106 protein-coding genes (2 of these 106 only partly in view) are annotated in these 114,216 nt (G+C 64.7%); 66 read left to right on the plus strand and 40 right to left on the minus strand.

Annotation, left to right across the window (positions count from 1 at the left end; genetic code table 11):
• From CXY70_RS10130 to CXY70_RS10165, 8 genes are all read left to right on the plus strand, one after another.
• A protein-coding gene (locus CXY70_RS10130) for an FHA domain-containing protein (RefSeq protein ID WP_146066110.1) crosses the window boundary here: on the plus strand, positions 1–27 show its final stretch. The gene continues 528 nt to the left of window position 1, outside the view; the window shows 27 of its 555 coding nt (coding positions 529–555); its start codon lies off the left edge, out of view; its stop codon occupies positions 25–27.
• A 91-nt stretch (positions 28–118) separates the two neighbouring features.
• The gene (locus CXY70_RS10135; protein ID WP_104192244.1) at positions 119–3,055 is read left to right on the plus strand and encodes an FtsK/SpoIIIE domain-containing protein; all 2,937 of its coding nucleotides are present in this window, start codon (positions 119–121) and stop codon (positions 3,053–3,055) included.
• 241 nt (positions 3,056–3,296) lie between these two features.
• Positions 3,297–4,511, plus strand: a complete 1,215-nt coding sequence (locus tag CXY70_RS10140) for a PotD/PotF family extracellular solute-binding protein (RefSeq protein WP_104192245.1) — start codon at positions 3,297–3,299, stop codon at positions 4,509–4,511.
• Complete coding sequence (locus tag CXY70_RS10145) at positions 4,511–5,710, plus strand: ABC transporter ATP-binding protein (protein ID WP_104192246.1); 1,200 nt, start codon at positions 4,511–4,513, stop codon at positions 5,708–5,710. The genes CXY70_RS10140 and CXY70_RS10145 overlap by 1 nt, the downstream gene beginning before the upstream one ends.
• Positions 5,711–5,712: 2 nt before the next feature.
• On the plus strand, positions 5,713–6,630 hold the full coding sequence (locus CXY70_RS10150) for an ABC transporter permease (protein WP_104192247.1): 918 nt from the start codon (positions 5,713–5,715) through the stop codon (positions 6,628–6,630).
• A complete protein-coding gene (locus CXY70_RS10155) occupies positions 6,627–7,433 on the plus strand; it encodes an ABC transporter permease (RefSeq protein ID WP_174844579.1) in 807 nt (268 codons plus the stop codon). Before CXY70_RS10150 ends, CXY70_RS10155 begins: the two co-directional genes overlap by 4 nt.
• A gap of 98 nt (positions 7,434–7,531) precedes the next feature.
• A complete protein-coding gene (locus CXY70_RS10160; protein ID WP_104192248.1) occupies positions 7,532–7,783 on the plus strand; it encodes a diacylglycerol kinase family protein in 252 nt (83 codons plus the stop codon).
• Positions 7,756–8,256, plus strand: coding sequence for a hypothetical protein (locus CXY70_RS10165; protein WP_146066111.1), 501 nt, complete (start codon positions 7,756–7,758; stop codon positions 8,254–8,256). The genes CXY70_RS10160 and CXY70_RS10165 overlap by 28 nt, the downstream gene beginning before the upstream one ends.
• Here the strand turns inward: CXY70_RS10165 and CXY70_RS10170 are convergent.
• Complete coding sequence (locus tag CXY70_RS10170) at positions 8,253–9,245, minus strand: asparaginase (RefSeq protein WP_104192250.1); 993 nt, start codon at positions 9,243–9,245, stop codon at positions 8,253–8,255. The genes CXY70_RS10165 and CXY70_RS10170 overlap by 4 nt on opposite strands.
• 4 nt (positions 9,246–9,249) lie before the next feature.
• Positions 9,250–10,650 (minus strand): 4-aminobutyrate--2-oxoglutarate transaminase, encoded by a 1,401-nt coding sequence (gene gabT / locus CXY70_RS10175; protein WP_104192251.1) that lies wholly within the window; start codon positions 10,648–10,650, stop codon positions 9,250–9,252.
• 77 nt (positions 10,651–10,727) lie between these two features.
• On the opposite strand from gabT, the gene CXY70_RS10180 reads away from it, so the two are divergent.
• The 3 genes from CXY70_RS10180 (at position 10,728) to CXY70_RS10190 (ending at position 12,818) form a co-directional block, all read left to right on the plus strand.
• Positions 10,728–11,210, plus strand: a complete 483-nt coding sequence (locus tag CXY70_RS10180) for an OsmC family protein (RefSeq protein WP_104192252.1) — start codon at positions 10,728–10,730, stop codon at positions 11,208–11,210.
• Between the two features lie 133 nt (positions 11,211–11,343).
• The gene (locus CXY70_RS10185; protein WP_104192253.1) at positions 11,344–11,703 is read left to right on the plus strand and encodes a PadR family transcriptional regulator; all 360 of its coding nucleotides are present in this window, start codon (positions 11,344–11,346) and stop codon (positions 11,701–11,703) included.
• Positions 11,700–12,818, plus strand: coding sequence for a hypothetical protein (locus tag CXY70_RS10190; RefSeq protein WP_104192254.1), 1,119 nt, complete (start codon positions 11,700–11,702; stop codon positions 12,816–12,818). Before CXY70_RS10185 ends, CXY70_RS10190 begins: the two co-directional genes overlap by 4 nt.
• A gap of 123 nt (positions 12,819–12,941) precedes the next feature.
• Here CXY70_RS10190 and CXY70_RS10195 read toward each other — a convergent pair whose 3' ends face one another.
• The gene (locus CXY70_RS10195; RefSeq protein WP_104192255.1) at positions 12,942–14,288 is read right to left on the minus strand and encodes an aminotransferase class III-fold pyridoxal phosphate-dependent enzyme; all 1,347 of its coding nucleotides are present in this window, start codon (positions 14,286–14,288) and stop codon (positions 12,942–12,944) included.
• A 52-nt stretch (positions 14,289–14,340) separates the two neighbouring features.
• Entirely contained in the window at positions 14,341–15,024 is a 684-nt protein-coding gene (locus CXY70_RS10200) for a 1-acyl-sn-glycerol-3-phosphate acyltransferase (protein WP_104192395.1), read from the minus strand.
• A gap of 200 nt (positions 15,025–15,224) precedes the next feature.
• On the opposite strand from CXY70_RS10200, the gene dxr reads away from it, so the two are divergent.
• Positions 15,225–16,307, plus strand: coding sequence for a 1-deoxy-D-xylulose-5-phosphate reductoisomerase (gene dxr / locus CXY70_RS10205; protein ID WP_104192256.1), 1,083 nt, complete (start codon positions 15,225–15,227; stop codon positions 16,305–16,307).
• A gap of 8 nt (positions 16,308–16,315) precedes the next feature.
• Here the strand turns inward: dxr and CXY70_RS10210 are convergent, their stop codons facing one another.
• Together CXY70_RS10210 and CXY70_RS10215 are read right to left on the minus strand one after the other, a co-directional pair.
• A complete protein-coding gene (locus tag CXY70_RS10210; RefSeq protein ID WP_104192257.1) occupies positions 16,316–16,792 on the minus strand; it encodes a mucin-associated surface protein in 477 nt (158 codons plus the stop codon).
• Positions 16,789–18,039 carry a serine/threonine-protein kinase gene (locus CXY70_RS10215; RefSeq protein WP_233205877.1) on the minus strand — a complete coding sequence of 417 codons (1,251 nt, stop codon included), beginning with the start codon at positions 18,037–18,039 and terminating at the stop codon, positions 16,789–16,791. Before CXY70_RS10215 ends, CXY70_RS10210 begins: the two co-directional genes overlap by 4 nt.
• Before the next feature lie 108 nt (positions 18,040–18,147).
• Between CXY70_RS10215 and CXY70_RS10220 the strand changes: the two genes are divergently transcribed.
• Positions 18,148–19,527: an RIP metalloprotease gene (locus CXY70_RS10220; protein WP_104192258.1), complete on the plus strand. Its 1,380-nt coding sequence runs from the start codon at positions 18,148–18,150 to the stop codon at positions 19,525–19,527.
• A 7-nt stretch (positions 19,528–19,534) separates the two neighbouring features.
• Here the strand turns inward: CXY70_RS10220 and CXY70_RS10225 are convergent, their stop codons facing one another.
• Positions 19,535–20,719, minus strand: a complete 1,185-nt coding sequence (locus CXY70_RS10225; protein WP_104192259.1) for an acetyl-CoA C-acetyltransferase — start codon at positions 20,717–20,719, stop codon at positions 19,535–19,537.
• A 163-nt stretch (positions 20,720–20,882) separates the two neighbouring features.
• Here CXY70_RS10225 and ispG point away from each other — a divergent pair, with 163 nt between their 5' ends.
• Positions 20,883–22,037, plus strand: coding sequence for a flavodoxin-dependent (E)-4-hydroxy-3-methylbut-2-enyl-diphosphate synthase (gene ispG, locus CXY70_RS10230; protein WP_174844578.1), 1,155 nt, complete (start codon positions 20,883–20,885; stop codon positions 22,035–22,037).
• Positions 22,038–22,072: 35 nt separating this feature from the next.
• Here the strand turns inward: ispG and CXY70_RS10235 are convergent, their stop codons facing one another.
• Positions 22,073–22,300 carry a hypothetical protein gene (locus tag CXY70_RS10235; protein WP_104192261.1) on the minus strand — a complete coding sequence of 76 codons (228 nt, stop codon included), beginning with the start codon at positions 22,298–22,300 and terminating at the stop codon, positions 22,073–22,075.
• A 17-nt stretch (positions 22,301–22,317) separates the two neighbouring features.
• A complete protein-coding gene (locus tag CXY70_RS10240; protein ID WP_104192262.1) occupies positions 22,318–22,701 on the minus strand; it encodes a hypothetical protein in 384 nt (127 codons plus the stop codon).
• A gap of 395 nt (positions 22,702–23,096) precedes the next feature.
• On the opposite strand from CXY70_RS10240, the gene CXY70_RS10245 reads away from it, so the two are divergent.
• Positions 23,097–24,860: a proline--tRNA ligase gene (locus CXY70_RS10245; protein WP_104192263.1), complete on the plus strand. Its 1,764-nt coding sequence runs from the start codon at positions 23,097–23,099 to the stop codon at positions 24,858–24,860.
• Here CXY70_RS10245 and CXY70_RS17570 read toward each other — a convergent pair.
• Positions 24,857–25,045, minus strand: coding sequence for a hypothetical protein (locus tag CXY70_RS17570; protein ID WP_146066113.1), 189 nt, complete (start codon positions 25,043–25,045; stop codon positions 24,857–24,859). The genes CXY70_RS10245 and CXY70_RS17570 overlap by 4 nt on opposite strands.
• Here CXY70_RS17570 and nusA point away from each other — a divergent pair.
• The 4 genes from nusA to rbfA all read left to right on the plus strand — a co-directional run bounded on the left by nusA (position 25,044) and on the right by rbfA (position 30,002).
• On the plus strand, positions 25,044–26,081 hold the full coding sequence (gene nusA / locus CXY70_RS10250) for a transcription termination factor NusA (RefSeq protein ID WP_104192264.1): 1,038 nt from the start codon (positions 25,044–25,046) through the stop codon (positions 26,079–26,081). The two genes, CXY70_RS17570 and nusA, sit on opposite strands and share 2 nt — an antisense overlap.
• An 8-nt stretch (positions 26,082–26,089) precedes the next feature.
• On the plus strand, positions 26,090–26,347 hold the full coding sequence (locus tag CXY70_RS10255; RefSeq protein ID WP_104192265.1) for a YlxR family protein: 258 nt from the start codon (positions 26,090–26,092) through the stop codon (positions 26,345–26,347).
• A gap of 76 nt (positions 26,348–26,423) precedes the next feature.
• Entirely contained in the window at positions 26,424–29,282 is a 2,859-nt protein-coding gene (infB, locus tag CXY70_RS10260) for a translation initiation factor IF-2 (protein ID WP_104192266.1), read from the plus strand.
• A gap of 234 nt (positions 29,283–29,516) precedes the next feature.
• Entirely contained in the window at positions 29,517–30,002 is a 486-nt protein-coding gene (gene rbfA / locus CXY70_RS10265) for a 30S ribosome-binding factor RbfA (RefSeq protein WP_104192267.1), read from the plus strand.
• Positions 30,003–30,097: 95 nt separating this feature from the next.
• On the opposite strand, the gene CXY70_RS10270 is transcribed toward rbfA, so the two are convergent.
• The 3 genes from CXY70_RS10270 to CXY70_RS10280 are packed head-to-tail and all read right to left on the minus strand — an operon-like array spanning position 30,098 to position 32,353.
• Positions 30,098–30,604 carry a dihydrofolate reductase gene (locus tag CXY70_RS10270; protein ID WP_104192268.1) on the minus strand — a complete coding sequence of 169 codons (507 nt, stop codon included), beginning with the start codon at positions 30,602–30,604 and terminating at the stop codon, positions 30,098–30,100.
• Complete coding sequence (locus tag CXY70_RS10275) at positions 30,601–31,422, minus strand: thymidylate synthase (protein ID WP_104192269.1); 822 nt, start codon at positions 31,420–31,422, stop codon at positions 30,601–30,603. Before CXY70_RS10275 ends, CXY70_RS10270 begins: the two co-directional genes overlap by 4 nt.
• Before the next feature lie 31 nt (positions 31,423–31,453).
• On the minus strand, positions 31,454–32,353 hold the full coding sequence (locus CXY70_RS10280; protein ID WP_104192270.1) for an A/G-specific adenine glycosylase: 900 nt from the start codon (positions 32,351–32,353) through the stop codon (positions 31,454–31,456).
• Positions 32,354–32,376: 23 nt separating this feature from the next.
• On the opposite strand from CXY70_RS10280, the gene CXY70_RS10285 reads away from it, so the two are divergent.
• The gene (locus CXY70_RS10285) at positions 32,377–32,979 is read left to right on the plus strand and encodes a hypothetical protein (RefSeq protein WP_104192271.1); all 603 of its coding nucleotides are present in this window, start codon (positions 32,377–32,379) and stop codon (positions 32,977–32,979) included.
• 15 nt (positions 32,980–32,994) lie between these two features.
• Here CXY70_RS10285 and CXY70_RS10290 read toward each other — a convergent pair whose 3' ends face one another.
• Positions 32,995–33,987 (minus strand): ketopantoate reductase family protein, encoded by a 993-nt coding sequence (locus tag CXY70_RS10290; RefSeq protein ID WP_104192272.1) that lies wholly within the window; start codon positions 33,985–33,987, stop codon positions 32,995–32,997.
• A gap of 76 nt (positions 33,988–34,063) precedes the next feature.
• Here CXY70_RS10290 and truB point away from each other — a divergent pair, with 76 nt between their 5' ends.
• The 6 genes from truB to CXY70_RS10320 all read left to right on the plus strand — a co-directional run bounded on the left by truB (position 34,064) and on the right by CXY70_RS10320 (position 38,814).
• Positions 34,064–35,011, plus strand: coding sequence for a tRNA pseudouridine(55) synthase TruB (gene truB, locus CXY70_RS10295; protein WP_104192273.1), 948 nt, complete (start codon positions 34,064–34,066; stop codon positions 35,009–35,011).
• Positions 35,008–35,376, plus strand: a complete 369-nt coding sequence (locus tag CXY70_RS10300; protein ID WP_104192274.1) for a hypothetical protein — start codon at positions 35,008–35,010, stop codon at positions 35,374–35,376. The genes truB and CXY70_RS10300 overlap by 4 nt, the downstream gene beginning before the upstream one ends.
• Positions 35,377–35,436: 60 nt before the next feature.
• Positions 35,437–35,892, plus strand: coding sequence for a hypothetical protein (locus CXY70_RS10305; RefSeq protein WP_104192275.1), 456 nt, complete (start codon positions 35,437–35,439; stop codon positions 35,890–35,892).
• Positions 35,889–36,836: a bifunctional riboflavin kinase/FAD synthetase gene (locus tag CXY70_RS10310; RefSeq protein ID WP_104192276.1), complete on the plus strand. Its 948-nt coding sequence runs from the start codon at positions 35,889–35,891 to the stop codon at positions 36,834–36,836. The genes CXY70_RS10305 and CXY70_RS10310 overlap by 4 nt, the downstream gene beginning before the upstream one ends.
• Before the next feature lie 91 nt (positions 36,837–36,927).
• The gene (locus tag CXY70_RS10315; RefSeq protein WP_104192277.1) at positions 36,928–37,581 is read left to right on the plus strand and encodes a ScbR family autoregulator-binding transcription factor; all 654 of its coding nucleotides are present in this window, start codon (positions 36,928–36,930) and stop codon (positions 37,579–37,581) included.
• A 9-nt stretch (positions 37,582–37,590) separates the two neighbouring features.
• Positions 37,591–38,814 (plus strand): CynX/NimT family MFS transporter, encoded by a 1,224-nt coding sequence (locus tag CXY70_RS10320; protein ID WP_233205878.1) that lies wholly within the window; start codon positions 37,591–37,593, stop codon positions 38,812–38,814.
• A 2-nt stretch (positions 38,815–38,816) separates the two neighbouring features.
• Here the strand turns inward: CXY70_RS10320 and CXY70_RS10325 are convergent, their stop codons facing one another.
• On the minus strand, positions 38,817–39,761 hold the full coding sequence (locus CXY70_RS10325) for an ROK family protein (protein ID WP_104192278.1): 945 nt from the start codon (positions 39,759–39,761) through the stop codon (positions 38,817–38,819).
• A 137-nt stretch (positions 39,762–39,898) separates the two neighbouring features.
• Between CXY70_RS10325 and CXY70_RS10330 the strand changes: the two genes are divergently transcribed.
• The 9 genes from CXY70_RS10330 (at position 39,899) to CXY70_RS10370 (ending at position 50,633) form a co-directional block, all read left to right on the plus strand.
• Entirely contained in the window at positions 39,899–40,855 is a 957-nt protein-coding gene (locus CXY70_RS10330) for a sugar-binding transcriptional regulator (RefSeq protein WP_104192279.1), read from the plus strand.
• A complete protein-coding gene (gene deoC / locus CXY70_RS10335; RefSeq protein ID WP_104192280.1) occupies positions 40,852–41,883 on the plus strand; it encodes a deoxyribose-phosphate aldolase in 1,032 nt (343 codons plus the stop codon). Before CXY70_RS10330 ends, deoC begins: the two co-directional genes overlap by 4 nt.
• A 9-nt stretch (positions 41,884–41,892) precedes the next feature.
• Positions 41,893–43,440: an aldehyde dehydrogenase family protein gene (locus CXY70_RS10340; protein ID WP_104192281.1), complete on the plus strand. Its 1,548-nt coding sequence runs from the start codon at positions 41,893–41,895 to the stop codon at positions 43,438–43,440.
• Entirely contained in the window at positions 43,437–44,300 is an 864-nt protein-coding gene (locus CXY70_RS10345; protein ID WP_104192282.1) for an aldehyde dehydrogenase, read from the plus strand. Before CXY70_RS10340 ends, CXY70_RS10345 begins: the two co-directional genes overlap by 4 nt.
• Before the next feature lie 72 nt (positions 44,301–44,372).
• Positions 44,373–45,893 (plus strand): SDR family oxidoreductase, encoded by a 1,521-nt coding sequence (locus CXY70_RS10350; protein WP_104192283.1) that lies wholly within the window; start codon positions 44,373–44,375, stop codon positions 45,891–45,893.
• Between the two features lie 86 nt (positions 45,894–45,979).
• On the plus strand, positions 45,980–46,540 hold the full coding sequence (locus CXY70_RS10355) for a GDSL-type esterase/lipase family protein (protein ID WP_104192284.1): 561 nt from the start codon (positions 45,980–45,982) through the stop codon (positions 46,538–46,540).
• Positions 46,541–46,756: 216 nt separating this feature from the next.
• Positions 46,757–47,092 carry a DUF6804 family protein gene (locus CXY70_RS10360; RefSeq protein ID WP_233205879.1) on the plus strand — a complete coding sequence of 112 codons (336 nt, stop codon included), beginning with the start codon at positions 46,757–46,759 and terminating at the stop codon, positions 47,090–47,092.
• Positions 47,093–47,412: 320 nt separating this feature from the next.
• Entirely contained in the window at positions 47,413–49,599 is a 2,187-nt protein-coding gene (locus tag CXY70_RS10365) for a DEAD/DEAH box helicase (protein WP_104192286.1), read from the plus strand.
• A 5-nt stretch (positions 49,600–49,604) separates the two neighbouring features.
• Complete coding sequence (locus CXY70_RS10370) at positions 49,605–50,633, plus strand: 6-phosphofructokinase (RefSeq protein WP_104192287.1); 1,029 nt, start codon at positions 49,605–49,607, stop codon at positions 50,631–50,633.
• Positions 50,634–50,657: 24 nt separating this feature from the next.
• Here the strand turns inward: CXY70_RS10370 and CXY70_RS10375 are convergent, their stop codons facing one another.
• Complete coding sequence (locus CXY70_RS10375) at positions 50,658–50,912, minus strand: mycoredoxin (protein ID WP_104192288.1); 255 nt, start codon at positions 50,910–50,912, stop codon at positions 50,658–50,660.
• A 73-nt stretch (positions 50,913–50,985) separates the two neighbouring features.
• On the opposite strand from CXY70_RS10375, the gene CXY70_RS10380 reads away from it, so the two are divergent.
• Genes CXY70_RS10380 through CXY70_RS10390 form a run of 3 tightly spaced genes read left to right on the plus strand, consistent with a single transcriptional unit; the run spans position 50,986 to position 52,986 of the window.
• Positions 50,986–51,459 carry an 8-oxo-dGTP diphosphatase gene (locus CXY70_RS10380; RefSeq protein WP_104192289.1) on the plus strand — a complete coding sequence of 158 codons (474 nt, stop codon included), beginning with the start codon at positions 50,986–50,988 and terminating at the stop codon, positions 51,457–51,459.
• Positions 51,452–52,657 (plus strand): inorganic phosphate transporter, encoded by a 1,206-nt coding sequence (locus CXY70_RS10385; protein ID WP_233205880.1) that lies wholly within the window; start codon positions 51,452–51,454, stop codon positions 52,655–52,657. The genes CXY70_RS10380 and CXY70_RS10385 overlap by 8 nt, the downstream gene beginning before the upstream one ends.
• The gene (locus CXY70_RS10390; protein WP_104192291.1) at positions 52,654–52,986 is read left to right on the plus strand and encodes a peptidase; all 333 of its coding nucleotides are present in this window, start codon (positions 52,654–52,656) and stop codon (positions 52,984–52,986) included. The genes CXY70_RS10385 and CXY70_RS10390 overlap by 4 nt, the downstream gene beginning before the upstream one ends.
• A gap of 38 nt (positions 52,987–53,024) precedes the next feature.
• On the opposite strand, the gene CXY70_RS10395 is transcribed toward CXY70_RS10390, so the two are convergent.
• On the minus strand, positions 53,025–54,302 hold the full coding sequence (locus CXY70_RS10395; protein WP_104192292.1) for a uracil-xanthine permease family protein: 1,278 nt from the start codon (positions 54,300–54,302) through the stop codon (positions 53,025–53,027).
• 81 nt (positions 54,303–54,383) lie between these two features.
• On the opposite strand from CXY70_RS10395, the gene CXY70_RS10400 reads away from it, so the two are divergent.
• Positions 54,384–55,934 carry a carboxylesterase/lipase family protein gene (locus tag CXY70_RS10400; RefSeq protein WP_104192293.1) on the plus strand — a complete coding sequence of 517 codons (1,551 nt, stop codon included), beginning with the start codon at positions 54,384–54,386 and terminating at the stop codon, positions 55,932–55,934.
• A 66-nt stretch (positions 55,935–56,000) separates the two neighbouring features.
• On the plus strand, positions 56,001–57,485 hold the full coding sequence (locus CXY70_RS10405; protein WP_104192294.1) for an NCS2 family permease: 1,485 nt from the start codon (positions 56,001–56,003) through the stop codon (positions 57,483–57,485).
• A 60-nt stretch (positions 57,486–57,545) separates the two neighbouring features.
• Here CXY70_RS10405 and CXY70_RS10410 read toward each other — a convergent pair whose 3' ends face one another.
• The 5 genes from CXY70_RS10410 to CXY70_RS10430 are packed head-to-tail and all read right to left on the minus strand — an operon-like array spanning position 57,546 to position 62,625.
• On the minus strand, positions 57,546–58,310 hold the full coding sequence (locus tag CXY70_RS10410; RefSeq protein WP_104192295.1) for a FadR/GntR family transcriptional regulator: 765 nt from the start codon (positions 58,308–58,310) through the stop codon (positions 57,546–57,548).
• Entirely contained in the window at positions 58,294–59,061 is a 768-nt protein-coding gene (locus CXY70_RS10415; RefSeq protein WP_304481723.1) for a 3-oxoacyl-ACP reductase, read from the minus strand. Before CXY70_RS10415 ends, CXY70_RS10410 begins: the two co-directional genes overlap by 17 nt.
• A gap of 42 nt (positions 59,062–59,103) precedes the next feature.
• Entirely contained in the window at positions 59,104–60,465 is a 1,362-nt protein-coding gene (locus CXY70_RS10420) for an aldehyde dehydrogenase (RefSeq protein WP_104192296.1), read from the minus strand.
• Positions 60,462–61,271, minus strand: coding sequence for a gamma-glutamyl-gamma-aminobutyrate hydrolase family protein (locus tag CXY70_RS10425; RefSeq protein ID WP_104192297.1), 810 nt, complete (start codon positions 61,269–61,271; stop codon positions 60,462–60,464). The genes CXY70_RS10420 and CXY70_RS10425 overlap by 4 nt, the downstream gene beginning before the upstream one ends.
• Entirely contained in the window at positions 61,258–62,625 is a 1,368-nt protein-coding gene (locus CXY70_RS10430; RefSeq protein ID WP_104192298.1) for a glutamine synthetase family protein, read from the minus strand. Before CXY70_RS10430 ends, CXY70_RS10425 begins: the two co-directional genes overlap by 14 nt.
• A gap of 273 nt (positions 62,626–62,898) precedes the next feature.
• On the opposite strand from CXY70_RS10430, the gene CXY70_RS10435 reads away from it, so the two are divergent.
• Positions 62,899–64,443, plus strand: a complete 1,545-nt coding sequence (locus tag CXY70_RS10435; RefSeq protein WP_104192399.1) for an amino acid permease — start codon at positions 62,899–62,901, stop codon at positions 64,441–64,443.
• Positions 64,444–64,451: 8 nt separating this feature from the next.
• Here CXY70_RS10435 and CXY70_RS10440 read toward each other — a convergent pair whose 3' ends face one another.
• Both CXY70_RS10440 and CXY70_RS10445 read right to left on the minus strand, forming a co-directional pair.
• Positions 64,452–65,327 (minus strand): fumarylacetoacetate hydrolase family protein, encoded by an 876-nt coding sequence (locus CXY70_RS10440; RefSeq protein ID WP_166806422.1) that lies wholly within the window; start codon positions 65,325–65,327, stop codon positions 64,452–64,454.
• A gap of 53 nt (positions 65,328–65,380) precedes the next feature.
• On the minus strand, positions 65,381–66,676 hold the full coding sequence (locus tag CXY70_RS10445; protein WP_233205883.1) for a DNA-3-methyladenine glycosylase 2: 1,296 nt from the start codon (positions 66,674–66,676) through the stop codon (positions 65,381–65,383).
• A gap of 76 nt (positions 66,677–66,752) precedes the next feature.
• Here CXY70_RS10445 and CXY70_RS10450 point away from each other — a divergent pair, with 76 nt between their 5' ends.
• From CXY70_RS10450 to CXY70_RS10460, 3 genes are all read left to right on the plus strand, one after another.
• The gene (locus tag CXY70_RS10450) at positions 66,753–68,144 is read left to right on the plus strand and encodes an FAD-binding oxidoreductase (RefSeq protein WP_104192300.1); all 1,392 of its coding nucleotides are present in this window, start codon (positions 66,753–66,755) and stop codon (positions 68,142–68,144) included.
• Positions 68,145–68,183: 39 nt separating this feature from the next.
• Complete coding sequence (locus CXY70_RS10455; RefSeq protein ID WP_104192301.1) at positions 68,184–69,413, plus strand: PrsW family intramembrane metalloprotease; 1,230 nt, start codon at positions 68,184–68,186, stop codon at positions 69,411–69,413.
• A gap of 197 nt (positions 69,414–69,610) precedes the next feature.
• Complete coding sequence (locus tag CXY70_RS10460) at positions 69,611–69,982, plus strand: FKBP-type peptidyl-prolyl cis-trans isomerase (protein WP_104192302.1); 372 nt, start codon at positions 69,611–69,613, stop codon at positions 69,980–69,982.
• Positions 69,983–70,065: 83 nt separating this feature from the next.
• On the opposite strand, the gene CXY70_RS10465 is transcribed toward CXY70_RS10460, so the two are convergent.
• Positions 70,066–70,509, minus strand: coding sequence for a pyridoxamine 5'-phosphate oxidase family protein (locus CXY70_RS10465; RefSeq protein ID WP_104192303.1), 444 nt, complete (start codon positions 70,507–70,509; stop codon positions 70,066–70,068).
• A 256-nt stretch (positions 70,510–70,765) separates the two neighbouring features.
• Between CXY70_RS10465 and CXY70_RS10470 the strand changes: the two genes are divergently transcribed.
• On the plus strand, positions 70,766–72,517 hold the full coding sequence (locus CXY70_RS10470; protein WP_233205884.1) for a BCCT family transporter: 1,752 nt from the start codon (positions 70,766–70,768) through the stop codon (positions 72,515–72,517).
• 22 nt (positions 72,518–72,539) lie between these two features.
• Here the strand turns inward: CXY70_RS10470 and CXY70_RS10475 are convergent, their stop codons facing one another.
• Positions 72,540–72,806, minus strand: a complete 267-nt coding sequence (locus CXY70_RS10475; protein ID WP_104192305.1) for a protealysin inhibitor emfourin — start codon at positions 72,804–72,806, stop codon at positions 72,540–72,542.
• 9 nt (positions 72,807–72,815) lie between these two features.
• On the minus strand, positions 72,816–73,970 hold the full coding sequence (locus CXY70_RS10480) for a M4 family metallopeptidase (RefSeq protein ID WP_104192306.1): 1,155 nt from the start codon (positions 73,968–73,970) through the stop codon (positions 72,816–72,818).
• Positions 73,971–74,038: 68 nt separating this feature from the next.
• Between CXY70_RS10480 and CXY70_RS10485 the strand changes: the two genes are divergently transcribed.
• From CXY70_RS10485 to CXY70_RS10495, 3 genes are read left to right on the plus strand one after another with little or no spacing between them, the layout of a single operon-like run.
• Positions 74,039–74,965, plus strand: coding sequence for an LLM class flavin-dependent oxidoreductase (locus CXY70_RS10485; protein ID WP_104192307.1), 927 nt, complete (start codon positions 74,039–74,041; stop codon positions 74,963–74,965).
• A 59-nt stretch (positions 74,966–75,024) separates the two neighbouring features.
• The gene (locus CXY70_RS10490; protein WP_104192308.1) at positions 75,025–76,146 is read left to right on the plus strand and encodes an AI-2E family transporter; all 1,122 of its coding nucleotides are present in this window, start codon (positions 75,025–75,027) and stop codon (positions 76,144–76,146) included.
• A 46-nt stretch (positions 76,147–76,192) separates the two neighbouring features.
• A complete protein-coding gene (locus tag CXY70_RS10495) occupies positions 76,193–79,084 on the plus strand; it encodes an aminotransferase (RefSeq protein WP_233205885.1) in 2,892 nt (963 codons plus the stop codon).
• A gap of 1 nt (position 79,085) precedes the next feature.
• Here the strand turns inward: CXY70_RS10495 and CXY70_RS10500 are convergent, their stop codons facing one another.
• The gene (locus CXY70_RS10500) at positions 79,086–79,418 is read right to left on the minus strand and encodes an ATP-dependent DNA ligase (RefSeq protein ID WP_233205886.1); all 333 of its coding nucleotides are present in this window, start codon (positions 79,416–79,418) and stop codon (positions 79,086–79,088) included.
• Between the two features lie 205 nt (positions 79,419–79,623).
• Here CXY70_RS10500 and rpsO point away from each other — a divergent pair, with 205 nt between their 5' ends.
• Both rpsO and CXY70_RS10510 read left to right on the plus strand, forming a co-directional pair.
• A complete protein-coding gene (gene rpsO, locus CXY70_RS10505) occupies positions 79,624–79,893 on the plus strand; it encodes a 30S ribosomal protein S15 (RefSeq protein ID WP_092112143.1) in 270 nt (89 codons plus the stop codon).
• A gap of 169 nt (positions 79,894–80,062) precedes the next feature.
• Complete coding sequence (locus CXY70_RS10510; protein ID WP_104192310.1) at positions 80,063–81,589, plus strand: amino acid permease; 1,527 nt, start codon at positions 80,063–80,065, stop codon at positions 81,587–81,589.
• Positions 81,590–81,704: 115 nt separating this feature from the next.
• Here the strand turns inward: CXY70_RS10510 and CXY70_RS10515 are convergent, their stop codons facing one another.
• Entirely contained in the window at positions 81,705–83,465 is a 1,761-nt protein-coding gene (locus tag CXY70_RS10515) for a glycoside hydrolase family 88 protein (protein WP_104192311.1), read from the minus strand.
• Between the two features lie 155 nt (positions 83,466–83,620).
• Between CXY70_RS10515 and CXY70_RS10520 the strand changes: the two genes are divergently transcribed.
• The 3 genes from CXY70_RS10520 (at position 83,621) to CXY70_RS10530 (ending at position 87,341) form a co-directional block, all read left to right on the plus strand.
• Positions 83,621–85,909, plus strand: a complete 2,289-nt coding sequence (locus CXY70_RS10520; protein WP_104192312.1) for a polyribonucleotide nucleotidyltransferase — start codon at positions 83,621–83,623, stop codon at positions 85,907–85,909.
• A 154-nt stretch (positions 85,910–86,063) separates the two neighbouring features.
• Positions 86,064–86,924 carry an SGNH/GDSL hydrolase family protein gene (locus CXY70_RS10525; RefSeq protein ID WP_104192313.1) on the plus strand — a complete coding sequence of 287 codons (861 nt, stop codon included), beginning with the start codon at positions 86,064–86,066 and terminating at the stop codon, positions 86,922–86,924.
• 60 nt (positions 86,925–86,984) lie between these two features.
• The gene (locus tag CXY70_RS10530; protein ID WP_104192314.1) at positions 86,985–87,341 is read left to right on the plus strand and encodes a helix-turn-helix transcriptional regulator; all 357 of its coding nucleotides are present in this window, start codon (positions 86,985–86,987) and stop codon (positions 87,339–87,341) included.
• A gap of 15 nt (positions 87,342–87,356) precedes the next feature.
• Here the strand turns inward: CXY70_RS10530 and CXY70_RS10535 are convergent, their stop codons facing one another.
• The 7 genes from CXY70_RS10535 to CXY70_RS10565 all read right to left on the minus strand — a co-directional run bounded on the left by CXY70_RS10535 (position 87,357) and on the right by CXY70_RS10565 (position 95,092).
• Complete coding sequence (locus CXY70_RS10535; protein WP_104192315.1) at positions 87,357–88,886, minus strand: NADH-quinone oxidoreductase subunit C; 1,530 nt, start codon at positions 88,884–88,886, stop codon at positions 87,357–87,359.
• Positions 88,886–90,334 carry a proton-conducting transporter membrane subunit gene (locus CXY70_RS10540; RefSeq protein ID WP_104192316.1) on the minus strand — a complete coding sequence of 483 codons (1,449 nt, stop codon included), beginning with the start codon at positions 90,332–90,334 and terminating at the stop codon, positions 88,886–88,888. Before CXY70_RS10540 ends, CXY70_RS10535 begins: the two co-directional genes overlap by 1 nt.
• Positions 90,334–90,993 (minus strand): hypothetical protein, encoded by a 660-nt coding sequence (locus tag CXY70_RS10545; RefSeq protein WP_104192317.1) that lies wholly within the window; start codon positions 90,991–90,993, stop codon positions 90,334–90,336. The genes CXY70_RS10540 and CXY70_RS10545 overlap by 1 nt, the downstream gene beginning before the upstream one ends.
• Before the next feature lie 9 nt (positions 90,994–91,002).
• On the minus strand, positions 91,003–91,944 hold the full coding sequence (locus CXY70_RS10550) for a respiratory chain complex I subunit 1 family protein (RefSeq protein ID WP_104192318.1): 942 nt from the start codon (positions 91,942–91,944) through the stop codon (positions 91,003–91,005).
• On the minus strand, positions 91,941–93,953 hold the full coding sequence (locus CXY70_RS10555; RefSeq protein ID WP_104192319.1) for a proton-conducting transporter membrane subunit: 2,013 nt from the start codon (positions 93,951–93,953) through the stop codon (positions 91,941–91,943). The genes CXY70_RS10550 and CXY70_RS10555 overlap by 4 nt, the downstream gene beginning before the upstream one ends.
• Positions 93,950–94,435, minus strand: coding sequence for an NADH-quinone oxidoreductase subunit B family protein (locus tag CXY70_RS10560; RefSeq protein WP_104192320.1), 486 nt, complete (start codon positions 94,433–94,435; stop codon positions 93,950–93,952). The genes CXY70_RS10555 and CXY70_RS10560 overlap by 4 nt, the downstream gene beginning before the upstream one ends.
• 192 nt (positions 94,436–94,627) lie before the next feature.
• Positions 94,628–95,092, minus strand: coding sequence for an Lrp/AsnC family transcriptional regulator (locus CXY70_RS10565; RefSeq protein ID WP_104192321.1), 465 nt, complete (start codon positions 95,090–95,092; stop codon positions 94,628–94,630).
• Positions 95,093–95,223: 131 nt separating this feature from the next.
• Here CXY70_RS10565 and pdhA point away from each other — a divergent pair, with 131 nt between their 5' ends.
• The 4 genes from pdhA to CXY70_RS10585 all read left to right on the plus strand — a co-directional run bounded on the left by pdhA (position 95,224) and on the right by CXY70_RS10585 (position 99,634).
• Positions 95,224–96,336: a pyruvate dehydrogenase (acetyl-transferring) E1 component subunit alpha gene (gene pdhA / locus CXY70_RS10570; RefSeq protein WP_104192322.1), complete on the plus strand. Its 1,113-nt coding sequence runs from the start codon at positions 95,224–95,226 to the stop codon at positions 96,334–96,336.
• Between the two features lie 98 nt (positions 96,337–96,434).
• The gene (locus CXY70_RS10575; protein ID WP_233205891.1) at positions 96,435–97,394 is read left to right on the plus strand and encodes an alpha-ketoacid dehydrogenase subunit beta; all 960 of its coding nucleotides are present in this window, start codon (positions 96,435–96,437) and stop codon (positions 97,392–97,394) included.
• A complete protein-coding gene (locus CXY70_RS10580) occupies positions 97,391–98,767 on the plus strand; it encodes a dihydrolipoamide acetyltransferase family protein (RefSeq protein WP_104192323.1) in 1,377 nt (458 codons plus the stop codon). Before CXY70_RS10575 ends, CXY70_RS10580 begins: the two co-directional genes overlap by 4 nt.
• A gap of 204 nt (positions 98,768–98,971) precedes the next feature.
• A complete protein-coding gene (locus CXY70_RS10585) occupies positions 98,972–99,634 on the plus strand; it encodes a 4a-hydroxytetrahydrobiopterin dehydratase (RefSeq protein ID WP_104192324.1) in 663 nt (220 codons plus the stop codon).
• Between the two features lie 16 nt (positions 99,635–99,650).
• On the opposite strand, the gene CXY70_RS10590 is transcribed toward CXY70_RS10585, so the two are convergent.
• Positions 99,651–100,250: a TetR/AcrR family transcriptional regulator gene (locus CXY70_RS10590; protein ID WP_104192403.1), complete on the minus strand. Its 600-nt coding sequence runs from the start codon at positions 100,248–100,250 to the stop codon at positions 99,651–99,653.
• A gap of 111 nt (positions 100,251–100,361) precedes the next feature.
• Between CXY70_RS10590 and CXY70_RS10595 the strand changes: the two genes are divergently transcribed.
• Genes CXY70_RS10595 through CXY70_RS10615 form a run of 5 tightly spaced genes read left to right on the plus strand, consistent with a single transcriptional unit; the run spans position 100,362 to position 106,625 of the window.
• Entirely contained in the window at positions 100,362–101,969 is a 1,608-nt protein-coding gene (locus CXY70_RS10595; protein ID WP_104192404.1) for a carboxyl transferase domain-containing protein, read from the plus strand.
• 14 nt (positions 101,970–101,983) lie between these two features.
• Positions 101,984–104,023: a biotin carboxylase N-terminal domain-containing protein gene (locus CXY70_RS10600; protein WP_104192325.1), complete on the plus strand. Its 2,040-nt coding sequence runs from the start codon at positions 101,984–101,986 to the stop codon at positions 104,021–104,023.
• Positions 104,020–105,186: an acyl-CoA dehydrogenase family protein gene (locus CXY70_RS10605; RefSeq protein WP_104192326.1), complete on the plus strand. Its 1,167-nt coding sequence runs from the start codon at positions 104,020–104,022 to the stop codon at positions 105,184–105,186. The genes CXY70_RS10600 and CXY70_RS10605 overlap by 4 nt, the downstream gene beginning before the upstream one ends.
• A 21-nt stretch (positions 105,187–105,207) precedes the next feature.
• The gene (locus tag CXY70_RS10610) at positions 105,208–105,705 is read left to right on the plus strand and encodes a MaoC family dehydratase (protein WP_104192327.1); all 498 of its coding nucleotides are present in this window, start codon (positions 105,208–105,210) and stop codon (positions 105,703–105,705) included.
• A complete protein-coding gene (locus tag CXY70_RS10615; protein WP_104192328.1) occupies positions 105,702–106,625 on the plus strand; it encodes a CoA ester lyase in 924 nt (307 codons plus the stop codon). The genes CXY70_RS10610 and CXY70_RS10615 overlap by 4 nt, the downstream gene beginning before the upstream one ends.
• A gap of 58 nt (positions 106,626–106,683) precedes the next feature.
• Here the strand turns inward: CXY70_RS10615 and CXY70_RS10620 are convergent, their stop codons facing one another.
• Positions 106,684–107,184: a glutathione peroxidase gene (locus CXY70_RS10620; RefSeq protein ID WP_104192329.1), complete on the minus strand. Its 501-nt coding sequence runs from the start codon at positions 107,182–107,184 to the stop codon at positions 106,684–106,686.
• 296 nt (positions 107,185–107,480) lie between these two features.
• Between CXY70_RS10620 and CXY70_RS10625 the strand changes: the two genes are divergently transcribed.
• Both CXY70_RS10625 and CXY70_RS10630 read left to right on the plus strand, forming a co-directional pair.
• Positions 107,481–107,699: a hypothetical protein gene (locus CXY70_RS10625; protein WP_146066114.1), complete on the plus strand. Its 219-nt coding sequence runs from the start codon at positions 107,481–107,483 to the stop codon at positions 107,697–107,699.
• A 275-nt stretch (positions 107,700–107,974) separates the two neighbouring features.
• Positions 107,975–109,660 (plus strand): ribonuclease J, encoded by a 1,686-nt coding sequence (locus CXY70_RS10630; RefSeq protein WP_104192331.1) that lies wholly within the window; start codon positions 107,975–107,977, stop codon positions 109,658–109,660.
• Positions 109,661–109,729: 69 nt separating this feature from the next.
• On the opposite strand, the gene CXY70_RS10635 is transcribed toward CXY70_RS10630, so the two are convergent.
• The gene (locus CXY70_RS10635; protein ID WP_104192332.1) at positions 109,730–111,343 is read right to left on the minus strand and encodes a peptide chain release factor 3; all 1,614 of its coding nucleotides are present in this window, start codon (positions 111,341–111,343) and stop codon (positions 109,730–109,732) included.
• Between the two features lie 328 nt (positions 111,344–111,671).
• Here CXY70_RS10635 and CXY70_RS10640 point away from each other — a divergent pair, with 328 nt between their 5' ends.
• Positions 111,672–112,691, plus strand: coding sequence for an aldo/keto reductase (locus CXY70_RS10640; RefSeq protein WP_233205887.1), 1,020 nt, complete (start codon positions 111,672–111,674; stop codon positions 112,689–112,691).
• A gap of 7 nt (positions 112,692–112,698) precedes the next feature.
• Here CXY70_RS10640 and CXY70_RS10645 read toward each other — a convergent pair whose 3' ends face one another.
• Positions 112,699–113,289 carry a TetR/AcrR family transcriptional regulator gene (locus CXY70_RS10645; protein ID WP_104192333.1) on the minus strand — a complete coding sequence of 197 codons (591 nt, stop codon included), beginning with the start codon at positions 113,287–113,289 and terminating at the stop codon, positions 112,699–112,701.
• A gap of 211 nt (positions 113,290–113,500) precedes the next feature.
• Between CXY70_RS10645 and CXY70_RS10650 the strand changes: the two genes are divergently transcribed.
• On the plus strand, positions 113,501–114,216 hold the 5' portion of the coding sequence (locus CXY70_RS10650; RefSeq protein WP_104192334.1) for a pitrilysin family protein. Its footprint extends 628 nt past the window's final position; 716 of the gene's 1,344 nt are visible here — the first part of the coding sequence; its start codon is at positions 113,501–113,503; the stop codon falls past the right edge of the window.

Consider the following 114,216-nt stretch of genomic DNA (forward strand, 5'->3'; position numbering starts at 1 on the left):
GCTGACCACTCTTTCACTGTCGCCTGAACACCTCCTCCACCGCTGACCAGAACGCCGGTTATGCACCGATAATCACGTCGCGGATGTTTCTCGACCGATAGACGGGTCTGCTGGTTGGGTGTCCGCCGTCGATGAAACCCTCACGCTACCGCCCGCGCCGGCCGTTCTGCCGCCCGCGGGTTTTCCCTTGCTCGCCACTGTGGCGCCCTTGGTCGCTGCAGGAGTGATCTGGATGATCACCGGCTCGGCCTTCGCGCTAATTTTCGCCGTTCTGAGCCCGATCATCGCGGTGGCCAGCATGTTCGACGCGAAACGTTCGGGCCGTAAACGCCGTCGGGCCGAGACGGTTTCGCACGGCGACGCCGTCGCGGTGTTGCGTTTGATGATTACCGAACGTCACACCCGCTGGCGCGACGAAGCCTGGCGGCAGACGCCTTCGGCGAGAAACATTGTGCTCGGGCGTGCGGCAGTCGCGCGTTGGCGACTAACGGAAGGCACGCGCGTCTCGCTGGGCGTTGGCCCGGCCCCGAGCGGCATCCGACTCGGCGGAGGCAGCGGCCCGAACGATAACCGTCAACTGCGGGAGTGGGCTGCAACAGTCACCGGCGCGCCCGTCGTTGTTGACCTGGCCCAGGGGCTTGGTATCGTCGGGCCGGTGCCGCTCGCGGCGGCGCTCGGCCGTGCCGTTGTCGTGCAGGTCACTTTCGCGGTGCCGCCGACCGACTTGGGTGTCGCCGGCCCGAGCGATGCCGGGTCCACCGACTGGGATTGGGTGACACAGTTGCCGCACGTGGCGCCACCGCCGCGCCGGTTTACACTCCGGCTGCGAACCACCACCAGCACCACCGATCCGCTTTATGGGGAACCAGAAAGCGGGCGGCTGTTGCTCGCCCTGGCGATGCGGCTGGAAGACTTGCCGCCGGGCTGCGGAACGGTCGTGCGCGTGAACGGTCCGGCGCGGGCACAGATTATTCGTTCGCCGAATCGGGCGCCCCCTCTGGATTTCTCTCCGGAACTTCTCGCCAGGGCCGAAGCCGTCGATTTTGCGGTAGCACTCGCCGGGCAGGCCAAGTCGGCAGGCCTCGTGAGCACGACGGGGGTGATCCCGGCCATGGTCCCGGTCATGCAACTCCTTGAGCACGTCACCGATGCTTCGGCGATGGATCGGGCGATGGACCGTTCGATGGCCCCATCGAGCCTTGCCTGCCCGATCGGAGTCGGTCGCGACGGGCCAGCTTACCTCGACCTGGTGCAGTCCGGACCTCACGCCGTGGTCGGGGGAACGACCGGTAGCGGCAAGAGCGAGCTCCTGACCACCTGGGTTGCCGCGCTGGCCGCGACGTACTCGCCGCGGCAGGTGAACTTTCTCCTGGTCGATTTCAAGGGCGGTGCGGCCTTTCAACCGCTTGCTCGACTGCCGCATTGCGTCGGACTCATTACCGACCTCGACTCGAATGCGGCCACTCGGGCTCTCGCCAGTCTGGGTGCCGAACTGCTTTACCGGGAGCGCATGCTGAGTGCGGCCGGGGCGCGGGACGTGACCGACGCGCGCCTGGAGCATCCGCTTCCCCGGCTGATTATCGTCGTCGATGAATTCGCGACCATGCTCGGGCTGTTTCCCGAGCTGCACGCGCTCTTTGTAGACATTGCCGCCAGGGGACGGTCGCTCGGGGTGCACCTGATTCTGTGTACCCAACGGCCGGCCGGGGTCGTGCGCGACGCGCTGCTGGCTAACTGCAGCCTGCGTTTGTCGCTCCGAGTGAACAACCGGGCCGACAGCCAGGCCGTGATCGGCACGGATGCCGCGGCCGCGTTGGCACCGAATGAGCCCGGCCGGTGTTTGGTCGCCACGGAAGCCGGAGAACCGGTGCTCTGCCAGATTGCGACGACCGAGGAACTCGACATTGCGAGCATCATCGCGGCGCCACGATCGTCGTCCGGATATGTTCCCAGACGTCCATGGCTCGATGCGCTCCCGCCGATTGTGACCGAGCACGATCTGGAATTGGCGACGGTTGGGGTGGCGCCGGCGACGGGGTATCCGGTCGGGTTGCTCGACGAACCCGAGCGCCAGCGGTACTGCGTGTTCGCCTACGACCCCGACACTGATGGGCACCTATTGGTGGTCGGCGGGGCCGGCTCGGGTAAATCCACCCTGCTGCACACGCTCACCCGGGTGGCCGAACATCGGGTCGAAACCCAACTGGTCACGGCCGACGTGGAGTCGGTTTGGGATGTGCTCCAGACTCTGAGCGCCCGCGTGGAAACCGGGCAGCAGACTTCGGCCTCGCCCCGGTTGGTACTGTTCGACGACTTTGATTCCGTCTGCGCCCGCTGGCAGCCCGACCACCGGCTGGCAGCCGTTGATCTGCTCGTCGGTCTGCTGCGGGACGGACCGGCCGCCGGTGTGCATGTCGTCGTCGCCGTGCAACGACACACGAGCGTGGTTCCGGGGCTGGCAACCTTGTGCCAGAGTACCCTGCTGCTGAAACTGCCGAGCGTGCAGGACCACCTCGCGGCCGGGGGACAATCGGCCGGTTACATCACGTCGCTGCCGCCGGGTGGGGGAGTATGGCGCACCCTGCGCGTGCAGCTGCTGGCACCGACTCCGGGCATGATCATTCCTGCTGTCGTGGTGCCCGATTCGCTACCAGCTCGCGGTCCGCTTCTGATCGTGTCATCGTCGCCGACAAACACGGCCACCCGCCTGCGTAATGCCATGGGTATCCCGGTACTGGAACTTGCCGGAACCAGCGGACCAGCGGCTTCCGCTCTGCTGGATCCAGGCGCTGCGGGCCAAGCGGATGCTGCCGGTCAACTGATTGTCGTCGGTGACGCCGAATCCTGGCAGGTGCACTGGACGTTGCTGGCACGGCTTCGTGGTTCGACGTCGAGCGACCGAGCGGCCAGCCTGGTGTTCGACCGCTGCAGCCTGTCGGACTTTCGGCTGGTTAGTCATCGCCGGGAGCTGCCGCCTCCGCTGGCACCCGGACGTGGACGGGTCTGGATCTTGCACCCCGATGGAGAGGTCACCAGGGCGAAATTGCCGGACTAGCTCAGGGCCTCGGCCAACGGCTGGGGCAGCAATCTGCGCAGCGTCACCTGCCGGATCGTGGCACACCGACGATTTCGCGGGCACACGTTGCAAGTTTGTGCTGATTTCGTGATAGAACGATTGCAAGATCAATGTTTTGACCTCTTTTAGGTGTTTCTACCGCTGATATGTGCAATTATCGACCAACTCGCAACGCAGCGAGCGTGACCGTGTGCGTGCCCAGAACGCTAGGAGAACCATGATGAAGTCCAAGCCGTTGCCCGCCGATCCCCTGATCCGCCAGCTTATTCGTCAGGCGCAGAGCGCGCAGCTGGGCCGTCGTACGCTGCTGGCCGGTGCGGGTGCTGGTGCCACGGCACTCGCGCTCGCCGCGTGCTCGTCCGGAGCGGCGGCCAAACCAACCGCTGCCGCAGATACCTCGGCCACCGACAAGACCATCCGCTGGGACAACTGGGCGCTCTACATCGACGTCGATGACGCCGACAAGTACCCCACCCTCGACGCCTTCAAGGCGCAGACGGGCATCTCGGTCAAGTACACCGAAGCCGTCGACGACAACAACTCCTATTACGGCAAGGTGAAGGATCAGCTTGCCCTCGGCCAGGACATCGGCGCAGATGCCGTGTGCCTGACCGACTGGATGGTGAGCCGCATGATCAGATTCGGCTACACCCAGGAACTCGATCATGCCAACATTCCAAACCTTGCCAACCTGCTGCCCTCATTGCAGGACGTCGACTTCGACCCTGGTCGGGCTATGAGTGTTCCCTGGCAGGGCGGGTTCGCCGGCCTGGCCTGGAACAAGGAAAAGTATCCGCAAGGCCTGAAATCGGTTGAAGACCTCTGGGCACCCAAATTAAAGGGGCGCGTCGGGGTGCTCTCCGAAATGCGCGACACCATGGGCCTGATCATGCTCGACCAGGGCGTCGATATCTCCGGCACGTGGGGCGAGGAAGAATTCACTGCCGCCATCGACGAGTTCAAGAAGCAGGTTTCCGACGGCCAGATCCGCAACATCAAGGGCAACTCGTACAAGGAGGACCTCGCGAACGAAGACACCCTGGCCGCGATCGTCTGGTCCGGCGACATCGTGCAGCTCAACGCCGAAAACGGCGACAAGTGGGGCTTCGTCGTTCCCGAAAAGGGCGGCACCCTCTGGAACGATAACTTCGTGGTACCGATCGGGTCGCCCGGCAAGAAGAATGTCGAAGAACTCATCAACTACTACTACGACCCGGCCGTTGCTGCCGAGGTTGCCGCGTACGTCAACTACATCACCCCGGTGGCTGGCGCCAAGGAAGCCATGATGACCATCGATCCGACGCTGGCCGAAGATCCGCTGATCTTTCCCGACGACGCTACCCTCGCCAACGCCTACGTCTTCCGTGGGCTCGACGGCACCGAGGAACAGACTTTCAATAAGCAGTTCCAGGCCATCCTGCTGGGCGCAGCCTAATGGCCGTCGGTGCGTTCGCTGATCGTGGAGCCGACCTGGAGCTGGTCGGCATCGAGAAACGTTTCCCCGGGTTCACCGCCATTGAAAATCTTAACCTCACCATCCCGGCCGGGTCGTTCTTCGCGCTGCTCGGCCCCTCTGGCTGCGGCAAGACAACCACGCTGCGGCTGGTCGCGGGACTGGAAGAACCCACGAGCGGTCGCATCCTGATCGGGGGAGCGGATGTGACGAATCAGAAATCCTTCCAGCGCCCGGTCAACACGGTGTTCCAGAGCTACGCCCTGTTTCCCCATATGACCGTGCTGGAAAACGTCGCGTTCGGGCTGCGACGACGCAAGATCGGCGATCCGGTCGCCAAGGCACACGAGGCCCTGCTCCTGGTGGAACTTGATCACCTCGCCCACCGAAAACCGCAGCAGCTTTCCGGCGGCCAGCAGCAACGCGTTGCTCTCGCTCGCGCCATCGTCAACCGGCCGTCGCTGCTCCTGCTAGACGAGCCGCTCGGGGCCCTCGACCTTAAACTACGGCGTCAGATGCAGCTCGAGTTGAAAACCATCCAGGAAGAAGTGGGCCTCACCTTTCTGCACGTCACGCACGATCAGGAAGAGGCCATGACCATGGCCGACACCATCGCGGTCATGAACAAGGGTCGTATCGAGCAGATGGGGCAACCGCAGGAGCTCTACGAACTGCCCAAGACCGCCTTCGTCGCGAACTTTCTTGGCCAGTCCAACCTATTCACCGGGCCCGTCGTCGGGGCCACGAGCACTGCCATAGCGGTTGATGTTTCCGGTCAGAAGATCGTGGTGCCGCTGGGGCGTGCGCACCGGGTTTTGGGCGAGGTCACCGTCGGTGTGCGTCCTGAAAAGCTCACTCTGCACGCCCAGGCGCCCACCCACGATGACGGATGCAACGTGATGGGGCCTGGACGAGTCATCGACGTGTCGTTCAGCGGGGTCAGCACGCAATACCTTGTAGCGGTTCCGGGAGTCGGGACCCTGGTCGTCTTCGCCCAGAACACGGCCTTCGGTCCGGCCGCGCACGTCGGAGCCGAGGTCTGGCTCAGCTGGAACATCGACCATGGTTTCGGGCTCGACGACGATCCGGACGATGCGCCGCGGTTCGAGGCCGATCTCGACACCCAGACCATCGCCCGGCAGCGCCGGTCCTCGTTGATCACGGAGCTTGAGGAGGCCTAGGGATGGCCTTCGCCGCATTCTCAACCGCGACTTCGCCGTCGACCGAGCCGGTCGCCCGGCGGCGCAGCCCGGTGGCGCTGTTCCTGCTGTTGCCGGGCATCCTCTACCTGGTGCTGTTCTTTCTCACGCCGCTCGTGTCGCTGCTTCTGACGTCGGTCCAGGCGCCGCGCGAGTTCGGCGACATCGGCCAATATGACTACGCCTTTCGCTGGCAGAACTACGTCGAGGTCGTCACGACCTACTGGCCGCACATCGTGCGGTCGTTCAGCTATGCCCTCGCCGCGACGTTCTTCGCATTGCTGATCAGCTACCCGCTTGCCTACTTCATCGGAGTAAAGGCTCGGAGGTGGCCGCTGCTGCAGAGCCTCATGCTTGTGCTCGTGATCGCGCCGTTTTTCATCAGCTTTCTGCTGCGCACCCTGGCCTGGAAGCAGCTGTTCTCCGACGAGTCGTTCGTCGTGCAGTCACTGAAAGCGCTGTCCCTGCTGGGGCCGGAAGCCCACGTGACCGGCACCGCCTTCTCGGTGATCTTTGGCCTGACCTACAACTTCATTCCGTTTATGACCCTGCCGTTGTACACGACCCTGGAACGGCTCGATGTGCGCTACCTCGAGGCCGGCAACGACCTCTATGCCAGCCCCTTCCAGGTGTTTCGCAAGGTGACCATTCCGCTGTCTATGCCCGGCATCGTGGCGGGAACCCTGCTCACTTTCATCCCAGCGGCCGGTGACTACATCAACGCCAGTCGGGACTTTCTCGGCGGCACCGGTACCCAGATGATGGGAAACGTGATCGAGGCGAACTTTCTCGTACTGCAGAACTATCCCACGGCGGCAGCCCTGTCGATCATTCTGATGACCGTGATCCTCGTGATCGTGAGTATCTACGTCAAACGATCCGGAACGGAGGAACTGCTGTGAAGCTCTCCCTCGGCAAGTGGCTGCTGCCCGTGTACAGCGGGTTGGCACTGCTGTTTTTAATGATCCCCATCGGCTACACCTTCGTTTACTCCTTCAACGACTCGCTCAAATCGAACATCACCTGGCGCGGTTTCACCTTCGACAAATGGCTCAATGTCTGCAACGTACAAAACGGCGCGGTCTGCCAGGCCTTTGGCAACAGCCTGTTCATCGGAGCCGTCGCCACGGTCATAGCGACCGCCCTCGGCACCATGATCGCGATCGCCATCGTGCGTTACCGGTTTAAGTTTCGGTCACAGACCAGCCTGCTGCTGTTTCTGCCGATGGCTACCCCGGAGGTCGTGCTTGGCGCCGGGCTGGCTGCCCAGTTTCTGTCCCTCGGTGTGCCAAAGGACATGCTGACGATTATTCTCGCGCACACGATGTTCTGCATCAGCTTTGTGGTGGTCACGGTGAAGGCGCGTGTTGCGAGCCTGGACCCGGCGCTGGAGGAAGCGGGCCGCGACCTGTATGGCTCGGCCTGGCAGGTGTTTGCGCGCATCACTTTTCCATTGCTACTGCCCGGCATCCTGGCGGCCGCGCTGTTGTCTTTCGCGTTGTCCTTTGACGACTTCATCATCACGAACTTCAACTCCGGCGCGGTGACGACCTTTCCCAAGTACATCTACATCTCGGCGGCGCGCGGCATTCCAGCCGAGGCCAACGTGCTCGCCTCCGCCGTGTTCATCCTCGCGCTGGTCGTGGTCGTGACGGTGCAGGTGTCGGGGGCGGCAAAGGCGCGGCGGCTAGCCAAGCTCAGCTGACCGACCCGGCACCGTGCGAATCTTCGACCTACTGGTCAACCCGGCGGCCGGCCAGTCCATGACCGTCGGCCGGGGCCTCGAAGTGGCGCGGCGCCTCCGTGAAGCAGGAGCCCAGGTCACGGTGGCTCACACCCACAGCGCACACCACGGCCGCCAGGCTGCGACCGAAGCCGCCGGGCGGCAACCCTGGCCTCGTGCCGGTGGGCTGGGGCAACGATTTTGCGCGGCAATTCGGAATTCCGAACGATCTTGCGGCAGTCGCCGACCTGTTGCTGACCGGATCGGTGCGTTCGGTCGATGTGATCGATGTCAGGGGCAGATCGTGGTGGGCAGCGTTTACGCCGGGATAGATTCGCTGACGTCAGCGCTCGTCAACCGGGTTCACCGATTGCCGGCCAGGCTGCAGTACCCCGTAGCCGCCGTCTGGGCGATCGCTACCCACCGGGCGACCGAGTATCGCATTGTGATCGACGGCGTGACCCAGAGGGTCGATGCACACACCGTGATCGTGGCCAATTCGGGCTACTACGGTTCGGGCATGCACGTGGCGCCCTCGGCGCAGCTCGACGATGGCCTGCTGGACATCGTCATCTTTAGCGCGGCCGGACGACTGCGGCTACTGAAGGCGCTGCGCCGGGTTTACAGCGGAACGCACCTGCAACTAGCAGAGGTTACGGTGCGGAAGGGGCGGGCGGTGGCGATCGACGCGGCTGGGGCCGTCGCGGCCTACGCCGATGGCGACCGCATCGGGCCGCTCCCCGTCGGGGCACGCGTGAGGCCCGGCGCACTCAACGTGATCGCGCCGCCCAGCCGAATCAGCTAAACGTAGCTGGCGCGGATTTCTCCTACCGGCCGTCCGCCGCCGGTCACGGTGAGACCGAGCTCGGGCAGCAGTTGCGCGACATCCGTTCGAGCGATTGCGCCGGCATCGGCCAGCAGGCTCAGCGCGACAGCAGCTGCGGCGCGAAGGTTGCCGTCGAGAATTTTCAGCGCCACGGTGGTGCCGTTCTCGGCGGCGGCGACCATGATGCCCTCGGCGCCGCCCTTCATGAACAGGCCGAGGCGGTCGATCACGATGCTGTCGGAATGGCCGGGTCCGGCCACGACCCAGCCATTGGCGCGCACCGCTTCGGCCAGAAAACCGGCCTCGCGGTAAATCGCAAACGGTGAGTTGGACTTGCTCGTGGCAATGCGCGCGATGCCGCGGGCTAGACCGGTGAGGGAGATCGCGTGCACGGGGGCGCCACAGCCATCGACGCCCGAGGCCACCGGCCGTTCGCCGGTGAAACGTTCAAGCACGTCGAGAATGCGCTTTTGCAACGGATGCGCCGGGTCCAGATACCCTTCCAGTGCCCAACCATTCTGCTGGCACGCGACGAGCATCGCCGCATGTTTACCCGAGCACTCCATGTACACCGGTGCCTTGCTGGCGCCGAGGCGCACGAGGGTGTCGCGCGCGGCGGAGTCGATCGGCCAGGCAGCCGGGCAGGCGAGCGCCGTTTCTGGCACCCCGGCCCGGGAGAGGAGTCCGCGAACGAGATCGACGTGGGCGGCGGTGCCGCTGTGACTGGCGGTGGCGATGGCAGCATCCGCTCCTCGCAGGGCGGCGCCGCTCGCCAGGACCGCCACGGCCTGGAACGGCTTCATCGCCGAACGTGGAAAGACCGGGCTGGTCACGTCGCCGAGCGCCCGCAACACCTCACCATTGGTGCCAAGCACGATTGCCGCGCCGGCGTGCCGGGATTCGACGAAGCCGCTGCGCTCGACGACGGCGAGTTCGACGGAATCGTCGACCGTGAAAGTTTCAGTCACGGCGTCAGTGTGTGGGCGTGGTCAGCGCTGCAGCGTGGGCGGCCATGGCATCGTCGATCACCGAGAGGGCATCGACGATCAGGGCATCGGACAGCGCCAGGCTCGGCAGGAAGCGCAGCACGTTGCCGTAGGTGCCGGCCGTCAGAAGCAGCACGCCGTGCTGGCCGGCGTAGGCCGAGATAGCGCTCACCGCGGCAGCGTTCGGCGTTTTTGTAGTGTCGCCGGTGCCGGGCTGCACGAGCTCGATGGCCATCATGGCGCCGTGGCCGCGAATCTCGCCGATGATGTCGTACTTGTTCTTCAGCGCGGTCAGTCCGGCGGTGAGGGACTTCTCGATGCGCATGGCCTCGCCGAGCAGGTTGTTGGCCTCGATCGCGTCAAACACGGCGATGGCCGCGGCGCAGGCGACCGGGTTGCCGCCGAAGGTGCCGCCGAGGCCACCGGGCTGCGAGGCATCCATGATCTCGGCGCGGCCGGTGACGGCAGCGAGCGGGAAGCCGCCGGCGATGCCCTTGGCGGTGAGGACGAGGTCGGGGATCCAGCCGAAGTGTTCGCTTGCGAAGTACTTGCCAGAGCGAGCCATGCCGCTCTGGATCTCATCGGCGATCATGACGACACCGTTGGCGGTGCACCATTCCTGCAGGGCGGGAAGGTAGCCATCCGCCGGCACCATGAAACCGCCCTCACCCTGGATGGGTTCGACGACGAGGCAGGCCAGGTCGGCTGCCCCGATCACCTTGTCGAGGTAGGCGATGGTGCGGGCGGCCGCTTCGGCGCCGGTCAGGCCGTCGTGGTAGGGGTAGGAACTTGGCGCATGGTAGACGTCGCTGGCAAGGGGGCCGAAGCCGGTGGCGTACGGCATGGCCTTATAATTCATGGCCATGGTCAGCACGGTGCGACCGTGGTAGGCGTGGTCGAGCACGGCGACGGCGCGACGGCCGGTGTACTTGCGGGCGATCTTTACGCCGTTCTCAACGGCTTCGGCGCCGGAGTTGATGAGCACACTCTTCTTCGGGAAACTGCCCGGAGTGTGCTCGGCCAGCAGCTCGGCGACGCGCACGTACTCTTCGTAGGGCGTGATGGTGAAGAGTGTGTGAATGAAATCCTGCGTCTGTTCGACGGCCGCCGCGACAACGCTGGCTTCGGTGTGGCCGATCGTGGTCACGCCGATTCCGGCACCGAGGTCGATGAATTGGTTGCCGTCAACGTCGACGACGATCGCCCCGTTGGCCTTCTTGATGTAGACGGGGAGCATGGAACTGACGCCATCGGAGACGACCGCTCGGCGCCGCTCATGCAATGCCGCCGAGATCGGACCGGGAATGGCGGTCACGATCTTTCGTTCTTGCGTAACCGAGTACGTCGGTACGGAAGTGGTGGCAGAGTCAATAAGGGTGTCAGTCATGATGACTCCACTTTACCGACCGTGAGCGCGGTGAACCTGAACCGGCTGCAAGAATCTTGTAGAGCCAAGGGAGAAGCATGAACGGAGTGCACGAATATGCGGTTCGGGTCGAATGGACCGGCAATCGCGGAACCGGAACGAGTCATTACAAGGCATACGGGCGCGACCATCTGATCTTGCCGGCCGGTCGGGCATCCACTGATAAGGCCATGATCAGCGGTTCGTCCGATCCGACCTTTCACGGCGACAATGATCGCTGGAACCCCGAGGAGCTTCTGCTCGCGGCGCTCAGCCAGTGCCATCTGCTCTCGTATTTGCACGTGGCCGCCCGGAACGGGGTGACCGTGACGGCATATACGGATGCCCCGGTCGGCACCATGGAACAGCTTTACGGCGGTGGTGGCCACTTCACGACGGTCACGCTACGGCCACGGGTGACGATCACCGACCCCGAGCAGGTCGAGTTCGCGCAGTCGTTGCACGCCGAGGCTGCCCGTGAATGCTTCATCGCGGCCTCGGTGAATTTTCCGGTCGATCACGAGCCGGTCACGACCGCGTAAGGGCGCTCGGCGCTCGAAACTCACGGCTCGGCGAGGTTGGCCGGGGTTGGCCTGGAGTGCGTTTGGCGCAGTAGTACGGTTTGCGTAGTAGTGTGGGATGCGTTGAAGATGCGTACTGATCGAAGGGATACCGATGGATACCACCCAGTTACTCAAGGGGGTGCTCGATATGGCCGTTTTGGCCGTGATCGTCGACGACGACGGCTACGGCTATGACATCGTGCGCCGGTTGCGTGCCGCCGGGCTCGACGAGGTCGGCGACGCGTCGGTCTACGGCACCCTCCGTCGGCTGTACAGCGCGGGGGCGCTATCCAGCTATGTCGTGCCCTCTGACGGCGGACCGCACCGAAAGTACTACGGAATGAACGCGAACGGCCGGGTCATGCTCGCCGAACAACGTGCGAACTGGTCTCACTTCGCCGATACCCTCACCCGGCTGCTCGAACAGCCGCAACCCACAGTTCCCCTACTCACGATCGGCGACAACTCATGAGCGACACCGCCACCACTACCCAGCCCATTCGGGACTTCGCCCTGGCCGTGCGGGCCGCCCTGAGCGATCTGCCGGCCGATGACGTCGACGACCTCACCGACGGCCTCGAGGCCGACCTGACGGAGCAGGCTGCTGACTTCGACGATGCCGATGCTGATGCCCCTGCGCCAGGCTTCGAGCTCGGCGATCCGGTCGCCTACGCCGACGAGTTGCGCGGCGCGGCCGGGCTTCCCGTGCGGGGAGATATGCCGACGGTTCGGGTGTCGACGCTGCGTCGGCTGCGCGCCCGGGCCGGGGGCCTTCAAGCAAACGCGACTCGGCGCGTCCGCTCGAGTGCAGCCGGTGCAGCGGTACTCGACTTTCTGCTCGTGCTCCGCCCACTGTGGTGGGTGCTGCGCGGCTGGATCGTTTATGCGGTCGCGTCGGTCTTTGCGGGTGGCGCCATCAGCACGGTGCCGTCCGACCCCGTGCGTTGGCTCGTGCTCTCCGCCTTCGTGATTTTGAGTGTGCAGTGGGGACGCGGGCACTGGCTACCCTGGCGCTGGCTTCCCGGCTTTCGTTTCGTTGTCAGCGTCTGCGCGATTCTGGTAATGCCTGTGTTGCTTAATTACACGGCCCATCAGGCCAATGTGCAGAACACTGCGTACGTGGAGTACACCCCGTCCCCGACGCCGGGGCTCATGCAGAGCGGCGTGCAGGTAACCAACGTATTCGCCTACGACGCCGATGGCCAGCCGCTCACCGACGTGCAGCTATTCGACCAGAGTGGCCGCGCACTCAACGTGGTCAACGACCCGGTCAATACGAACTACCTGCCGCAGCTTGATGCGGCCGGTGAGCAGGACATGGTCGTGCCGAGCATATTGGTACCGGGCGGCGGCTGGAACGTGTTTCCACTCCGACTGGTGATGTCTGGCGATATCGATTACACCTACGACTCCCTCGGCCAGGCATACCAAGCGGATGCTGCACCCTCGCTGTTCCCGTTCGCCCAGGTACGGCCGCTCGTGCCGGTGTCCGAAACGGGGGAGCCGGCACCAGCGCCATCGCCGACGCCATCGCCGACTCTGGTGCCGGAGCCGACAGCATCCGCTTCGCTGACGGCCGGACCGTGATGCGGCCGGCCACCGATCTGGTGGCGGCCATCAGCCCGTCGGCCATCGACCTGCCGCCCACCCAATCCGTTGACATCACGGACTGGGTTGCCGTACGCGAATACGCGGGGTCGGCGCGAGCGCCTAGGCAGGGTAGGCGGCCACCAGAGCGGTAAGTGCTTCTTCGAGCACGGTCGCAGCGTCGTCGATCAGCTCGTCGGAAATCACGACACTGGGCATGATGCGCAGCACGGAATCCCAGCTACCGGCATCGAGCGCGATGACCCCGTTCGTGGTCGCATGCTTGATTACGGCGGTCAAAGCCTCTGGGTAGGGCTTCTTGGTGCCGGGATGCACCAGCTCCACGCCGAACATAGCGCCCTTGCCGCGTACCTCGCCGACGATGGAGAACTTCTCGGCCCAGTCGCCGATGCGCGCCCAGAGTGCGGCTTCGACCCGTTGCGCCTCGCCGAGCAGGTTGTCCCGCTCGATCAGGTTGAACACCGCGAGGGCAGCTGCGGTCGAGACCGGGTTGCCACCGAAGGTGCCGCCGATACCGCCGGGCTGTACGGAGTCCATGATGTCGGCGCGGCCGGTGACGGCGGCGAGGGGAAAGCCGCCGGCGATTCCTTTGGCCGTGGTGACCAGGTCGGGCACGACGTCGTGGTGCTCGATCGAGTACCAGGCGCCGGTCCGGGCGATGCCAGCCTGAATCTCATCGGCGACGAACACAATGCCGTTCTCGGTGCAGAATTCGCGAATGCGCTTGAAATAGCCGGGCGCAGGAATGACGATGCCGCCATCGCCTTGGATCGGCTCGACGAAGAACGCTGCGATCTCGGTCGCTCCGATGTGGGTCGTGATGTAGTCGATGGTTTTCTCGGCCGCTTCGAGCCCGCTGAGCTCGTCTCGGAACGGGTAGCTGGTGGGCACGCTGTAGATTTCACCGGGGAACGGACCCATGCCGGCGCGCTCCGGCCAGGGGCGATAGGTCATTGTCATGGTCAGGTTGGTGCGGCCGTGGAAGGCGTGGTCGAGGGCCACGATCGCGCGGCGCCCGGTGAACTTGCGGGCGATCTTCACCGCGTTCTCCACGGCCTCAGCGCCGGTGTTGACCAGAATCGAGTGTTTCTCAAAGTCACCGGGGGTGATCTGGCTAAGCTTCTCGGCCACCGCCACATAGTTCTCGTAGGGCGTTACCGTGAACAGGGTGTGGGTCAGCTTCGCTGCCTGGGCGGATGCTGCCGCCGCGACGTCCGGATGCGCATGACCGATCGTGGTCACCCCAATACCACTGCCGAGGTCGATGATCTGGTTGCCGTCGACGTCGACCAGAATCGCTCCCGCGCCGTGGTCCATGTAGATGTTGGCGAGGGTCCCGGCGCCGCGGGCGACCGATTGCTCTCGCCTGGCCTGAAGTTCAACCGACTTGGGGCCGGGAAGAGCCGTGACGAGTTTGCGTTGCTGGGGCACCGAATACGTTGCAGTCATTACTCCAGCCTATGACTGTCGTCGCTCGCAGCCGAATGCCGAAGGTCTACGGCTACAGGCGTTCGCGCGGAAACACCCGGCGGGCGAGACGATTCAGCGTACCGACCGGCGGCGATTCGTTGTAGGCATGAGCCAATTCCTGGCCGGACAGGTCGTGAATGGCCGTCATGATCTCATCCGTCGCCTGACGTCGGGCCTTGCCCGAGTTCGCCTGGCCGTGATGACTGAGGTCGAGCGGCTTGCCGAAAGCGACCGTGACCTTGCGGATGCGGGGCAGGGTGGTTCCTACCGGCTGAATCTCCTGCGTGCCGATCAATCCGACCGGAACCACAACAGCGCCAGTGGTCAGGGCCAGCCAGGCGACACCGGTACGACCCTTGTAGAGGCGGCCGTCGAGTGAGCGAGTGCCCTCCGGATAGATCGCGAACGCACCCTCGGCGTCGAGCACCGCTCGACCCTCATCGAGGGCGGCCTGGGCGGCCTGCCCGGCGCCGCGTTCCACGCCGATAGCGCCGATCGCTGTGAAGAACGTGCGGGAGACCCAGCCCTTGAAGCCGGTTCCGGTGAAGTAGGTCGACTTGGCGAGGAATTGCACCCGCCGGGTAGCGACGAGCGGAATGACGATGCTGTCGATGAAGGAAAGGTGGTTGCTCGCCAGGATGACGCGGCCGCTGGCCGGAATGTTCTCCCGGCCCAAAATGCGCGGGCGAAACACGACGCGGGCGACGGGCGCCATGATGCCGTAGCCGAGAAAGTAGACGAATCCCGGACGTTTCACGCGTTCGGGTTCGCACGGCAGGTCCGCAGAAACATCGTGAAGGACGGCTGTGGATTCGCTGTCGCTGGTGTCGGTCGCGTCGTCGTCTTTGGGTTCTGCTTTGGCACCGGTCACCCGTTGACACTACGCCACGGACGGCGTGCACCTAGCATGGAGGGGTGCAGCGAGTAATTATCCTCGGGTCTACGGGCTCGATCGGAACCCAGGCCCTCGACGTTATCCGCGCCAACCCTGAACGATTCGAGGTGGTTGGACTCGCGGCCGGTAGTAACGGCGACCTGCTCGCGCTGCAAGCCCTCGATTTTCAGGTCGAGCACACGGCTCTGGGAGCGGATGCTGCCGAGCAGCTGGTGCGGGACGTCGACGCCGACGTCGTGCTGAACGGCATCACCGGTTCGGTCGGGCTCGGACCGACGCTCGCCGCGTTGAAGGCTGGTCGCACTCTGGCCCTGGCCAATAAGGAGTCGCTCATCGTCGGCGGTGACCTCGTGAAATCGCTCGCGGCGCCCGGCCAGATTGTGCCCGTTGATTCCGAACACTCTGCCATTGCGCAGGCATTGCTCGCCGGAACCCCGCACGAGGTGCGTCGACTCGTGCTGACGGCATCCGGTGGGCCGTTTCGTGGTTTCGCCCGGGAGCAGCTTTCCCGGGTAACTCCTGCGCAGGCCCTCGCGCACCCGACCTGGAACATGGGGCTCGTGGTGACTACCAACTCGGCCACCCTCGTGAATAAGGGCCTGGAGATCATCGAGGCGCACCTATTGTTCGACGTGGAGTACGACCGCATTGACGCCGTCGTTCACCCGCAATCCGTGGTGCACTCGATGGTCGAATTCGTCGATGGGTCGACGATCGCGCAGGCAAGCCCCCCGGACATGCGGCTGCCGATCTCGCTCGGGCTGGACTGGCCGAACCGGGTCGCTGCGGTTGGCACTCCGATCGACTGGACCGTGCCGCACAGCTGGACCTTTGAACCCCTCGACAATGCGGCTTTCCCGGCCGTCGAACTAGCCAAGAAGGTCGGCCGCAAGGGCGGCACCTATCCCGCGGTGTTCAACGCGGCCAACGAGCAGGCCGTTGCTGCCTTTCACGCCGGACGCATCGGCTTTCTGGACATCGTCGACACGGTGCTGCGCGTGGTCGAATCCCACGAACAGGGCACGGAACTTACCCGGGAGTCGCTCGCCGAGGCCGAACGCTGGGCGCGCGCCGCCGCTGACCAGCTCATCGCGGCCCACTAACGCACTGGTCAGTCGTCGCGGTCTTCGCGGTTTTCCTTGGCGTTTTCAGCGTCCTTCCTGGCGTTTTCCGCATCGTCCTTGGCCTGTTCGGCGCGGTCCTTGGCGTCTTCGTCGTTCTGCTCCGCGGCCGCGGCTGCTGCCTTCGCCGCTGCCTCCGCTGCGGCCTCCGCTGCCACGACGGCGGCATCGATCTCAACGGTCAAGTCGTCCCGCACCAGATTGATCGCGGACTGTATCGACGCCGATCGTTCGGCGCTCACCTGGCCGGAAGCGGCCGCCGTGCGCAGATTCGCTTGCATGGCGGTGAGCAACGACTGGGCGTTGGCGAAGTCTCCGGCGGCGGACGCTTCACTGATCGCCAGAATCTCAGTTTGTAGCTGCTCGGCCGTGGTAGGTGGCAGGTCGACGGCGGTTGCCGTGCAGCCGGTCAGCGGCAGGAGGAACAGTGTAGCGGCGGCCAGGGTCAGCCGATGGCGTCGATTCACGGGTTCACGCTTTCCTGAAGCTCTTGAAGGTGGGTGCCGAGCGTGCCGTCCACAGCCGGATAGCTCGGTGGCACCGCCGTTGGCGCTTCGGCCGGGTTGAGCAGGAGCAGGGCGGCGACGGCTACGGCGATCAGGGTGAGCCCACTCGCGACCATGAGGAGCACCCGGCGGCGTACTGGGCGGCTCGGCTTGGCGGGGCTGATGGAGGCGGGGGTGCTGGCGGGAGCATCCGTTTTCAGAAGCTCGGTCGGAGCGTCAGCGCCAGCGGCGGCCGGAAGCAACAGCGTGGGGTCGGACGCGGCGGCCGGCAACAACACGGTGGCAGTTGGCGCCTCTGCGGGCAGCAGCATGGTGGCTGCATCGAGGTTGCTGCTTCCGGTGGCCAGCACTCGCAGCAACCCGGCGGCGTCGGCGGCGGTGGGCCGGTCGGCGAAATCGCGGGCGGTCATGGCCCGGAGAACGGCGGTCCAGTCGCAGCCGAGCTTGCTGGGAATTTCCGGCTGACGCTGCAGCCGCGCCATCGCCGATTCCACGGCGGTTCCGGGGTAGGCGCGCACCCCGGTGAGGCACTCGAGCAGCACCAGTCCGAGGGAATAAACGTCCGTGGGCGCGCCGATAACTCCACCGAGGGCCTGCTCAGGACTGAGATAGCTCGCGGTGCCGAGCAGCGACCCGGTCGCGGTGAGCCGGGTTTCGTCGAGGAGCCGGGCAATGCCGAAATCGGCGAGCTTGGCGTGCATGTTGCGGCCGGGAAAGCCGGAGGGCGCCAGCAAAACATTCGCCGGCTTGACATCCCGGTGAATGATGCCCTGCTCGTGCACGTAGTGCAGCGCTTCGGCGAGGTCTGCGCCCATCACGGCCACGTCGAGGCTCGGCAGCGGGCCGCCCTCGATGCGGGTGCGCAGGTCGGGGCCATCGACGAGTTCCATCACGATGAAGGTGCGCGGCACGCCGTCGACGAGTGCGGTGCCGGCGTCGAACAGGGTGACCAGCGCGAAGTGGTTCAGGCTCGCGAGCAGGGCGATCTCGCCGCTCTGCCGCTCGGGCTCGGACGCGGATCCGTCGGCGCGAAACAGCTTGACGGCCACGGTGCGGCCCAGAGCGGTATCCAGCGCTCGATAGACGGATGCCATCCCGCCGGTGCCGATGAGGCTCTCGATCAAAAAACGGTTGGCTAACCGGCTGCCGACCGGGCCGAGTGTGGCCGGAACGGGCAGCTTCTGCGTGGGAACAGGTTCGTAAGACACGGGACCTCCTGGTACGTCCACCCTCTAGCAAAGCACATGCACCCCCGTATTGGGTGGTCGACGTTCACCGCCAGCCGCTTTGCAGCTTGATGCGGTTACTCTACGACAGTGGAAAACGTACTTCTGTTCATACTTGGCGTCGCGATCGTCGTCGTCGGGCTCGCCGTGTCCATCGGCCTGCACGAAATCGGCCACCTCGTGCCCGCGAAGCTGTTCGGCGTCAAGGTTACCCAGTACATGATCGGCTTCGGGCCCACGCTCTGGTCGCGTACCAAGGGTGAGACGCAATACGGCGTCAAAGCGCTGCCGCTCGGTGGCTATATCGCCATGATCGGTATGTTCCCGCCCTCCAAGAAGGGCGGAGCCCCCCGCAGTACCACCACCGGCTTCTTCGACCAGATGGTGCAGGAGGGTGCACCGGAGAAGAAAACCAGCGCCCTGTCTACCCTGGTTGACGACGCTCGTCAGGCCAGCGCGGAGACCATCGGCGAGGGCGAAGACCACCGCGCGTTCTATCAGCTCCCGGTCTACAAACGCGTGATCATCATGCTGGGCGGGCCGACTATGAACCTGCTCATCGCGATTGTGATGTTCGCAATTTTGCTCATGGGATTCGGCAGCGCGCAGATCAGCACCACCGTTGGCAGCGTAAGCGAGTGTGTGCTGCCCGCATCGAACGACCGACAGACCTGCGCGGCCACCGATGAAGCGTCGCCCGGTGCCGCTTCCGGTCTGCTGCCGGGCGACCGATTGGTCAGTATCGGCGGCACCGCCATCGCGAGCTGGGAGCAGTCAACCGAGATCATCCGCTCGGCACCCGGTCGCACCCTCGCCGTCGTCGTCGAACGAGACGGTGCCGACGTCGATCTCGCGCTCACCCCCAAACTCACCGAACGCTACGTCTACACGGCTGATAACGAAATTAAAACGGATGCGTCCGGCGCTGCGATTACCGAGAAGGTCGGCTTCGTCGGCATCGGAGCCGCGAGCGAACTGGTGCCCCAGCCCGCGACGGCCGTGCTGCCCATGGTCGGCGACAACATTGCCGGAGTCGCGCACGTGATCCTCAACCTGCCCGACCGGCTCGTGGCCGTGGCCAATGCTGCCTTCGGCCCGGGGGAGCGCGAGGTGAACGGACCGATCAGCGTGGTCGGTGTCGGCCGGGTGGCCGGCGAACTGGCGAGCATGGACACCATTCCGGTGGCGACCAAGGTCGCGAGCATGCTCGGCCTGCTCGGATCGCTCAATATCGCCCTGTTCGTCTTCAACCTGGTGCCCCTGCTGCCGCTCGACGGCGGCCACGTGGCCGGGGCGCTCTGGGAAGGCATCCGTCGATTGTTCGCGAAGCTGTTTAAGCGGCCCGACCCGGGGCCGGTGGACATGGCCAAGCTCATGCCGCTCACCCTGGCCGTGGTGATTCTGCTCGGCGGGATGAGCCTGTTGCTCATCTATGCCGACATCGTCAAGCCGATCAACTTCTTCGGGTAGCCACGGGCTACCGCGACAGCAGCAGCGCTTCGCCCTGGCCGCCGCCGCCGCACAGGGCCACGGCGGCCTTGCCGGTGCCGCGACGAGCCAGTTCGAGCGCGGCATGCAGGGCGATGCGCCCGCCGCTCGATCCGATGGGGTGCCCGATCGCGATGCCACCGCCGTGAATGTTCACCTCGTCGACGCTCACCCCGAGCACCTTCGACGACTGCGCCACGACCGAGGCGAAGGCCTCGTTGATCTCGATCACGTCGAGGTCTGCCACGGTCCAACCTTGGCGGGAGAGTGCGTGCGCGATCGCGTTGGCCGGCTGGGAGTGCAGGGAGTTGTCGGGGCCGGCAACCTGGCCGCTGGCCTCGATCACGGCCAACCACGGCAGGCCGTGCTTCTCGGCCCAGGCGCGGCTGGTCACGACGACCGCGCTCGCGCCGTCGCTCAGTGGCGCCGCGTTGCCGGCGGTGATGCTTCCCGCCGGGTCGAAGGCGGGGCGCAACCGGCCGAGCGTCTCGGACGTACTATCGGCACGCACACCCTCGTCGGTGCTGATGACGAGCGGCTCGCCCTTGCGCTGCGGAACGCTAATCGGCGTGATCTCGTCGCTGAAGACGTTACTCGCGGCGGCCGCTGCGGCGCGCTGGTGCGATGCGGCAGCGATTTCGTCCTGCTCGAGCCGGGTCTGACCGAGTTCAACATTGGCGCGCTCGGTCGAGAGTCCCATCGAGAGTCCGTCGAACGCGTCGGTGAGCCCGTCGTAGGCGGCGTGGTCGAGAGCTGACACCGTTCCGTAGGCCCAGCCCTGGCGTGCCCCCGGCAGCAGGTGGGGAGCGCGCGACATGGACTCCTGGCCACCGGCCACGACGACATCCGCTTCACCGAGCCGTACAAGGCGGGCGGCATCGATCACAGCGGCCAGGCCCGAAAGGCACACCTTGTTGAGCGTCATGGCCGGCACGTTCCAGGGGATGCCCGCGGCCACGCTGGACTGCCGAGCCGGGTTTTGCCCGCAGCCGGCTTGCAGCACCTGCCCCATGAGCACAAAGTCGACCTGCTCCGGAGCCACTCCGGCGCGGGCGAGGGCGCCGACGATGGCGGCGGCGCCGAGATCAACGGCGGTGAGGGATGAGAGTTGTCCGTTCACGCGCCCCTGCGGGGTGCGGGATCCGGCTAGGATTACGACGTCTATTTCGTTCATCGGGACTCCTTTGTCAATGAAATGCTACGTACCACCTCCCAGCATATTGGGGCGCCGCGGATATATTCGCCCGCATTGCCACAGCGACGCCGCTCGCGCAGCTGCCGCGCTGATCCGGGGCGACATTCAGCTTTGTACACGCGACGACAACTAAGCTAGGGAAGTGGCTGCAATCAACTTGGGGATGCCCAAAGTACCTGAGGTACTCGCTCCCAGACGTAAATCCCGTCAGATCAAGGTCGGAAAGGTCCTGGTCGGTGGCAATGCTCAAGTGAGCGTGCAATCGATGACGACGACTCCGACGACGAACATCAACGCGACGCTCCAACAGATCGCCGAGCTCACGGCGACCGGATGCGACATCGTGCGCGTCGCGGTACCCACGCGCGATGACGCCGAAGCCCTGCCGATCATCGCAAAGAAGAGTCAGATCCCCGTCATCGCGGACATTCACTTTCAGCCGAACTATGTCTTCGCTGCGATCGACGCGGGCTGCGCCGCCGTGCGAGTGAACCCCGGCAACATCCGCAAGTTCGACGACCAGGTCGGCAAGATTGCCGCTGCAGCGAAGGCCGCTGGCGTGAGCCTGCGCATCGGCGTCAACGCCGGCTCGCTCGAGCCGAGCCTCATGCAGAAATACGGCAAGGCCACCCCTGAGGCGCTGGTGGAGAGCGCCGTTTGGGAGGCGAGCCTGTTCGAGGAACACGACTTTCACGACTTCAAGATCTCGGTCAAGCACAACGACCCTGTAATCATGGTCAAGGCATACCGACTGCTCGCCGAACGCGGCGACTGGCCGTTGCACCTCGGTGTCACCGAGGCGGGCCCAAGCTTTCAAGGCACGATCAAGAGCGCAACAGCCTTCGGTCTTCTGCTCGGCGAGGGGATTGGCGACACCATCCGTGTGTCGTTGAGCGCCCCGCCGGTCGAGGAGATCAAGGTGGGCCTGCAGATTCTGCAGTCGCTCAACCTGCGCGAACGCAAACTTGAGATCGTTTCCTGCCCGAGCTGCGGCCGGGCCCAAGTAGACGTCTACAAGCTCGCCAACGATGTCACCGACGGACTCGAGGGCATGACCGTGCCGCTGCGTGTCGCCGTCATGGGTTGCGTCGTCAACGGACCCGGCGAGGCTCGCGAGGCTGACCTTGGCGTCGCGAGTGGCAACGGCAAGGGCCAGATCTTCGTGCGCGGCGAGGTCATCAAGACCGTACCCGAGTCTGAGATCGTAGCGACACTCATTGAAGAGGCCAACCGTCTCGCCGCCGAGATGCCCGCCGCAGAGCTCGGCAGCCCGACGGTGTCCGTCGGCGCGAAGTAGCAGATAGCAACTTTTCACAATCCGGCACACTCCGGCTAGGTGCGCCAAGGTGGATCAGTGCTGGGGGTGTTGGCGCCGGTCGCGGTGGCGACGAGGGCACGTTCCACGTGGTCGAGGTCGTCCTGCAGGACTTTCCCGTGCAGCGCGGTGAGGGTGGCCGCGATAATTTCGGCCGACTCCATGCCGAGGTCGCCGCTCTCCAGTCCGTCGGCAATAACCGGGTAGCGGGCCGGCACCGGTAAGCCGAGCGGCGTGCGTTCCACCGCAGTCTCGCCGAGCTTCAGGCGACGTTTGGCTTCGCGGGCGGAGATGCCGGCGAGTTGGGTGATGAATTCGACCCGGTTGCGGCATCCGTTCTTGTAGGCGAGCGAGCCGGTGCCGAGGTCGGTTTCGGCCCGGACCCGATGTCGGTGGTGGCTCGTACGCTTAACATTCGTACAGAGGCACCATCAACCTTGCGACCGAGACCCTCAAGGGCCGCCAGCACCGCGACGGCTTCGGTGTCGTCAAGCTGACCAAACCGAACCCCGTCCAACGGCGCAGCCAGAATTGCACCGGCCTGGGCAATCGCCGCCACCCGGAAATTCTCGGGTTCCGGCAGGGAGTCGGATGCGGCGGGCGGGGCGGTGAGGGTCCTGGCGGCGGTGCCTCCTTCACCCCCCAATTATACTGCGAATTGGTCTCTAAGGCGAGAGAATCTCAGCATTATGCTGACGGAATCACAAAGGTTTCTACGACCCTTAAGAGCTCGGGATCGGTTTGCTCGCGCACGCCCGAAGCCACCATGTGCGGAGGAAACCGCGCTCAAGCACGTTGCTTTGGCCCCATTTTCACTCACCGTCACCGTCACCATCGCCGAAGCCGTGGCAAGTGGCGCAGTAACAGACGACTAAGGAATCTCCATGCGAGTAACCAAGTCAATGCCGCTCTGCTCGAAAAAATCACTGCAATGGATACGCGTCTGGCCGCAATCGAGCGCACCCTGAGCGAGGTCGGCTGACCTCAAAGGCTGCACGGTACGTGGGGGAGCGCATCTCGGCGCCCGCGTAAGGTAGACGGGTGCCTACACGTCTCTCCAACTACTTTCTCCGTACTCTCCGCGAAGACCCCTCCGACGCTGAGGTGACCAGTCACCGCCTGCTCGTGCGGGCCGGCTACATTCGTCGCCAGGCCCCGGGTATTTTCGCCTGGCTGCCGCTCGGCCTGCGGGTGAAAGCCAAAGTGGAGCGCATCATCCGTGAAGAGATGACCGCCGCTGGCGCGCACGAGGTTCACTTTCCGGCCCTGCTGCCGCGCGAACCCTATGAAGTGACCGGCCGCTGGGACGAATACGGCGAAGGGCTTTTTCGCCTGAAAGACCGCAAGGGTTCCGACATGCTGCTCGCGCCGACCCACGAAGAGGTCTTCGCGCTGCTGGTGAAAGACCTGTACAGCAGCTACAAAGACCTGCCGCTGTCGATCTATCAGATCCAGGACAAATACCGCGATGAGGCCCGCTCGCGGGGCGGACTGCTGCGCGGCCGCGAGTTCACGATGAAAGATGCCTACTCCTTCGACCACACCGACGCCGGCCTCGACGTCAGCTACCAGCTGCAGCGCGACGCCTACGAACGCATCTTCACCCGATTCGGCCTCGACTACGAGATCGTGCAAGCGGATGCCGGCGCGATGGGTGGGTCCAAGAGCGAAGAGTTTCTGCACCCCACCCCCGTCGGCGAGGACACCTTCGTGCGGAGCGCCGGCGGTTACGCGGCCAACATCGAGGCGTTTCGCACGCTCGTTCCGGCCGACAGAGATTTCAGCGCACTGCCAGCCGCGCAGGTCTTCGACACCCCGAACACCCCGACCATCCAGACGCTGGTCGACAAGGCCAACTCCGAACACCCCCGCCCCGACGGCCGGGTGTGGACAGCAGCGGACACGCTCAAGAACGTCGTGCTCGCGCTCACCAGCCTCGACGGCACGCGTGAACTGATTGCGATCGGCGTTCCCGGCGACCGCGACGTCGACCTCAAGCGTGTCGAGGTGGCCTTCGCGCCCGCCGAGGTTGAGGCCGCCAACGAGGGCGATTTCGCCAAGAACCCCGGGCTGGTCAAGGGCTACATCGGCCCGTGGAGCGTTGGCGGCGCCGTGCTCGGCACGAAATCGACCACCGGCATCCGTTTTCTGGTCGACCCTCGCGTCGTTGCCGGCACCGAGTGGATCACCGGCGCCAACGAAGACAATCGCCACGTGTTCGGCCTCGTCGCCGGCCGTGACTTCGCGATCGACGATGTGGTCGAGTCCTCCGACGTGCGCGCCGGCGACCCGGCCCCCGATGGCTCCGGCCCGGTCGAACTTATTCGCGGCATGGAAATTGGGCACGTGTTTCAGCTCGGCCGCAAGTACGCCGAGGTTCTCGGACTCAAGGTTCTCGACGAGAACGGCAAGCTGGTCACGGTCACGATGGGCTCATACGGCATCGGCGTCACCCGCATCCTCGCGGTCATCGCCGAACTCAACAACGACGCAAAGGGCCTGATCTGGCCCGAAGCGGTAACCCCCTTCGACGTGCACGTGATCGCCACCGGCCGGGACGAGATCGTCTTCGACACCTCTGAGGCGGTCGTCGCCGCGATCGAAGCCACGGGTCGCGAGGTGCTTTACGACGACCGCCGCAAGGTCTCGCCCGGCGTCAAGTTCGGTGACGCCGAGCTCATCGGCGTTCCGTGGATCGTCATCGTCGGCCGGGGAGCCGCCGACGGCATCGTCGAACTGTGGAACCGCCGTACCGGCGATCGCGAGCAGGTTGACGTCGCCGACGTCGCCAAGCACTTCGCCTAAACGACCTCATCGAGAGCGGATGCTGCCGGCTGGCTGAGCCGGCAGCATCCGCTCTGCAGCGAACCCGCCAAGACGGGCCGAGCCAGGGGGAGTGGGTGACGGGCCGCCGCAGATTCGGGTACCGTAGTATGCAGCCCGCTGCGCGGTTTCGCGGCGGCAAGATCTGAATAGAGGAGGCCGGCCATGGACATCGACCTCAGTGTTTTGCGGCTACTGGAGCGCGAAAAAGAGATTCCCTTTGAGGAACTCGTACAAATCATTGAACAGGCGATTCTGACCGCCTATGTCAAGCACATCCAGCAGGATGTGACCAAGCTTGAAGCTTCGAAGATTGCCGACGCCACTCACCCCGGTCAGGAAGTCCCCGACGCGCGCGTCGTTCTGGACCGCAAGACCGGGCACGTCGACATCTACATCCCCGAGCACGATGATGAGGGCAACGTCATCGGCGAAGCCATCGACAACCCGACCGACTTTGGTCGTATCGCCGCCTTCGCCGCCAAGCAGGTCATCAACCAGCGTCTGCGCGACCTGGCCGACGACGCTGTGCTCGGCGAATTCAAGGGCCGCGAGGGTGACATCGTTGCCGGAATCATCCAGCAGGGCCCGAATCCGCGCATGATCCACGTCGACCTCGGTACGATCGAAGCGATCATGCCCCCCGAGGAGCAGGTTCCCACCGAGAGCTATGTGCACGGCGCGCGCATTCGCGTATTCGTCACGGCCGTCGGTCGCGGACTCAAGGGCCCGCAGATCACCGTGTCGCGTACGCACCCGTCGCTCGTGCGTAAGTTGTTCGCACTCGAGGTGCCCGAGATCGCCAGTGGAGTCGTCGAGATCGTCTCGCTCGCCCGCGAAGCTGGCCACCGCACCAAGATCGCCGTGCGCGCCACGGAGCCCGGCGTCAACGCGAAGGGTGCTTGTATCGGAGAGCTCGGCCAGCGCGTACGCGCCGTGACCGTTGAGCTCAACAACGAAAAAATTGATATTGTCGACTTTTCGCCCGACCTCGCCACCTTCGTCGCGAGCGCCCTGTCGCCGGCCAAGGTGACGAGCGCCTACGTGATCGACGAGTCGATCAAGGCCGTGCGTGCCCTCGTTCCCGACTACCAGCTGTCGCTCGCGATCGGCAAGGAGGGCCAGAATGCCCGCCTCGCAGCCAAGCTGACCGGTGCGAAAATCGACATCCAGCCGGACAGCATTCTGGAGGATGCTGAATAGGGGGTACGATGGAACCCGTTAGAACGTGTATTGGCTGCCGTTCGCGCGCCCCTCGATCCTCACTTTTGCGGATCGTTGCTGGGAAATCAGAAATTGTAGTGGATGAAACCGCCACAATCCCCGGTAGAGGTGCGTGGCTGCATGCCCGTGAAGCGTGCTTTCAGGATGCCGTAAGGCGACACGCTTTTGGGCGTGCTTTTCGTGTGACCGGGTCACTGGACGCGAAACAACTAGAGAACAGGCTGAATTGGCTTATGGATAACTAATGAGCGGCTCGAAATGAGACCCGTCCGTTACTAACGGTCTGCCCCTTTCCGGGTGCAGACCCGGAACAGGAGAATTGTGGCTGCGAAACCACGCGTACACGAGATTGCTACCGAGCTCGGAGTCGACAGCAAGGTAGCCCTTGCTAAATTGAAAGAAATGGGCGAGTTCGTCAAGGGACCGTCCTCCAGCGTTGAACCACCCGTAGCGCGTCGCCTTCGCGCGGCTCTCGAAGCGGAAAGCGCCGCCGCCAAGGCTGCCGCTCCCGCTGCTGGTGCTGTCGTTGGTGCTGCCACTACGGCAACGCCCGCGCGCCCGAGCCACGGCGCCAAGCCCGGTGCTCGTCCCGGCCCCAAGCCCGCTGCTGAACCGGTAGCCCCGGTTGTGGCCGAGGCTGTCCCGGCAGCGGATGCCGCGCCTCTTCCGGTCGCGCCGCTGACCGTGGCCGAGCGCCAGGCGCAGGCCACCGAGAAGGCTGCTGCTGCCCAGAAGGCTGCCGCTGTCGACCAGGCCGCCGCAGCTGATGCCGCCGACAAGCCCGGCACCCACACCCCCGAAGCGAAGGCCACGGAAGGATCGGCTACGCCGGTCAAGCCCGGCATGCCTCGCCCCGGAGCTGCACGACCGGGTAACAACCCGTTCGCCAGCAACCAGGGAATGGGCCAGCGGCCAACCCAGCCGCCGCGTCCGGGTAACAACCCGTTCGCGAGTGCGCAGGGAATGGGCCAGCGTCCCGCGACACCTACCCCGAGCAACATTCCGCGCCCTCCCGCACCTCGTCCGGGCGCACCTCGTCCCGGCGGACCCGGCCAGGCTGCACGCCCGACCGGTTTCGGTCAGCGTCCAGGCGCATTCCAGCGCCCGGGCGGCGCTCCGGGTGGGGCCGGTGCCGCACGCCCCGGATTCACTCGTCCAGGCGCTCCCGCCGGAGCTCCCGGCTTCGGTCCGCCCCGCCCTGCCGGCGGTGGCGGTGGAGCCGGTCGCGGTCGCGGCCCGGGCGGTGGCACTGCTGGTGCCTTCGGTCGCGGTGGCGGCAAGAACAAGGCGCGCAAGTCGAAGCGCACGAAGAGAGCAGAGTTCGAACTGCGCGAGGCCCCGTCGCTGGGTGGAGTATCCGTACCCCGCGGCGACGGTGGAACCGTTGTTCGTCTTCGTCGCGGAGCGTCCATCACGGACTTCGCCGACAAGATCGACGCGAGTCCTGGAAACCTCGTTACAGTATTGTTCCACCTCGGTGAAATGGCCACGGCAACGGAGTCCCTCGACGAGGCAACGTTCGATGTGCTTGGCAGCGAGCTCGGCTACAAAATTCAGATGGTCTCTCCCGATGACGAAGACCGTGAGCTGCTGCTCGCGTTCGACATCGACATCGACCAGGAACTCGAAGACGAAACCGATGAAGACCTCGAGATTCGTCCTCCCGTCGTCACCGTCATGGGTCACGTCGACCACGGTAAGACCGCGCTTCTTGACGCGATCCGTAACGCCAAGGTCGCCGAGGGTGAAGCTGGTGGCATCACGCAGCACATTGGTGCCTACCAGATCATCACCGAGCACGAGGGTATTGATCGCGCGATGACCTTCATTGACACACCGGGCCACGAGGCGTTCACCGCCATGCGTGCTCGTGGTGCGCAGGTCACCGACATCGCCATTCTCGTGGTTGCCGCCGATGACGGCATCATGCCGCAGACGATTGAGGCGCTCAACCACGCCCAGGCCGCTAACGTGCCGATCGTGGTTGCTGTGAACAAGATCGACAAGCCCGGCGCCAACCCGCAGAAGGTGCGTCAGCAGCTCACTGAATTTGGCCTCGTCGCCGAAGAGTACGGCGGAGACGTCATGTTCGTCGACGTATCGGCCAAGAACAAGACCGGCATCCAGGAAATCCTTGACGCCGTGCTCCTGGTCGCCGACGCCGGACTCGACATGCGCTCCAACCCGAACAAGGACGCCCGTGGTGTCGCCATCGAGGCCCGCCTCGACAAGGGCCGCGGCGCGGTGGCAACCGTTCTCATTCAGTCCGGAACGCTGCGCGTGGGAGACTCCATTGTCGCCGGAACGGCCTACGGCCGCGTTCGTGCGATGGCCGACGAAAACGGTGTTGCCGTTCTTGCCGCCACACCGTCTCGCGCCGTTCAGGTACAGGGTCTCTCGAGCGTTCCCCGCGCCGGCGACACCTTCCTCGTCATCGAGGAAGACCGCACAGCCCGTCAGATCGCCGAGAAGCGTGAAGCCGCCGAGCGCAACGCCCTGCTGGCCAAGGCTCGCAAGCGCATCAGCCTCGAAGACTTCACCCGTGCCCTCGAAGAGGGCAAGGTCGAGTCGCTCAACCTCATCATCAAGGGTGACGTTTCCGGTGCCGTTGAGGCGCTGGAAGAGTCGCTGCTCAAGATCGAGGTCGACGATTCGGTTCAGCTGCGCATCATCCACCGTGGTGTCGGTGCGGTCACGGAGAGCGACGTCAACCTCGCCACCGTCGACAACGCCATCATCATCGGGTTCAACGTTCGCCCCGACACGAAGGCCCGCGAGCGTGCCGCTCGCGAAGGCGTCGACGTGCGGTTCTACTCCGTCATCTACTCCGCCCTCGAGGACATCGAGAATTCCCTCAAGGGAATGCTCAAGCCCGAGTACGAAGAGATCCAGAGTGGTATCGCCGAAATTCGCGAGGTCTTCAGCTCGTCGAAGTTCGGAAACGTCGCCGGTGTCATCGTGCGCTCGGGTACCATCACCCGAAATGCCAAGGCTCGCGTTATTCGCGAGGGCATCGTGGTGGGGGACAACCTGGGCATCGAGTCGCTGCGTCGCTTCAAGGACGATGTCACCGAGGTCCGTACGGACTTCGAGTGTGGTATCGGACTGGGCAAGTTCAACGACATCCGAATTGGCGATGAGATTGAGACCATCGAAATGAAGGAAAAGCCGCGCGTCTAACGTTGGTTTTGGGGGTCGGACTTCTCACGAAGTCCGACTTCCGCATTGGGTCGGGTCTTCGCAATTTTCCCCCAGAATGGAAAGAGCAGGGACCCTTACCCCGACAACCTGCCGTGCATATTAACAGCGCGGAAAATTTGCTCCGACCCTCAGCTGGTTGGCAGCATCCGTTTAACTCGGTGAAAAAGTACAGAACGGCCGGGGGCTTCGGCGCCCGCTAACAAGGAGTGAGTCATGGCAGATCCGGAACGCGCCAGAAAAATGGCGGACCGCATTAAAGTCATCATCGCCAAGCGACTGGAACGCGGCCTGCGCGATCCTCGGCTCGGGTTCGTGACCATCACCGACGTTAAGGTCACCGGGGATCTACAGCACGCCTCGGTGTTCTACACGGTCTATGGCTCGATCGAGGAACGCACCGACAGTGCAGCCGCGCTGAAGGCTGCAACGGGCCTCATGCGCAGCGAGGTCGGCAAGAACATCACCGCCCGGCTTACACCGTCGATCGAGTTCATCGCGGATGGCATCCCCGAGAACGCGGCGTTGATCGACGACCTGCTGCGTGAAGCACACGACCGCGATACCGCGACCGAGGACGGCAAGGGCACGGCCACCTACGCCGGCGAAGCAGACCCGTACAAGAAGCCGCGCGAATACGACCTCGAAGACGACGACGAAGACGACGACGAGTCTGACGTCGATAGGACCGCGAAGCACTAGCACAACCGCCAGATATACCGACCGGGCCCGGGCCCGGAAAGTGGGCCCATGATAGAACGTGGGCCCGGTTTCCGGGCCTGGGCCCGGTCGCAGTCTTAGGGGGCGGCCGTGGGGGACCGCTCGTAGCGGGTGAAACGGTAGGGGAGCGCGGTGCTGGAGCTGAGCCATCCGTTTGGCGGATCTGTGCTGACCTGGGTCCAGGTAGTGTCGAGGGTCGGCGCGAGGGTATCACCGTCGATCGAGGCGTCGATCTCGGTCACCGCGAGCACGTCGGCGTGGGGCAGCGCAAGCCGGTAGATCTCGGCGCCGCCGATCACCCAGACCGGCCCCTCGGCCAGCGCGAGCGCATCATGGAAATTGTGGGCAGCGGATGCCCCCTCCGCGGCCCAGCCCTGCTGCCGGGTGACCACGATGTTCTGCCGGCCAGGCAAGGGTCGAAAACGCGCCGGCAGCGAATCCCAGGTGCGACGCCCCATGATGACGGCCCCGCCCGCGGTGACGGAACGAAAATGGGCGAGGTCCTCCGGGAGGTGCCAGGGCATGAGCCCGTCGGCTCCGATCACACCGTTCACCGTCTGGGCCCAGATCAAGCCAAGTTTCATACCGCGACCGCGCCCTTGATAGCGGGGTGGTGCTGGTAGTTCTCGAGCACGAGGTCGTCGTACTCGTAGTCGAACAGGCTCGAGCGCCCCGGCTTGACGCGCAGGGTGGGGCAGGGGAACGGGCTGCGGGAGAGCTGCTCGGTGACCTGCTCGACGTGGTTGTCGTAGATGTGGCAGTCGCCGCCGGTCCAAACGAACTCGCCGAGCTCGAGGCCGGCCTGTTCGGCGACGAGCTGGGTGAGCAGGGCGTAGCTGGCGATGTTAAACGGCACGCCGAGAAAGAGATCGGCGCTGCGCTGGTAGAGCTGGCAGGACAGCTTGCCGTCGGCAACGTAGAACTGGAACAGGGCGTGGCAGGGCGCGAGGGCCATGTGGGGCAGATCTGCCACGTTCCAGGCCGAGACGATCATGCGCCTCGAGTCGGGGTCGGTGCGGAGGGTGTCGAGCACCTGGCTGATCTGGTCGATGGTCTCGCCGCCGGGGGTGGGCCAGGAGCGCCACTGCACGCCGTAGACCGGACCGAGTTCGCCGTTGTCGTCGGCCCACTCGTTCCAGATGCGCACGCCCTTTTCCTGCAGCCAGGTCACGTTGGAGTCGCCGCGAAGAAACCAGAGCAGTTCGTAGGCGATCGACGCGAAATGCACTCGTTTGGTGGTCACGAGCGGAAAACCGGCGGCCAGGTCGAAGCGAAGCTGGCGGCCGAACACGCTGCGGGTGCCGGTTCCGGTGCGGTCGTCCTTTCGAGCGCCGTTCTCGAGGGTGTCGCGGAGAAGCGCTGAATACTGGGCATCGGCAGCAAAAGAAGTGGTTTCGGTCACCGGTCAATCGTACGCGGGGAAGACGGGGCGGCTACTCCGGCAGGGTGTAGCCGTCCTGCACGAGTATCGCCAGACCGTCGGCCCTGAGACTGGCCAGCGCGCGCTGCAATTGGGCCGGATCCGGCCAGAGCGTGCCGATTTCGGCATCCGTTACTGCACGGTGGGTTGACCGCAATTCGGCCATGATGAGGCCGCGCACCTGCCGGTCACTTCCCTCGAATTTCTTCTGCACCGTTTTGCGGGTGCCGGTGTACTCGGGGTAGTCAGCGGCACGCCAGGCACATTCGTTCCGGATCGGGCACAGCTCACAGTGCGGGCTGCGGCTGGTGCAGACCACCGCGCCGAGCTCCATGATCGCGGCGTTGAACAGCGCCGCTTCCTGCACGCTCTGCGGCAGCAGCTGGCTCATGGCATCAAGGTCGCGGCCTCGACTGGGCGGCGAAGGCTCTCCGGCTCCAGCGATTGCACGGGCGATTACCCGGCGCGTGTTCGTGTCGACGACCGGATGCCGATGGCCATACGCAAACGCGGCCACCGCCCGCGCGGTGTAATCCCCGATGCCGGTTAAGGCCAGCAGTTCGTCCAGGTCGGAGGGCACGACACCGCCGTGCAGCTCGGTGATCTGCACGGCTGCGGCGTGCAACCAGAGCGCGCGCCTCGGGTAGCCGAGGCTGGACCAGGCCCGCACCGCCTCGCTCGGCGGTACAGCGGCCAGAGCAGCCGGCGTGGGCCAGCGCGCCAGCCACTCCTCGAGCCGGGGAATGACTCGGTTCACCGGAGTCTGCTGCAGCATGAACTCGCTCACCAGGATGCCCCAGGCCCCGAATCCGTCGCGCCGCCACGGCAGGTCGCGCGCGTTCGCCACGAACCAGGCGTTGAGCGCGGCGCTGACGCTGGCCGCTTTCACGGGCGGAGAGGGTGTGACGTTCATTCGTTCTAACCTAGGCTCGATTCATGAAGCTGGTTTCCACACCGCGCACCGAATTTCTGCGCACCCTCGCCGCCGAGATCCTGCACAACTACGGCCGTGGCCGCACCATCATTGCCATCGACGGACCGGATGCCGCTGCGCGCGCCGCCTTCGGCGACGACCTTGCCGCGGTGTTCCGAGAAGATGAACTGCACGTATTCCGGGCCAGCCTCCGCTATTTTCAGCACTCCCGTGCCGAACAGCAGCGAATGGCTCCCGATACACCGGACCATCGCTACCGGGTCGGCTACGACTACTCGGCGCTTCGCCGGGTACTCGTCGAGCCCTTTCGCATGGGCGGCAGCACCGGCTTCGTCACCGAAGAGTTCGATCCCGATCGGGATACCTGGATTCAGCCGACCTGGCAGACCGCTCCCGCCGACGCCATCCTGATCATCGACGGCGACTACATCAACCGGCCCGAACTGCACGGACTCTGGTTGTACAGCGTGCTGCTGGAAGGCGCAGCGGTGAACGATTCTGACCTGCGGTACCTCGCCGAGGTTCATCCGCGGGATATCGTGTCGGCCGTGGTCGACACGACCGACGAGGAGGCCCCGCGCCGCGTGTTGACGGATCGTTGCTGACCGCTCGCTCGGCGCTTACCGGAACCGGGCCCAAACTTCGGCCGGGGTCAGGAACCGACCGCTCTGCTCGACCTCGTGCACGAGTTCGGTCAGCAGCGCGTTCACCGGTGCGGCCATGCCAGCTTCGCCTGCGGCGCGCACCACCGCTCCGTTGAGAAAATCAATCTCGGTGCGTTGGCCGCGCGCGAGGCTCTGCAGGGTCGACCCCTGGTTGGGCACCTTGCCCATCCGTGCACGCATCGACAGCGGCAACATTTGGCCGGCCCAGAGTGGCGCGACCGCAAACGCACGCAGCCGCCGGTGCGACAGGCCCTGCAGCGTTCCAAACCGAACCCCGTTAGCGAGGCCGACCCGCACGGTTTCGCGCATGCTCCGGGTCATCAAGCGGCGAAGGTTCGCCCGCCCGATCACCTCCTGCACGCTGAGCCCGGTGATGGCGGGCAGGGCGTTGAGCATATTCACGACGAGTTTGGTCCACTGGGCTCCGACGAAGTTGTCACGGGTGAGGGTGGGGAGTGCAGCGTCAAGAACTGCCTGCCATCGCCGGGTCACCGCATCGACCGGGCCGGCGCCTCGCCCGAGATAGCTGGGCGCCGCCGTCGTCACGCGCACCCGGCCCGGCCCTTCATAGTGGGCGGCAATGATCGTGATGAGTCCGAAACATTCTGACTGCGGCAGCAGCCGCTCGGCCGTGGTGACCCCGTCGAGCCCGTTCTGCACGACGATCACCGGGGTGCCGTCGAGCACAGCGGAATTCTCGGCAATCGCCGCCGCAGCATCCTGTGCCTTGGTGCAGATCAGCGCGAGGTCGCACGGTTCGACCAGTCGTTCCACAGCCTGCGGCCGCGCAAACCGATCACCGTAGCCACCCGTCAAACGGATGCCTTCGGCCAGCACCGCCGGCAGCGCGGCCCCGCGCATGGTCACCACCAGATCGTGCCCCTGCAAAGCGAGCAGGCAGGCGAAGGTACTGCCCAGGGCGCCAGCGCCGATCACCGCGATTCTCACGGCTCACATACTACGGGCCGGGGCTGGCCGTGCGATTCGCACCATGCCCCCAGTCACACGCTGATATCCTCAGCAGGTGACCAGCGGCCTTCTACTCATTGACAAGGCGCAGGGCTGGACCAGCCATGACGCTGTCGCCCGAACCCGGCGTCTGGCCGGCACCCGTAAGGTCGGCCACGCCGGCACTCTCGACCCCATGGCCACCGGACTGCTCGTCCTCGGTATCGACAGCTCGACCCGGCTGCTCACCTATGTCGTCGGCCTCGACAAGGAATACCTCGCGACCATCCGCCTCGGCCAGTCCACTACAACGGATGACGCGGAGGGCGACGAACTCACCCGCGCGAGCGCCGAGCAGGTCACCGCCATCAGTGCCGCGGCCGTTGCGGCCGGCATCACGGACCTCACCGGTGAGATCAGCCAGCAGCCGAGCGCGGTCAGCGCCATCAAGGTTGACGGCAAACGCGCCTACGCCCGGGTGCGCGCGGGCGAAGACGTACAGTTACCGTCCCGCCCGGTGACCGTGAGCGAGTTCGAACTGCGCTCCAGCACGCACGGAGACGGTTTTCTCGACCTCGAGGTGCGCGTCGCGTGCGCCTCTGGCACCTACATTCGCGCCCTGGCCCGCGACCTGGGCAGAGCGCTCGGCGTCGGCGGACACCTCACGGCGCTTCGCCGCACCCGCATCGGCCCGTTCCGCATCGAAAACGCCGCCACCCTCGAGCACATCGACGTCGTCGCGCAGCTCATTTCGCCAGCGGATGCTGCCACCCGCCTGCTTCCACGCCTCGATCTGTCGAGAGAAGAGGCCATTGACCTCGGCCACGGCAAACGCATCGCCGTCGAGCGAGACCCCACCCGCACCGGACCGGTCGCCGCGATCGCTCCCGATGGTCGACTGGTCGGACTGGTCGAATATCGCGGTGACCAGGCCAAGTCGCTGTTGAACTTCGCGCCAGATAAACCAGACACGCCAGATAAACCAGACACGGCAGACGCCAGCGAATCGACACCCACCCCATGATCGAATGGTTCACCTGGCTGCAACTGGCCATCGCCGTGCCCGGCGGACTACTCTGCGTAATCCTGGGCCTCGCCGGGCGGAAGCCCACCGACCTCTCCATGGGCGCGACCGCACTGGTGGAGTTGTTGTTGATCGTGCAGCTCGCGGCCGCAATCGCGGCGCCACTGGCCGGCAATCATGCCACCGGCAACCTGCTCGAGTTTTACACCTACCTGATCAGCGCCATTGCGCTACCAGTCGTGGCCGGATTCTGGGCGCTGGTGGAACGCAGCCGCTGGAGCACGGTCATCCTCGGGGTGAGCAGTCTCTCGGTCGCCGTCATGGTCTACCGCATGAACCAGATCTGGAACGTGCAGGGCAGCTGACGCGGTTCCGGGTTCGCTGCGGATGCTGCAATAATTATTGAACCAGATGAATGCCGAGCAATGACAAAATCCGAGACCACAGAGTCCGCCCCCTCCCGCCGGGTGAGTGGCATTGGCCGACTCCTCATTGCCGTCTATGGGGTGCTGGCCCTCGCGGCCACCGGGCGTTCCTTCGTTCAGATTGCCTCCGAGTTCGTGGATGCCCCGCTCGCATACTCACTGTCGGCCCTCGCCGCTGTCGTCTACATCGTTGCGACGGTTGCACTGATCAAGCGCAGTCCGCGCTGGTATCGCATTGCCTGGATCACGATCAGCTTCGAACTGCTCGGCGTGCTCGTTGTTGGAACGTTGAGCCTGGTCGACCCTGCATTGTTCCAACATAAAACGGTCTGGTCGGTCTTCGGTCGGGGTTATGGTTTCGTTCCCCTCGTGCTGCCACTTCTGGGCATGTGGTGGCTCAGACGCCACCCGGTGTCGGTGGTCGCCGGCCGGGCGCTGCCAGAGGGGCGCGCATGAAAACTCTGTACGGTGTCGACTCGGTACCGAGCGCCTGGCCCGCCTCGGCCGTGAGCATCGGCAAGTTCGACGGTGTGCACGCCGGGCACCGAGCGGTGATCGCCGAGCTCAAGGCCATCGCCGACCGTGAACAACTCTCGACCGTCGTTGTCACGTTTGACCGGAATCCGCTCGCCCTGCTCTCTCCAGCCACCTGCCCGAGCACGCTGGTCAGCGCAGAGCAGAAACTCAACCTGATCGCCGAGACCGGGGTCGATGCAACGTTGCTGCTCGAGTTCAACCACGCCCTCTCCAGCCTTCCACCTCGTGAATTCATCGAACGCATTCTGGTGACGGCGCTGCACGCCCGGTTTGTGCTGGTCGGTCGTGATTTTCGCTTTGGGGCGTCGGGCGCGGGCGATGTCGCCCTGCTCCGTGACCTCGGCGCCGAGTTCGGCTACGAGGTGCGCCTGATTGACGATGTGAAGCCCGACGGGCATCGCCGAGTGTCATCTACCTGGATCCGCGAGTTGCTCGGCAGCGGCGCGGTGACCGAGGCCGGCCGGTTGCTCGGCCACCTGCCAACCGTGCGCGGCGTCGTCGTGCACGGTGCCGCGCGCGGCCGCGAGCTGGGATTTCCCACCGCCAACCTGTCGGCCGACTCCGACGGACTGATCCCCGCCGACGGCGTCTATGCCGGCTGGCTGAGCGATGCCGGATCGCGCTACCCGGCAGCCATTTCGGTGGGCAATAATCCCACCTTCGACGGCGTGGCCCAGAAGCAGGTCGAAGCGTACGTGCTCGACGAGGTCGATCTAGACCTCTACGACCACGTCGTGGAGGTATCGTTCGTAGAACGGATTCGCGGCATGGTCGCTTACTCGGGCATCGATCCGCTGATCGAGCAGATCCGCGATGACGTTGCGCGGGTTCGAGTGATTCTGGGCCGCGAAAGCTCGCGCTAATCGCCGGGTGAGCGTGCTGACGGCTTCGGGGTCATTCCCGGGGCAGTTTGCCCGGGTACGCTAGGCAGACCAATATTTTCCTGGGGGCTCCATGTCACAACAAGCACGAGCAATAGAAACGCGGGCGGCGATAATCCGCGGCGCCGCGGAAGCTTTTGAGCAGCGCGGGTACGGAAGTACGTCACTCGCGCAGGTGAGTGCTGCCGCGGGGGTGACCAAAGGAGCACTGTACTTTCACTTCGACTCCAAGGAGGCCCTCGCGGTCGCCATAATCGAAGCTCAGCACGAGAAATCGGTCAATGCCGGTCGTCAGCTGCTCGACGACAACATGCCGGGCCTCCGTGCCCTCGTTTCCATGTCCTATGAGCTGGCTCGCCAACTACGCGATGATCAGGTCGTCAGCGCCGGTGTGCGCCTGACCATCGAGGCCGTGAATTTCTCGACGCCGGTGTCCGCGCCCTACCGGGACTGGATGGTCACCTGCGAGCAATTTTTGCGGCAGGGGATTGCCGACGGAGACGTAGCGCCAACGGTCGACGTGCCGGCCGCGGCACGGTTTTTCACTGCTGGTTTCACGGGGGTGCAGGTGGTCTCGGACGTGCTGACCGGGCGCAGCGACATCGACCAGCGTTTGAGCGAAATGTGGGCGTTGATACTGCCCGGCCTTGTTGCTCCCGAACGCTGGGACGACCTGAAGGATCTGGCCGCCGACGTGCAGCGGCAACGCGCCGCGGCTCTCCCGTAGACTATGTAAGTGAATATCGCCGTGTCCCGCCGACTGTGGCCGGGACGCGGCCTCGCCCTCCTGGGCATAATTCTGGTCGCCGCGAACCTGCGCACCGCCGTCGCCGCTCTCTCGCCGATCGTGGCCGAAATCAACGTCGACATCCCCCTCGGTTCGGTGTCGCTCGGAGTGCTCGGCATGCTTCCTCCGGTGTGCTTCGCCCTGTTCGGCATCTTCACCCCCATGATCACCCGGCGCCACGGCCTCGAAACACCCCTCGTGCTCGCCCTCGTCGCGATCCTGCTCGGTCACGTCACCCGCGGCCTGTCCGGCTCGATCACCATGCTCATCATCGGCAGCGTCATCGCGTTCGCCGGGCTCGGCATCGGTAATGTGCTGCTGCCTCCTCTGGTCAAGAAGTACTTCCCTGACCGGGTCGGGCTCGTGACAAGCCTCTACGTCACCGTGGTGTCCCTGAGTACCCTGGTACCGCCACTGATCGCGGTTCCGGTAGCGGATGCCGCCGGCTGGCGCATCTCGCTGGGTATGTGGATGCTCCTCGCCCTCCTCGCCCTGGTGCCCTGGATCACCATGCTGGTGCGGCACCGCGCACGAACGCCCGGCCCGATCGTTGACGAGGCCGACGCCACCATTCTCGGGCGCCTCTGGAAGTCGTCACTCGCCTGGGCCCTCGCGGGGGTGTTCGCGGTCTCGTCGCTCAACGCCTACGCCATGTTCGCCTGGCTGCCGCAACTGCTCGTCGACACCGCCGGGGTGAGTCCCGCCCAGGCAGGAACGCTGCTGGCGGTCTATGCCAGCATGGGCATCCCGTGCGCACTGATCATTCCGGCTCTCACCGCGCGCATGACCAATGTCGGGCCGCTCGTCTACGTCGGCGTGTTCGCGTTTGTCGCCGGTGACCTCGGGCTGCTGTTGGCACCGGAGACCCTGACCTGGCTCTGGGTCAGTCTCGCCGGCCTCGGGCCACTGTTCTTTCCCCTCGCGCTCGTGCTCATCAACCTGCGCACCCGCACTCACGCCGGTGCAGTGGCCCTCAGCAGCTTCGTGCAGAGCATCGGGTACACCCTGGGAGCGCTCGGGCCGCTGGTCTTCGGTCTGTTGCATGAACTCAGCGGCGGGTGGACCTGGCCGCTTACTTTTCTGCTGGCTACCGCGTTGGCCATCATCATCGCCGGCGCGGTGATCGGTCGTCCGCACATGCTGGAGGACGATTTGACCCGTCCCACTGATTGAGTTCAGGGCACAAGCTCGGCGCGGTGGATCAGTGCCGCGGCGCCGATCAGCGGGCCGTCGCCTGACAAAGCAGACGGTAGCACTCGCACCCGGGTCGCATAGGCGAACTGCACCCGCCGGGCGATCGTTTCCCGTGCGAAATCGAGCAGGTCGGGCGTGACATTGGCGAAGCCACCACCGATAGTGACCACGTCGAGATCGAGCAGCGTCGCTGCAGAGGCAATGGCCTGACCGAGCGCGCGGCCGCTGCGCGTTACGGCAGCGATAGCAATCGGGTCGGCGGTCGAGTAGGCCGCCGCGAGATCTTCTCCCGACTCGCCAGTGAATCCCCGCGTCCGTGCCCAGGCGACAGTTTTCGGCCCTGACGCGATCGCTTCGATGCAGCCGACGCCGCCGCAGGCGCACGGATCGTCAAAGCCGCCGACCTCGATGTGGCCGATATGGCCGGCATTTCCGGTTGGCCCCGACACGGTGACCCCACCGAGAATCAGGCCGCCGCCGATGCCGGTCGAAACGATCATGCCCATCAGGTTGTCGACGCCTTTTCCTGCTCCCACCCAGTGTTCGGCAAGTGTGATGCAGAGCCCGTCCATACGCAAACGCACCGGCAGATCGGGAACGAGGGCGACGATGAGGTCCTTGAGGGGATATCCGCGCCAGACCGGAAGGTTTAACGGTGACACCGCCCCCTGCTGCAGGTGAATCGGCCCGGCACAGCCGATACCAACTCCAACCAGTGCCGCACCGGTGGGCAGGCTCAAGCGGGTCTGGTTTACCGCAGTTGTGAGCGCGACGGCGAGTTCTTCACTCGAAGCCCGCGCCCCGGTTGCAGCGCGGTGCCGACTGGAAGCGAGCACCACGCCGCGGTCGTCAACGAGGGCGGATTCGACCTTGGTACCCCCCACATCGACGGCGAGAACGAACCGGGGCGCTGAACTGCTGCTCATGTATTGATCGTACTGGGCGCGATCGTGGCCGCTTTTTAGGGCCAAAGTTGCTCAGATGAGCGATAATATCCACAGGTGTTGATTCGCTCGGCGGACCGCCCTAAGCTGGCGTCAAACGATTGGACCGCGACCCCTACATGAGCGATACCGACGAACTCCTCTCTATCCGCGCTGCCGAGCTCTATTATGAAGAGAATCAGACGCAGGACGAGATCGGCGTGATTTTGCGCCTGACCCGCTGGAAGGTCGGCCGGTTGCTGGCGAGCGCGAAGGCAAACGGGTTCATCCGCATCGAGATCGTGCACCCCCGCGCGCGCCGTCTGCCGATCGAGCGGCGCCTCCGCGAATCGACCGGCCTCACCGATGCGATCGTTGTTTCCTCCGCAGGGGTGTCGAGTGAAGCCGAACTGCAGTCGCGCACCGCTCAGGCCGCCGCGGACTACCTCACGAGCCTGCGCCCGATTCCGCGCACCCTCGGTATCAGCTGGGGTCGTACCCTGCACGACGTGTCCCTGCACCTGAAGGAGGGCTGGGCGCCGGGGGTGAATGTGGTTCAGATCAACGGTGGCGTCAGCCTGAACCAACGCACCGGCACCGCGGCATCCACTGCCGTGACCATCGCCCACAAAGCCGATGGCTCGGCCACCCTGCTGCCGAGCCCCGCCATCTTCGAACGCCTCGAAACCAAGCAGGCGATGGAAGCCGACCGCACCGTCGCCGGGGTACTCGCCCTGGGCCGCAACGCGCAGGCCTACCTCTTCAGCGCCGGCCAGGCAGATGCGAATTCCGCCCTCGTTGACAGTGGTTACCTGACAGTGGAACAGATCGACGACCTCGTCGCGCGCGGCGCCGTCGGCGACGTAGTTGGTCGCTATATCGATGCAAACGGCCGCATCGTCGACCCCGAACTCAATGAACGAACGGTCGGTATTCAGATCGACCAGTTGCGCCGCGCCCCGCTCACCATCGCAGTCATCTCCGGAAACAAAAAGCATGCCATCGCCCGCGCCGTCGTGCGCAACGGGCTGTGCACCGTGCTGGTGACCGACGAAGACACCGCGAACGCTCTGCTCCAGGAAAAGGACACCCCATGACCCAAAGCCCTCTGGCCACCTACCAGCCTGAGCAGCGTGCCCTCGCGTTGATCGGCGGGGAGGCCACGGACACCAACCTGCGCCGGTACCTGCAGGGCATCCCCGGAATCGACGCCGTCGGCCTTGAAGCCCGCGCCGCCGACCTCGGCACCCGTTCGATCAAGACCAGTTCCAAACGCTGGGCGATCGACACCATCATCGGCCTAATCGACCTCACCACACTTGAGGGCGCCGACACGCCAGGCAAGGTGCGCTCGCTCGTGGCCAAGGCCCTTGTGCCCGACCCTGGCGACCCTGGCACACCCCGTGTCGCAGCGGTCTGCGTCTACGGCGACATGGTCGGCGCTGCGGTCACGGCGCTCGGCTCAGCCCACGCGGCGGCCGGTGAAACCGAGGGCAGCGGTGTTCAGGGGGTACGCGTCGCAGCGGTCGCGACCGCCTTCCCGAGCGGCCGCGCTTCCCTCGCGGTCAAACTCGCCGATGTGCGCGACGCGGTAGCGGCCGGCGCCGACGAAATCGACATGGTCATCGACCGTGGAGCGTTCCTGGCCGGCCGGTTCGGCCAGGTCTACGACGAGATCGTCGCCGTGAAAGAGGCCTGCCGCCGCGCCGACGGATCGATGGCCCACCTCAAGGTGATTCTCGAGACCGGCGAACTGAACACCTACGACAACGTGCGCCGGGCCAGCTGGCTGGCCATCCTGGCCGGAGGAGACTTCATCAAGACCTCCACCGGCAAGGTCGCCCCGGCCGCGACGCTGCCCGTGACGCTGTCGATGCTCGAGGTCGTTCGGGACTGGCACCGTCTCACCGGCGTGCGCATCGGCGTGAAGCCGGCCGGCGGCATCCGCACCTCCAAAGACGCCATCAAATACCTTGTGACGGTCGCCGAAACGGTGGGGGAGGAGTGGCTGACGCCGCACCTGTTCCGGTTCGGCGCCTCCAGCCTGCTGAACGACGTGCTGCTGCAGCGCCAGAAGATGACGACCGGTCACTACTCCGGCCCCGACTACGTGACGATTGATTAGGGAACGACCATGAAATTTCTTGACTACGCCCCGGCCCCCGAGTCGCAGGCCCTGCTGAGCCTCAAAAGCGATTACGGTTTGTTCATCAACGGCGACTTCACGGCCGGCCGCGGAACCCCGTTTCAGACCATCAACCCGGCCACCGAACAGCAGATCGCGATGATCGCCACCGCCAATGAAGCGGATGTCGACGACGCCGTCGCCGCCGCCCGCCACGCCTACGACGGGGTCTGGTCCCGGCTCTCCGGCAGCGACCGCGGCAAGTACCTGTTTCGCATCGCCCGCCTGGTGCAGGAACGCGCCCGCGAACTGGCCGTCGCGGAAACCCTCGACAACGGCAAGCCGATCAAGGAAACCCGCGACGTCGACATTCCCCTCGTTGCGGCCTGGTTCTTCTACTACGCCGGCTGGGCAGACAAGCTCGACCACGCGGGAGTTGGACCCAACCCAGCCTCCCTCGGCGTCGCCGCCCAGGTCATTCCGTGGAATTTTCCGCTCATGATGCTGGCCTGGAAGATTGCCCCTGCGCTTGCCGCCGGCAACACCGTCGTGCTCAAGCCTGCCGAAACCACCTCGCTCACCGCGCTGCTGTTCGCCGAGATCCTGCAGCAGGCCGACCTGCCGGCCGGTGTCGTGAACATCATCACCGGCGACGGAAGTACGGGAGCGACCCTCGTCAACCACCCGGGCGTGAACAAGGTCGCGTTCACCGGTTCGACCGCGGTCGGCCGGGCCATTGCCCGTTCCGTCGCCGGAACCGACAAAAAGCTCAGCCTCGAACTCGGCGGCAAGGGTGCCAACATTGTTTTCGATGACGCCCCGATCGACCAGGCCGTCGAGGGAATCGTGCGCGGCATCTTCTTCAACCAGGGCCATGTCTGCTGCGCCGGCAGTCGCCTGCTGGTGCAGGAAAGCATCCACGACGACGTCATCGACCGGCTCAAGCGCCGGATGCAGACGCTTCGGCTGGGCGATCCCCTCGATAAGAACACCGACATCGGCGCCATCAACAGTGCCGAACAACTCGCTCGCATTCGTGAGCTGTCCGACCTCGGAGAGCAGGAGGGCGCCGAACGTTGGAGCGCCGATTGTGTCATCCCCGAAAACGGGTTCTGGTTCGCGCCGACCATTTTCACGAACGTCTCGACCAGCCACCGCATCGCCCGTGACGAGATCTTCGGCCCGGTGCTTTCCGTGCTCACCTTCCGCACCCCGGCTGAGGCCATCGCAAAGGCGAACAACACCCCCTACGGCCTCTCGGCCGGAATCTGGAGCGATAAGGGCAGCCGCATTCTCGCCGTCGCCGACAAGCTGCGTGCCGGCGTGATTTGGGCGAACACCTTTAACCAGTTCGATCCGTCGAGCCCTTTCGGCGGCTATAAGGAGAGCGGCTATGGCCGCGAAGGAGGCCGCCATGGCCTTGCCGCGTACCTGAAGCCTGCCGTGCGCACCGGCTCGCGGTCGATCGCCGCCGCCGACCACCGGACGCTGTCCGTTTCCAAGAAGTCCGCATCCGCCGGCAAGAAGTCCGCATCCGCAGAGAAGGCCGCCAAGTGAACCGCCTCGCCATTCCTAAAACGTACAAGCTCTACATCGGCGGTAAGTTTCCACGCAGCGAATCGGGCCGCGTCTACGAGGTGCTCTCGCACACGGGCGACTTTCTCGCTAACGCCGCCAAAGGCAGCCGCAAGGATGCCCGTGACGCGGTCGTCGCCGCCCGGAACGCGCTCGGTGGCTGGGCCGGCGCCACGGCCTACAACCGCGGCCAAGTGCTGTACCGCATCGCTGAACTGCTCGAGGGTCGCCGGGCGCAGTTCATCGCCGAAATTATGAGCTGCGAGGGCGTCAACGCCGCCGTCGCGAGCGCTCAGGTCGACGAGGCCATCGATCGCTGGGTCTGGTACGCCGGCTGGGCCGACAAATACGTGCAGGTCGCCGGCAACGCCAACCCGGTTTCCGGCCCGTTCTTCAACCTTTCCGTACCCGAACCGACGGGTGTCGTCGCGATCATCGCGCCGCAGGGCACCGAATCCCTGCTCGGTCTGGTCAGCGCGATCGCGCCAGCCCTCGTCGCCGGCAACACCGTCGTCGTCGTCGCCAACGAGAACGCTCCGCTCTCAGCGATCAGCCTGGCCGAGGTGCTCGCCACGAGCGACGTACCCGGCGGTGTCGTCAATATCGTCACCGGTTCGCCGACCGAGATCGCGCCCTGGCTGGCCACCCATGCCGACGTCAACGCTCTCGACCTCGTCGGTGCCGGCGACCTCGACTGGGTGGAGCTGCAGATCAGCGCCGCCGACACGCTCAAGCGGGTGCTCCCGCCCGAGACCGGCGCGGATGCTGCCGCACCGGCATTGAATCGCATCCTTGCCTTCACCGAAGTGAAGACGGTGTGGCACACCAAAGCTATTCTCTGACCTGCCACGCTCTGACCCGGTTCGGGGCATCCACTCAGGGCCGGGCCAGCGGGACGCGATAAACTCCGCCCCATGACCTTACGCAGAGCACTTGTCACGGGCGCTACGGGCTACATCGGCGGACGCCTCGTTCCCAAACTCTTGGAGGCCGGCTTCACGGTGCGGGTGCTCGTGCGCACGCCGTCCAAACTGCGCGATGTGCCCTGGGTCGATCAGGTGGAGGTCGTGCAGGGTGACCTCGGCGACCTGACCTCGGTGCGGCGCGCCTGCGCCGACATCGACGTGCTCTACTACCTTGTGCACTCTATGGGCGCGGCCGGTGACTTCGAGGAAACCGAGCACCTGGCAGCCGAGAACGTCGCCCACGCTGCGGCCGAAGCCAACGTTCAGCGCATCGTCTACCTCGGCGGTCTGCACCCCGACACCGACACGCTCTCGGCCCACCTGCACTCCCGCAGGGAGGTTGGTCGCATCCTGCTCGACAGCGGGGTACCGACCATCGCGTTCCAGGCCGGCGTCGTCATCGGTTCCGGCTCGACCTCGTTCGAGATGATCCGCCACCTTACCGACGTGCTGCCGTACATGCCAGCGCCCAAATGGGTACGCAACAAGATCCAGCCGATCGCCGTGCGCGACGTGCTGTACTACCTGCAGGCCGCGGCCAACCTGGCGCCCGACGTGAACCGCACGTTCGACATCGGCGGCCCCGACGTGCTGCGCTACGGCCAGATGATGAACGGCTACGCCCTCGAGGCCGGCCTCAAACAGCGGGCGATCGCCGCGCTGCCCGTGCTGACCCCGTGGCTGGCGTCGCAGTGGGTGAACCTGGTCACGCCGATTCCGCGCAATCTCGCCATCCCCATCATCGCCTCGCTGCAATACGACTGCGTCGTGCACGAGAGCGACATCGACGAGTACATCCCCAAGCCGGAGGGCGGGCTAACCGGCTATCGACGGGCGGTGCGCCTGGCGCTCGGCCGCATGCGTAACGGTGACGTCGAAACCAGCTGGCGTAACTCGTCGATCGAGGGTGCGTCGAGCAACCCGCTGCCCAGTGACCCGGACTGGTCCGGCCACGCCTTCTACACCGACCTGCGTGAAAAGACGACCCCCGCAGCGCCCGAGGCACTGTGGCGAGTGATTGAGAGCATTGGCGGCGAAAACGGGTGGTACTCCTTTCCGCTCGCCTGGGCGGTGCGCGGCCTGATGGACAAGGCGGTGGGCGGTGTCGGACTGCGCCGCGGCCGCCGCAACCCAGACCACCTGCACACGGGTGAAGTACTCGACTTCTGGCGCGTCGAGCAGATCGACCACGGCAGCTTCCTGAGGTTGCGCGCTGAGATGCGGGTACCCGGGCGGGCCTGGCTGGAAATGAGCGTCACCCCGACGGATGCCGGCGGCTCGCTCTACCGGCAGCGCGCAGTGTTCTTTCCCCGCGGCCTCGGCGGTCGGCTGTATTGGGCGGCGATCCTGCCGTTCCATGGCATCATCTTTGAGGGCATGGCCACCCGCATCACGGCGACGGCCGCGGCGGAACGCGAAACCGAGGCGGAGTATCCGCTCGGGACGGTGTCGCGCTCTCAGGACGCGTGACCCGGGGGTAGAACGTGCGTATCATCTGAGAATTCTGGTCGCTCGACCCGATTCGGGGCATGATGGTTTACGAGTAGGAGGTCACTATGTCAGTTTCCCTCGCCTTTTTGGGTGACGGCCTCGTGTCGGGCGGTCAGTGGGACGAATGGTTCCCCGAGCACGTCGTGCACAATCTGGCCTCGAGCGGCAACTCCACCGACGAGGTGCTTTTGCAGCTTGATCAGGTCATAGAACTGCGGCCCGATGCCATCGTGATCGGGGTAGGAACCAATGATCTCGGCTGGCGCAGGTCCGACGAATACGTTGTGCGCAATCTGGAAACCATTCTGCACACGCTACGGCGCGCTCTGCCGGACACCCGCATCATGGTGCAGTCCGTTCTGCCACGTGACCGGGCTTTTGCCGCGACAATCCGCTCCATCAATCGTCATATCTGGCAGTACGCTCCCACCCAGCACGTGCAATACCTCGATCTCTGGCCAGCCCTCGCCCTGCCTGACGGCGAACTCGACCCTGTTCTGGGCATCGACCGCCTGCATCTAAACCCAGCCGGTTACGCTGCCTGGCTGGCCGAGTTGAAGCCGGGGCTGGAGATGTTGTTTGAACGCCCGCCATCGACGACGTCGATTCCCATTCAGCACGCCTGAAGACCCAGCACGCAAACCCGGCAGGGGCCAGCTGCGCGCTCGGTAGAATAGATCCATGTTCTGCTCTGCCCGCCCCGCACGTATCTTTACTCTCTGTGTCAGCTCCCCTCCGGCGGCCGCGACAGCATCGGGCCCAAGAAGCTCCATGAGTTCCGGCAGCGGCTTCTCTGGCAGCGATTTGTCCAGAAGTGGCAGTGGCGTCTGATGGGACGTGTAATGGGCACTCCAGCCGCACCGACATTCACCCGCGCGGCTCTCGCGCCGGGCCTTTTGGGAGCCATCGTTCTGCTCGCCGGATTGGCGCTTCTTGACGATGAGAGTTTCATTATCATCCGTTACGCGGTCAGCATTCTGGCCCTTATTATCTGTGTCTTCGTGATTCAGGCGCGTTCCTGGTACTGGCTGGTCGGTCTCGTTCCGATGGCCGTACTGTGGAACCCGGTCGTCATTATTGACCTCAGCGGTCAGGGCTGGGTTTCGGCACAATTCATCGGGGCGATCATTTTCATTGTGGTCGGTCTGCGCACTAAAGTGCCGGTTCGCAAGGACTGAACGTCGGGCGTAGACTACTACCGCGTTGAGAGAACTCGGGTCAGGTCTCTACTGTGCGCTCGTATGCGGTGGAATTTTTTCGTAAAATCAATGTCTTGACATCGTTGATTTGATGGCACCGGCGCTGCGACAGCATCCGCTTGACTTTGAGTCTGGCGTCAGATCGCGACCCGTGCCGCGTTTCGTGAATCGAATGTTCCTGCACACCATAAAACGATTTGCGCAAACGCAGCGTTCCGGTAACACCAAAATGACCGTGACCGGAACGCGTGGACAGGTACAGCCGGTACCCGTACCGTGCTGCTTCGAAGTGGAGAACAATGGCTTATACCCGCACCGATGCCTCGGGCAGCCGGAACAACCTCGGTCGTAACGGAGTCACCCGCAATCGGGCTCATCCGCGCTCCCGCGACGACGACGCCCCGATCATTCCGATTCTCGCGCGTAAGGTGCGCGAGGTCGAAGCCAAGGCGCAGTCCGGCACCAAGCTCGGGCCAACCAATCGCACGAAATACCAGGTCATAGCCCTGTTAATGCGTGAAGAACGGGCCAGGGTCAAAGGCGACAAGGAACTCTCCGACGCCAACCGAGCAGAGTTGCTCAAACGCCTCGACGGGATTGCGCAAATTCTGGCCAAGACTGCCGCCAGAGACACCAGCCTGATTACGCTGCTCGAACCCGATGCCGGCGTCTCCACCGTGGCCCAGCGGTTTCGGCGCGATTGGCTGCTCGAATCCGGTGCCGAGCTCAGCCCCGACGAACTCATCATTACCCGCGAGCCCGAGGCGGCACCGGTCGTGCTGCAAAACCAGGTCATTCCCCAATCGGTGAAAGCCAGGCAGCTCGCCAACCCGTTCCTCGCCCCTGACTTCAGCGCCGCCGCTCAGCCGGTCGTGCACCCGCGTCGGCTCGCCAATTGGGAACTGCTTGGCCCGTTGTTCAAGTCATTCGAGTACGGTTCGGGCGGCCAGGCGGCCAGCATGGACATGCCGGAGGAACCTCGCCGCGATCGGCTCTCGCCGGGTGGCATGGAACTTATGCGACACCAGGCCCGATTCATCGAAAGCGCCCGGCTCGGGCACCGCAGTTACCTGCTCGCCGACGAGCCGGGCCTCGGCAAAACTGCGCAGAGCCTGCTGGCGGCATCCGTTGCCAATGCGTACCCACTACTGGCCATCGTACCCAACGTGGTCAAGATGAACTGGGCGCGGGAAGTAGAACTGTGGACGCCGAACCGGCGGGCAACGGTCATTCACGGCGACGGCGATAGCCTCGACGCTTTCGCCGATGTGGTTGTCGTGAACTATGACGTTCTCGACCGGCACCTGGCCTGGCTTGGCACGCTCGGGTTCAAGGGCATGGTAGTTGACGAGGCGCACTTCATCAAAAATCTGTCGTCCCAGCGGTCCAAACATGTGCTCTCGCTCGCAGACCAGATTCGTCGCAAGACCCCGGGCGGTAACCCGCTGCTGATGGCGCTCACCGGAACCCCCCTCATCAACGACGTTGATGATTTTCGCGCCATCTGGCAGTTCCTCGGCTGGATCGACGGCGACAAACCGGCACCCGCGCTGCTGAAACGCCTGGAGGAGACCGGCCTGACCCCGGCCGACATGGGCTTCTATAAGGAAGCCCGGGCCGCCGTCATCGACATGGGCATCGTGCGTCGCCGCAAGGTGGACGTAGCCGCCGATCTGCCAGCCAAGCGCATCGCCGACCTGCCAGTGGAACTCGACGACGACCTCGGCCGATCGATCCGACAGGCCGAGCGCGAACTCGGTGCCCGCCTGGTCGCCCGGTACCACGCGCTCGTGGCCGCCAGGCATGCCGGCTCGGGCGGCCCGGCTGTTCCCGACGAAGACCAGCGGGATGCTTACGTTCGCGCCGTCGCCCACGCCGAACTCGAAGATTCCAAAGGCCAGACCACCGGCGAAAACGTGTTCACGATGGTGCGCAAAATCGGCCAGGCCAAGGCGGGGCTTGCGGCGGATTACGCCGCGCAACTGGCGCGTTCGGTGGGCAAGGTGGTGTTCTTCGCCAAGCACATTGACGTCATGGACACGGCGGAGGAGATCTTCGCCAAGCGCGACCTGAAAACGGTCTCGCTGCGCGGGGATCAGAGTGCAGTGGCCCGCCAGGCTGCGATCGACTCCTTCAACAACGATCCCGATGTCGCCATCGCGGTGTGCTCGCTGACGGCGGCCGGGGTCGGAGTCAACCTGCAGGCCGCGTCGAACGTCGTGCTGGCCGAACTGAGCTGGACCGCGGCCGAGCAGACCCAGGCTATTGACCGGGTGCATCGCATCGGTCAGGATGAGCCGGTCACGGCCTGGCGCATCATTGCAGCGCATACCATCGACGCACGCATTGCCGATCTGATCGGCAGCAAAGAAGGTCTTGCCGCTCGCGCCCTCGACGGTTCCCAAGCGGAGTACTCGACCACCGATTCGGTGCAGGCGAGTGCTCTTATCTACCTGCTCACCCAGGCCCTCGACGGAAAGCTGTAGACCGCATGAAGATCGGTATTCTCACCAGCGGCGGCGACTGCCCCGGACTGAACGCGGTTATTCGCGGCGCCGTGCTCAAGGGTGTGCGCACGCACGACTTTGAGTTCGTCGGAATTCGCAATGGTTGGCGCGGGCTCGTGCAGAACGAGTTCATGCCTCTCGACCGCCACAGTGTGCGAGGCCTGTCCCGTCAGGGGGGGACCATCCTCGGCAGTTCCCGCACCAACCCGTTTGAGGGTGAGAATGGCGGCCCGGAGAATATCCAGCGCACTCTCGACGCCAGCGGGATTGACGCCGTGATCGCCATCGGCGGTGAGGGCACGCTGACCGCCGCGCACCGCCTTACCGATGCCGGCCTCAACATTGTCGGGGTGCCCAAAACCATCGACAACGACCTCGAGGCCACCGATTATTCCTTCGGTTTCAACACCGCTGTCGAAATTGCCACCGAGGCGATCGACCGTCTGCGCACCACCGCCGAGTCGCACGGCCGCTGCATGGTTGTCGAAGTCATGGGACGCCACGTCGGCTGGATCGCGCTGCACTCCGGGATGGCCGGCGGTGCCCACGCTATTCTCATTCCCGAGCAGCCTAAGTCGATCGATCAGATCTGCGCCTGGGTGGAGCATGTGCGTGACCGCGGCCGAGCCCCGGTCATCGTTGTTTCAGAAGGCTTTCTGCTCGCCGGCATGGAGGAGGCGCACTCCACCAAGGGGCTCGACGCTTTTCACCGGCCCCGCCTTGGCGGAATCAGCGAGGTCATCGCCCCGCTCATCGAGGAACGCACCGGCATCGAAAGCCGGGCGACGGTCCTGGGCCATACCCAGCGTGGCGGAGCCCCGTCGGCCTACGACCGAGTGCTCGCCACCCGGCTTGGAATGGCAGCGATCGACGCGATCCGCAACGAGCAGTGGGGTTCAATGGTGTCCCTGCGCGGCACCGAGATCGATGTCGTGAGCATCGCCTCAGCCACCATCGGCCTCAAGCGGGTCTCACCGGCCCGTTATGACGAGGCTTCTGTACTGTTCGGCTAGGCCCGGTCGAGTGGGCCGGTCAGGTCAGGCCAGTTTGGCTTGCACCTGGGCCAGCGAGGGGTTGGTCGCGGCCGATCCATCGGGGTACAGAATGGTCGGCACGGTCTGGTTGCCGTTGTTGAGGCTCATCACGAGTTCCGGCGTACCGTCAACTCGCTCAATGTTCACCTCGGTGTAGCCGATTCCGGCGGTGTCGAGCTGCTTCTTCAATCGTTTGCAGTAACCGCACCAGTCGGTTGTGAACATGGTGATGGTTCCGGTAGCGGGTACAAAGTCCATAAACGCAGCCTATCCGAGCTGCCCGTGAATTCACTCCGCACGGTCGCCTGTGCACGCGCATTAAGATATAGCAATGACTTTGCCCCAGGTATGCGTGTGCTATCTCACTCGGCTATCTCCCGAGGGCGACCGGCAGGTACTGCTGGGGCGCAAGAAGAAAGGCCTCGGAGTGGGCAACATAGTCGGCCTCGGCGGCAAGCTCGAAATCGGTGAGACCGCAGTGGATGCGGCCGTGCGCGAAATCGAGGAGGAATCCGGACTCGTTGTGTCAGCATCCGCTCTGACCGAACTTGGGTTTCTCACGTACCTGTTTCCACACCGCGAAGAGTGGAGCCAGGAGTCGACCGTGTTCGTCTGCGACGAGTGGGCGGGGACCCCGCGGGAATCGAACGAGTTAAACCCGGTCTGGTTTGACATCGCGAGCCTGCCGGTGGACGACATGTGGGACGATGCCCGGCATTGGCTGCCGGGAGTGCTGGCCGGGGTGCCGGTGCGCGCCACGTTCACCTTCGGTGCTGACCTGGAAAGCGTCGTGGCTCGTGCCTGAATTCAGCCTCATCATTGTGCTGGTCATCGCGCTGGCGCTCATCTTTGACTTCACCAACGGTTTTCACGACACGGCCAACGCCATGGCCACCCCGATCGCAACCGGCGCAATGAAGCCCAAGGTCGCCGTCGGTGTCGCCGCCATTCTCAACCTGGTCGGGGCCTTTCTCTCCACAGAGGTCGCGCGCACCGTGTCGGGCGGCATTATCAAGGAGGGGGACGGGGGTGTGCTGATCACCCCTGAGCTCATCTTTGCCGGCCTGATCGGCGCGATCGTGTGGAACCTGGTCACCTGGTTGATGGGTCTGCCATCGAGCTCGAGCCACGCACTGTTTGGTGGACTGATTGGCGCTACGGTCATTGGCGTCGGCACCCAGGCCGTTGACTACAACGTCGTGGCCGCCAAGGTCATTCTGCCCGCGCTGATCGCACCGCTGATCGCCGGAGGAGTGGCACTCCTGGTCACTCGTCTGGCCTACCGAATAACGCGGCGTGATGTGGGCAAGCCAGACGGCCGCGGCGGCTTTCGTTACGCCCAGATATTCTCCTCCTCGCTCGTCGCCCTCGCGCACGGCACCAACGATGCCCAGAAAACGATGGGAGTGATCACCCTCACCCTCATCGCCGGCGGGTTTCAAGCCGTCGGCAGCGGGCCCACTTTCTGGGTCATCGCCGCCTGCGCCCTCGCCATTGCCATTGGCACGTATACGGGGGGCTGGCGCATCATCCGCACCATGGGCACCGGACTGACCGAAATCAAGCCGGCCCAGGGTTTTGCCGCCGAAACCAGCACCGCCGCGACAATCCTCGCCTCCAGCTACCTCGGATTCGCTCTCTCCACCACCCAGGTTGCCTCGGGCTCCGTGATCGGCTCCGGCCTCGGCCGACGGGGCTCCACCATCCGTTGGGGAATGGCCGGACGCATCGCACTCGGCTGGGTCATGACCCTGCCGGCCTCGGCCATCATGGGCGCGTTCGCGGCGGGACTCGCGCTGATCGGACCGATCGGCATCGTGCTCGACATGGTAATTGGAACGATCGTGATTATGGCCCTGTTTCGCTGGTCGCGTCGCAACCGCGTGACGCACCACACGCTGCTCAATGACATTGACGATGCCGGACGGGTGGTCAGCATTAAGAAGACGCCGCGCCGGCCCGCGCGTCTTGGCCGTGGCGACCGCAGGAAGGTGTCACTGTGATCGACTGGAGCGCATTTCTCGTCGTCACTGCTGCGTCGTTGTTCTCAGCGGCCGTGCTCGTGAGCCTGTACTCGCTCGGACTGCGCCTGCTCACCACGGCCGGCCGCATTCCGCTGGTGGAGCCGCACGAATTTACCGGCGCGATCACCGTGCTGAGCCCGAAGAAGGCCGCGAAACAGCTCAAGCGAGCCCGCAAGGCCGCCGCGGCCAACCCGCTCACCCCCGCGATGAAGTCGCTGGCTCTGTTGGCAGGCTACGCCTGCTTCGTGCTCTGCGGCATTGCAGTGCTCTACGGTGTCTACCTGATCGTGCCCGCCCTGCACCGGTAGCCCCGCTCGGCGTCCCGGTCATCCGCTTTCCTGTCGGGTCAGGCGGTCTTGCGGATGCGGCCGAGCCAGGTCATCAGGTGATAGATCACAATCGCCGCGACCGTGCCGAGGGCGATGCCGTTAAAGCTCAGGGCGCCGGCATTGAGGGTGAAGTCGGCGATGCCGATGATCAGCGCGGTCGCGGCGGTAAATTGGTTCACCGGCTTGGAGAAGTCGACCTTGTTGTCCAACCAGATCTTGACGCCGATGACCCCGATCAGTCCGTAGAGCGCGGTGGTGACACCGCCGAGCACGCCATCGGGGATCGTGAAGATGATCGCACCGATTTTGGGGGAGAGGCCGAGCAGAATAGCCACAATTCCCGCGACCCAGTAGGCCGCCGTGGAGTAGATACGCGTCGCGGCCATAACGCCGATGTTCTCGCCGTAGGTCGTGGTCCCGCTGCCGCCGCCAAAACCGGCGAGCATGGTGGCCAGACCGTCGGCGAGCAGGGCTCGTCCGGTGAGTTGGTTCACCTTCGCATCCGTCATCTGGGCCACACCTTTAATGTGACCGACGTTCTCAGCAATAAGCACGAGCACGACGGGGAGAAAGGCTGGCAGCACCCCGAGCACGGCCGCCGGGTTCTCCATGGGGTTGGCCGGCGCGGTGAACGGCGGCAGTCCGATCCAGGCAGCGTCTGCAACGCGGCTGAAGTCCACCTCACCGAAGAACACCGCGGCAACGTAGCCCACGAGCACTCCGAGAAAGATTGAGAGCCGGCCGAGGATGCCGCGAAACAGCACAGTGCACAGGATCACTGCGATGAGCGTGATGAGCGCGGTGAGCGGTGCCTTATCGAAATTAGCCTTGGCCACCGGGGCCAGGTTGAAGCCAATCAGGGCGACGATCGCGCCCGACACGATCGGTGGCATCAGCCGGTCGATCCAACCGGTCCCGGTGAGCTGCACGATGACGCCGACGAGGGCAAGCAGTACCCCGACGGCCATGATGCCGAACAGGGCGCTGCCCATGCCGGCCGAAGCCGTTGCCGCGGTAATCGGCGCGATGAACGCAAACGACGACCCGAGGTAACTGGGCAGCTTGTTGCCGGTGATCAGCAAAAACAGCAGCGTGCCCACGCCAGAGAACAGCAGGGTTGTGCTCGGCGGAAAGTCGGTGAGCAGGGGCACCAGAAAGGTCGCGCCGAACATGGCGACGACGTGCTGCGAGCCGATGCCGATGGTCAACGGCCAGCTGAGCCGTTCGCCAGGGCCGACGACCGCCTGCGCCTCGACGGTTTTTCCGTCACCGTGCAGGGTCCAGGGCAGTGCCATGTGCGTTCTCGTTTCATTTGGTGCGGTATCTGTTTTGAGCGTAGTCGCAGCCGGTCAGCACCGCGGAATAGACTCGAGCGCATGAGCCAGCTCGCTGATCCGACCACCGTGCAGGGTCTCGAAGTGCGGGTGTCCGGTGGTTTGCTCCGCGGAGTTCGTGAACGCGGCGTCGTGGCCTGGCGCGGCATCCCCTATGCGGCCGCCCCGGTCGGCGATCTGCGCTTTCGAGCACCGCAGCCGGCGCCGCCCTGGCACGGCGTGCGTGACGCGAGCGCGTGGGGACTGATTGCCCCGCAGAGCCACAAGGGCCAGTTTCGCGGCGCCCACCCGCGCATCCCGCAGGGGGAGGACTGCCTCAACCTCAACGTGATGGCACCCGACGAACGGTTTGCCTTCGCACAACTCCGACCGGTGATGCTGTTCATCCACGGCGGCGCCTACAGCGTCGGCTCCAGCCGCGAAGTTCCGCGGCAAGGGGAGGGACTGGTGCGGCGGGGCGGCATCATCTACGTCAGCCTGAACTACCGGCTGGGGGCTCTCGGGTATCTGGACTTTTCTCGATTTGGTTCGCCGGAGCATCCGTTTGAGAGCAACCTGGGCCTGCGGGACCAGGTCGCCGCCCTGCAGTGGGTGCACGACAACATTCAGGCCTTCGGCGGTGATCCGGATGCGGTCACCCTGTTCGGCGAGTCGGCCGGCGGCAACGCAGTCACCACGCTGATGACCGTGCCGAGCGCGACCGGTCTGTTCCACCGGGCGATCGCGCAGAGCGCCCCGCCGAACGCGGTCTACCCGAGTGATATCACCGGACGCTGGGCCGGCGAATTCGTGGACAGCCTGATCGAAGCGCCTGGCCCCCACAACAGCGCCGACGCGGCCCGCCTGTTGCTCGCCGCCGACCCTGCACTCCTCGCGGCCGCCACGACCGCACTGACCGTGCGCACGCCAGACCAGGACCCGGGCACGATTCCCCTCTGCCCGGTCATCGACGGTGATTTTCTGCCGGAGCGGCCGCTGGACGCCTTCCGGGACGGCCGGGCCGCTCGCATACCGCTGATCATTGGCACCAACGCGCGTGAGGGCTCGTTGTTCAGCGGACGCATCGATATTCTCGCCACGACGCCCGCGCGCATCCGTGCAATCTTTAAAAAGACCAAGAAGAAGGCGAAGAAGGCACTTAAAGCTCAGTATCCGGGCATTCCCGCGCTGCGGGCGGCTCTGGATTTTGGCGGCGACTACTCGTTCTGGTATCCGAGCGTCAAGGTCGGCGAACGACACTCCAGGTACGCGCCGGTGTACTTCTACCGTTTCGATGCCGCTCCACGGCTGCTGCGGCTGATGGGCCTCGATGCCACCCACGGCCTCGAACTCTTTCCGTTGTTTGACCGCCTCGACGGCTGGTTTGGCCGCGGTATGACGGCCCTCGGCGGGCGCCGCACCTTTCAGGGCATCGCGACACGGATGCAGGGCTGGTGGCTCGGCTTCGTGCACGGCGGCGTGCCATCGGCCGATTGGCCTCTCTACGACGAAACCACGCGCGCGACGCTCATCATCGATCGGGTTGACCAGGTCGAGATGGATCCGCACCGGGAACGGCGCCTGGCCTGGGGACGGTTCGTGCCACACGTTTGAGTCGCGCGCCTGGCCTGGTCGTAGAATGGAACCTTGCATTAAGAGCCACGGCACCGGGAGCACACCATTTCGAGCACTGAAACACCCACCACCGCTGCTTCGCCGCAGCCGGCGCCGCGTGGTCTGAAAGCCCGCGTCGACGCCTACTTCGAGATCACCAGGCGCGGCTCCACCTGGTCCCGCGAATTTCGAGGCGGAGTCGTCACCTTCGTGACGATGGCCTACATCGTTATCTTGAACCCGCTTATTCTCGGCGGGTTCAGTGCCGACCAGGCCGCCGTCGACGTGGCGGGTGGCTGGCTTCCCAACGAGCAGGTCGCCGCCGTGACCGCACTGACCGCCGGCGTCATGACGATTCTTTTCGGCGTCATCGCCCGCCTGCCCTACGGCTTCGCGGCTGGGCTCGGCATCAACTCGTTTCTCGCCGTGAGCGTCGTCGGCCAGGTCACCTGGGCCGAAGCGATGGGCCTCGTCGTCATCAACGGTCTGATCATCGTGCTGCTCGCTTCGACCGGCCTGCGTGAACTTATCTTCAACGCCATCCCGCGTCCCCTGAAAATCGCCATCACGGTCGGCATCGGCCTGTTCATCGCGTTCATCGGCCTGGTCGACTCCGGTTTCGTCCGAACCAGCGGCGCGAATTCACCGCCGGTGCAGCTCGGGGATGCCGGATCCATCGCCACCCTGCCGACAGCGGTCTTCGTGATCGGGCTCATCATCATGGGCGTCCTGCTGGCCCGCAAGGTCAAGGCCGCGCTGCTGATCGGCATCGTCGCGACCACCGTCATTGCCGTGATCCTCGAAGCCATCTTCAAGGTTGGCCCGTCATTCGGCACCAACCCGGCAGGCTGGAACCTGAACGCACCCGTGCTGCCGACGAGCGTCGTTGCCCTGCCCGACCTCGGTTTAATCGGCCAGGTCTCTTTCGGTGCATTTGAGCGCATCGGCATGCTGGCCGCCGTGATGCTCGTCTTCACGCTCGTTTTCACGAACTTCTTCGACGCCATGGGCACCATGACCGGCCTGGCCAGCGAGGCCGGCCTGGCCGACAAGGACGGCAAGTTTCCGCGGTTGAAATCCGCGCTGATCGTCGAGGGCATCGGAGCCGTCGCCGGCGGTGTGACGAGCGCCTCATCGAACACCGTCTTCATCGAATCGGGGGCCGGGATCGGAGAGGGAGCGCGCACGGGCGCGGCCAACGTGATCACCGGCATCCTCTTTCTGGCCGCCATGTTCTTCACCCCGCTCACGCAGATAGTGCCGCTCGAGGTGGCGGCCGCAGCGCTCGTGATCGTTGGAGCGCTCATGGTGTCACAGATTCGCCACCTGGACTTCACCGAGTTCTCCAGCACACTGCCGATATTTCTGACCATCATCGTGATGCCGCTGACCTACTCGATCGCCAACGGTATCGGCGCCGGGTTCATCAGTTGGGTGCTCGTGCGCAGTCTCTCGGGCAAGGCACGGGAGATCAGTCCGCTGTTGTGGGTCGTCGCCCTCGGCTTTGTACTCTTCTTCGTGCGTGGTCCGGTCGAGGCGCTGATCGGCTGAGCCACGCGGCGAATGGATGTCGCGGCTCGCGCCGCCGAGATTCGCCCGCTCAACCCCGGCCTACTCGAGGAAGCCGCGCAGGAGCAGGGCGGTACCGCTCAGGTGCTCCCGCATGGCCTCGGCCGCGGCATCCGATCGACCGGTGAGAATAGCAATGACGATTTGTTCATGCTGCTGGTTTGAATGGGCGATGTTGGGTGCCAGCAGGGGAATGGCATCGAGCAATTCGTTGAGCCGCATGCGTACATCGGCGAGCATCGGCACGAGCGACGGCGAACCCGCCAACTCGCCGATATAGAGGTGCAGGCGGGAATCAACGCGGCGGTACTCGTCGGCGTCGGCATCTGCGGCTGCCCCGAGGCTCGACCAGAGTAACTCACGTTCCGGCGGGGACAACACCCGACCGGCGGCGACGCGCGCGGCTCCCACCTCGAGAATGTCCCGCAGGGTGAGCACATCATCGATCTCTGCGGCGGTGATCGACCGGTGCGCCGCACCGGTCGGGGTACCCGCCGCCATGTCTGGCGGCGAGGGCAGCGCATCGCTGACAAAGGTGCCGCCGTACCTCCCGCGCCGCGAAATCAGGTAGCCGGCCCCGGCGAGCGACCCGATCGCCTCTCGCAGTGTGTCGCGACTGACGCCCAACTGCGTGGCAAGCTCTCGTTCGGCCGGCAGCCGGTCGCCCGGCGCGATCAGCCCTAGCCGTACCGTCTGCAGTAGTCGTTGCACCGTCTCTTCGAACGTGTTGGTACCCGAGACCGGGCCCAGGAGCAGATCGCTGCTCAGGCCTGCCGTCGGCGGCGTTGCACTACTCTGGCGTGACATAGGCCGAGCTGATGCCACCGTCCACCAGGAAGGTGGAGCCGGTAATGAACGACGAGTCGTCACTGGCCAGAAAAGCAACGGCCGCAGCGAGTTCCTCGGGGTCGGCGAAGCGACCGACTGGAATGTGCACCAGACGCCGAGCCGCACGTTCAGGGTCTTTCGCGAACAGTTCCTGCAGCAACGGAGTGTTGACCGGCCCCGGGCAGAGCGCGTTCACCCGAATACCCTGGCGGGCAAACTGCACGCCCAGTTCCCGGCTCATCGCCAGCACTCCGCCCTTCGACGCTGTGTAAGAGATCTGGCTGGTCGCTGAGCCCAGCACAGCCACGAAACTAGCCGTGTTGATGATCGATCCGCTGCCCTGTCGAACCATGTGCCGCAATGCCGCGCGGCAGCACAAGTACACCGATTTGAGGTTGACATCCTGCACCTTCTGCCAGGCGGGGAGTTCGGTCGTCTCGATGGAGTCGTCATCGGGCGGAGAAATCCCCGCGTTGTTGAACGCCACATCGACCGATCCGTAGGTCTCGAATGCGGTGTCGAAGAGATGATCCACCTGGTCCTGATCGGTGACGTCGACCTTGACGAAGAGACCGCCGACCAGCGCTGCGGCTGCCTGGCCGGCCGCGTCGTCGAGGTCACCGATGACGACCGTGGCACCCTCGGCTCTGAACCGCTTTGCGGTGGCGAGGCCGATGCCGCTGGCCCCGCCGGTGATAACGGCGACCTTGCCGGCCAGGCGCTGGGTCAGGTCGATGCGAGTTATGCTCACAGGTTCTCCTTTGGTGTGAAACTAGTCAACCGCGATGAAAACATTCTTGGTTTCGGTGAAATGCAGCGGGGCATCCGGCCCCAATTCCCGTCCGAGTCCGGACTGCTTGAATCCGCCGAAAGGAGTCGAATACCGCACCGACGAGTGCGAATTGACCGACAGATTGCCCGACTCGACCCCGCGGGCCACGCGAATGGCCCGGCCGACGTCCCGGGTCCAGATTGAGCCGGACAACCCATAGTCGGTGTCGTTGGCGAGCTTCACGGCATCGGCCTCATCATCGAAGGGCAGCACGGTCACGACCGGGCCGAAGATTTCCTCGGTCACGCACCGGTCGAGACGGCTGGAGGGAGCGAGCACGGTCGGGGCGATCCAGAACCCGGCACCGGTCGGAGCGCTGCCGCGAAAGGCGACCGGTGCATCTCTGGGCAGATACGCCGACACGGCAGCGTGATGCTGCCGTGAAACCAGGGGTCCCATCTCGGTGGCCGGGTCGGCCGGATCGCCGACCCGCACCGCGGCGACGGCCGGTTCGAGCAACTCCATGAACCGATCGAACACGCTGGCCTGCACCAGAATGCGACTGCGAGCGCAGCAATCCTGGCCCGCGTTCTCGAACACACCCGACGGCGCTGCGGCGGCTGCGCGTTCCAGGTCGGCGTCGGCGAAGATGATATTGGCGCTTTTGCCGCCGAGTTCGAGCGTTACCCGCTTGACCTGGTCGGCACAGCCGGCCATGATCTGCTTGCCGACAGCGGTCGAGCCGGTGAACACGACCTTGCGAACGTCGGGGTGCGTCACGAACCGGGTTCCTACGACTGACCCACGCCCCGGCAATACCTGGAACAGTCCCTCCGGCAGTCCCGCGTCGAGGGCGAGTTCTCCCAAACGGATGCTCGACAGTGGCGTCCATTCCGCCGGCTTCAAAACCACGGCGTTGCCGGCAGCGAGAGCAGGCGCGAACCCCCAGGTGCCGATCGTCATCGGAAAATTCCACGGTGTGATCACGCCGACAACGCCGAGCGGCTCGTGAAAGGTGAGGTCGATGCCGCCCGCGACCGGAATCTGCTGCCCGAACATGCGCTCGGGGGCTGCCGAATAGTAGTCGAGTACATCACGAACGTGCCCGGCTTCCCAGCGCGCCTGTGTGATGGGATGCCCCGAGTTGCGCACCTCAATGGCAGCCAGGTTTTCTCGGTCGTTGTCAACGACCTCGGCGAATCGTCGCAAGACGCGGGCCTTGTCGGCGGGGGCTACGTCGGCCCACGTCTTCTGGGCCAGGACGGCGCGGGCGATCGCCTCATCGGTTTCGTCCTGGCCCAGGTGTTCGACTGTTTCCCCGACCGATTCATCGGCCGGGTTGATGACGGTATAGCTGCTCATTCTGGTGCCCTTTCTGCCCCTGCTGAAGGTCGTGGCGGGTGCGGCGCGGGCGTGCCCCGGCGCGGGGCTGCTGCCCTATAGTCTCGAGCGGCGCTGACCAATGCGGTGAAGAGGCGAAGATCGTCGGGCGACTGCTCCGGATGCCACTGCACGGCCATCCCGAACGGCACCGTCGTCAGCTCCACACCTTGCACGATGCCGGCATCCGTTGTGGCCGTCACTCGCAGACCGGCGGCTACGCGGTTGATGGATTGGTGGTGGTACACCGGGACCGAAGGCAGGAGCGTTTGGCCGTCCAGCAGCGCACTGAGCGTCGAGTCTGGTTCAACGGCAACATCGACGATATTGAACACACCGTTACCGGCTTGATAAGTTGTGTCGCCGACCAGGTCCGGCAGATGCTGGTGAAGACTTCCGCCGAGGGCGACGTTAAGCATCTGCGCACCCCGACAAATGCCTAGAAACGGCAGTGCGCGGGCGATGGCCTGGTGCAGGAGTACCTCTTCCCAAGCGTCTCGATCCGGCCGGGGCTCGTCCGTCTGGGGGTGCGCGGCCTGCCCGTAGCGCGCCGGATCGACATCTTTGCCGCCGGTGATGACCAGGGCGTCGAGGCCGTCGAGCACCCGGTCGGCAATAGCCGCGGTCACCGGCTGCGGGGGCAATAGCACGGCGATGCCGCCCGCTTTGGTGATCGCGTCGAAATAGACTCGTGGCAGAATCGCTGCCGGCACATCCCACACCCCGGTCTGGGCCTGCTCGAGATAGGTGGTCAGGCCGATCACCGGTCCGGTCTCAGAGTCGTTCAAAGCCGCGCACCCGCTCCCAGTCGGTCACGGCGGCATCGTAGGCCTGCACCTCAATGCGTGCGTTGTTCAGGTAGTGCTCCACGACCTCGTCGCCGAACGCCTCGCGGGCCGTGGCGGAACCGGCGAATAGTTCGGCCGATTCGCGCAGCGACGACGGAACTCGCGGGACGTCGCTGGTGTACGCGTTTCCCTCGTACGCGGACTCCAGCTCGAGTTCGTGCTCGATGCCGTACAAGCCCGCCGCGATCAGGGCGGCGACAGCCAGATATTGATTGACATCACCCCCGGGGACCCGGTTCTCGACCCGCAAAGCCGGGCCGTGCCCGACGACGCGCAGCGCACACGTGCGATTGTCGAGCCCCCAGGCCAGCGCGGTCGGCGCGAAACTACCCGGAACGTAACGCTTATACGAGTTGATGTTGGGAGCGGAGAACAGGGTCAGCTCTCGCATGATCGCGATTTGTCCGGCCAGGAAGTGTCGGAATAGCTTCGACATCCCATGCTCGGCCTGGGCGTCGTGAAAGACTGGTTCACCGCCCGGACCCTGCAGGCTGATATGGATATGGCAGCTGTTGCCCTCCCGTTCGTTGAACTTCGCCATAAACGTGAGGCTCTTGCCGTGGGCGTCGGCGATCTCCTTGGCCCCACTCTTGTAGACGGAATGATTGTCACAGGTGGCCAGTGCCGTCGCATATCGAAACCCGATCTCCTGCTGCCCGAGATTGCATTCGCCCTTCACTCCTTCGCAGTACATGCCGGCGCCGTCCATGGCAAGACGAATATCGCGTAGCAGCGGTTCCATTCGTGTGGATGCCAGCAGAGAGTAATCGATGTTGTAGTCGCTGGCCGGGGTGAGGCCGTCGTATCCCTTTTTCCAGGCTTCGCGGTAGCCGTCGTCGAAAATGATGAACTCTAGCTCGGTCGCACAGAACGCAGTGAGCCCGTGTTCGGCCAATCGGTCCAATTGGCGACGCAAAATCTGCCGCGGCGAAGCGAGCACCGGTTTCTCATCGAGCCAGTGCAGATCGGCGGTGACCAAGGCTGTTCCGGGCAGCCACGGGGCCAATCGCAGTGTATCGAGGTCGGGGACCATTGCCATGTCCCCATACCCGTGCGACCAGCTCGAGGTGGCATAGCCTTCGACGGTGTTCATCTCCACGTCGACGGCGAGAAGGTAGTTGCAGCATTCCGCGCCATGAGCGGCAGCATCCTCCAGGAACAGCCGAGCAGAGAGTCGTTTGCCAACGAGGCGCCCCTGCATATCAGTGAACGCGACAACGACGGTGTCGATCTCACGGCGGGAAACCAGAATGGTCAATTCCTCGAGGGTGAGGTTTCCGGTACGAGTTGTCATCGAGCTTCTCCTCGGTGCTGGTATGAGAGCGGGGTAGTCAAGGCCATTCGGCGGTTCGCGGAGCAAAGAGGAAGAATCAGGCAATTTTCAACCATTAGAGCACACTTCACCGACGGGAGGAGTGGTGTTTTTGCGTGATTGTGGCCCGCGTTTTTCTTCAAAGGTATATACACCGCACCATTCAGCATTTAGCATCATGGCAACCTCACTGAACGATTGCGCTCTAGCCGCTGGCACTACCATCGGGTGCGCAACGAGCGCAAAGGAATTGAGATGTCCAAAGACACCTTGAAAGTTTCGGGCGTGAAGTACACCACGGCGCAGGCCGGCTACTTCGAGAAACGTCGGCTCACTCGCAGTGCCGGCATCTGGGGCCTGTGGGGTCTGGCCGTGGCAGCGGTGATCTCCGGAGACTTTTCGGGCTGGAATTTCGGCATCGACTTCGCCGGTTTTGGCGGAATGCTAATTGCCTTCCTGCTGCTCATCGTCATGTACTACGGAATGATCTTCAGCATCGGCGAGATGGCGGCGGCGATGCCGCACACGGGTGGGGCCTACTCGTTCGCCCGGGCGGCTATGGGACCCTGGGGCGGTTTCGTTACAGGGCTAGCCGAAACCATCGAATACGTCGCGACCACCGCGGTCATTGTGTACTTTTCTGCTTCCTACGCCGACGAGATAACGCAGGTACTGCTCGGCGTCTCCCTGCCACCGTGGATGTGGTGGCTCATCCTGTACGCCGCCTTCATTGCACTCAATGCTGCCGGCGCGGCCATCTCCTTCAAATTCGCTATCGTCGTGGCGATCATCTCCATTGCGATCCTGCTGGTGTTCTCCGTCATGGCAGCGTTCTCCGGGTTGTTCAGCTGGGACAACCTGTTCAACATCACGCCGGATGCCGGCCAGAGCACCTTCCTGCCTCACGGCATACTCCCGATCCTGTTCGCGCTGCCGTACGCCATGTGGTTTTTCCTCGGCATCGAAGAACTCCCACTAGCAGCCGAGGAATCGCACAACCCGGTGCGTGACATTCCGCGCGCCGGGTTCATCGCCCGAACCACACTGATCGTGACTGGCCTGCTCGTCTTGTTCCTCAACACCGGAGTCGTCGGCGCGGCCGAGATTGCCGGATCGACTGAGCCCTTGCTCGATGGGTTCCAGGCGATTGTGGGCGACGACGTCGCAGCGATGCTCGCCCTGTTCGCGCTGATCGGGCTTCTGGCCTCGTTGCAGGGGATCATGTTCGCCTACGGACGAAACATGTATTCGCTGTCGCGGGCCGGTTACTATCCGAAGTTCTTGTCACTGACCGGAAAACGCCAAACTCCGGCCATTGCCCTCCTTGTGGGTGCCATCATCGGATTTGTGGCGCTTGTGCTGGTCGATTCCCTCGGCGGGGCCGCCGGTGTCGCTGGCGCTATCGTGCTCAACATCGCAGTCTGGGGCGCTGTGATCGCCTACGTCCTGCAGATGGTGTCGTTCGTGCTGCTGCGTAAAAAGTTCCCGAACGCCAGCCGCCCGTACCGCAGCCCGTGGGGCGTTCCCGGTGCCGTTATCGCGGGCATCCTCTCGCTGGCTATTTTCTTCGGCTTTTTCATCAACGAACCGGCAAGGCCGGCGATTGCGGCCATCGCCGTGGTCTACGTGGTGATGCTCCTGGCCTTTGCGCTCTGGGGGCGCAAGCGGCTAGTCCTCTCTCCCGAGGAGGAATACGCGGTATCGGGCGGGTTGCACCGAGACCCGCAAGCGGATGGTTACGGCGGCACGGTCGAGAATGAACTGCTCGCCCGCGACGGGAAAGACGACCCGCGGCTCTGACCCCGTGACTAGATCTCGCGACAGTGCGTCGTGAGCATGCCGATCTTGTCGATCGAAATTGTCACGGTCGAGCCGTCGCGCAGAAAAATCGGGGGTTTGCGGCTGTAGCCGGCGCCGCCAGGGCTGCCGGTGGAAATCAAGGTACCGGGCATGAGCGTAGAAGTCTTCGACAGGTAGGAGATGATCTCCGCGACGGTGCGCACCATGTCGCCGCTCGAAGCATCCTGCAGAATACGGCCGTCGACGTGGGTGGTCAGCCACAGATTCTGGGGATCACCAATCTCATCGGCGGTGACGACCAGGGGGCCGGTCGGGGTGAAGCCGTCGAAGGATTTGCAGCGAGACCATTGTGCCTCTGAGAACTGCAGGTCGCGAGCGGTGATGTCGTTGACGACCGTGTAGCCAAAGACATAGTCCAGGGCGTTGGCGACCGACACGTTGCGGGCCGGGCAGCCGATGATGACGCCGAGTTCGGCCTCGTAGTCGACCTGGGTGGTGAGGTCGCGCGGCCAGATGATGGTCGAGCCGTGACCGGTGAGCGAGTTCGGCCAGAGCGAGAATACGGTCGCCGCTGTTTCAAGACGCAGGCTGAGTTCGGAGGAGTGCGCGGCGTAGTTGGCGCCGATCGCGATGATCTGCGGTGGGCGCAGCACCGCCGAGGAATGCCTCAGCTCATCGACGGGGGTTAGGGCGGCGCCGGTGGAGACAGCGTCGAGGCTGATCGCGCGGATGCGTTCGTACTCGGCGTCGCCCTGTTCGAGCAGGTCTTGCAGGTCGCGGGGGGCGTCGTCCATGACGTCGTCCAGGAACAGCGCCGCGTCGTCGAAGACCACGGCCAATCGGGGAATGGATGAGCCGTCAACTCTGAGATGCGCAAATTTCACTCTTCTAGGCTAGCGGGCCTCACCCGGCGTCGCCCTGCGGGGTGCTCCAACCCTCACGCTGTCCGCTTGGAGGATACCGGGCAAGAAGCCCGCCACAGGTGCATTCCGGCATAACTGCGCCACGGAGCCCAGTCAGCTCCACGGGAGGCGAGCACCCGGGGGTCGACCGAAAGCCCGAGGCGGCCGGCACCCTGCCGAAGAGCTAAATCGCTCGTGAGTAAAATGTCGGGGCTGCCGAGCACCCGCATGGCCACGTACCCGGCCGTCCACGGCCCGATTCCCGGCACTGCCAGCAGGCTCGCCTCCAGCTCGGCCCGCGTCTGCCCAAATGACGGCGCCAGATCGCCCGATGCCAGCGCCTGCGCCACCCGCAAAATAGTCTCGATGCGCGCCCCCGGCCCCCGCAAGACTGCGCGACCGCCCGCAGCAATTTGCGCCGGGGTGGGGAACAGTAGCCGCAGCTCGCGGCCTGGAAGGCGGTCACCGAGCGCGTCGGTCAGCCTGGTCAGCGCGGTGCGGGCCGCAGCCACCGAGATCTGCTGCCCGATCAGGGCCCGAAACAGCGTTTCTTCGGCGTCCATGCTGCCCGGTAAGCGGATGCCGGGGGTCCGCGCGACCGAGGCGGCCAGCGCCGGGTCCGCGGCCAGGCGATGGTCGATGGCCTGGGCATCCGCATCGAGATCGAATAATCGACGGATTCGGCCGACCAGCGGTACCAGGTCTGTGAGCCGCGCGAGACGGATGCTGCAGGCCAGCGCCGGGGCAGCATCCGTCCCCGACAGGGTCACCAGAACCGTCGCAGTGCCGTGCGGCAGCCGCACGGTGCGCTCGTAGCTCGTAGCGGTGGCCGTTTCAACGCCGGGCAGCGCCCTAGTGCCGAGAAAGCGCAGCACTCCGATGCCGTCGAACGGCGCCCGCGCCGGCAGCTGCAGCGTGATCCTGGTCTCGGCGTGATCGAGGTCCGGGTGCGGGTGCGCTGGCGGTGTGCGCCGGGCGCTGCGCACCTCGGAGGGGGTGCGCTCGTAGACGGCCGCCACGGTGTCGTTGAACTGCCGCACGCTTCCGAAGCCCGCAGCGAAGGCCACGTCGGTGATCGGTAGTTCGGTGTTCAACAGCAGCAGGCGGGCCGTCTGGGCGCGGTGCGCCCGTGCCAGGGCGAGCGGCCCGGCGCCGAGCTCGGCGACGAGCACCCGGGACAGGTGACGCGACGTGTAGCCGAGCCTGGCGGCCAGCCCGTGCACGCCGTCGCGTTCGACGACGCCGTCACCGATCAGGCGCATGACCCGGGCGGCAAGGTCGTCACGCATGTTCCAGGCGGGAGAGCCCGCGGGGATAGATGAAGTGATCACCCCTTCAGCGTGTCACGGCTCGCAACGAGCGGGTAGTGAAAAAATCAGACATGGAGCGGCTCGATAGGCTGGGTCGATGAACGCACTGTTGCGCCTCCAGTCCGAGCTCGGCCCAGTCGTCAGCGTCGACCCCCTCGACCTTGCGGCCCACCGCACCGACAAATCAGGCTGGGTGGCCGACGGCACGCCGCTGGCCATCGTGCGCGCGACAACGGTGGATCACGTTCAAGCGGCGCTGCGCATTGCAACCGAATTCCGGGTGCCGGTGGTCACGCGCGGCGCGGGAACCGGCCTGTCGGGCGGAGCCTGCGGCACCGACGGGTCCATCGTGCTGAGCGTGGCTGGACTGTCCCGCATTGTCGAAATCAACCCCGACGACGAACTCGCTGTCGTCGAAGCCGGAGTGATCAATCAACACCTAAACGATGCGCTCTTCGACCACAACCTGTGGTTTGCGCCCGATCCGGCGAGCAAGGCCATCTCGACGATCGGCGGCAACATCGCCACCAACGCGGGCGGGCTGCTCTGTGCCAAGTACGGCGTTACCCGTGAGGCCGTACTCGGCTTGACCGTCGCTCTCGCCGACGGCAGCCTGCTGCGCACCGGCCATCGCACGGTAAAGGGGGTCACCGGGTACGACCTCACCGCCCTGCTGACCGGTTCAGAGGGCACACTCGGCGTCATCGTCGAGGCCACGGTGCGGGTGCGCGCACTGACCCCCGGCACGGTCGCCACGATCGGTGCGGTCTTTGACACGGTTATGGCGGCGGCCGCAGCCAGCGCTGCGATCACGGCCGCCCGCATTCGCCCAGCCGTCATGGAACTCATCGACCCGATCGCTCTTGGCCACATTGCGACCTACCTCGGCCCGGAGGGGTCGGCCGGGCTGCCGCTTCGCCGCGGCGCGTTCCTGCTCGTGCAGACCGACGGCCCGGCCGCGCTCGCCGAAGCCGAGGCCGCCCTCACCGTGCTGCGCGCGGCGGGCGGCGAAGCCACCCTCTCAACGGATGCCGCCTCCGGCGACCGCCTGCTGGCCATTCGCCGGGCCATGCACCCGGCCCTCGAGCAGCTGGGCCGGGTGCTCATTGAAGACGTGTCGGTGCCGCGCTCGCGCATGGCCGAGATGTTCGCCGCGATCGCCGAGATCAGTGCGCGCACGGGAATTCCCATTCCCACCGTCGCCCACGCCGGCGACGGCAACCTGCACCCCAACTTCGTGATCGCCTGCAGACCCGGTGAAGCAGCGGATGACCCGGTGCCAGACAACATCTGGGCGGCGGCCGATGAAATGTTCCGGGCAGCACTCCACCTCGGTGGCACCCTCACCGGCGAGCACGGCGTCGGCGTGCTCAAGCGCCGCTGGTTGCGGGACGAGATCGGCGACACCAGCCTCGACCTGCAGCGCCAGCTCAAGGCGGTGTTTGATCCGCTCGGCATCCTGAACCCGGGCATCATGTTCGACGCCTGAGACGAGCGCTCCCGGCGTACCGGCCGGTATTCTCGAGGAATGAGTCTCGACCAGCCGCCAGGCCAGCCGCCCCAGCAGCAGCATCCCGTGCAGGCGAGCCCCACCCCGGTGGAACCGGTCTGGAGCGGCCAGGTGCGCCCATCCCGCACCGGCCCGATCGTTCTCGGTATCGTCGGGATCGTACTCGCCGGGCTGGCCCTGCTCGCCGTGTTTCTCTACCTGGCGACTTTACTCGGCACGGGGGCACTGCTGGTCGGGCTGCTCCTGGCCCTGCTGCCGCTCGCGGTCGTGCTGCTGTCGGTGCGCTGGATCGATCGCTGGGATCCGGAGCCGCGGCCGGCCCTCATCTTCGCGTTGCTCTGGGGCGCCGGAATTTCCATCGTCAGCGCCCTCATCGTCGACCTCGGGGTACAGATCACGATTGCGGCCAGCGCGGGCGCGCTGGCCGGAAGCGATTTCGCATCCGCTGTCATCCAGGCCCCCATCGTCGAAGAAGGCGCCAAGGGCTTCGGCGTGCTCGTGCTGTTCTGGGCGGTGCGCCGGCACTTCCACGGCCCGCTCGACGGTGTCGTCTACGCCGCAACGATCGCGGCCGGATTCGCGTTCTCCGAGAACATTCAGTATTTCGGCCTGGCCATGGCCGAGGGCAACGCCCAGACCCTCGGCATCACCTTTCTCCTGCGGGGGGTCTTCTCACCGTTCGCGCACGTGACCTTCACAATCTGCACCGGCCTCGCCCTCGGCCTGGCGGCACGGCGCAGCGCCACCAAAAACGGCGCGGTCGCATTCTTCCTCCTCGGCCTCGTGCCGGCGATCGGACTGCACGCACTGTGGAACGGCGCCACTTTCCTGCTGACCGGGGACGCATCCGTTCTCTTCTACTACGTCGTCGTGCAGGTGCCGCTGTTCATCGTCGCGATTCTCGTGGTCGTCTTCCTGCGCCGCCAAGAGGCCCGAACGACCCTGCGACGGCTGCACGAATACTCCCAGGCCGGCTGGTTCACCGCGGCCGAGGTCTCCATGCTCGGCACCGACTCGGGTCGAAGGCAGGCCCTCGCCTGGGGTGCGCGTCAATCGCGCCCGAAGCAGCTCGCCATGCGCCTGTTCATAGCGGATGCAACGCGCCTCGCCTTCGTGCGCGATCAGCTGGTGCGCGGCCGGAGCTTCCCGGCACTGAACGCCAGGGAGGCGCGATTGCTTACCCGGCTGATGCACCACCGGGCCGATGTGCTCGGGCAGGCGCTGCCGGGATCGACGCCAGCGGCGTAGTCGGAGAGCCGGGGCTGCGCGACCCGGCAGCGACAACAGAAACTCGTCGCCTCGGTGGTGTGGCGGTGCCGACGACTCTCCCGATGCGACGAGTTAGTGTGTAATTAGAGTGCACCCACTCGCGGCTAGACGCAAGCATTATTTTCTGAGGTTCCGCCCGGTGTGCATTCCGGCACGGAATCCGGTTGGATGGGTCTATGACTGATTTGAATTCCAAGCCCGAAATCGATTTTCCAGAGGGCGCTGCGCCCGAACAACTCGAGATCACCGATGTCGTCGTCGGCGACGGTGTCGAGGCGACCGCCGGAGCGACCGTCGACGTGCATTACCTCGGCGTCGAGTTTGCGTCCGGCGATGAGTTCGACTCGTCCTGGAACCGCGGCCAGTCGATCAACTTTCCTCTGCGCTCACTCATCGCGGGTTGGCAGGAAGGCATCCCCGGCATGAAGGTCGGCGGACGTCGCAAGCTGGTAGTGCCCCCGCACCTCGCCTACGGACCGGCCGGCTCTGGCCACCGTCTCTCCGGACAGACCCTGATTTTCGTGATCGACCTGCTCGGCGTGAGCTAAGCCGGCGCCGAACCACACTGAACGGGATATGGCTGCTGCAGCTGTATCCCGTTTTGTTTGCGCGCTGACCTGATCAGCGACGATTAGATCAGGGCCGCCGTCGGCTCCGGGCCGAGTATGAACCGCCGTCCGGTGATCGACTCCGGCACGATCTCGACGAAGACCGGCTTGAACGTGGGGATCAGCGGCCGCAACGGTAAAGCGGCGGCGGCGTCGACGTCCCGCTGGGTGTCGAGCGCGCGAGCCGTTCCGTGCACGACGACACTCCACGCCTCGTCGCGACCCACGCCATCCGTTTCAAAAGCGACCCGGTTGTTGACCGTGAGCTCAATTAGCTTGGTGCCCGACGCGGTGCGAAACAGCAGGCGCCGGTCGGCGGCGACAAAATTGACCGGAAAAATGTCGGGGATGCCGCCGACGGATACGGCCAGACGGCCCAGACTGGCCGAGAGCAAGGCGTTCCAGCATTCCTCTTCGCTAAGATTTTGCACGGCCGATGCAGCCTCGTTGACGTCATTGAAAGTCATGGTCCATCGTCACACGCCCCGAGGTCGTGGGCGAGTGGCGCCGATCTGAATTCTGTGCTGTATGGACCAATTGGACGTCGAGTTTTCGGCTGACGTCGAGTTTTTGGCTGATGTCGAAATTTTTGGCTCTGAAATAGGAGGGAGGCCTGTAAGCTGGAAATTTGCCTAGCGCGGAAGGCACCTAGCGGTGTACCGCGATCTACACCCCTGGTGGTTTCGCAAAGCGCCGCAATCTATTCTTCAAGAAGGTCTTAACGTGAGTGCACTACCCGAAGTACCGGCGAAAACGCCGAGCAGCAGTCCTCCCAAAACCCGCCGCTTCGCTGTTGCAGCACCTCGGGTGTTCTATCCGGCGCTCGGCATCATTCTGGCCGTCGTCATCGTCGCCATCGCCTTTCCGGTTCGTACCGGCAGCGTGCTTGCCCTTCTCCAGGGCTGGGTCGTCGCCGGCCTCGGCCCGTACTACGTCATCGTAGTGGCGGCGTTCGTCGTGTTCGCCATCTGGATGGGCCTCAGCCGCTTCGGCGACATCAAGCTCGGTAAGGACGACGACGAACCTGAGTTCGGCATCATGAGCTGGTTCGCGATGCTCTTCGCCGCTGGCATGGGAATCGGCCTCGTCTTCTGGGGTGCTTCCGAGCCGCTGACCTTCTTCACCAACCCGAAGCCGGGCGTCGAGGGCGACAGCGCCGAGCTCGCCTCCGCGGCCATGTCGCAGACCTTCCTGCACTGGGGATTTCACGCCTGGGCGATCTACGCCGTCGTCGGTCTCTCGTTGGCCTACTCGATCCACCGCAAGGGCCGCCCGGTCTCCATCCGCTGGGCGCTCGAGCCGCTGCTCGGCACCCGCCGGGTGAAGGGACGACTCGGAGACGCGATCGACGTGATCGCCATCGTCGGTACCCTGTTCGGTGTCGCGACCTCGCTCGGCCTCGGTGTGCAGCAGATCGCCGCAGGCCTGAGCTATCTCGGAGTCGTCGGCGACGTCACCAACACGCTCCTGGTGATTCTCATCGTGGTCATCACCATCATCGCGACGGCCTCGGTCGTCAGCGGTGTCGGCAAGGGCATCAAGTGGCTCTCCAACATCAACCTCAGCATGGCCGGGCTGCTGCTCGTCGCCGTGCTGCTGCTCGGCCCGACGATGTACCTGCTGCGCGTTCTCGTGCAGTCCCTCGGCGGCTACTTCCAGGATGTCGTCGGTCTCACCTTCGCGACCAGCGCATACACCGGCCAGGCCGGTCTCGACTGGCAGGGCGGCTGGACCGTCTTCTACTGGGGCTGGTGGATCTCCTGGGCCCCGTTCGTGGGCGTGTTCATCGCACGAATCTCGCGTGGCCGCACCGTTCGACAGTTCATCGCCGGAGTGCTGCTCGTTCCCACGTTCGTGACCTTCGTCTGGTTCGCCGTGATGGGCGGCAGCGCCATCCGTCAGGCCTGGGAAGGCGACGGCGGCGGTCTCTTCGACCCCGAAGTCGGCATCGTGCCCGAGAACGTGCTGTTCAACCTGCTGGGCAACCTGCCGTTCGGCGTGATCCTCTCGGTGATCGCGGTCATCGTCATTGCGATCTTCTTCATCACATCAGCCGATTCGGGTTCGCTCGTCATCGATATGCTCGCTTCCGGCGGAGACACCAATCCACCCAAGTGGAGCCGCATCATGTGGGCCAGCCTCGGCGGGCTCGTCGCCATTGCCCTGCTGCTGGCCGGCGGACTGGCCGCTCTGCAGACGGGTGCCATTTTGACCGCCATCCCGGTGAGCGTCGTCATGATCGGTATGTGTATCGCCACCTACCGGGCCTTCCGCATCGAACACGAGGTTCTGGTGGCTGCCGAGCGGCGCCAGCGGCGTGAAGAGATGGCTCGTCGCATCGGCAAGAGCGTCACGGCGCACCTCGAGGAGAACTTCGACGACCACTTCGGTGAGCAGGTCGACGGACACATCGAAGCGGCCCTGACCGACGATCTGGACCGTCGGCCACGCTGGGGCCGTCGTCAAAAGAACTAACGGCTGAATCGGGTCAGGGTCGCTACATGCCGTTGGCGGCCCTGACCCGATTGACCAGATCGCGCCACGGGCCGCTCACCTGGGGTTCGGCGAGTACCACCTCGTGCGGGGCGCACCGAATGCGGTAGGCGAATCGGTCGGGGGTGGCCTCGCTGTCGGTGACGTCATCCCAAGGTAGAGAATTCAAGAACTCCGCCCACGTGCTCGGGTCGGGCTGTTCTTCGACCCGAACTTCCCAGGTCAGGCGGATTCCCGCCATCCCGCCGCTGCGCGAGACGATGACTTTCATATCGTGATGCTACTCCGGTGGCAGCGGTGCCGTTGGCGCGGGCCGCGGTTTTGGCGGTGCCGGCTGGGCGGGGGGAAGAGGGGCGGGAATCGCCGCCACCACGCCCACTGTCGCCCACGCTTGCAGGACCGCGTTGTGGGCGGCACCTCCGATGCCGTACAGTCGCGCCGCGGTGTCGGCCGTCGCCCGAGCGAAAGCAGCAAAGTCGCTCTGGCGGTTCAGCGCGGTACCCGTCAGTGTGTCGTACCAAATGTGGCCAGGGGTCTCCCAGGCGTTGCCGCCGAGAGTGTCGGCAACCAGGTAGAAAGCGCGGTTGGGGATACCGGAATTGAGGTGCACTCCGCCGTTATCGTCGTCGGTCTCGATGTACCCCGCCATATCGCCCGGCTGCGGGTCTTTACCGAGCACATCGTCATTGAATGCGGTGCCGGGCGCTTTCATTGAGCGCAGGGCAACGCCCTCGACCCGGTCCGTGAACAGGCCTTCGCCGATCAGCCAACTGGCTTCTGCCGTCGATTGCTTTTGGGCGTGCTGCTCGACCAGGGCACCGAACACGTCGGAGATGGACTCGTTGAGGGCCCCCGACTGGCCCTGGTACTGAAGATTCGCCGTAAATTGGGTCACCCCGTGCGTGAGCTCATGACCGATCACACTGGGCGAAATCGTGAAGCGGTTAAAGATTTGTCCGTCGCCGTCGCCGAACACCATGCGCTCGCCATCCCAGAAGGCGTTGTCGTATTGTTTGCCGTAGTGCACGGTCGCCTCCAGGGGAAGTCCATTCCCATCGATACTGTCCCGCCCGAACTGAGTCCAATACAGCATCTGCGTGGCACCAAGACTGTCATAGGCCTCATTGACGGCCGGGTCACCGCTGGCAGGATGGCCCTCGGCACGCACAGGCCGACCGGGCAGTCGTTCCTGACCATCGGCATCCGAAATTGTGCGATCTGACTCTCCCGGGGTACGCGCCGGCCGGGTACGAGCCCCGGAATAAGCAAACGGATGCACCCCGCCACGCAATTGCCGAATCTGCGAGTCCCGCAGTAAGGACGCTCGTGCGGCGGCCGCGGCCCGCGCGAATCGGGGATCGTCAAGCTTTGCCAGCCTGACCAACAGATAGGGCGGAACGATCGTGCACAGGGTGTGGCGCTCGGGAGTGTCCATGTGCAGAGTCTGGCACCGGCCGCCGACATTGCAACTACGCGTTGAGCGCGGCTGAATAGACTCGACGCATGCGCTTTGGAATAATCATCCTGCCGCAGGACCCGTGGTCGATTGCCCGCAGAAAATGGCTCGGGGCCGAGCAGTACGGCTTCGATTACGCCTTCACCTACGACCACCTTTCCTGGCGCTCGCTCGCCGATGAACCATGGAACGCGACTATCCCCACCTTGACTGCTGCTGCGGCCGTGACCGAACGCATCATGCTCGGCACCTTTGTCTCGTCACCGAACTTTCGGCATCCGGTGCCGTTCGCCAAAGATGTCGCTACGGTCGACGACGTGGCGGGCGGGCGGTTTCTACTGGGTATCGGATCGGGCGGTACCGGGTTTGACGCGAGCGTTCTCGGCCAGCCGGAGTCCACACCCCGGCAGCGGCATGAACGGTTCGACGAATTCGTCACCGACCTCGACCTGTTGCTGCGCGGCGAAGAACCCGGCCCCACCGATGGCATCAGTTTTGCCGGTGAGTGGTACACCGCCAACAGCGCGCGTATGGTCACCTATGCTGGCAGCGGCCCGACGCGCCACCGGGTTCCGTTCCTGATCGCTGCCAACGGGCCGAAGGGCCTCGGGCTGGTGAGTCGTTTCGGGCAGGGCTGGGTGACTACCGGGCAGGACGGTGTGGCGGGGGAGCGTTGGTGGGCCAGCGTGCGGGACCTCACCCACCGGCTNTGGTGGGCCAGCGTGCGGGACCTCACCCACCGGCTCGACGACATTGTCAGCGGCGGCGGACGCGACCCCCGTGCGATCGACCGCTATCTTTCGCTCGACAGCGGCGGAATATATTCTCTGCAGAGCATGAACGCGTTTGAGGATGCCGTTGGCCGGGCCGCCGAACTCGGCTTCACCGATGTGATCAGTCACTGGCCGCGCGAGCGCGGCATCTACGCCGGCGACGAATCCATTCTCGATACGGTCGCGGCCGCCCTCAAGTGAATCGGCCAAAGAGGCCGGTCGATCGAGGTTTCTCCGCAGCGGATGTCTAGGCTGAGTGCATGCGCGCACAAGACGACCCCACTTCCCTGGTTCCTCGCACTCCGCTGACCGACCGACTCGGCTGGCTCGGATTGCGTAGCGGACAGATTTTGCTCGTCATCCTCCTCTCCGCCGTGGTCATCTTCGGGCTGGTGCAGCTCAAGCTCGTCGTTATCCCCGTGCTGATCGCCATCATCCTCGCCGCGGCACTGAGCCCGGTCATCAACGGCCTGCGTAAGCGCGGCGTCGCTGCGATCCTGGCCACCTGGATCACCCTGCTCGGTGGCATTGCCTTCTTCGGCGGCATCATCACGCTCATCGTCTTTGCAGTGCGCGACCAGTGGGACGAGCTATTCTCCTCGGCCTCCCAGGGCATCGATCGGCTACAACAGTTTCTTATCGAGGGGCCGATCCAGGTTGACGAGAAGCAGATCGACGCCGCGCGCACCGCGGTGGTCGATTTTCTTACCAGCAGCCAGTTCGGCACCGGAGCGCTCGCCGGAGCCTCGGTGGTGTTCGAGCTGGTGACCGGAGCCGTGCTGCTCGTCGTCATACTGTTCTTCTTTCTCAAAGACGGCGGCCAGATCTGGAACTTCTTCCTGACGCCGTTCAAGGGCGAACGCCTCGCCCGCGGACGCCGCATCGGCCACACCTCACTGCGGGTACTCGGCGGTTACGTGCGCGGCACTGCAATCGTCGCCGCCGTCGACGCCACCGCGATCGGCATCGGCCTCGCAATCCTGCAGGTGCCGCTCGCCCTCCCACTGTCGGTCATCGTTTTCCTCGGTGCGTTCATTCCGCTGATCGGTGCGACCGCGGCCGGTGTGCTCGCAGCCTTGGTCGCCCTCGTGGCCAGTGGGCCGACCGTTGCACTCATCGTCATCATCATCGTGATCGCGGTCAACCAGCTCGAGGGCAACTTCCTGCAGCCGGTGGTCATGGCGCAGTCGCTGAAGCTGCATCCGCTCGTCATCCTGGTCGGATTGACCGCGGGAACTATCCTTGGCGGTATCGTCGGCGCCGTACTCTCGGTGCCGATCGCGGCCGTCGCCTGGGCCATCGCCAAAGCCTGGAACACACCGGATGCCCCGCGCCCGGTGGCCGCGCCAAGCCAGTTGAAACGTCGCGTTCGCAAGCGCTAAACCGATCTGCTCGTGCCAACGCTGCAACGTGCGTGATTGGAGAACCATGACCGAGCAGAGCCCATTTCACCTGCCGCGCCCGCAGCTGACCCTCGAGCAGGCGATCGAGTTCGCCAGCGACCGGTTCGGCGTCACCGGCCCCGGCCCCGGCACCGAGCTCGGCAGCAATCAGGACCGTAACTTCCGAATGGAAACGGCCGCCGGCTCGGTCGTGCTGAAGGTCTCCAACCCGGGCATCGCCACTGTGGAATTGGAAGCCCAGAACGCGGCCCTGGCGCACCTGCGCAACCTGGGCCTCGACCTGCCGGCTGCGCTCGCCGGGATTGACGGTGCACAGATACAGCGCGTCACGATCGACGGGCAGAGCCTCGACCTGCGCTTGCTGACCTTTGTTGAGGGAGATCCGTTGACCGACGTCCCACGCCTGTCGGTTGGGCAGATTCGCGCGCTCGGCAACGTTGCCGGTCGCATCGTTCGTGGCCTCGTCGATTTCGAGCACCCGGGAACCGATCGTTTTCTGCAGTGGGACCTGCGACGCGGCGGCGAAGTCATCGATGCCCTCCTGCCGTACCTCGACGACGTGGCGCGCCGGGAGCGACTGCGTAGCGTCACCGACACCGCCCGGCAGCAAGTCGACCGGGTTGCATTAGACCTGCGGGTACAGACGATCCACGGTGATCTGACTGACGACAACGTGGTGAGTCGTGCTGACTCTCCCGATGCGATCACCGGAGTGATCGACTTCGGCGACGTGGCCCAGGGCTGGCTCGTCGCCGAGCTCGCTGCGACGTGCGCCTGCGTGCTGTACCGCAGCCCGCGGCATCCGCTCGCCATCCTCGACACTATCGAGGCTTTCGCCGCACAGGTGCCGCTCATCGACGCCGAAATCACCGCCCTCTGGCCGCTGATCGTGCTGCGCACGGCGGTGCTCGTCGTGAGCGGTGAACAGCAAGTGCACCTCGACGGTGACAACGACTACGCCGACGCCAACCGTGCCCGCGAGTGGCTCGCCCTCGACACGGCGGCAGATCAGGACGGCGCCGAACTCGAAGCACTGATCCGCTTGGCCGTGACCGGCGAGAAGACGCCCGATGTCTTCACCGAGCACCCTCTGGCCGGCCCGCTCGCCCCAGCAGCCCTCCTCGACCTATCGGTCACGAGCGCCGCGTTCGACGCCGGCAGCTGGCTCACGCCCGGCATTGACGAGCGGGTGGCAGTGGACGTCGCCGCTCGCCTCGGCCACGCCGTCACCCGCTACGGCGAGTATCGCCTGTCGCAGACACGAATCGACACGGCCGAGGAATCGCTCACCCTGGCCCTCGGCGTGGAGCTGTACCTGCCCGCCGGGACTGTGATCACGGCGCCGATGGACAGCACCGTCGCGGTGATCGATACCGGCGCGGTGCGGCTCGTAGGTGACCACTTTGACCTGTGGCTGACCGGACTTGACGTGCTTGCCGTCGACGGTCAGTTCATGCGAGCCGGAACCGCTCTCGGCACGGCCACTGCCCGTCTGACCGTTCAGACCAGCCGACTGAGAGGCATCCGCCCGCCGTTTTTTGTGGCGCCCTCTGGAGCAATGCTGTGGCAGAGGGTCTGCCCCGACCCCTCCGCTCTGATCGGGCTCGACACCGCCCGTCCCCTCGCCGATCCGGCCGCCGTGCTGCAGCGCCGTGATGCGTCGTTCGCCCGAGTACAGGAGCACTACTACGTGGCCCCGCCGCAGATCGAACGCGGCTGGAAGCACTACTTGATCGATATCTACGGGCAGAGCTACGTCGATATGGTCAACAACGTCACCACCGTCGGACATGGACACCCGCGCATTGCCGAGGCCGCTCGCAGCCAGTGGTCTTTGCTAAATACCAACTCCCGTTTTCACTACGAAGAGCTCGTACGGTTCACCGAACGCCTCGCCGAACTGGCGCCCGACCCGCTCGACACGGTCTTTCTGGTCAATAGCGGCACCGAAGCCGTCGACCTCGCTCTGCGCCTTGCTTTCAGCTACAGCGGCCATGACACCGTCCTGTCTGTGCGGGAGGCCTATCACGGCTGGTCGATGGCAGCGGATGCCGTCTCCTCCTCGGTCGCCGATAACCCACGGGCGCTCGATACCCGGCCGGACTGGGTGCACCTGATCGAGGCTCCGAACGCCGTGCGCGGCAAATACCGGGGCCCGCATTCTGCGCGGCGATACCTTGTTGATCTCGATGGTGACCTGCAAGCCCTCGAGGACGACGAGCGCACGGTCGCCGCTTTTATCGCCGAACCGGTGTTCGGCAATGCCGGCGGCGTGCTGCTGCCCGACGGTTACCTGGCCGGCGTCTATGACAGGGTGCGCGCCCGCGGCGGGCTCTGCATCGCCGATGAGGTGCAGGTGGGCTATGCGCGCCTCGGCCGATACTTCTGGGGCACGGAGCAGCAGAACGTGGTCCCCGATATCATCACCATCGCCAAGGCGATGGGCAACGGGCATCCGCTTGGCGCGGTGATCACCCGCCGCAAGGTGGCCGAACGATTTGCCGACGCTGGACCGTTCTTCTCTTCTGCCGGTGGCAGCCCGCTGAGCTGCCGCATCGGCCTGACGGTGCTCGACATCATGCGTGACGAGGACCTGCAGAGCAACGCCGAGATCGTCGGACGGCACCTGAAGCACGGGCTTGAACGGCTCGGCGAACGGTTCGACCTGGTCGGTGCGGTCTACGGTATGGGGCTCTATCTCGGCGTCGAACTGGTCAGTGACCGGGCGAAGTTCACGCCGGCAACAGTGGCAGCGGCCCGGCTATGTGAGGAACTCCTACTGCGCGGCATCATCGTGCAACCTACCGGCGACTTTAAGAACGTACTCAAGATCAAGCCGCCGCTCTGCCTCAGCGTCGCCAGCGCCGACCATTTCTTGCACGCTCTCGGTGAGGTGCTTGGCGAGCTCGCCGACTGAGCTAGCGACGTGTTTTCACGGGGGTGGGCGCCGCCGGCTCGGGTTCGGCGATGAAAACCAGGCCTCCGGCACTATTGGCCGAAAGCATGAGCGTTTCGATCCATTCACGATTGATCGTCGGGATTCGGCTGCCGAAATACCGGTAGTAGAGCGTGCTCGTCGGGTCGAGCCAGATGGCACTGCGGCCGCTGCCCTCACCGACAGAATCCGTCCAGGTGAAGACGAAACTTTCGCGTCGACGCAGCTTGGTGCTGATCACGATCTGCAGGTGCATGAGGGCGCGATCGTCGAAGGTGATCACGATGCCCGGATTGCCGTAAAGCAATGTACCCAATACATGCACCTCCTCGATTATTCCACCACTGTAGCGGTAGCCGGGCGAGGTCAGTCCGGCTCGTTGCGGCGAATTCCCGCTGGGGGGCCGCGTCGGTCGCACACTCTGCTAAAGTATGAAGGTTGCCGTTCAACGGCCGCGGATAAAGAGAGCTCAGGCAATTGGCCAAGGGCACCGCGCAGTGAGAGAAAGGGGATCCCACTTTATGGCACTCGAACCAGATGCTAAGAAGGCGATCATCGAAAAGTACGCTACCCACCCAGGCGACACCGGGTCCCCGGAAGTTCAGATTGCAATGCTCACGCAGCGCATTCTTGACCTCACGGAACACCTGAAAGAGCACAAGCACGACCACCACTCACGTCGTGGTCTGCTTCTCATGGTTGGTCAGCGTCGCCGTCTGCTCGGTTACCTGTCGGACATCGACATCACTCGATACCGCACACTGATCGGCAGCCTCGGCCTGCGTCGCTAATCTACTTGTAGCGAAGGCAGCGTTGACAACGCGAACTTCTTCACAACGGGTCGTCGCCTTCGGGTGGCGGCCCGTTCTGCGTACCGGGTTATCTCGAGGGAGACACCGAACGGGTGAGAACGGGGTTGCTAGCATGAGGGTTGGCAATAACGAACGGATATCACTACGCATGAGTCTCTTGCGCACCAAGAGTATTGAAGATTCGATAGCAGACTCGCTGGAGAAGGGTCACAGCCTTAAACGCACCCTCGGTACCTGGGACCTCATGATCATGGGTGTCGCCGTGGCTGTAGGTGCGGGAATTTTTTCCGTAGGGGCAAAGGCTGCCGGCAGTTATGCCGGACCGTCGGTGACGCTTGCTTTTCTGCTGGCCGCTTTCACCTGCGCGCTCGCGATCATGTGCTACGCCGAGTTTGCCTCTGCCGTCCCCGTCGCTGGTTCTGCGTACACCTTCACCTATGCGACTCTCGGTGAGCTGCTGGCCTGGATCATCGGCTGGGACCTCATCCTCGAGATGCTGACCGCGTCCGCCGTGATCGCCAAATACTGGGGCATCTACCTCAGCACCGTCTTCGACCTGGCCGGCTGGAACGTTCCCGCCACCATCGAGGTGCTTGGCCTGGACGTCAGCTGGGGCGCCTTCGTCATCGTCGCCGTCTTCACCGCCTTGCTCGTGCTCGGCACCCAGCTCTCCGCCCGGGTCGCCAGCGTCTTCACGATCATCAAGGTCGCCATCGTCGTCTTCGTCATCGTCGTCGGGGCATTCTTCATCAGCCCGAAGAACTACACCCCGTTCATCCCCGCCGCGGTACCCAGTGAGGGCGGAGACGGTGACGTCTGGATGCAGTCACTGTTCTCCTTCATGACCGGTGCGGCCCCCGCACAGTACGGCTTGTTCGGTTTGCTAGCCGGCGCATCCCTCGTGTTCTTCGCGTTCATCGGGTTCGACGTCGTTGCTACGAGCGCCGAAGAGGTCAAGAACCCGCAGAAAACCCTGCCAAGAGGCATCTTTGCCGGACTGGCCATCGTCACGGTGCTGTATCTCGGCGTGAGCCTGGTGCTCACCGGGATGGTGCCGTACACCGTGCTTGCCGGCGATCCGAACGCGTCACTCGCCACCGCTTTCGTCGCTGTCGGCGCCGGCTGGGCTGCCCAGATCATTTCGATCGGAATCCTGGTCGGCCTCACGACGGTGATCATGGTGCTGCTGCTCGGCCTCTCTCGCGTGCTGTTCGCGATGAGTCGCGACGGCCTGCTGCCGCGCTGGCTGAGCGTCACGAGCGAGAAGCGCCGCACTCCGGCACGAATTCAGATCATCTCCGGTGCCGCCGTCGCTTTGCTGGCCGGCCTCACCGACGTTGGGGTGCTCGAAGAAATGATCAATATCGGCACCCTGTCGGCGTTCGTACTCGTCAGCATCGCGGTCGTCGTGCTGCGTAAGAAACGCCCCGACCTGCCGCGAGCTTTCAAGGTGCCTTTCTCCCCAGTGCTGCCGATTCTCTCGGCTGTGCTGTGCATCTGGCTGATGTTGAACCTGACGACCCTCACCTGGGTGCGCTTCGCGGTCTGGCTGGTCGTGGGCTTCATCGTCTACTTCGCCTATGGACGCCGACATTCCGTACTCGGCATCAAGCAGCGTGCCGCTGCCGCCGAAGCAGCCAGGGTCACTGCAGGCGGGTCGACACTCGTCGACTGACGATCATTGGTCGCAAGTTCTCCGCTCGAGCGCGACCTGGCGCAGCAGATCGGCATGGACCGGACAGATCGGGGCACCGGTGCCCGAGCGATCCGAATGATCACTCGAACTTGGGTTATCGGGTGGATCCGGCCCAGAGCTCCTCGACGGATACGACGAGGGGCGCTGGAACCGAGTTGCTGCCGGAGTAGACCATCAGGCCGATGGAACCAACCGATTGCAGGCCGGCCGTCGAGTCGGTCTTGGTGACCTGCCAGGTGCTGGGTTCGGCCGTGCCAACCTTCCATACCTTGGCGCGAATCGCCGTGGGCGAGGCCCCCGTGACCTGCAATCGAAGTTGTAGTCGATTTCCGGGTGCGTAGGTCAGCCTGGGAACGATCAGATCCACCACGGTCGAGTTCGTGCGCCGAATCTGCAGCTTGACGCTTCCGCTCGGTGCCACGACGACCCTGGCTCCGTAGGACGCGGTGCCGACACGCCGACCGATGACCGCGACATAGGCGGACCCGGTAGTCGGTCGCACGAGGTTGAGGGTTGTGCGCACCTCGGTGTCCTGACTGGACACCCCGTTCAGGTAAGCAGCCCGGGTGGTTCCCGGCGGCGTGGTCAACTGCGCGACTCCACGTACCACGGAGAAGCCGGTGGCTGCGGTCCACGAACCTCCCAGCTCGGCTGATCCCAGGGCGCCGGTGACGGTGCGACCGAAGGTGTCGGAGGCCAGGACGCCGCTAAGTCGGGCGACCTCGGACGCTGCCAACGTGAACGCACCAACGCAGTAGGCAATGGACGTCGTCGTGCTGGGTTTGGCCGGGGCTTCCCCGACGCCCTGGCAGTTTGACAAGAAGCCCGAACTTTTCAGCGAAAGCGTGCTGAGTCCGGCCCAAGCGCGCGTGATAACCGGAAGGTAGGTCGCCGAGTCGAGTAGGCCGGTGCGGATGCCGTATGCCATCGCGTAGACGAAGAGCGCCGTAGCGCTGGTTTCGGGCGCTGGAAAGAGTGACGGGCTGAGCAGGCTGCTGCGCCACATCCCGTCGGATCCCTGGAGCTGGGCCAGCCGGGCAGCCATCGTCTGGAGCATGGTTTTGTACTCGGTGTACTGCGGGTCTGCCGGAGGCAACACCATCAGCGTGCGCGCCATCGCCCCGATCACCCAGCCGTTACCTCGCGCCCACATAACCTTGTGGCCGAGCGAATCACGCTGTCCGACGTACTTGCAATCCCGCCACCACAGCTGTTCGGCAGCATCAAACAGCCCGTCAGCGACGCAGCCGGGCCGCACAGACGTCGTGCCGTCGTTCTTGAGAAAGTTATAGAACTGCGAATGCTTCATTTGATAGGCGGACTTGCCGGTTCGGGTAGCCCAGCGTGGCCACAGAGGCAGGCCCATGAACATCGAGTCGATCCACCAATACCGATTGGCCGCGAGGCTGAGGTCCCCGGCCATGAACCTGTCGGATGGCGCAAGGTTCGCATTCACCCCGACATTCGCGGAGTCCTGCCAGACCTGGATTGCCGCACGGCTGTCGGGGTTGGACGTGGGGCTTGACGGTGCGTCGGCGATCCAGTTGTTCCGTGCGCCCCAGGACTGCAGCCACTGCCGGTAGATCGGATCGTTGGTTTCCTGAACGAGGGCCTCTACCCCCATGAAATAGGGGGCCCATTTCCAACCGGCGTCGGAAGTCGCTCCGCCATTGTGCGCATAGAAATAGTCGGTTGCGGTGCGCGCGGCCTGCACGATCGACGAACGAGATGGGAGCGCCGCAGGAGCAGCCTGCGCGGTCTGCGAGCTCTGCGCGGTTGGCAGGACAACGACGAGAACAGTCAAGAGCAAGGCGAGGACGGTTTTCATGGTGTCAAAGTACTCGGAGGTCGCCATTCCGGCAATGCTGGCGCCGGTGGCTTCGAGCGGGTCTGTTAGGCTTATTGGGGCCGATTCTATGGAATCGACCTGTCCAACTCGCCTGTCATACGGGCACGCGAGCCTTCGTCGCCAGAATGGCGAGAAGCAAACTTAAAGGAGAAAACCCCCACATGGAGGGTCCAGAAATCACGTTCGCCGAAACCGTTATCGATAACGGCAAGTACGGCAAGCGCACCATCCGTTTTGAAACCGGCCGTCTCGCCCAGCAGGCGCAGGGTTCTGCCGCTGCTTACATTGACGAAGAGACGATGTTGCTCTCCGCCACGAGCGTTAGCAAGCAGCCGAAGGATAACTTCGACTTCTTCCCGCTCACCATCGATGTCGAAGAGCGTATGTACGCTGCCGGGCGTATCCCGGGCAGCTTCTTCCGCCGCGAAGGTCGCCCCTCGACCGACGCGATCCTCACCTGCCGCCTGATCGACCGACCGCTGCGCCCGTCGTTCGTCGACGGTCTCCGCAACGAGATCCAGGTTGTCATCACCGTCCTGGCCATCGAGCCCGACGAACTCTACGACGTGCTCGCGATTAACGCGGCCTCCATGTCGACCCAGCTCGCGGGCCTGCCGTTCTCCGGACCGATCGGTGGCGTTCGCGTCGCCCTCATCCCCGACGAGAACGGTGGCGGCCAGTGGGTTGCCTTCCCGAAGCACTCGCAACTGGACGACGCGGTGTTCAGCATGGTCGTCGCCGGTCGCGTTGTCACGGATGCCAGCGGTGTCCAGGACGTCGCGATCATGATGATCGAAGCCGAAGCCACCGATGCGGCCTGGAACCTGATCAAGGGTGGCGCTATCGCGCCGAACGAAGCCGTCGTTGCCCAGGGCATCGAGGCTTCCAAGCCGTTCATCAAGCAGCTCGTCTTCGCGCAGCAGCAGGTAGCCGACGCTGCCGCCAAGCCGACCGGCGACTTCGCGCTGTTCCCGCCGTACCAGCCGGCCACCTACGACGCTGTCGCCGCCCTGTCCTACGACCAGCTCAAGACGGTCTACACGATCGCCGACAAGGTCGAACGTCAGAACGCAGACGACGCGCTCAAGGCATCCGTCAAGACCGCCATCGCGGCCAAGGTCGACGCCGGTGAGCTCGACGCGAGCGCCAACAACCAGGTGAATGCGGCCTACAAGTTGGTTACCAAGCTCGTCGTGCGATCCCGCGTGCTCAACGAGGGCATCCGCATCGACGGTCGTGGACTGGCCGACATCCGTCCGCTCGACGCCGAGGTTGCGGTCATCCCGCGCGTGCACGGCTCGGCCATTTTCCAGCGCGGCGAAACCCAGATCCTGGGTGTCACCACCCTGAACATGCTCAAGCTCGAGCAGTCGATCGACTCGCTGAACCCGGTCACCAAAAAGCGCTACATGCACAACTACAACTTCCCGCCCTACTCGACCGGTGAAACCGGTCGCGTCGGAACGCCGAAGCGCCGCGAGATCGGCCACGGAGCGCTCGCTGAGCGCGCCCTGGTTCCCGTGCTGCCCACGCGTGAGGAGTTCCCGTACGCCATCCGTCAGGTGTCAGAGGCGCTCAGCTCCAACGGATCCACCTCGATGGGTTCCGTTTGCGCCTCCACCCTGTCACTGCTGAACGCCGGAGTGCCGCTGCGCGCCCCCGTCGCCGGCATCGCCATGGGCCTGATCAGCGACACCGTTGACGGCCAGACCCGCTATGCGGCCCTCACCGACATCCTCGGCGCCGAAGACGCTCTCGGCGACATGGACTTCAAGGTGGCCGGCACGAGCGAATTCATCACCGCGATCCAGCTCGACACCAAGCTCGATGGCATCCCCGCCTCCGTTTTGGCTGGCGCGCTGACGCAGGCGAAAGACGCCCGCACCACGATCCTCTCCGTGCTCAACGCGGCGATTGACGCTCCCGACGAGATGGCGCCCACCGCGCCCCGCGTCATCAGCGTGCAGATCCCCGTCGACAAGATCGGCGAGCTGATCGGCCCGAAGGGCAAGACCATCAACTCGATCCAGGACACCACCGGTGCCGACATCTCGATCGAGGAAGACGGCACCGTGTACATCGGCGCCGTTGACGGACCGTCGGCCGAGGCCGCTCGCGCCCAGGTCAACGCCATCGCGAACCCAACCAACCCCGAGGTCGGCGAACAGTTCCTCGGAACCGTCGTCAAGATCGCCGCGTTCGGTGCCTTCGTTTCGCTGCTTCCGGGCAAGGATGGTCTGCTGCACATCTCCGAGGTGCGTAAACTTGCCGGTGGTAAGCGCGTCGAGAACGTCGAAGACGTGCTTGGCGTCGGCCAGAAGGTTCTCGTGGAAATCACGAAGATTGATGACCGTGGCAAGCTGTCGCTCGCTCCGGTGCTCGAAGAGGCTGCTGACACCGAAGGTCGCGCTGCGGCTTCCGACAGCGCAGACGCTTCTACCGAGGTCTAGCCTGTCCTAAAGTTCTCCCGATCACCTCTCGCCAGGTCGGTCGGGTAGACGGAAGGCCCGCACTGCTTGCAGTGCGGGCCTTTTCGCTTCTGGAGCGCAAACCGCAGCGCACGCACGCCTTGTCGCGCCCGATATCCGGGCCTACGTTCGCGGCATGACAAATAAACGGATGAATTCAGGATTCCTGCCACGCATTGGCGCGGTCGCCCTGGTCACTTCTGCCCTGCTGGCGGGCGCAGTGAGTGCTCCGGCACTCGCGCAGACGGACACCGCTCGCTCAGCCCCAGCCCCAGCCGCGGCATCCGCTGCTGGATACGTCGCCCTCGGCGACTCGTTCACCTCAGGCCAGGGTGCCCCGCCGTACATTCTCGACGGTACCAACTGCCTGCGCTCCACGCGGGCCAGTTACCCTATCTTCTCCGCCCTGGTCAGCTCCTATAAACTTTCGTCGAACAACGCCTGTTCCGGCGCCGCTATCGGGGATGTCTCCGGCCAGCTCCTCGGCGTCAGCCCCGGTACCGCGCTGGTCACGTTGACCGTTGGCGGCATCGACGCCGGCTCCAACGTGGTGTTGGCTGCTTGCGCCCCCGACCCCGCCAACGTGATCTGTACTGACGCCATCAGCAAAAGCGTGGCTCAGCTCAATGTTCTGGCTCCCAGGCTCGCGGAAACCTACGGGCTCGTGGCAGCGGCGCTGCCGCAGGCGAAGATCGCGGTGTTAAGCTATCCGCGCCAGTTCAAGCCGGGATTTTCTGCGCTGGGCACTGTGCTCAATGGCGCGACCGACGCGCTGAACCTCGTTATCAAAGGCTCCGTCGAGGCGATGGACACTCCGCGTATCCGCTTTGTTGATGCGTCGCAGGAATTCGCCGGGCACGGCATCGGGTCACGCATACCGTTCTTCGCGTTTGATGCGCTGAACCCGTTTGCCCTGGCGAATTTTCACCCGAACGCATTAGGTAACAGTCTCGGCTACGCGCGTGCCCTCCTCAACGATGGGCTGCTGCGCCGGTAAGCGCGACGCGTCACACGCTATCTAGTTGAAAGAATCATAAGGTAGCGATATACTAAACCGGTGCTCTCCTCTGGTCTATCCGTCGCCCAATTGAAGTCTGACTTGTTCAAGTCGCTCGGACATCCGTTGCGCGTGCAGGTTCTGGAACAGCTCGTTTCCGGTGAACGCTCGGTCGGTAGTTTAGCCGAGGCGCTCGGTTGCGAGCTGTCCAATCTGTCACAGCAGCTTGGCGTTCTGCGTCGGGCCGGAGTGGTGGTGACACGCCGGGAGGGCAACTCCATTTTCTATGCCCTGCGAGATGCAAGCTCGATTGAGCTGCTGGCTGCAGCCAAGCGTATGGTGCTGGCCAACCTGACCGACTCGCACACTCTGCTCCGCCACCTCGAAACGGAGCAGTCCTCGCCCACAGCCGGCTAGGCGCCGTCAGCCTGGCTACAGGTCGTTTCCCGCGTATGAGAGGTTGAAACTCTTGTTTGCGAGCGGAAAGTCGGGAACGATCGTCTCCGACAGGGCATGCGGCACCGCGGGCCAGTTCAGAAACGACGGGTCGACGATTTTCACCCGGCTGAGTGTGCCGTCGGCGGCGAGTTCGACGCGGTGCGTCGTTGTACCCCGCCAGGCTTCCACGAGGGCCAAGCCGGTGCCGGTCGAGGTCGGGTTCACACTGAACGCGGTACCGGTGTGACCCCGCAGACGTCGCAGCAGGTCAAGTACGACGGCGGTCGACACCTCAAGCTCACGCGCGCGCACGGTGTACCGGGCCAGAACGTCGCCGCCCTCTTCAGTGACGACGTGAAAGACCTCGCCGAGGCTGACGAACGGATGCTCGGAGCGCGCGTCGGAAGTGATACCCGACGCGCGGGCGACATAGCCGAGTGTTCCAATCGTGGTGGCCTGGGCTTTGGACAACCGGGCTGTTCCGGTGAAGCGACCGCGAACGATGGCGTGGCCGAGAGTAATGCCGACCAGTTCGGCCATGGCTGCGCTCACTCTGGCGAGGTCGGCTGCAGCGGGGAGCGTGGTCACGCGCGTGCCACCGACGCTGAGGGCACCGCGCAGCAGACGATGTCCGGTGACCGACTTGTTGATTCGCATCAGCTGCTCACGCAGGCCCTGCGCGTGCGCGTCGATGATGCCGAAGCCTACGTCATTGGCGAGCGAGCCGAGGTCGGTCACATGGTTGTAAAGACGTTCAAGTTCCAGCAGCAGCGCACGCAGTAACCGGTCGGGCTCGGAGACGTCTATACCGGCTGCCTGCTCGACCGCCATGACAAAGGCGAGGGAGTGGCCGACGGCGGTGTCACCGCTGATCTGTTCGGCCAAAAGCACGCCCTCGGCAGCGGTCTTGCCCTCGAACACCTTCTCGACACCGCGGTGCAGGTACCACTGGCGGGCTTCCATGCGCACGATGGTCTCACCGACCACCGAGAACCGAAAGTGACCGGGCTCGATGATGCCGGCGTGGATCGGGCCGACCGCGATCTCGTAGACACCGGGGCCTTCCACCGGCACGAACGGAAACGACTCAACGTCAGGCTCGAACTCGGGCACGACGGCGTTGGCGCGCAGCATCGGGTACCAGCCGCGCGGCCAGTGGCCGTGGCGCACCAGCCGGTGGGGCTGCGGGTGATTGCGGGGAACGACACCGTAGAGGTCCCGAATTTCGCGTTCGAAGTTGCCTGCTGACAGGGATATTTCGGCGAGGCTGGGAATCCAGGCGTCGTTCCGCGGCACTCTGACCGAGAGATCTGCGCGCAGTGACGGGGTGGCTCCGACGAAGGAGTAAACGATGCGAAAGTCGTCGTCGGCCTCGTGGCAGGCGACGAGGGCCAGTCGGCTACCGGCATCCAGCAGTGCGGCGGCAGCGCTCGGTAGTTGGGAGCGGGCCAGTTTTCGCAGTTCGGTTCGATCAGACGCCAGGTTATCGGCGGCCAGGTCTTGCGGCGTTCGTTCATCACGCATTAGTTGCTACCTCCCAGAACGGCTGTGGCCTGCAGCAAAAGAGTGCCGACCGGTTCGGCGACGAACGCGACCGTCGCCGTTGCCGCCAGGGCCAAAATGATCGGCAGGCGGGGGCCGTGGGCCGAGTAGTCGGGAGTGAACGCAACGTCTTTCGCGGGACCGCCAAGGGTCATCTGAACGGTCAGGCGGGTAAATGCGGCAAAGATCACGAGCAGCAGCACCAGGGCCGCTCCGACTACGCCGCCGAGGCCCGCCGACCAGCCGGCCATGATGATGCCGACCTCGGAGAAGAAGATGCTGAACGGGGGAAAGCCGACGATGGCTGCCATCGCGATAAGCCACGGCACGGCGAGGCCGGGCCGTCGCACCAGCAGGGCGCGCACGTCGGAGATCACCGGGGTGCCCTCGATCTTAAGGATGCGCCCGGAGATCACGAACAGGGTCGCCTTGATCAGGCCGTGACCGAGAACGTACAACAGCACCGAGGGGAGCGCGGCAGGCCCGATGGCGACCCCGATGGCCATCAGGCCCATGTGTTCGATGCTGGAGTAGGCGAGCATCCGTTTGTAATCGCGTTGGCGGATGAGCAGCGACGCGGCCACGAGCAGCGAGAGCAAGCCGCCGATGCTGAGCATGGTGCGCAGAAACTCCGGGCCGATCACGAGGTTGGTGATCGACTGGATGCGCAGGATGGCGTAGAGAGCGACCGAGAGCAGAACTCCCGACATGAGGCCGGAGACCGGCGCCGGCGCCTGGCTGTGGGCGTCCGGCAGCCAGCTGTGCATCGGGGCGAGGCCGGCCTTGGTCGCGAAACCGAGCACCGCGAGGGCGCCGCCGGCGGTGATGAGTGCCGGGTCGAGGCCGAGGTTTGACTGACTGAGCAGCAGCCAGGACAGCGTCGGGGTGTCGGTGCCGACGGACGCGGCGTAGATGAAGCCGATGCCCAGCAGGGCGATGGCCACGCCGACCGAACCGAGGATGACGTACTTCCAGGCTGCCTCGAGGGAGCGACCGGTTCGGTGGTGACCCACGAGGAAGGCGGTGGCGATGGTGGTGGCCTCGACGGCGGCCCACATCAGGCCGATGCTGTCGGCGAGGACGGCGAGGGACATGGCCGCCAGGAACAGGGCGATGAGGGCCTCATAGCTGGCGGCGACTTTCGTGCGGCTCGATGCGGCGCTGCTGAGCCCGCCCCAGGTCGCAATGAGGCCGACCGCTCCGACGACGCTGATCATGTAGGCCGAGAGGGCGTCGGCGCGCAGCAAGCCGCCGCCGCTTTCGGGCACGGCACCGTTCAGCACGGCACTGACCAGCAGCAGGCCAGAGATCAGGACAGCGCTCGACGCGGCGACGCCGACGAAACGGCGCAGCGCTGAGGGGCCAAGGAGCAGGCTGAGCCCGGCGAGGGCGAGCGGTGCGACCAACGGAATCCACAATATTATCGTCATCAATCGTGCAACTCCCTAAGCTGATCGACGGCCGTGCCGCCGAACTTGTTGCGCATACGGCCCGCGAATACATGCAGAATAAGCACCACCAGCAAAACGTCGAGGGAGAAAGCGAATTCAAGCAGAATCGGTACCCCGCCGCTGGTCAGAAACGTAAGGGTGGCGATGCCGTTGTCGAGCACGAGAAAACCAATGAGCTGTGATCGGGCACGGCGTCGACTGATGAGCAGCAGAAACCCGATGAGCACCATGGCGAGGCCGATCGGGGCGGCGTGGCCGGTGCTGCTGTCGCCGAGACCGAAGACACGACTTACGACGACATAGCTCAGGATGGTCAGCAGGGTGACCGTCAGGAGCGCCGCGGTCGGGTTGAGCCGGGGCGATTCTTGAATTTGCTTGATTGCTGCCTTGGATTGGTGGGCGAGCACCCAGGGAAGGCCGAGGCCCTTGACCGAGAGAATGAGCAGGGACACGATGACCAGCTCAGACTCGCCCTCGGCAATCCCAATGACCGCCACGAGAGCTGCGAGGGCGATGCCCTGTAGCGCGAGTAGTCGAATCGATGCGAGCAGGGAGTGTCGCCAGACCATGAGCGCGCTCGTGAGCAGCAGGGCGCCAGCGCACAGGCCGATGAGTTGGGGGTAGATGTTCTCAAACACGAATGCTCCTCAGGCGACCAGGTAGGAGGCGGTGACGGCGAGGAAGGCGAGGGCGAACGAGCCCGCGAGCAGCTCCGGCACTTGGAACAGACGCACCTTGGCCAGAAAGACCTCGCCGACACTTAGCAGCACGCCGAGTAGGAGCACCTTGACGGTGATGCTGACGACGCCGACAGCCAGGCCGATGGCGCTGAAATCCGTCACGATGCCCCACGGCACCGCCAGGTTGCTGACCAGGCCGAGCAGGGCGGCCAGCTTCAGCCAGGAGCCGACTTCGAGCCAGGCCAGGTCGCGTCCGCTTGCTTCGAGGATCATCGCCTCGTGCAGCATGGTCACCTCAAGATGGGTGCCCGGATTATCGATGGGAAGGCGGGCGGTCTCGGCCATGATCGCGATCGACAGGGCGACGAGGGCCAGCACGCTGACCGGCGAAATGATGACCTCGGGGGAGAGCAGCCGGGTTTCAACGATGACCGACAGGGTGCTGGTTCCAGCCGGGATTGAAAAAGCGTAAATCGAGAGCAGCAGGGTTGGTTCAACGAGCGCCGCGACCGTCATGTGCCGACTGGAGCCCATGCCACCGAAGGCTGTTCCGCCGTCCAGGCCGACGAGCGCGAGGGCCACGACGCCGATCAACATGACGGAGACGATGACGAACAGGTCGCTGGGAACAAGTGCGAAGGGAATGGTGCCCACCAACGGCAGCAGCACGCACAGCAGCAGGCTGGACACGACCAAAGCGACCGGGCCTGCCCGCAGCATCCAGCTGCTGTCGGTGGCTCGCACCGGGTTTTTTGCCAACAACTTGCGCACGTCGCGCCACGGCTGCCAGATTCCCACCCCGGCCCGGCCTTCGATCGTGGCCCGCACCTGGCGGATGACCCCGATCAACACCGGGGCGAGGAAGATGAACAGAACGACCTGCACGAAGGCGATGATGATGGCGTTCATAGCGAGACCACAATCAGCACGATGAGAAGAGCAACGAAAGAATAGGACAGGTAGCGGTGGATGCTGCCGTTGGCGACGTGGCGCACGACGATTCCGTAGCGCTGGATTAGGTTGAGCACCGGTCGATATAGCCGGGTTTCGAAGACGTCCGAGACGCGCTGTTCCACCCGCACCCGCTCCACCAAATATCGGGACTCGGCCACGTGGGTGACCTGCACGTCGCGTGACGGCTTGAGCACGTCGTCGAAGACCCGCATGAGCGGCTCCGCGTAGGAGGTTGCCGTGTACTGCATACGCGGCCGTGCCCGGGAGCCGCCACCACCCCAGGGCAGCTCGACCGTGCGATGTGGATACCGACGGGCCGACACGATGATCGAGACGATCACGGGAATGGCCACCAGTGCCGACAAAACGACGAGCATGATCGGGTCGAGTACCGCCCCGATACCCGGAAGCGAGACGCCGCCGAGGCCGACGGACTGCACGGCGGCGTCCGGGTTCGGGCTGACGGTGTGCGCGACGAGCGCGGCAATCGGTCCGGGGAGCAGTCCGAGGGCGAGCACGAAAAGGGCGCCGAGGGCGAGCGAGAGTTGCATTAGCGGCGGCACCTCGCGGGCATCCGCTGCTTCGATGCTGCGTGGTCGAGCCAGGAAGGCGATGCCATAGGCCTTGACGAAGGTGAGCAGGGCGAGGCCGGCGGTGAGAGCGACCACAGCGACGGCCACGGGCATGGCAACGGATGCTGCGACCGAGACGACCGCCCCGTCAAGGCGACCGCCGTGAATGAGTGATTGGAGCAGCATCCACTCGGCGACGAAGCCGCTCGTGATGGGGATCGCGGCGGCGCCGAGGCTGGCAATCCCGAAAGCCGTGGCGGTGACGGGCATGCGGGCGCCGAGCCCGCCGAGCCGGTCGAGGTTGCGTTCGCCGGTGGCGTGGATGATGGCGCCGGCGCCGAGGAACAGTGTCGATTTGAACGCCGCGTGGCTGACGGCGAGGAGCAGGGCGGCCACGAGCGCGGCATCCGCTGCCGCTTGCGCGTCGTAACCGCGCAGCAGCATGCTCGCGCCGAGTCCGAGAAAGACCAGGCCCATATTTTCGGTCGTCGAGTAGGCCAGCAGTACCTTGAGATCGCTCGACACGGACGCCTGCAGAATGCCATAGAGAGCGGATGCGCCACCGACGACCATGATCGCAATGCCCCACCAGGCGGGGCCGTCGGGCAACAGCCGAACGCACACCAGCAGACCGCCGTAAACGCCGATCTTGACCATCGCGCCACTCATCGCAGCCGAGACGTGGCTGGGAGCTTCGGGAAGCACCCTGGGTACCCAGACGTGCAGCGGCACCAGTTCAGCCTTGCCGCCGAAGCCGAGCAAAAACAGCACGAAAGCCACGTTCGCAGGCCCCGGTTCGATCGCTTGCAGGCTGCTGAAGCTCGTTCCGCCCGAGGCTGCGGCGAGCACGGCAAAGCCAGCGAGAATGAAGAAGAAACTCAGCTGCGACATCGCCGAGTACCAGATTCCGGCCGAGGCGACCCTCGTGCGGCTGGCGTGGTCAGCCAGCAGCAGCAGGGTGGAGCCGAGGGTCATGATCTCCCAGGCCAGCAGAAACGAGACCGAGTCGGTCGCGGCCGGCACCAGCTGCATGCCCACGAGGAACATCGGCATGGCAACCCAGGCGGTGCGGCTCGCGTCGGGTCCGCGGGTGGAACTCATCGAGTAGAGCGAGACGAGAATGCCCACACCAGAGACGATGAGCATGAACAGGCCACCGAGGCGGTCGGGGGCCAATACGAGCGGGTCCATCGGCAGGGTGATCGAAATGCGCAGGCTACCGGTGCCGCCGAGCATGGCCCCGAGGCCGGTCAGAAAGCCGGTGACCGCGATGAGGGCGCAGAGGATGCCGCCCGCCCGCGATCGCAGAGACGGTGCCGCCGTCAGAGCGGTCACCACGGCCAGTGCGCCGAGGCCGAGTTGCAGGAGCAATCCTGCTTCCATACCGGTCATCGGCCGGTCATCCGGCGCAGGGCGCGCACAATATCAGTCGGCTCTGGCGGGCTCCCCGGTACCTCGATATCAACGTGCACGAAATCGGAAACGGGCCCGCTGATGCCGTAGCCATCGCGGAAGACGCCGCCATGCAGGGCGCAATCACCGACCGCGATCACGAACCGGGGCGTGGGGGTGGCCTCGATGGTGCGCAGCATCGGCTGAGCCATATTGCGGGTCACGCTGCCGACGATGAGCAGCACGTCGGCGTGCCGCGGCGAGGGAACCAGGCGCACGCCATAGCGTTCCACGTCGTAGACGGGGCCGAATGCGGCAGCCACCTCGAGTGCGCAGTCGTTGCAGCCACCGGCATTGATGAAACGCACCTGCACGCTGCCACCAAAGACCGAAGCCCCTGCAAACAGCGGCGGGCCAGGCGGCGCCGGTTCGGCAATGCGTGAGCCGTGCCGAATGAGGGTGGCCAATCGCAGGAAACTCATACAAGTCCCCGGCGTGCATGCATGTTCACGACACTGCTGCCTTCTCTGGGGAACGCGAAAGTCGAAGATGTTGGGCAGGCGACGGATGGCGCGGTGCGTCTGGTTGAGTGCAAGACTACCAGCGCAGATAACTTCATTACTTCTTTATATAACTATATGAAGAATTTAGCAAATAGATCGGGTTTGGACCGCTTACCCGCGGCGGTCGAGCAGCGGTGTGAGTCGATACGGGATAACTTCACCCATGGCGAGCGAGGTCTCAGTGCGCTCAACACCGTCGCAGGCGAGGATCGTACCGTCGATGCGAAACAGGTCGGCGGCATCCGTGCAGACCACCCGCACGAGCAGATCGGTCTGCCCGCTCATGCCGTGCGCCTGCACGATCTCGGGGATTAGGGCCAGGTCGAGCACAATCTGCGCGAGCCGTTTTTGCCGCACGTGCACCTCGATGAACGCGGTCAGGGGGTAGCCGAGGGCAGCTGGATTGATGCGGCGATCGAAGCCGAGAAAGGCGCCAGAGTCTTCCAATCGCTTCATGCGTGCCTGCACGGTATTGCGAGAAAGTCCCAGCGTGTCGGCGAGCGCAACGAAGGTACTGCGCGGGTCGGCGGAGAGTGCTTGGAGGAGCTTTGTGTCGGTCTTGTCAAGGCTGTACATAGTGCAAAACATTAACATGCTCTGGCGAGCGTGGATAGGGCACTTTGCTCACTATTTTTGACAGTGGTTGTGCTCTCTGTTGGGTCGACATAGGCTCACGTCAACTTTAGCAATGACGCTCGGAGCGACCCATGATTGATTTTTCCCCTCAGCTCGTGCAGCTTCTCTCGATTGAAGGCGAGCGGATACCTCGCGGCGATTTCGACCCGTGGGTTGAAGACCTCGATGGCCCAGCTCTCCTGGCGCTCTACAGAGACATGGTCGTGGTGCGCCGCATTGACACCGAAGCCACAGCCCTGCAGCGCCAGGGCGAACTCGGCCTGTGGCCGCCGCTGCTCGGTCAGGAAGCTGCGCAGATCGGCTCGGCCCGCGCCCTGCGCCGTGACGACTTCATCTTTCCGAGCTACCGCGAGAACGCCGTCGCCTACTGCCGTGGCGTGAAACTTACCGACATCGTCAAGGTCTGGCGCGGCAACGCCCAGTCCGGCTGGGACCCGTACACGGTCCAAATGGCCACCCCGGCCATCATTATTGGCGCGCAAACGCTGCACGCCACCGGGTGGGCGCTAGGCGCCCAGCGCGACGACGTCGATTCCGTCGCCATTACCTATTTTGGTGACGGTGCCACGAGCGAGGGCGATGTGAACGAGGCCATGGTCTTCGCGGCGAGCTTCCAGGCCCCGGTGGTCTTCTTCTGCCAGAACAACCAGTGGGCCATTTCCGAGCCGGTCGGGGTGCAGGCGCACCGCAATATCGCCGATCGCGCGCCGGGCTTTGGCATCCCCAGCCTGCGCATCGACGGAAACGACGTGATCGCGGTCACGGCTGCGACCCGCATAGCTCTCGACCGGGCTCGCACCGGTGGCGGCCCCACCTTCATCGAAGCCGTCACCTACCGCATGGGACCGCACACCACAGCGGATGACCCCACCCGCTATCGAGACCCGGCGGAACTGGCCGAGTGGAAGACGCGCGACCCCCTGCTGCGTCTGCACCGGCTGCTGACCAGCCTCGGTGAAATCACGCCCGAGGTCGAGGCGGCCACTGCTGCGCTAGCCGATGCCGCAGCCGCCGAATTACGCGCCGGCTGCATCGGCATGCCCGACCCCGAACCGCTGAGCGTGTTCGACCACGTCTATGCCACCCCCAACGCCACCCTCGAGCGCCAGCGCGCCGACTACGCCGGCTACCTCACGAGCTTTGGCGCCGAACACGATAGTGCCGAACAGAATCGAAAGGCGTGATGACCATGACCCCACTGATGACCCCGGCAACCGTGTCAACGGTTCCCGGCCTCAACGCGCCACAACCTATCCCGCTCAGCGAGACCAAAACCCTCACCATGGGCAAGGCCATCAACGAGGGTCTGCGCCAGGCCATGCTCGACGACCCCAGGGTGGTACTGCTGGGTGAGGATATCGGAGCCCTCGGCGGAGTCTTTCGGGTGACGAGCGACCTGCTCGCCCAGTTCGGGGCTCGCCGGGTCATCGACACCCCACTCGCCGAATCCGCAATCATCGGCACCGCCGTCGGCCTCGCCTATCGCGGCTACCGCCCGGTCTGTGAGATTCAGTTCGACGGCTTCATCTTTCCCGGCTTCGACCAGATCGTCAGCCAGGTCGCCAAGTTCCACTACCGCACCCAGGGCGCCGTGCGCATGCCGATCACTATCCGGGTGCCGTTCGGCGGTGGAATCGGAGCGGCCGAACACCACTCCGAATCGCCAGAGGCTTACTTCACCCACACCTCCGGCCTTCGAGTAATCGCCGTCTCCAACGCCCAGGACGCCTACAGTCTTATTCGGCAGGCCATCGCGAGCGACGACCCGGTGCTCTACTTCGAGCCCAAGCGCCGCTACCACGTCAAGGGCGAGGTCGTGCCGGAGCTCGGGCTCTCGATGGAGCAGGCCGTCATCGTGCGCCCGGGAACGGACGTCACACTCCTTGCCTACGGAGCGCTCGTGACGACCGCGCGGGACGCGGCGCTCGCCGCTTTCGACGAGGGCATCTCGATCGAGGTCATCGACCTGCGGTCGCTGTCACCGGTGGATTATGCGGTGGTGGAGGCATCCGTTCGTAAAACCGGGCGACTTGTCGTGACGCACGAGGCGGCACAGTCGGGCGGACTCGGCGGCGAGATCATCGCGACCGTCACCGAACGCTGCTTCAGCTACCTGGAGTCGGCCCCGGTGCGGGTCACCGGTTTTGATGTGCCGTACCCGCCAGCCAAGCTGGAAAGCTGTCACCTGCCCGACCTCGACCGCATTCTCGACGGTGTCGACCGGGTCATGGGGCGCCGATGATCAAGGTATTCAAGCTGCCCGACCTCGGTGAGGGTCTCACCGAAAGCGAGATTGTGGCCTGGCTCGTCGCGCCGGGCGATGCGGTCACGCTCAACCAGCACATCGCGGACGTGGAAACGGCCAAGGCCGTCGTCGAGTTGCCAAGCCCGTTTGCCGGGGTCGTGCGCGTGTTGCACCAGCCGGCCGGGGTGGTCGTGCATGTCGGTGAACCAATTGTCTCCTTCGACATCGGCGGCGCCGATGAGCCCACAGCTTCGACGCCGAAAGCGGATGCTGTGGCTCCGGCCGAGCAGCGCGAGGCCAATCTGGTCGGCTATGGCCCCGCCGTCGAGCGCAGCGGACACCCCCAGCGTCGTGCCCGAACGGGCGCCCGTGAGGCGTCGGTGCCCGCAGCATCCGTCGAACCACCCGCCACGCCCGCCGAACCGCCTGTCGAACCACCGGCCACGGCATCCACTGGCGAGAGACCGCGCTCGACGCCGCCGGTCCGCGCCCTGGCCCGTGACCTCGGGATTGACCTCCATACGGTCACGGGAACCGGAAAGGACGGCCTGATCACGCGTGATGATGTTCGCGCTCGTATCACCGAGTCAGTGCCGGCACCCGACCGGCACGGGGCCGGGTCACCCGGTGTGACGACCACCCAGCCGGCCGCGAGCCTCGGCGACGACGTGCGCGAGACCCGCTCACCGATCAAGAGCCTGCGCAAACTCACGGCGGCCGCCATGGTGCAGAGCGCGTTCACCGCGCCACATGTAACCGAGTTTCTCACCATCGACGTCACCCCGACCGTCGAACTGCTCGATTCCCTCCGCGCCGACCGGCAGTTCGCCGACGCGGGCATTGGCATTCTCGCCGTGGTGGCCAAGGCACTCTGCCTGGCCGTAGGCCGCACGCCGTCGCTGAACACCCGGTGGGATGAGCCAGCCGGTGAGATCGTGCAGTTTCACCACGTGAACCTCGGCGTCGCTGCCGCAACCCCGCGCGGGCTGCTCGTGCCAAACATCATCGACGCTGACCGACTCGACCTGCGCGGCCTCGCTGCGGCGCTCGCCGACCTCACGACGGCAGCGCGGGCCGGCACAACGACCCCGGCGGCACTGTCCGGCGGCACCATCACCATCACCAATATCGGAGTGTTCGGCATCGACGCCGGCACGCCCATTTTGAACCCGGGGGAGGCGGCGATTCTCGCGATGGGCGCCATCCGCTCTCGGCCGTGGGAGTTTCGCGGCGAGGTCGCGCTGCGCAAGGTGCTCACGCTCAGCCTGTCGTTCGACCACCGACTGGTCGACGGCGAGCAGGGTTCGCGCTTTCTCGCCGACATCGGCACGATCCTCGCCGATCCGGCCCGCGTGCTGACCATGGTCTAGCCCCTCCTCATCATCCATAGGTCTGCCACCGGGCCAGCACCAGTCGTCCCCGCCCCCTTCTCGCGCATAACTCCTGCAATTTGTAAGACCGACCAAAAAGTGCCGCGGAATTTTGCAGCAGCCAGGTTTCGGTTCTGCAGATTGCAGGAGTTGTGCACCAGACGGGCGATTGACCGGGGCGCGTAGGCGTAGCAGAGTTGAGGCATGAACCCTCAAGGCGCACTCCTCGCTCCCTTTGCGACGAAGAAACAGCTGGCGGGCACCGCTTTCGTGCATCTCGACGGATGCCTGCATGCCACGTTTCGCACCAAAGACTTCGCATCCGCCCTCGAACTGGTCAATCGTGTCGGCGAGGCCGCCGAGGCGCTGAATCACCATCCCGACGTGCGCCTGGGCTACGGGGCGGTGTCGCTCGTGCTGACCTCGCACGATGCCGGGGGAGTCACCGCGCGCGATCTCGAGCTCGCGGCCCGGGTGCAGCAGATCGCCGACACCCTCGGTGCCACCGCGCGTCCGGCGCGGCCGACGCGCTACGACATTGCGATCGACTGCACCGACGCGGATGCCGTGCGTCCATTCTGGCGGGTCGGGCTCGGCTACATCGAGATCACCGGCGACGACGGAGTAGAACTCGTCGACCCACGGGGCCTCGCCCCCAAGGTGTGGTTCCAGCACATGGAAATCGCCCGCGCCGATCGCAACCGCATTCACCTGGACGTCTACGTCCCCAGTGACGACGCCGAAGACCTGGTCGAGGCGGTGCTTGAGGTTGGCGGCGTGCTGCTCTCCGACGAGCACGCCCCCGACTGGTGGGTGCTCGCCGACGTAGAGGGTAACGAGCTCTGCGTCTGCACCGCCGCGTTCTGACCGTTCGCGCGGGCCATTACACGGCCGGCAGGCCGAGAGCGGCGAGGGCCATCTCCTCGAGCAGGGTGCGCACGGCGGTGTGCGAGGATGCACGGGCGCTGTGCGGCGTTGAGTTGAGCAGCCCGAAGGTCGCGTGGGCGCGAATGCGGAGCAGCGCCTCGTCGACCGCAGGGTGCACCCGATGCAAAACCTGAACCCACAGTTCCACGTACTCGCGCTGCAGCAGCCGCACCCGATGCCGGTCCGACTCCGCGAGGCTGTCCAGGTCGCGGTCCTGCACGCGGATCACCTCGGGGTTCGACAGCGCGAAGTCAACGTGGAAGCGCACGAGGTCGCCCAGGGCGGCCGCGGCATCCGTTGTCTCCGTCACAACGGTTTGGCCACCGGCGACCAGATCCTCGCTCACATCGATGAGCAGCGCGGCGAGCACGGCCTGTTTGCCGTTGAAGTGACGGTAAACCGCTGGCCCGCTCACCCCAGCGGCCGCGCCAAGATCTTCAATCGAGACCCCGTTGAATCCGGACTGGGCGAAGAGCGTAGCTGCGGCGCTGAGCAGGGCCGAGCGTCGCTCAGCTTTGGCTCGACTCCGCGACGTAGCTTCGATCGGTGCGCTCATGCGAGCCTCCACTGGACATTTCAGTTAATCCTCACTAACCTGAATTTCAGTTAGTAAACATTAACTGTAGTTGATACCGGGCCCTCCGGCATCGCCAAAGGGAAGATGTCGATGGAGACACTCGCGAGTCAGCTCGACTCCTCTGCTCAGACGTTCCGGAGCAATGATGCTGCCCAGCGACAGCTCGTCGCCGACCTGAAGCAGCGCCTCGCCACGGCCGCGCTCGGCGGGCCGGAGAAGTCCCGACAGCGCCACCTCGCCCGTGGCAAGTTGCTGCCCCGCGAGCGCATTGACCAATTGCTCGACGACGGCAGTCCGTTCCTCGAGATCGCACCGCTGGCCGCGACCGGTCTCTACAATGACGACAGTCCGGGAGCGGGCGTCATCGCCGGCATTGGCCTCGTGCACGGGCGCTTCGTGCTCGTGATCTCCAACGACGCCACCGTCAAGGGCGGCACCTATTACCCGATGACGGTGAAAAAGCACTTGCGAGCCCAGGAGATCGCTTTCGAGAACCGCCTGCCCTGCGTGTACCTCGTCGACTCCGGGGGAGCCTTTCTGCCCCTGCAGGACGAGGTCTTCCCCGACCGTGACCACTTCGGCCGCATCTTCTACAACCAGGCACGGATGTCCGCGGCCAAGATCCCGCAGATCGCCTCGGTGATGGGATCGTGCACTGCCGGCGGTGCCTACGTCCCCGCCATGAGCGACGAGACCGTGATCGTGCGGGGCCAGGGCACCATCTTTCTCGGCGGCCCGCCCCTCGTAAAGGCCGCAATCGGCGAAATCATCACCGCCGAGGAGCTCGGCGGCGGTGAACTTCACGCCCGCGTCTCCGGCGTCACCGACCACCTCGCCGAAAACGATGAGCATGCCCTGCAGATCGTGCGCGACATCGTCTCGACCCTCCCTCGTGCCGACGCCCCGGCGTGGAGTGTGATCCCGACTGTTGACCCGGTCGCCGACGAGAGCGAAATCTACGGAGCCGTCCCCGTCGACGTGCAGGGCCAGTACGACGTGCACGAGGTGATCGCGCGCATCATCGACGGCAGCGAATTCCACGAATTCAAGCGCGAATACGCCACCACGCTCGTGACCGGGTTCGCGCATATCCACGGCCACCCGGTGGGAATCGTCGCCAACAACGGCATCCTGTTCGCCGAATCTGCGCAGAAGGGTGCCCACTTCATCGAGCTCTGTGACCAGCGCGGAATTCCGCTCGTCTTTCTGCAGAACATCTCTGGTTTCATGGTGGGCCAGGCAGCTGAAGCCGGCGGTATCGCCAAGCACGGGGCCAAAATGGTCACCGCGGTCGCGACGGCCCGCGTGCCCAAACTCACGGTGGTGATCGGCGGCTCCTTTGGCGCCGGCAACTACTCCATGTGCGGCCGCGCCTATTCGCCCCGCTTCCTCTGGATGTGGCCGGGCAGCCGCATTTCCGTGATGGGTGGCCTGCAGGCGTCCTCCGTGCTCGCCACCGTCAAGCGCGAGCAGATCGAGGGGGGCGGAGACACCTGGTCGGCCGCGGCCGAGACCGCCTTCAAAGACCCGATCCTCGAAAAGTACGAGCAGCAGGGCAGCCCCTACTACTCCACCGCTCGGCTGTGGGACGACGGCGTCATCGACCCCGCCGACACCCGTACTGTGCTCGGCCTCGCCCTCGCCGTGTGTGCCGCCGCGCCGCTCGGCAAGTCCGCCTTCGGCCTCTTCCGAATGTGAGTGAGACGATTTCCATGACATTTGACACCGTTCTGGTCGCCAATCGCGGCGAAATTGCCTGCCGCATCATCCGCACTCTGCGCGAGCGGGGCATCCGATCTATCGCCGTGTATAGCGACGCAGACCGTGACGCTCGGCACGTGTCGCTGGCGGATACCGCGGTGCGCATCGGCGGCGCCGCACCGGCGGACAGCTACCTCAATATTGAAGCCGTTCTGGCCGCTGCGGCCCGAACCGGTGCCCAGGCGATCCACCCCGGCTACGGATTTCTCAGCGAGAACCAGGCGTTCGCGCAGGCCTGCGCCGACGCCAAAATCGTGTTCATCGGGCCGAGCGTGCACGCGCTGAACACGATGGGCGACAAAATCCGCTCGAAGAACCACGTGGCCGGCTACGGGGTGCCGATCATCCCCGGGGTGGCGCAGCCCGGCCTCAGCAACGAGCAGCTCATCGCGGCAGCCGTCGACGTGGGGTATCCGATGCTCATCAAGCCCTCGGCCGGTGGCGGCGGCAAGGGCATGCACGTGGTGGAACGCTCTGAAGACCTGCCAGCCACCCTCGAGACCGCACGGCGCGTCGCGCAGAGCGCCTTCGGTGATGACACCCTGCTGCTCGAACGGCTCGTGGCCACCCCGCGGCACATTGAGGTGCAGATACTCGCCGACAGTCACGGCGCCGTCATTCACCTCGGCGAGCGCGAATGCTCGCTGCAGCGTCGGCACCAGAAAGTCATCGAGGAGGCACCCTCCCCGTTGCTCGATGCGGCGACTCGCGCCCGCATCGGCGAGGCGGCCTGCGCCGCCGCCCGCAGCGTGGGCTACAGCGGCGCTGGAACCGTGGAATTTTTGGTCTCCGCAGCCGCTCCCGACGAATTCTTTTTCATGGAGATGAACACCCGCCTGCAGGTTGAACACCCGGTCACCGAGCTGGTCACCGGCCTCGACCTGGTGCACTGGCAGTTGCGCATCGCGGCTGGAGAGCCGCTCACGGTCAGCCAAGCGGACGTATGCCTCACGGGGCATGCAATCGAGGCGCGGGTCTATGCGGAGAACCCCGCTCGGGGCTTCCTGCCGACCACCGGCACCGTGCTGCAGCTGCACGAGGCCAGGGGTGAGGGGGTGCGGGTTGACAGCTCGCTGACTCCAGGCCTCACGATCGCCTCCCACTACGACCCGATGCTGGCCAAGGTGATCGCCTGGGCTCCCACCCGGCTTGAGGCGTTGAACCGTCTCGACCGGGCGCTCGCCGACACCGTCGTGCTCGGCGTGCACACCAACACCGAATATCTTCGGCTGCTGCTGGCGGATGCCGATGTGCGCGCCGGCCGCCTCGACACCGGTTTGATCGAACGCAAGCTTCCCGACCTCAGCTTTCGCGAAGCTGACGGTCACGTCCTCGCCGCCGCGGCGCTGTTCCTGCACCTACTCGCCGGGTCCATCGTCGCCGGCGTGAACGATGTGTGGACGCGGCCGAGCGGGTGGCGGCTGGGTTCGCCGCGTCCAGTGCGCTACTCGCTGGGGCTGAGCGCGACCGAGGCCGTGGAGGTGCGGGTAGTCGGAAAGTCGCAGGCGGCATCCGTTTCGATCGGTGACAGTCCGGCCGTACCAGCAGGACTCACGCCGATCATCGGCCGCCGGGGCGCGTTTCGTGTCGATTACGACGGCGAGACCCGGGTCTTCGCCATCGAACAGTCCGGGGCGCGGGTATACATCGGCGCCGACGGATTCTCGTTCGACCTGCAACACCGATCCCGGGCCGAGCAGCTTGCGGAACACCTCGCGGCCCGGGATCGCGTGCCAGGGGCGGTCAGCCCAGACGTACGCTCGCCAATGCCCGGCACTGTCATCGCAGTGCACTCCGTCACCGGCGACGTGGTCACGGCCGGCCAGACCATCCTCGTGGTCGAGGCCATGAAGATGGAGCACAAACTCGTGGCTGCCACGGCCGGCCGCGTCACCGTAAACCTCAAAACCGGTGACCTCGTGGCCCTCGACCAGATCGTCGCCACGATCAGCACCACTGCAACCATCTCAGAAAAGGAAGATTCAGAATGACCTACGAACTCAACCCCGAATACCAGGCCTTGAGCGACACGGTTCGAGCTTTCGCCGATAACGTTGTCGCACCGGCCGCCTACGAGTACGACACGAAACGCAGCCTGCCCTATGGCATCATCGCCGAGATGGGGGAGATGGGCTTGTTCGGACTGCCGTTTCCCGTGGAGTACGGCGGCCAGGGCAAGGACTACTTCGCGCTCTGCCTTGCCGTGGAGCAGCTGGCCCGTGCCGACCAGAGCATCGCCGTCACCCTCGAGGCCGGAGTGGGCCTGGGCATAATGCCGGTGTTCCGTAGCGGCACCGAGGAGCAGAAGCAGGAGTGGGTTCCTCGCTTGGCGAGTGGCTCGGCGCTCGCCGCGTTCGGCCTGACCGAAGCGGATGCCGGCTCAGACGCCGCGGGCACCAAGACCACCGCTGAGCTCACGGGCGGCGAATGGGTGATCAACGGCACGAAGCAGTTCATCACCAACTCCGGGTCGGATATTACCCGCCTTGTGACGGTGACCGCGGTCACGGGGGAGTCCACTCGCACCGACGGGTCCATCAAGAAAGAACTCACCGCCATTCTGGTGCCGACCCCGACCCCCGGTTTCACGGCACTCCCGCCGTACGACAAGGTGGGCTGGCACACCTCAGACACCCATCCGCTCGTGTTTGACAACGTGCGCGTACCCGAGGCGAATCTGCTCGGCGAACGCGGCCGTGGCTTCGCCAACTTCGTGCAGACCCTCGATGAGGGCCGCATCGCCTTCGCCGCGCTCTGCACCGGCGCGGCGCAGGGCTGCCTCGAAGAATCGATCCGCTACGCGAACAGCCGCAATGTCTTCGGCCGCTCGATCGGCTCCAACCAGCACATCGCGTTCAAGATCGCCCGGATGCAGGCGCGCGTTCACACCGCGCGCCTCGCCTACTACGACGCTGCGTTGAAAATGATCAACGGCAAATCCTTCAAAATGGAGGCCTCGATCGCCAAGATGGTCGGCAGTGAAGCGGCTATGGACAATGCCCGCGATGCCACGCAGATCTTTGGCGGATACGGCTTTCTGAACGAGAATCCGGTCGCGCGGCACTATCGTGATTCCAAGGTGCTCGAGCTCGGCGAGGGCACAACCGAGGTACAGCTCATGGTCATCTCGCGGGCCCTGGGATTCGCCGGCTGACCAGTGATTAAGGAGAAGCGGATGACCGACCCAGATACGCCCGACCGCCACCCGGTGCGCCAGCGCGGTCTCTACTTCGAGGAGTTTGACCTCGATGCGCTCTATCAACACCGCCCCGGTCGCACCGTGACCGAGGCCGACAACGTACTGTTCACGACGATGACCATGAACACGCAGGCGTTGCATCTCGACGCGGCCTGGTCAGCCACCCAGCCGTTCGGCGAACGTCTGGTCAATTCCATGTTCACCCTCTCGACCATGGTCGGCAGCTCGGTCGCGCAATTGACCCAGGGCACGATCGTGGCGAACCTGGGATTTGCGGCCGTGGCGTTTCCGCATCCGCTGCACCACGGGGACACCCTCTACTCGGAGAGCATCGTCACCGACAAACGGCTGTCGAAAAGCCGCCCCGGTCAGGGCGTCATCACGCTCGAACACACCGGACGCAACCAAGACGGCGTCGTGGTGGGCACGGCCGTGCGCACCGTGCTGGTCTGGTGCCAGGACGCTGCGCAATGAGCGGCACGTTCGACGGCGACCCGTTCGGTGGGGAAGCGTACGACTCGGACTTTGACCCTGCCGGCCCCGATCCGTTCGACGAGAGTCCTGCCGGGCTCAGCCCCTTCACGCCAGCGCCGTTCACGCTCGGTCCGGCCCTGCTGTTCTGCCCGGCCGACCGGCCAGAACGCTATGCGAAGGCGGTCGAGCGCGCCGACGCCGTCATCCTCGACCTGGAAGACGCCGTCGCGCCCGAAGATCGGGCCGCTGCGCGGCGCGCGCTGATCGAGCATCCGCTTGAGGCAGCCCGCACGATCGTGCGCATCAATTCGGCCGACACGACCGATTTCGCACTCGACCTGGCCGCGCTCGAGCGCACAGAATACCGCGACATCATGCTCGCTAAAACTGTCAGCGCCGGTCAAGTCGAACGCCTCGCACAGTTCCGGGTGATCGCCCTGTGCGAAACCGCTGCCGGCGTCGTCTCAGCGACGGAGATTGCCGCCGCACGTAATGTTGTCGCGCTCATGTGGGGCGCCGAAGATCTCGTCGCCTCGCTCGGTGGTACGTCGAGCCGGTTTGCCGACGGTCGCTACCGTGACGTCGCCCGCTATGCACGTTCTCAGGTTTTGTTGGCCGCGCGAGCCCACGACAAGGCCGCGATCGATGCCGTACATCTGGACATCACCGACACGGCCGGCCTAAGTAACGAGGCAGCGGATGCCGTCGCGAGCGGCTTTAGCGCCACCGCCTGCATCCACCCCAGCCAGGTTGAGGTCATTCGCACCGCTTACCAGCCGACCGCCGCCGAAGTGGACTATGCCCTCGGACTGCTCGAGGCCGCAGCGAGTGCCCGGGGTGTCTTCCAGCATGAAGGTCGCATGATCGATGGCCCGGTTCTGCGCCACGCCGAGGCCGTGCTGCGCCGGGCCGCCCGCTAAAATTCCCCGGGCCCCTGTTGTGAACGTGGGCCCAGGCCCCGTCCGAAAAATTTGCGAATCAGGCGGCCTTGGCGGCCAGCACTTTTTTGATCGCGGCGACGATCTCGGTCGATTCCGGCTCTACCGCGGAGGCGAAGCGGTCCACGATCTCGCCGGTCGGTGTCACCAGAAACTTCTCGAAGTTCCACTTAATCAAACCGGGCAGCAGGCCCCGCTTGAACATGGTTAACTGGGCGTAGAGCGGATGCTGGTGCTTGCCCCGCACATCAACCTTGGCCGTCATCGGAAAGGTCACCCCGTAGGTCATGCCGCAAAATTTCGCGATGTCTGTTTCAGTGCCGGGTTCCTGGCCCATGAACTGGTTGCTCGGTAATCCCAGCACGACCAGCCCGTCGTTCGCGTAACGCTGATAGAGGGCTTCCAAACCGGCGTACTGCGGGGTGAAGCCGCACTTTGATGCAACGTTGACGACGAGAACCGTTTTTCCTTCAAAGGCGCCGAAGGTGGTGTCCGTTCCATCGATGAGGGTGAGGGGAATGTCGTACAGCGCAGAAGTCATTCGAAAACAGTATCGATGCTGAATCCAAGCTGCCTGCACAGTCCCTGTGTAGATCGTGCGTTTCCCCCACCGAGTGACACGGTCACGTAGTCTTATACCACCTAAGAAGTCATGGCGGTCCGCTATCGGACCCGGATTTCTCAGCTCGCGCGGCGCAGCGCATACTTCCCGCCGAACGGGCCAACACCCCAGCTTCACTCGAACCAGTTCCCCCAGAACGAGTTGGATTGATCTGTGACTAGTCATTGCTCTGGATCCCTGTCGGCATCCGTCATATAGATCGCACCAGGAGCATCATGAATTCTTACATATCGCACACCAGCAACAGCACGATCCGTCCCAACGAGTACATTTCCCAGAGCGTCAGTCGAGTGGTCATGGGGAGCGGGTACATCAGCGGAACCGCGGAGCACCGTGACGCTGGCGAGTACGTGTCGCACCCCACGGCAACCGCGCCGGCCCGCGTCGCACAGCCGCAGATGGCTGGCAGTAGGCACTTGGCCGCGGCGGCGTAGCGCGCCGCGGTTCGGTTGCTACCGAAATCGACAAAAGGGACTCCGCTTAGCGGAGTCCCTTTTGTCGTATTCGGTGCCGGCACCGGTGGCATCGAAATGCTGTCGTCGACGCGCCGGTAGACTACACACGTGCCCGGCCGGTATTTTGCTTGCCCGCCAGACACGACACGAGGTACGCGTATGCGCAAAAGCCCCTCAATGCTGGCTTTCCGCATGTCCGATCTCGGTCCCCACACACCTCGACATGCATTACCGCAGACAACGAAATGAGATTCATGAATAACCACTACCTCGACCTGAGCACTCCGCCGGCACTGCCGGCTCGCGGCATGCGCATCATCCCGCTTGGTGGCCTCGGCGAGATCGGCCGCAACATGACCGTCTTCGAGCACAAGGGAAAGCTGCTCATCATCGACTGCGGCGTACTCTTCCCCGAAGACAATCAGCCCGGCATCAACGTCATCCTGCCCGACTTCACGGCCATCCGGGATCGCCTGCAGGACATCGAGGCCATCGTGCTCACGCACGGCCACGAAGACCACATTGGCGCCGTCCCCTACCTGCTCAAGGAACGCGGCGACATTCCCGTCATCGGCTCCAAGCTCACCCTGGCCTTCCTCGCCGCGAAGCTGCAGGAGCACCGCCTCAGCCAGAACTTCATTGAGGTGAAGGAAGGCGAACGTCGCACCGTTGGCCAATTCGACCTCGAATTCATCGCCGTCAACCACTCCATCCCCGACGGCCTGGCCATCGCGATTCGCACCGAAGCCGGCCTCGTGCTCGCCACCGGTGACTTCAAGATGGACCAGTTCCCGCTCGACAAGCGCCTCACCGACCTCGGTGCCTTCGCACGCCTGGCCGAAGAGGGGGTCGACCTGTTCATGACGGACTCGACCAACGCCGAGGTTCCCGGCTTCACCACCGCCGAGAAGGACATTGGACCGGCGATCGACACCGTGTTCCGTACCTCCCCGCGCCGCATCATCGTGTCGAGCTTCGCAAGTCACGTACACCGCATCCAGCAGGTCATCGACGCTGCCGTCAAGCACAACCGCAAGGTGGCCTTCGTCGGCCGTTCGATGGTGCGCAACATGGGAATCGCGAGTGAACTCGGCTACCTCAACATTCCCAAGAATCTGCTCGTGGACATGAAGGCGCTCGAGCGCATGAAGGACGACAAGGTCGTTCTCATCTGCACTGGTTCGCAGGGCGAGCCGATGGCCGCCCTGTCACGTATGGCCAACCGTGAGCACGTCATCAAGATCGGTGAGGGGGACACCGTGCTGCTTGCGAGCTCGCTGATCCCCGGTAACGAGAACTCGATCTACCGCGTCATCAACGGCCTGATCCGTTGGGGCGCCAACGTCGTGCACAAGGGCAACGCCAAGGTGCACGTCTCCGGCCACGCGAGTGCCGGCGAACTCGTTTATTGCTACAACATCGTCAAGCCCGTCAACGTCATGCCGATCCACGGTGAATGGCGTCACCTCACGGCTAACGCCGACCTCGCGATCGCGACAGGCGTCCCTTCGGACAACGTCATCGTCGTCGAAGATGGCGTCGTCGTGGACCTCATCGACGGCCACGCCAAGGTCACCGGCCGGGTCGTCGCCGACTACATCTTCGTCGACGGCATGACTGTCGGCGGGGCATCCACTGCCGCGATGGAAGACCGTCGCAAGCTCGCCGAGGACGGTACCATCACCATCCTCGGAATCCTCAACGCCAAGACCGGCACGCTCTCCGAGCCCGTCGAATTCCTGGCCCGCGGATTCGTGCACGACGACGAGTGGGTCAAGGGCGCGACCAAGGTCATCGATGAGGCTATGAAGGCCGCGAACCGCATCAAGATCGTCGATGGCGCCGAGCTCGAAGACCTGTTCACGCAGTCGGTGAGCCGCTGGATGAACCGCAAGTACCGTCGCAGCCCGGTCATCACCTCCGTGGTCGTCGACGCGTAACCAGCACCGACAGAACGAGAAAGGCCGCATCCTCCACGAGGATGCGGCCTTTCTCGTTCATCGAAGAAGTTACATGAAGTCCTCGGCTGTGGCGTTTGCGATGTCGATCAGCACGAGCTTCGGGTTCTCCTTGATAATCGCCTGCAGGCGCCACGGCGTGCTGAACAGGGCGAGCAGCGTGCCGTCGGAGCGGGTGAACACTTCCACCTGGCGGGTGCCCGCGAGCACGAGTGCGCTCTCCTTGTCGGTCTTGCGAGCCACCTGGTAGGGAAGCGCCTCCATGCGAATGTCGGCGTGAAAATCGTGCACCATGCGGTCTTCGACGACCTCGAACTGCATCGGCCCGACGGCTCCGAGCACGGGGGCCTGCTCGCCGCGCACCTCGGAGCGCATCACCTGGATGACACCCTCATGGTCGAGCTGGTCGATACCGCGACGAAACTGCTTGTGCTTGCTGCTATCGACCGGGCGAATGGCCCGAAAATGTTCGGGGGAGAACAACGGCAGCGGCGGAAATTCCACCCGTTCGTCTTCGAAGATCGAGTCGCCCACGCGCAACGCCGACGCGTTCACGAGCCCGACGATGTCCCCAGGCCAGGCCTGGTCGGTCACGGTGCGTTCCTTACCGAACAGCTGCTGGGCATACTTGGTGGCAAAGGGACGGCCGGTCGCTGCGTGGGTGACGATCATACCGCGGCGAAATTCGCCAGAGCACACGCGCACGAAAGCCACGTGGTCGCGGTGCGCCGAGTTCATGCCGGACTGCACCTTGAAGACGAACCCAGAGAACGGCGAGGTGATCTTGCGCGGGTTGCCGTCGATATCGATGCGGGCTTCGGCGGGTGGCGCGAATTCCACCAGGGTGTCGAGTAGCTGCTGCACCCCGAAGTTCGCCACCGCCGCGCAAAACAGCACCGGGGTGGTCTGCCCGTCGAGAAACAGTTCGGAGTCGTGATTTTGGGACTCCGCGTCGAGCAGTTCAGATTCTTCGACAGCGGATGCCCAGGCCGGGCCCTCCTCGAGCGCCGCGTCGGCCGCATCCAGCCGTACCGATTCGGCCACGGTCGCGCCCCCCGCGGTGCGGGTATAGCGCAGAAAAGCGCCCGAGCGGCGGTCGAGCACGCCGCGCAGGTCGCCGGCTTCGCCGACCGGCCAGTTCAGCGGGGTCGGCAGCAGTCCGGTGCGCGTCTGGATTTCGTCCATCAGGGCCAGGGGAGTGTCGCCGGGGCGGTCCCACTTGTTGATGACGGTAATCACCGGGAGCCCACGCTGTTTGCAGACGGCAAACAGCTTCATGGTCTGGGGCTCGAGACCCTTGGCGGCGTCGACGAGCATGACTGCGGCATCCACCGCGGAGAGCACTCGAAAGGTGTCCTCGGAGAAGTCGGCGTGGCCGGGGGTATCAACCAGATTGATCACAGCGTCGTGGTATTCGAACTGGATCGCCGCGCTCGTGACCGAAATTCCCCGGGCCTTCTCCATCTCCATCCAGTCCGAGACGGTGCCGCTGCGACCGGCCTTGCCGTGCGTGGCGCCGGCCGAGGTGATCGCGCGGGCGTGCAACAGCAAAGCTTCGGTCAGGGTGGACTTGCCGGCGTCGGGGTGGGAGATCACGGCGAAGGTGCGGCGACGCAGAGCCTCGCGGGGAACCTGGGGGTTGGGCACGTCGGCGACGGTGGTCATGGCTGCTTTCCTGCGGCTGATTCGGGCAGGATACCTCGCCGACCGACCGATTGATCTATTCGATGGAAGGCGGCCCAGGGCGGATGTGCACCTGCACAGGCAGCCCAGTTTTCGCGCAACCGCCAGTCTAACAAATCAAGAACGTGTCAGCTGGCAACCGATAGCCACTGCCCCCTATTCGGCCGCCACTGACGTACATTTTGGTAACGGTTTAGCGTGCCGCCGAGAAAATGTCAGTGGCCTCGCCTAAGGTCGGGCACAGAGCGATTTATCAAGAAAAAACCCGGCAGAGACAAATGGTCGGGCGAGCACCCCGGAGGAGAACGCAATGCCCCGACAGGTTGTCTCGTCTTCGCTCGACGCGATGTCAGTCGCCCTTTCGCGGCCGGCCGAAACCGACCAGGCAGAGACCACGGTCGGTGCGGGCCCGGTTCGGCGGCAAATTGCGGGAACAGAGCTGCGCGTGCATCCACTGGCCCTCGGCTGCAACGCCTTCGGCTGGACAGCGACGGGTGAAGCGTCCAAAGCCATTCTCGACGCGCACCGCGATTTCGGCGGCAACTTTCTCGACACCGCCGACAGTTTCGCGGCCGGACGCAGCGAAGTAATTATCGGTTCGTGGCTGCGGTCTCGAGGTGCTCGGGCCGAGACTGTTCTGGCCACCAAAATCGGCCGAAATCTTGACAATCCCGGGCTGACGCAGCGCAGCATCGTCGCCGCCGTCGAAGCCAGCCTCGTGCGGCTCGGCACCGACTACCTCGACCTGCTGTACTTTCACTTCGACGACAAAACCGTCGCCCTCGAAGAGAGCCTCGTTGCGGTGGATGCCCTCATGCGCGCCGGCAAGGTGCGCTACCTCGGTGCAAGCAACTTCTCCGCGGAACGCCTCATGGAAGCCCGGGTGCTGTCCGCCCTCGGCCTGCCCAAATTCGTCGCCGCCGAAACGCCGTATAACCTCGTGCATCGCGCCGAACTCGAAAAAGACGTCGCGGTCGTCGCCCGCGCCCAACATCTCGCGCTGATGCCCGGTTTTGCCCTGGCCCACGGTTTTCTGGCCGGTGCTTTTCGCACGAAGGCGGATGTCGCCGGTACCGCCCGCGGACAACTCGCCAAGGTGTACCTTAATCGTCGCTCGCTGCGCGTACTGGCCGTTGTCGATCGTATTGCCGCCGCGCAGGGCGCAGCGCCGGCGTCGATCGCACTGGCCTGGCTGCTAGCCCGGCCCGACGTGGTGGCACCGGTTGCCGGAGCAGGGGAGGCCGATCAGGTGCAGTCCCTGGTCGCGGCGGCGGGCATTCGTCTTGGCCGCAATGACCTGCTCGATCTCGACCGGGTATCGGCCGACTAGGAGCTGGTTAGGCGCCGGACTCGTCGAGCACACGCTGGATCGCGCGTAGCAGGGCGGTGTGGGCACCGATCGGGTCGCCGAGGTTCGCGCCGGCAAAGGCGCCGTCGCGGGCGAGGAAGAAATCGTCGGCGGCGTCTCCGGGCCGGGCATGGCCCATCCCGCGGAACATGTCCTCGATCGAACGGCCATACCAGTCACGATGTGCAGAGACGGCCTGGCGCACGGGGTGGGCGGGGTCGGTGAACTGAGCGGCCGCGTTGATAAACGGACAGCCGTGGAAGCCTCCGCGAATGACCTGGGCGGAGATCTCATTCACGACGCCGCGCAGCCGCTGTTCCGGGGTGTCACAATTTGTGTCGAGGCTGGCGAGAAAATCGCGTGCCATACGGTCCCGGCCCTGAAGGTAGACAACGATGAGGGCGTCCTTCGAGCGGTAGTACTTATAAAATGTTGCTTTGGTGACCTTCGACTCGCTGATGATGCGGTCCACACCCACGGTGTGTACACCCTCGGTGTAGAACAAACGGTCGGCAGTGGCGAGGATACGCAGCTTGGCGTGCGTCGCCGGCCGAACAGCGTCAGGTGTCAGCGTTGTCATGCGTCACTCCTTCAGTAAGGGTCCGCGAGCGGTCCCGCATGAGCGCAAATCCGGCGTATTCCCGGAGGGCTCCCAGACTGTAACACACCGTAGACAGACCAGTCTGGTGTAATCGGCCGCACGGACCGTTCCGGTCGAACTGGGGGTAGGTTGGCGAGGTGGCACACGGGCGCCAGCAGCCCTGATCGCGTCTTGTAAGCTTGCTGTTGATATGAACGGTGCCGTCGACTTTCCCCTAGACCAGGCCGAACTCTCGTTTCGGGCCGCCGGTGACGCCCTGGTGCGTCGCACCGTACTGCCGAGCGGCGTGCGCATTCTGAGCGAGCAGGTGCCGGGTGCCCGCAGCCTCACCATCGGATATTGGGTAGCAGTCGGTTCCCGCGACGAACAACCGGGTCACTTTGGCTCCACTCATTTTCTCGAGCACCTGTTGTTCAAGGGCACGCCAACGCGATCCGCTCTTGACATTGCCATCTCCTTTGACGCGGTTGGCGGCGAGCACAACGCTATGACCGCCAAGGAATACACCTGCTACTACGCCAAGGTGCAAGACCGCGACCTCGGTATGGCCATTGACGTTCTCACCGACATGCTGACCTCCTCAAAACTGGATGCCGGTGAATTCGAAACCGAGCGCGGCGTCATTCTCGAGGAACTCGCCATGGCTGACGACGACCCGGCCGATGTCGCCAATGAACGATTCTTCGAAGCGGTGCTGGGGAAGCATCCGCTGGGCCGTCCCATCGGCGGCAGCGCAGACGACATTCGTGGTGCCTCCCGCACGGCCGTGTGGGAGCACTACCAGGCCAACTATCGCCCGCAAGACCTTGTCGTCACGGTCGCCGGCGCCGTCGACCACGACTCGCTGGTCGCCGCCGTTACCCGCGCCCTCGAACGTTCCGGCTGGGACCTTAGTATTCCCCAGAT

The sequence above is a fragment of the Cryobacterium sp. Y82 genome, assembly GCF_002929495.1.
GTDB classification, from domain to species: domain Bacteria; phylum Actinomycetota; class Actinomycetes; order Actinomycetales; family Microbacteriaceae; genus Cryobacterium; species Cryobacterium serini.

What these genes read in the sequence shown, in the direction of transcription:
- CXY70_RS10140 (WP_104192245.1), top strand. Translation starts at nt 3,297, where the DNA reads ATGAAGTCCAAGCCGTTGCCCGCCGATCCCCTGATCCGCCAGCTTATT.
- CXY70_RS10145 (WP_104192246.1), top strand. Translation starts at nt 4,511, where the DNA reads ATGGCCGTCGGTGCGTTCGCTGATCGTGGAGCCGACCTGGAGCTGGTC.
- CXY70_RS10150 (WP_104192247.1), top strand. Translation starts at nt 5,713, where the DNA reads ATGGCCTTCGCCGCATTCTCAACCGCGACTTCGCCGTCGACCGAGCCG.
- gabT (WP_104192251.1), bottom strand. Translation starts at nt 10,650, where the DNA reads ATGACTGACACCCTTATTGACTCTGCCACCACTTCCGTACCGACGTAC.
- CXY70_RS10180 (WP_104192252.1), top strand. Translation starts at nt 10,728, where the DNA reads ATGAACGGAGTGCACGAATATGCGGTTCGGGTCGAATGGACCGGCAAT.
- CXY70_RS10185 (WP_104192253.1), top strand. Translation starts at nt 11,344, where the DNA reads ATGGATACCACCCAGTTACTCAAGGGGGTGCTCGATATGGCCGTTTTG.
- CXY70_RS10190 (WP_104192254.1), top strand. Translation starts at nt 11,700, where the DNA reads ATGAGCGACACCGCCACCACTACCCAGCCCATTCGGGACTTCGCCCTG.
- CXY70_RS10195 (WP_104192255.1), bottom strand. Translation starts at nt 14,288, where the DNA reads ATGACTGCAACGTATTCGGTGCCCCAGCAACGCAAACTCGTCACGGCT.
- CXY70_RS10200 (WP_104192395.1), bottom strand. Translation starts at nt 15,024, where the DNA reads ATGGCGCCCGTCGCCCGCGTCGTGTTTCGCCCGCGCATTTTGGGCCGG.
- CXY70_RS10225 (WP_104192259.1), bottom strand. Translation starts at nt 20,719, where the DNA reads ATGAACGAAATAGACGTCGTAATCCTAGCCGGATCCCGCACCCCGCAG.
- nusA (WP_104192264.1), top strand. Translation starts at nt 25,044, where the DNA reads ATGGACATCGACCTCAGTGTTTTGCGGCTACTGGAGCGCGAAAAAGAG.
- CXY70_RS17570 (WP_146066113.1), bottom strand. Translation starts at nt 25,045, where the DNA reads ATGGCCGGCCTCCTCTATTCAGATCTTGCCGCCGCGAAACCGCGCAGC.
- CXY70_RS10255 (WP_104192265.1), top strand. Translation starts at nt 26,090, where the DNA reads ATGGAACCCGTTAGAACGTGTATTGGCTGCCGTTCGCGCGCCCCTCGA.
- rbfA (WP_104192267.1), top strand. Translation starts at nt 29,517, where the DNA reads ATGGCAGATCCGGAACGCGCCAGAAAAATGGCGGACCGCATTAAAGTC.
- CXY70_RS10270 (WP_104192268.1), bottom strand. Translation starts at nt 30,604, where the DNA reads ATGAAACTTGGCTTGATCTGGGCCCAGACGGTGAACGGTGTGATCGGA.
- CXY70_RS10280 (WP_104192270.1), bottom strand. Translation starts at nt 32,353, where the DNA reads ATGAACGTCACACCCTCTCCGCCCGTGAAAGCGGCCAGCGTCAGCGCC.
- CXY70_RS10285 (WP_104192271.1), top strand. Translation starts at nt 32,377, where the DNA reads ATGAAGCTGGTTTCCACACCGCGCACCGAATTTCTGCGCACCCTCGCC.
- CXY70_RS10300 (WP_104192274.1), top strand. Translation starts at nt 35,008, where the DNA reads ATGATCGAATGGTTCACCTGGCTGCAACTGGCCATCGCCGTGCCCGGC.
- CXY70_RS10305 (WP_104192275.1), top strand. Translation starts at nt 35,437, where the DNA reads ATGACAAAATCCGAGACCACAGAGTCCGCCCCCTCCCGCCGGGTGAGT.
- CXY70_RS10310 (WP_104192276.1), top strand. Translation starts at nt 35,889, where the DNA reads ATGAAAACTCTGTACGGTGTCGACTCGGTACCGAGCGCCTGGCCCGCC.
- CXY70_RS10315 (WP_104192277.1), top strand. Translation starts at nt 36,928, where the DNA reads ATGTCACAACAAGCACGAGCAATAGAAACGCGGGCGGCGATAATCCGC.
- CXY70_RS10325 (WP_104192278.1), bottom strand. Translation starts at nt 39,761, where the DNA reads ATGAGCAGCAGTTCAGCGCCCCGGTTCGTTCTCGCCGTCGATGTGGGG.
- CXY70_RS10330 (WP_104192279.1), top strand. Translation starts at nt 39,899, where the DNA reads ATGAGCGATACCGACGAACTCCTCTCTATCCGCGCTGCCGAGCTCTAT.
- deoC (WP_104192280.1), top strand. Translation starts at nt 40,852, where the DNA reads ATGACCCAAAGCCCTCTGGCCACCTACCAGCCTGAGCAGCGTGCCCTC.
- CXY70_RS10340 (WP_104192281.1), top strand. Translation starts at nt 41,893, where the DNA reads ATGAAATTTCTTGACTACGCCCCGGCCCCCGAGTCGCAGGCCCTGCTG.
- CXY70_RS10350 (WP_104192283.1), top strand. Translation starts at nt 44,373, where the DNA reads ATGACCTTACGCAGAGCACTTGTCACGGGCGCTACGGGCTACATCGGC.
- CXY70_RS10355 (WP_104192284.1), top strand. Translation starts at nt 45,980, where the DNA reads ATGTCAGTTTCCCTCGCCTTTTTGGGTGACGGCCTCGTGTCGGGCGGT.
- CXY70_RS10360 (WP_233205879.1), top strand. Translation starts at nt 46,757, where the DNA reads ATGGGCACTCCAGCCGCACCGACATTCACCCGCGCGGCTCTCGCGCCG.
- CXY70_RS10365 (WP_104192286.1), top strand. Translation starts at nt 47,413, where the DNA reads ATGGCTTATACCCGCACCGATGCCTCGGGCAGCCGGAACAACCTCGGT.
- CXY70_RS10370 (WP_104192287.1), top strand. Translation starts at nt 49,605, where the DNA reads ATGAAGATCGGTATTCTCACCAGCGGCGGCGACTGCCCCGGACTGAAC.
- CXY70_RS10375 (WP_104192288.1), bottom strand. Translation starts at nt 50,912, where the DNA reads ATGGACTTTGTACCCGCTACCGGAACCATCACCATGTTCACAACCGAC.
- CXY70_RS10380 (WP_104192289.1), top strand. Translation starts at nt 50,986, where the DNA reads ATGACTTTGCCCCAGGTATGCGTGTGCTATCTCACTCGGCTATCTCCC.
- CXY70_RS10395 (WP_104192292.1), bottom strand. Translation starts at nt 54,302, where the DNA reads ATGGCACTGCCCTGGACCCTGCACGGTGACGGAAAAACCGTCGAGGCG.
- CXY70_RS10400 (WP_104192293.1), top strand. Translation starts at nt 54,384, where the DNA reads ATGAGCCAGCTCGCTGATCCGACCACCGTGCAGGGTCTCGAAGTGCGG.
- CXY70_RS10410 (WP_104192295.1), bottom strand. Translation starts at nt 58,310, where the DNA reads ATGTCACGCCAGAGTAGTGCAACGCCGCCGACGGCAGGCCTGAGCAGC.
- CXY70_RS10420 (WP_104192296.1), bottom strand. Translation starts at nt 60,465, where the DNA reads ATGAGCAGCTATACCGTCATCAACCCGGCCGATGAATCGGTCGGGGAA.
- CXY70_RS10430 (WP_104192298.1), bottom strand. Translation starts at nt 62,625, where the DNA reads ATGACAACTCGTACCGGAAACCTCACCCTCGAGGAATTGACCATTCTG.
- CXY70_RS10435 (WP_104192399.1), top strand. Translation starts at nt 62,899, where the DNA reads ATGTCCAAAGACACCTTGAAAGTTTCGGGCGTGAAGTACACCACGGCG.
- CXY70_RS10450 (WP_104192300.1), top strand. Translation starts at nt 66,753, where the DNA reads ATGAACGCACTGTTGCGCCTCCAGTCCGAGCTCGGCCCAGTCGTCAGC.
- CXY70_RS10455 (WP_104192301.1), top strand. Translation starts at nt 68,184, where the DNA reads ATGAGTCTCGACCAGCCGCCAGGCCAGCCGCCCCAGCAGCAGCATCCC.
- CXY70_RS10460 (WP_104192302.1), top strand. Translation starts at nt 69,611, where the DNA reads ATGACTGATTTGAATTCCAAGCCCGAAATCGATTTTCCAGAGGGCGCT.
- CXY70_RS10465 (WP_104192303.1), bottom strand. Translation starts at nt 70,509, where the DNA reads ATGACTTTCAATGACGTCAACGAGGCTGCATCGGCCGTGCAAAATCTT.
- CXY70_RS10475 (WP_104192305.1), bottom strand. Translation starts at nt 72,806, where the DNA reads ATGAAAGTCATCGTCTCGCGCAGCGGCGGGATGGCGGGAATCCGCCTG.
- CXY70_RS10480 (WP_104192306.1), bottom strand. Translation starts at nt 73,970, where the DNA reads ATGGACACTCCCGAGCGCCACACCCTGTGCACGATCGTTCCGCCCTAT.
- CXY70_RS10490 (WP_104192308.1), top strand. Translation starts at nt 75,025, where the DNA reads ATGCGCGCACAAGACGACCCCACTTCCCTGGTTCCTCGCACTCCGCTG.
- CXY70_RS10495 (WP_233205885.1), top strand. Translation starts at nt 76,193, where the DNA reads ATGACCGAGCAGAGCCCATTTCACCTGCCGCGCCCGCAGCTGACCCTC.
- rpsO (WP_092112143.1), top strand. Translation starts at nt 79,624, where the DNA reads ATGGCACTCGAACCAGATGCTAAGAAGGCGATCATCGAAAAGTACGCT.
- CXY70_RS10510 (WP_104192310.1), top strand. Translation starts at nt 80,063, where the DNA reads ATGAGTCTCTTGCGCACCAAGAGTATTGAAGATTCGATAGCAGACTCG.
- CXY70_RS10515 (WP_104192311.1), bottom strand. Translation starts at nt 83,465, where the DNA reads ATGGCGACCTCCGAGTACTTTGACACCATGAAAACCGTCCTCGCCTTG.
- CXY70_RS10520 (WP_104192312.1), top strand. Translation starts at nt 83,621, where the DNA reads ATGGAGGGTCCAGAAATCACGTTCGCCGAAACCGTTATCGATAACGGC.
- CXY70_RS10525 (WP_104192313.1), top strand. Translation starts at nt 86,064, where the DNA reads ATGACAAATAAACGGATGAATTCAGGATTCCTGCCACGCATTGGCGCG.
- CXY70_RS10535 (WP_104192315.1), bottom strand. Translation starts at nt 88,886, where the DNA reads ATGCGTGATGAACGAACGCCGCAAGACCTGGCCGCCGATAACCTGGCG.
- CXY70_RS10540 (WP_104192316.1), bottom strand. Translation starts at nt 90,334, where the DNA reads ATGACGATAATATTGTGGATTCCGTTGGTCGCACCGCTCGCCCTCGCC.
- CXY70_RS10550 (WP_104192318.1), bottom strand. Translation starts at nt 91,944, where the DNA reads ATGAACGCCATCATCATCGCCTTCGTGCAGGTCGTTCTGTTCATCTTC.
- CXY70_RS10555 (WP_104192319.1), bottom strand. Translation starts at nt 93,953, where the DNA reads ATGACCGGTATGGAAGCAGGATTGCTCCTGCAACTCGGCCTCGGCGCA.
- CXY70_RS10560 (WP_104192320.1), bottom strand. Translation starts at nt 94,435, where the DNA reads ATGAGTTTCCTGCGATTGGCCACCCTCATTCGGCACGGCTCACGCATT.
- CXY70_RS10565 (WP_104192321.1), bottom strand. Translation starts at nt 95,092, where the DNA reads ATGTACAGCCTTGACAAGACCGACACAAAGCTCCTCCAAGCACTCTCC.
- pdhA (WP_104192322.1), top strand. Translation starts at nt 95,224, where the DNA reads ATGATTGATTTTTCCCCTCAGCTCGTGCAGCTTCTCTCGATTGAAGGC.
- CXY70_RS10575 (WP_233205891.1), top strand. Translation starts at nt 96,435, where the DNA reads ATGGGCAAGGCCATCAACGAGGGTCTGCGCCAGGCCATGCTCGACGAC.
- CXY70_RS10580 (WP_104192323.1), top strand. Translation starts at nt 97,391, where the DNA reads ATGATCAAGGTATTCAAGCTGCCCGACCTCGGTGAGGGTCTCACCGAA.
- CXY70_RS10585 (WP_104192324.1), top strand. Translation starts at nt 98,972, where the DNA reads ATGAACCCTCAAGGCGCACTCCTCGCTCCCTTTGCGACGAAGAAACAG.
- CXY70_RS10590 (WP_104192403.1), bottom strand. Translation starts at nt 100,250, where the DNA reads ATGAGCGCACCGATCGAAGCTACGTCGCGGAGTCGAGCCAAAGCTGAG.
- CXY70_RS10595 (WP_104192404.1), top strand. Translation starts at nt 100,362, where the DNA reads ATGGAGACACTCGCGAGTCAGCTCGACTCCTCTGCTCAGACGTTCCGG.
- CXY70_RS10600 (WP_104192325.1), top strand. Translation starts at nt 101,984, where the DNA reads ATGACATTTGACACCGTTCTGGTCGCCAATCGCGGCGAAATTGCCTGC.
- CXY70_RS10605 (WP_104192326.1), top strand. Translation starts at nt 104,020, where the DNA reads ATGACCTACGAACTCAACCCCGAATACCAGGCCTTGAGCGACACGGTT.
- CXY70_RS10610 (WP_104192327.1), top strand. Translation starts at nt 105,208, where the DNA reads ATGACCGACCCAGATACGCCCGACCGCCACCCGGTGCGCCAGCGCGGT.
- CXY70_RS10615 (WP_104192328.1), top strand. Translation starts at nt 105,702, where the DNA reads ATGAGCGGCACGTTCGACGGCGACCCGTTCGGTGGGGAAGCGTACGAC.
- CXY70_RS10620 (WP_104192329.1), bottom strand. Translation starts at nt 107,184, where the DNA reads ATGACTTCTGCGCTGTACGACATTCCCCTCACCCTCATCGATGGAACG.
- CXY70_RS10625 (WP_146066114.1), top strand. Translation starts at nt 107,481, where the DNA reads ATGAATTCTTACATATCGCACACCAGCAACAGCACGATCCGTCCCAAC.
- CXY70_RS10630 (WP_104192331.1), top strand. Translation starts at nt 107,975, where the DNA reads ATGAATAACCACTACCTCGACCTGAGCACTCCGCCGGCACTGCCGGCT.
- CXY70_RS10635 (WP_104192332.1), bottom strand. Translation starts at nt 111,343, where the DNA reads ATGACCACCGTCGCCGACGTGCCCAACCCCCAGGTTCCCCGCGAGGCT.
- CXY70_RS10640 (WP_233205887.1), top strand. Translation starts at nt 111,672, where the DNA reads ATGCCCCGACAGGTTGTCTCGTCTTCGCTCGACGCGATGTCAGTCGCC.
- CXY70_RS10645 (WP_104192333.1), bottom strand. Translation starts at nt 113,289, where the DNA reads ATGACAACGCTGACACCTGACGCTGTTCGGCCGGCGACGCACGCCAAG.